Consider the following 111513-nt stretch of genomic DNA (forward strand, 5'->3'; position numbering starts at 1 on the left):
GCCTAAAATGCTAAAGTCGTAAAGTTCACCCCGCGCGGAGCGCCTTCTTCGCGACCTCGGCGAGGAAGCCGCTTGCGACCGGAAGGACCGCGTCGTTGAAGTCGTAGCCGGGGTGATGGAGTTCCCTGCCGTCCTCGGCCGGCCCGTTGCCGATCCACACAAAGGCGCCCGGTATCTTCTTGAGGAACCAGGAGAAATCCTCGCCCGTCATGGCCGGCTTCACGTCGCGCCGGACCGGGGCGACCAGCGCCCCGGCCTCGGCGGCCATCTCGCGGTCGGCGGGGTGGTTCGCGGTGACCTGCACGCCGGGGCCCCAGGACACCGCGGCCTGCACCCCGAAAGTCGCCGCCGTCCCCTGCCCGATGCGGTGCAGCGCCTCCTTGATCGACTCGCCCGCCGCGTCGTCGATCCAGCGCGCCGTGCCCTTCAACTTGACCCGGCGGGGGATCTGGTTCTGCGCCTCGCCGCCCTCGACCACCGTCACGGACACCACGCCGCCGGCCAGCGGGTCGAGATTGCGCGCCACCACGCTCTGCAGCGCCACGATGCAATGGCCCGCCGCCAGCATGGGATCGCGCGAGAGATGCGGCAGCGCGGCGTGGGAGGCATGGCCGTCGAAGACGATCTCGAAGCGCGTCCCGGCCGCCATCACCGCCTTCTCGTGCACGGCGATGGTGCCCGCGGGCAGGCCGGGCCAGTTGTGCCAGCCGAAGATGCGCTCCATCGGGAAGCGTTCGAAGAGCCCGTCGGCGATCATCGCCAGCGCCCCGCCGCCGCCTTCCTCCGCGGGCTGGAACACCAGGCGCACCGTGCCGTTCCAGGCGGTGTCGTCCAGCAGCAGCTTCGCCGCGCCCAGCAGCGCGGTCGTATGCCCGTCATGCCCGCAGGCATGCATCACGCCGGGAACCGTGGAGCGCCAGGGCAGGTCGGTGTTCGCCTCCTCGATCGGCAGCGCGTCCATGTCGCCGCGCAGCCCGACGCTGCGGTTACTGTCGCCGCGCCGAAGCGTTGCGACCACGCCATGGCCGCCAACGCCCTCCGCGATCTCCGCAACGCCCATCTCGCGCAACTTCCGCACCACGAAGGCTGCCGTGCCTTCCTCGCGCAGGGTGAGGCCGGGATTGGCATGCAGGTGGCGACGCCAGGCGGTGAGCGTCTCGGCGAGGCTGTCATCCATGCCATCAGTGGTAGCCCTTCCGCGCGTCAGGCTCCATACCCTGGCATGATGCTGCGCCCGGCGATCCTGGCCCTGCTGCTGCTGCTCGCCTGTCCCGTGGCGGCGCAGGAGCTCGACTATGCCACCACGCTGGTCCCCACGGGGGAGGGCGGGCTCGATACGAAGCTGCGCGATGCCTCGCAATTGATCGCCCTCGCGCGCGACGCCCCGGTGGATGCCAATGGCCTGGTCGCCCGCGCCGAGGCCGATCCGCGCCGGCTCGAGGAGGTGCTGCGGTCGGAGGGCTGGTGGGCCCCACGCATCACGGTGACGATCGCCGGCGAGCCCGCCGGCACCCCGGGCCTGGCGGAGCGGCTCGCCGGCCGTGCCCCGGTGCCGGTCGAGATCCGGGTGGATCCCGGCCCGCGCTACACGCTGCGGCGCATCGCCGTCCGCCCCGCGACCGAGGCCGACGCCGCCGCGCTCGCCCGCCTTCCCGAGCCCGCCGGCCTCCGCCCCGGCGAGCCCGCCCGGGCCGACGCCGTGCTGGATGCCGAGGCCGCGCTGAAGGACGACCTGCTGCGCGCCGGCCATCCGCTGGCGGCCGTGGCCGACCGCGAGGTGGTCGTGGACCACGACGCGCAGAGGATGGACGTCATCTGGACGCTGGCGCCCGGCCCGCGCGCGGATTTCGCGCGCCCGACCGTGGAGGGCGACACCCAGGTCAACCGCGCGCTGATCGAGCGCGTGGCGGCGGCGCGGTTGGAAGGCCAGCCCTACTCGCCGCAGCGACTGGAACGCGCGCGGCGCGACGTGCAGGCGCTCGGCGCCTTCGACGCGGTGCGCGCCCGCGCGGCCGACCGGCTGGACGAGGCGGGGCGGCTGCCCACCACCTTCTCCGTCACCGATCGCCCCCGCAACGCCGCCGGCATCAACCTGGCCTACGAGACGAGCTTCGGCGCCTCCGCCCGCACCTACTACGAACGCCGCAACCTCTTCGGCAATGCGGAGACGCTGCGCCTGGAGGCCGAGATCTCCCGCATCGGGGAAGGCGGGATCGCCACCGCCAACTACCGCGTCGGCGCCAACCTGCGTCGCCCCGGCCTCTTCGACGGCCAGACCGCTGTCGTCGCCGACACCTATGTCACGCGCGAAAGGCTGGAGGCCTATGACCGCGACGCCTTCGTCGTTTCCCTGATTTTCGAGCGCCGGCTCGGCGAGCGCTGGCTGCTGCGCGCCGGCCCGATCTTCGAGACCGGACGCATCGGCCTGACCGAGGACACGCTGTCGCCCTACACGCTGGCCGGCCTGGTCACCGCGGCGCGTTACGACAACACGAACTCGCTGCTCGATCCCACGCGGGGCTGGCGGCTCGATCTCGCCGCGACGCCCTATGCCGATCTCGCCGATGGCGGCGGCTTCGTGCGGATGCAGGGCACGGCGCGGACCTACCTCGACATCACCGGCGGCGGGGGCTCGGTCGTCGCGCTGCGCGGCTCCGTCGGCAGCGTGGTCGGCGACACCGCCAACATCCCGCTGGACAAGCGCTTCTATGCCGGCGGCGGCGGCTCGGTGCGCGGCTACACCTACCAGTCCATCGGGCCGCGCAATGCCGCGAACCAGCCGACCGGCGGCCTGAGCCTGGTCGAGGCGTCCTTCGAACTCCGCCAGCGCATCAGCGGGCCGATCGGGCTGGTCGGCTTCCTCGACGCGGGCTCCGTGACGAACCGCGAAGCGCCGAGCCTGCAGGACATGCGCTACGGCGCGGGCCTCGGCTTCCGCTACGCGACCGCGATCGGGCCGCTGCGCCTCGATGTCGGCGTGCCGCTCAACCCGCAGCCTGGCGATGCCAGCTACGCCTTCTATGTCGGCCTCGGCCAGGCCTTCTGAGCGGCGCATGCGCCGCCTCGCCACGCTGCTCGGCGTGGTGCTGCTGCTGCCGGTGCTGCTGCTCGCCGGCGTGCTGGTCGGCGCCAATACCGCGCCGGGGCGGGACGCGATCGCGCGTCTCGCCATGTCCTTCGTGCCGGGGCTGACGATCGAGGGGCTGCAGGGTCCCCTGCCCGGCCGCCCCGGCGTCACGCGCGTCACCATGGCCGACGAGCGCGGCGTCTGGCTGGAACTCGAGGATGCGCGCATCGCCTGGGACCCGCGCGCGCTGCTGCGCGGCGCGCTGCAGGTCGAGACTATCGCCGCGCGCCGCGTCGCGCTGCATCGCCTGCCGGAGGGCGAGGCTCCCGCGGAGCCCTCGCCGCCCGGCCCGCTGATCCCGCAGATCCCCCGGCTGCCGCTGGCGCTGCGTGTCGATCGCCTGGATGTCGGCGCGATCGAGATCGGCGAAGCCGTCGCCGGCGTGCCGCTCGCGCTCCGCCTCGCCGGGAGCGCGGCGCTGGATGCCGAGGGCGTCACCGCGACGCTGGACGCGGCGTCGCTGCAGGGCGCGACCTCGCTGGCGCTCGATGCGACGCTACGCCCGGCGACCGGCCGGCTGACCGCGCACGCGACGCTGCGCGGCGAGGCCGGCGGGCCGCTGTCGCGACTGGCGGGGCTCGACGAGCGGCCGCTGTCGCTCGATCTCTCGCTGGACGGCCCGGCGGAGAACGCGGCGCTCGCGCTGAAGGCGTCGGCCGGCGACGGGCTTGGCGCCGACATCGCCGGCACGGTCTCCGCGCCCGACACCTCGCGTTACGCCGCGCGGATCGAAGGCCGCGTGGACGCGTCGGGGCTGCTGGACGCGACGCTCGCGCCGCTCGCCGGGCCGCTCGATGTCGCGCTGGAGGCGTCGCGCAGTGCCGACGGCCTGGTCACGCTGCGCAGGCTGCGCGTCGCGGGGCGCGCCGGCACGGTGGAGGCCAGCGGCACGCTCGATGCCGAGCGCGACCGCAACGCGCTGACTGCGCGCCTGTCGCTGGCGCCGTCCGCGACCTTCGGCGCCCTGGTCCCCGATGTCGCCGCCTGGGACGCGGTGGAGGCGGAGGTGCGCCTCACCGGCCGGCTCGACGCGCCGCGCCTCGCGCTCGATGCCGCGCCGACCGCCTTCCGCTCCTCCAGCCCACAGGTCGCGGCCCTGCTCGGCGCCTCGCCGCGCATGACGCTGCGCGCGGCGCTGCCCGACCGCCTCGAGCGCGCCGAGGTCACGGGCCAGGCGCTGCGCGCGGAGGCCGCGGGCCGCGTCGGCGACACGCTCGACGTGACCTTCTCCGCCGACATCGCCGCGCCGGACCGCGCCGTGCCGAACCTCTCCGGCGCGCTCGCGCTGCGCGGCACCGCGCGCGGCGCGATGGCCGACCCGACGCTCACGCTGTCGCTGCGGTCGGAGAAGCTGGAGATCCCCGGCCTGGCCGTCGAGGCGCTGGCGCTCGACGCGCGCATCGCCAATCCCGCGACGCGGCCCGACATCGAGGCGAGCGGGACCGGCCGGCTCGACGACCTGCCGCTGGACATCGCGGTGCGCGCGACGCCGGAGGCCGATGGCTGGATCACTCTGCGGGAGGCGCTGCTGCGCCTCGGCCCGGCGAAGCTCGACGCCACCGGGCGCGTGGACCCCGCGGGGCTGCGCGCGGAAGGCAGCGCGAAGCTGGAGGTTGCGGACCTCGCGCCCTTCGCGCGCCTGGCCGGGCGGCCGCTCGCCGGCAGCATCCGGCTGGAAGCGCGCGGCGAGCTGCGCGACGGCGTGCAGGCGGTCAACGCCGTGCTCGACGTGCCGCGCCTGGCGGCGGAGGGCGTCACCGCGCGCGATGTCAAGGCCCATGTCGAGGGCACGCTGGATGCGCTGGACTTCACGCTCTCCGGCACGGCGCAGGACGTCACGGCGGAAGCGCGCGGCAGGGTGACGCAGCAGAACGGCGCGCGGCGCCTCGACCTCGCCGCGCTGCGCGCGACCGGCTTCAACGAGACGGTGCGGCTGGCCTCGCCCGCCACCGTCACGCTGAAGCCGGACGGCGCGGTCGAGATCGGGATGACGACCATCGCCCTGCCCCGCAGCGGCACGCTGCGCGCGGAAGGACGCTGGGGGCCCGGGACCGCCGACATCCGCGCGACGCTCTCGGCCCTCGACCTCGCCGCCTTCGCCGCGCTGATCCCCGAGGCGCAGCCCGCCGGCACGATCACCGGCGAGTTCCGCGTCACCGGTCCCACGGCATCGCCCGAGGTCACCGCCACTCTGCGCGGCACGGGCCTGCGCAGCGGCAACCCCGCCGCTCGCGGCCTGCCCGCGGGCGAGCTGCGCCTGGAAGCGAAGCGCGCCGGCGACGGTGCCGTCACCGCTGCCATGAACCTCACCATCGGCCCGCAACAGCGCCTGGCCGCGACCGCGCGCTTCCCGCGCGGGCCCTCCGCGGCCGCGCCCTTCGAGGCGACGCTGGACGGCAATCTCGACCTCGGCCCACTGACATCGCCGCTGCTCGCCGCCGGCGCGGACCGCGTGACCGGGCGCCTCGTGCTCGGGCTGCGCGCGAACGGCACGCCCGCGGCACCGAACTTCGGCGGCGACGCGCGGCTCGCGCAGGGCAGCTACCGCAACGCCGTGACGGGCGTCGCGGTCACCGACCTCTCCGGCACGCTGCGGCCGGACGGGCCGCGGCTCAGGCTCGACCTGAATGGCCGCACGACCGGCGAAGGGCGGCTGGCGCTCGCGGGCTCGGTGGAACCGCTCGCGCCGTTCCTGCCCGTTGACATCCAGCTCACCGCGACGAATGCGCAGCCCGTCTCGTCGGACATCGTGCGCGCCACGGTGGATGCCGATCTTCGCCTGGCCGGGCGCGTGCTGCAGGACGCCAGGCTGGCCGGGACGGTGCGCATACGCCGCGCCGAGATCCGCGTGCCGGAGAAGCTCGGCGGCGGCACGCGCACGCTCGAGCCCGTCATCCAGCGCGGGACGCCGCGCAACGGCGCGACGATCATCGCCGATCCCGCGCCCGCGGCGGCCGATCCGGGCGCCGGCCCGCCGGTCGCGCTCGCGATCGCGGTGGAGGCGGACCGCCAGGTCTATGTGCGAGGACGCGGGCTCGATGCGGAGCTCGGCGGTAAGCTCGACATCGGCGGCACCGTCGCGGCGCCGCAGATCACCGGGCAGCTCGCCATGCGTCGCGGCGACATCGCGGTGGTCGGGCGGCGCCTGACCTTCGATCGCGGGCGGCTCGACTGGCATGGCGGCGTGATCCCCGACCTCGATTTCCGCGCGACCAGCCAGGCCGGCCAGGTCAGCGCGCGCGTCGAGGTGACGGGTCCCGCGACGCAGCCGGTGATCGCCTTCAGCTCGACGCCCGAACTGCCGCAGGACGAGATCCTGGCGCGCCTGCTGTTCGACCGGCCGCTGCGCGACCTCTCGCCGCTGGAGATCGCGCAGATCGCGGCGGCCGCGGCGGGTGCGACGGGCCTGCCGGGCGGCGATGCCGCGACCGGGTTCCTGGATCGGCTGCGCCAGGGCTTCGGCCTCGATCGCCTGGCCGTCGGCGGCAACAACGAGAGCGCGGGTCGCAACAGCACGCAGGAGGAACGCGCCGGCGCGACGCTGGAGGCCGGGCGCTATGTCGCGGACGGCGTCTATGTCGGGGTGAAGCAGGGCACGCAGCCCGGTTCGAGCAGCGTCGGCGTGCGCGTGGACCTCACGCCGCGGATGCGGCTGGAGGCCGAGACCGGCGACAGCAGCCGCGGGAATCGCGTGGGGCTGAACTGGGAATGGCAGTGGGGCCGGTAGGTCAGCCCAGGCGCACCGCGACTTCCTTCACGACATCGGCGAACACCGCATCGGCATCGCGGCTCGCATCCAGCACCACGCAGCGCGCGGGCTCCGCGGCCGCGATCGCGAGGAAGCCCGCGCGGACCCGTGCATGGAAGCCGGCATCCAGCCGTTCGTAGCGGTCCGCCGCCACACCGCGCGACGCGGCGCGCGCCATGCCGGCCTCGGGCGGCAGGTCGAGGATCAGCGTCAGGTCGGGCGTGAGGCCCTCCAGCGCGAGGTCCGCGAGCCGGCGATAGACCTCGCCCGGCACGCCCTGGCCATGGCACTGGTAGGCCCGCGTGGAATCCGCGAAGCGGTCGGAGATCACCCACATGCCCGCGTCGAGTGCCGGGCGGATGGTGGCAACGACATGCTCGCGGCGCGCGGCGAACATCAGCATCGCCTCGGCGATGGGGTCGAAGCCCTGGCCGTTGAGCAGCACGGCGCGGATCGCCTCGGCGCCGGCGGAGCCGCCGGGCTCGCGGGTGAGCACCACGGGGACGCCGCGTTCCGACAAGTGCGCGGCGAGCCGGCGCACCTGGGTGGACTTGCCGCCGCCCTCGCCGCCCTCGAAGGTGATGAAGCGGCCGCGCGCGGCGGCGCTCATGCGCTCACGACCCGAACCAGCGCCCGATCACCGCGGGGATGCGCGGCAGCAGGCCGAGGCGGTCCACATCGGCGCCGGCGATCAGCGCGACCTCCATCTCCGGCACGCCCTGGCCCGAAATCATGAGCCTGCCGAGCTCCTGCCCCTTCGCGACCGGCGCCGGCACCGGGCTGTCGTAGCGCACGCGGGCCTGGATGCCGCGCCGCCACTGCCTGGGCAGCGTGACGATCAGGTCCCTCCCCGCGACCAGCGGCACGCTCGGCCGCTCACCCAGATAGACCGGCACCTCCTCCACCGTCTCGGCGGAGCGGAACAGCACGACGTTGTCGAACTCGCGGAAGCCCCATTCCAGCAGGCGCTCGCTCTCCTCGGCGCGGGCGCGCATGGTCGGCAGGCCATTGATCACGAGGATCAGCCGCCGCCCGCCGCGCACCGCGCTGGCGGTCAGGCCATAGCCCGCTTCCTCGGTATGGCCGGTCTTGAGCCCGTCGGCGCCGGCGACGCGCGACAGCGTGGGGTTCCGGTTCTCCTGCGTGATGTCGTTGTAGCGGAAGCTGCGCTCGTTGTAGATCCGGTAGTATTCCGCGTGGTCGAGGATGATGCGCCGCGCCAGCGTCGCGAGGTCGCGCGCGGTGACGCGATGCTCGGGGTCGGGCCAGCCCGTCGAGTTGCGGAAGGTGCTGTTGCGCAGCCCGATGCGGCGGCCCGTCTCGTTCATGAGGTCGGCGAATTGCTGCTCCGACCCGCTGATCCCCTCGGCCAGCACGATGCAGGCGTCGTTGCCGGACTGCACGATCACGCCGCGGACCAGGTTCTCCACGCTGACCTGGGTGCCGATCTGGACGAACATCTTGGACCCGCCCATGCGCCAGGCGCGCTCGCTGACCGGCATGGTCTGGTCCATGCGCAGCCGGCCGGCCTTCAGCAGGTCGAAGACGACATACATCGTCATCAGCTTCGACATGGACGACGGCGGCATCCGCTCATCCGCGTTCTTGGACAGCAGGACGGCGTCGGTGTCGAAGTCCACCAGCAGCGCCTGGCGCGCGACGGTGTCCACCGGGCCGAGCGGGGTCTGGGACGGCGTCATGGGCGGGCCGGCGGGCTGGCGCTGCGGACGCGCCTGCTGCTGCGGCGGGCGCGGCTGGGCAAGGGCGGGGGCGGCCACGGTCACCCCGGCGGCGGACAGCATCAGGTCTCGACGGCGCATGGTGCCCCCCTTCCCGGCGCGTCCGCGACTCCGCGGCCTCACTCCACCAGGATGCGGGCCTCGGATACGCCGGCGCGCAGCGTCCGCTCAAGCGTGCGGTCAGCCTCCGTTACATTTTGCAGGGGCCCGATCCGCACGCGGAAGGACTGCCGCCCCGGCGGGCCGAAGGCCTCCACCCCGCCGCCGACCCGCGCGGCCTGCTGGTCGGCCAGGGCGCGGGTGCTGAAGGTCGCGGTCTCGATGAAGAGCCGCCCGGGCTGCGGCGCGCCGCGCGTGACGCGTTCGGGCAGCCGGTCGGGCACCGCGGAGGCGGCTGGCCCCGCCGCCGCGGCGGCCGGGCCGGCCGAGGGCAGCGGGCGGGCCTGTCGGACCGACGCGGCCTGGCTGGCGCCAGGCGGCGGGGCGAGGTCCTCCCGCATCACGGCGCCGACCGGGGCGGCCGCGACCTGCACGCGCGGCGCCTCGGGGTTCGGCAGGTTGCCGGCGAGGGCGCGGCTCGCCTCCGGCACGACGGCGATGCGGACCTGCGCGGCGCCGCGGATCTGCAGCAACTCGGCCGCCCGGCGTGAAAGGTCGATGACGCGTCCCGGATTGGCGGGGCCGCGGTCGTTCACGCGCACCTCGGTCTCGAGCCCGTTCTCGAGGTTGGTCACCCTGACCACCGCCGGCAATTGCAGGGTCCGGTGGGCCGCCATCATGGCCGAGGCGTCCCAGCTCTCGCCATTCGCGGTCCGGCGTCCGTCCGGCGTGGCCGCGACGCTGGCCAGCCCCGTCTGCACCAGCGCGAAATCCTCGCGCGGATAGGACCAGGTGCCGGCGAGCTGGTAGGGGCTGCCGACGAGGTAGCGCGGCGGCGGGCCGCCCTGCTGCGCGCAGCCCGCCAGCACGAGCAGGAGAAGCGCCGCCCGGACGCGCATCGTCGCGCTCAGGCGACCCGGTCGGACAGCAGGCCGACGGCCAGCGCATAGAAGTTGGACGGGTTGTAGCGCCGGATGACGTTAAAGTTCGGGTAGATCACGAAGGCCTGGCCGCCCGGTGCGCCCGGGATGATGATGGCGGCCTCGATGTCGAGCCCCGGCAACGCCGAGCCGTCGGGCCGCCGCACGCCCATGCGCACCCAGTCGCGCAGCGGCCTGGTGTTCTCGCGCCGCGCATCCTCTTGATTGAAGCCGGCGGGCAGTACGACCTCGCGGCCCCAGGGCTCATCCTCCCGCCAGCCCGAGCGGGCGAGGTAATTGGCGATGGAAGCGAGCGCGTCGGGGATCGAGCCCCATATGTCGCGCCTTCCGTCGCCGTCCATGTCCACGGCCAGCCGGTCGAAGTTGGACGGCATGAACTGCGGATGCCCCATCGCGCCGGCCCAGGAGCCGCGCATCCGCTCCGGCGTGACGTGCCCGCCCTGCAGGATGCGCAGCGCGGCCAGCAGCTCGGCGCGGAAATAGGCCGACCGCCGCCCGTCCCAGGCGAGCGTCGCGAGGGATTCGATGATGTTGAAGTTGCCGGTGAAGCCGCCGTAGTTGGTCTCGAGCCCCCAGATCGCGACGACCACGCGGGCCGAGACGCGGAAGCGCGCCTGCACGGCTTCCAGCGTCGCGCGGTTCTCGGCGAAGGCGCGGCGGCCGCCGTCGATGCGGGCCTGCGAAAGGCGGGCGTCGCGGTACTGTTCCCAGGTCTGGGTGAATTCCGGCTGGCGGCGGTCGAGCTCCAGCACGCGCTCGTTCGGGCGCAGCCCGTTCAGGGCGCGGTTCAGGATGGCGTCGGACACGCCCTGCCGGCGCGCCTCGGCGCGGACGCCTTGGAGGAAGGCATCGAAGCTCTGCGTGGCGGCCATGGCCGGCGGCGCCAGCAAGGCGATCGTGGCGGAGACGGCGAGTCGCCGGGTCAGGACCATGCGCGTGGGATGCCACAGCCGGGGCGGAGGGGGCAAACGCAGAGGGGTCGCCACCCCTTGTAGCCGGCGCGGTCGCAGGCAAGTGTTGCGGCGCCGCAAGCGAAGAGCAGCGGCCAGCGGCACGGCCGCGCCGCCAGAACGGGGGATACCATGCCGAAGGCCTATTCGCGGCGGCGCGTGCGCGACGCCGCCTTCTTCGAGGAAGTGGATCGCCGCGGCACCGGCGGGCTCGACCGCTTCGGCATCACCGCCGACACGCTGAAGAAGCTGAAGGCCGCGATCACCGGCCATGTCGTGCTGCCGGGCGACCCGACCTATGACCAGGACCGGCTGCTGTTCAACCCGGTCTTCAACCCGATGCCGAGCCTGATCGTGTTCTGCCTGTCAGAGCTCGACGTGGCGGTCGCGCTCGACCTCGCGCGTGCGGCGAGGCTGCCCTTCACGCTGCGCTCGGGCGGGCATTGCACGGCGGGCTTCTCCGCCGGATTCGGCATCCTCATCGACGTGAAGGGGATGGATGCCGTCCGCGTGGACACCGCGGCGATGCAGGCCGAGGTGGGTGCGGGCTGCGATTTCGGCAGGCTCAACAAGATCCTCGCGGCCTATGGGCTGCACGTCCCGGCCGGTGAGTGCGAGGATGTCTGCGTCGGCGGCTTCGTGCAGGGCGGCGGCCTCGGCTTCACCTCCACGACCTTCGGCATGAACTGCGACAACGTCGTCGCCATGCGCGTGCTGCTCGGCGACGGGCGCGTGGTCGTCGCGAACCCGACGACAAATCGCGACCTCTGGTGGGCGATGCGCGGCGGCACGGGCGGCAATTTCGGCGTGCTGCTCAGCGTGACCTACCGGCTCTATGCGCTCGGCGACGTCACGGGCTTCGCGCTGGCATGGAAGATGGAGACGGCGGAGGACATCGCCCGCGCCGCCGACGCGCTGATGCTGCTGCAGTCCCGCTACATGCGCGACAATCCCTATGGGCCGAAGCTGAACCTGCAGGCGCTGATGGTCTGGCAGAGCATCATCGATCCGAACCAGCCGCCATTGCCGAAGCCGGTCTGCGTGCTGACCATCCGCGGTCTCTGGATCGGCGATCCCGCCGCGGTGCCCGCGATCGCGGCACCGCTCCTCGCCCTGCCGGGCGCGGTGCATCAGTGGACGATGACGGGCGGCTACTCGGAGGTGCTCGACGCGCTGCTCGGCAATCCGCAGGACCAGCCGATCATCCCCGACGGGATGGGCATGCCGAACGAGGACAAGGCCTCGCGCTATGTCGCGAAGCCGCTCGACAAGGCGAAGTGGGTCGAGATCCTGACCTTCTTCACGGGCCAGGCCAACAACACCATGGCCTACATGTACCTCGAGCTCTATGGCGGCGCGATCGAGCGCTATCCCGCCGCGGACAGCGCCTTCGTGCACCGCGATGTGCTGTATAACGCGGTGCTGGACGTGTTCTGGTATGCGCCCAAGGACCGCCTGGCGGCCGAGGCCTTCCTGAACGGATGGACCCACCTCATGCAGACCGTCTGGAACGAAGGCGTCTACCAAAACTATGCCAGCATCAACGTCCCGGACTACACGCGGAACTACTGGGGCGATGCGGTGCAGGGCCTCGCCCTGGTGAAGCGGAAATACGATCCCGCCCGCTTCTTCGACTTCGCGCAGGCAGTGCCGCAACCCGGTGCCGAGGGCGCCCTGCCGCCGGGCCTGGCCGAGGCGCTGGCCAGGCCGATCGATCCGACGGGCGGCGCCATGCTGCGCCGGCCGGCGCTCTGACCTTGGCCGGCGCGCCGCCCCCGACGCCCTTCGTCGGCCGCGCCGCGGAACTCGCGCAGCTGCGGGCGGCGCTGGCGTGCGAGGCGGGGACGCCCGCGGCGCTGCTGATCCGGGGCGAGCCCGGCATCGGCAAGTCGCGCCTGATCGAGGAGGCGCTGGCTTCCCCGGCGCTGGAGCTGCACGCCTCGCCCTTCGCGACGCGCAGCCCCTTCCACACGATCCGCCTGGCGCTGGCGCGCGAGGCGGGACTGCGGCCCGAGGACGACGCTGCGGCGCGGCGCGCGAAGATCGAGACGCTGCTCGCCGCCACCGCCGGCGCCACGAAGGGCAATTTCGCGCTCGCCGCCGCGCTGCTCGAGGGCGACTCGGGCGAGGAAGCCGGCGCCCCGCCGCCGGGCGAGCGGGCGCAACTGATGCACCTGCTCGGCGAGATCCTCGGCACGCTCGGCGCGCGGCGCGGCGCGATCGTGGTCGAGGACGTGCAGTGGCTCGATCCCTCCAGCGCGGAGCTGATGCAGGGCCTGATGCCGCAGCTCGCCGCGCGCGGCGTCACGCTGCTCGCCACCGCCCTGCCCGGCCCCGTGCCGGCCTGGCTGGCGCCGCCCGCCGGCGCGGTGCTGCCGCTCGGCCGCCTCCACGCCGCCGCGCTCGAGGCGCTGGTCGCGGCCGTCGTCGGTGGGGCGACGCTGCCGCCCGAGGCGCTCGCCGCGCTGGCCGCCGGTTCGCAGGGCCTGCCGCTGCTCGCCGAGGAACTGGTGCGCGGCTACCTCGACGCCGGCGGCACCGGGCCGGTCTTTCCCACGCTGGACGAGGCGCTGCGGGCGCGGCTCGCGCCGCTGCCGCGCGGCGGGGCGCTGGCCGGCATCGCCGCAGCGATCGGCAGGAGCTTCCCGCGCGCCCTGCTCGCCGGCCTGTCCGGCCTGCCCGAAGCCGAGGCCGAGGCGGGGGTGGAGGAGCTGGTCGGCACGGGCATCCTCGCTCCCACCACCGGCCCCTTCGGGGACGCGCTGCGCTTCCGCCACACCCTCGTCCGCGACGCCATCTACCGCCTGCTGCCGGCCGAGGAGGCCGCGGCGCTGCACGCAAGCATCGCCGATACGCTGGAGGCCCGCTTCCCCGCCATCGCCCGCGCCCAGCCCCAGATGATGGCGATGCAGCGCCAGGCCGCCGGTGAGCCCGACAAGGCGGCGCTGGAATGGACCCGCGCCGGCCGCGACGCCTTCCGCCGCTCGGCCTATGCCGAGGCCGTGGGCTTCTTCCGCCAGGGGCTCGAGGCGACCGAGGCGACGGAGCCCGGCGCCGCGCGCGACGAGCGCGAGCTCGACCTCCGGCTCAGCCTGATCGGCGCGCTGATCTGCGCCGAGGGCTATCTGGCTGACGATGCGGGCGCCGAGACCGAACGCGCGGTCGCGCTCGCCGAGCGGCTGGGCGGCCCCGCGCGGCTGATGCCCGCGATGCAGGCACGCTGGGTGCAGCTCGGCGCCGCCAACAAGGTCCGTGCCAGCCGCGACTTCGCGCGCCATGTGCTGGCCGCCACGACGCTCGAGGAGGTCGAGCATCGCCTGGTGGCGCACCGCATGTGCGGGACCTCCTCGCTCTTCTATGGCGACCTGCACGATGCGCTCCGGCACTACCGCGCCTTCATGGCGCTGTTCGACCCCGCGCGGCACGCCGAGGCGATGCGCGGCAGCCATTCCGACCATACCGCCTTCGTCCTGCTGGGGCTGAGCGAGGTGCACACGCTGCGCGGCGAGACCGAGGATGCCGCGACCTGGCGCGAGAAGGCGCGCGATTGGACGCGTCAATCCGGCCGCGTGCACGACGAATGCCACGTTCTGGCCTTCGCGATCCTGCATGCCTGCCTGCTGCGGCGAGACACGGAGGCACGACGGCAGACCCGGCTGTTGGAAACGCTGACCGCCGCCCACGCGCTGCCCAACTGGATCGGCTACCGCGACCTCTTCGACGGCGTGCTGCTCTGCCGCGAGGGCGACAGCGCGTCCGGCCTGCCGATCGCCCGCCGCGGCGTCGAGGCGCTAGTCGCCGCGCGCGCCTTCGGGAGCTGGTGGTACCTGCTGCACGCCGAGGCCTGCCTCGGCGCCGGCGCCCTGGACGAGGCGGCGGAGACGCTGGCCCGTGTGCGCCCGATCATGGAGCTCGGCGATGTGCGCTTCGGCGGCGAGTATCACCGCCTGGCCGCGCGGCTGGTCCTGGCGCGCGGGGGCGACGCGACGGAGGCCGGGCGCGAGCTGATGGCGGGCCTGGCCCTGGCCGACCGGCAGGGCGCGACTCTGCTCTGCCAGGCGCTGAGCGAGGAGATCGCGGCGCTGCCGCCCGGCGCGGTGCCGCCGGCGCCGTCGGACTTGATGCGCGGTCCCGCCCGTGCGACCGCTGCCCCGCGGCGCTGGACGGGTGGCCGAGTGGTTTAAGGCAGCGGTCTTGAAAACCGCCGTGGGTGCAAGCCCACCGTGGGTTCGAATCCCACCCCGTCCGCCAGAAGCCTAGCGAAATCAATCCGTTAAATCCAGACACCCGCGAAGTCCACAAACGGGTCCACAACATAGCAGTTGAGTCGCGCATTGGTCCGCGCTGCAAGAAGGCCCCGCTGACCAGGGCAGAGGTCAGCGGGGCTGAGGGGAGCGCGCGGGCCTCCACCCGAAGCATCCGAGGACGAGCGCACAGTCGCTCTCCCGGCCCGCGAAACCGATACGCGGCAACACCGAGTCAGTTCGCATTCCGCAATCACCTGTGAAGGCCACCAAGGCACCGAGCCGCCGCGCAGGCGTTACGCTGGCGTGCCGCCGAAGCCCTGCACACTGCATGAGCGCTTCCGACGCGCGATCGAGAAGGAGCTGCGCCGCAGCAGCCTCGAGGCCTGGATGCGCACGCACCGCGCCGAGATGCGGGCGATGCTGAAAGGCGGCCAAATGGACTGGGAGGCTGCGGCGCGGCACTTCCATCGACATCTGCGGGCTCGGGTGCGCTCGCTAATGCCAGCGGCGCATGCACCGCTTCGGCCAAGTCGTCCGGCATGTCCACTGCCGGCTCATTGATGCCCGGTAGCGTCGGGAACACGACTTGCAGCCACCCCCGACGCTGGCGCCGCGCGACGGTTACAGCCAGCACCACTTGGCCAATCTGCACGTCAACAAGCACCACCGGCCGGCGGCGTTGTGCCGAGCCCTCGGGCACCCAGACGCGCAGGACAGAACATGCGTCGGCGCCCTCGCGCGCGCGGTTGGGGGCGCGCGCGTTTTTCGAAGTCTCAGGGTGTGGACGCCGCCGGCACCGCTCGGCGGCCGTACAGTCCCTCGGTCGAGGTGCAGGACATCCCCCCTTCATGAACTCCATAGGGGAGTTGTCCCGCACCTAGTCAGCAAGGCGAGCGAGGAACTGGCGGGCTGCGGCGTCGCCGTAGGCACAGCCGCATCTCCCTGCTAAACTAGGCATCGCATCGAGAGCCGGGGCGCGAGCCCCGCACCAACCTGCGCTTCGCAAGGTGGGTCCGCGAGACATCGCGGGATGTGGCCGACGAGATCGGCAACGAAGCGGGGCCTCTCCGCTCGCGATGCATGGCGTGCGGAGAGGGACCAGCGGCGATGATCGTGATGTCGAGTGTCTGGCAGGCGACGCCTGCGGTGCACGCCGGGCGTGTCGTCTGGCGGGTCGAGAAGAACCGCGAGGTGCGCGCGCGCGGCGGGGGCGTCGCGGCATGGCGCCTGTCGCAGGAGTTCGCGACGGCGGGCGAGGCGGCAGCGGTAGCCGCAGATCTCAACGGCCGGCAGCATGGGGCGCGAGGCGAGAGGATCTGCAGCATCACCGACGAGGCCGTCGCAATGCGCGATGCGCGATGGGCGGCCGAGGCCGAGGCCAGGAAGAGAGCGGACGAGCAGGCAGCGCGGGAACTGGAGGCGCGACGCGCGATTGTGCTTCGCAGGCGGAGGCGGCAGCGCCGGCGGTGGTGGGCTTGATGGCCGGCTACAGCGCGCTGTCCGTCACCTTGCTTCGCTTAGCCGGGTGTCCGCGCGAACGTGGATCACGGATTTCGGCCCGGGAGCACGCGACCCGCGACATCGGTCGTCTACGAGTTGAGGAAGATCGCCGTCGAGGGCACCGCCGCAGTGTTCCGCACGGCGGCCCTCGCCATCGGTCACGCGACGTAGACGTAGCCTGCGCTCGTGACCGGGTCGCAAGTCACGCGAAAGGGGGAGGGGCGTCAGGGAGCGCCCTTCTCTCCAATCTCGTCCGCCATCTCCTTCGTCAGGGAGAAGACAATGATCTTGACGCCGACCATGTTGTCGGAGCCCTCGACCTCGTCGCGCCGCGACGCCTCGACGTAGAAGGGAGCGCCAGGATCTTGCCGCAGATGGTGTCGCGCCGTCTCCATGGCGCGCGCCTCCTCCTCGGCCAGCAGTTCATGGGCCTTCGCCAGCCGCGCCGCGTCATGGGCGCGTGCGGTCCGTGCGTCTTCCCTCTCCTGTTCGCTCACCACGGGACCTCCTCCGGCAGCTGGTGCTTCGTGCGGAACAACTGCGCCGTCACCTCGATCAGCGCGCACTCCCTAGCGATGAGGAGTGGCGGCACGACGGGACGCCCCGCGCCCCCAGCAAGTTCAGCATCACCGGTCGCCCGATCGTCGGCTTGGTCTCGCCGGCCAGCTGGTCAAGCCGCCCTCCCCCGTCTCGGTCACTAATGCCGGCGCAGCTAATGCCGCAGGGAAGTGAGCGTCAGCGAGCATGGCCGCGCAAGATTGCTCTCCCCATCGATGCGTTCCCGAGCAGCCCAGTTTTTCGTGAACGTCCTGTCTTCCCGGTAGCGACGCCGAAATCAGCGCAGCGCTGCGGGGCGGTGCGAGGGAGCGTACAGGCCCTGCTGCGGAGCAGGTCGCCTGTGGGCTCGGGCGCCGCGCGGACGGCGGAGAGGCCGAACTGCCTCGGTTTCACGTTCTGCCCGGCATCCTTCGGGATCCCCGGGTCGTGGTCATTGCGCTCGTTGCGCATTGACCCTGATTTCACGGACGCTCACGCAGAGCGAGCCGGCGCGGGCCGCCCGCGGGCTGGCTCCCGCCGGCGGCGGGCTCCGGCATGGAACGGCGCGGCTACAATGCCGGCAACAAGCGCGACAGGGAACGAGCGGTGCATTGCTACGCCAGCTTAGCAGGAGAGCGGTGAGGAAAGGCCATATCCGGCGATAGCGGCCGGGCCTTCCGGCTTGCCACCTTCCAACCGCGCGCACGCCGGGCTTGAAGCACGGACCGAGCGGGTCGTAGCTTCAGCGGCTGCAACGAACGAAGGCACCATACTGCTGGCGTAGCCGCGACCGTGGGGAGGATGCCCTATGCCGCAATCAGAGCGGACCGGCAGCCCAGACCTCGACGCCTCCGGCGCCATGATGCGCCTGATCACCGGCGCCTGGGCGGCGCGCATGGTGCACACGGCCGCCGAACTCCGCATTGCGGACCATCTGGCCGAAGGGCTGCGTGACGCGGGGTCCCTCGCCGTCGCCACCGCCTCGCACGCGCCCTCGCTCGCCCGCCTGCTCCGCGCCCTCGCCGCGATCGGCGTGCTGCGCGAGGACGAGGACCGCCGCTACGCGCTCACGCCGCTCGGGGCGACGCTGCAGAGCGACGTGCCCGGGTCGATGCGGCCGTGGGTGCTCCTCTGCTTCGGCGACGACCAAGGCAAGGCCTGGGAGGCGCTGACCCATGCCGTGAAGACCGGCGAGCACGCCTACCGGCACATCTTCGGCGTGGACAAGTGGACTCGCCTCGCGCAGCACCCGGAGGCGGCGAGGCTGTTCGACGCGGCGATGCAGAGCCTCACTGAGGGTGCGAACGGCGCGCTGATCGCGAACTACCCGTTCGGCGATCACCGCTGGATCGTGGACGTGGGCGGCGGGAACGGCTCGCTGCTCATGCCCGTGCTCGCGCGCCATCCGGGCATGCGCGCGACCCTGTTCGACTTGCCGCACGTGGCCGACGCCGCCCGCGCCCGCATCGCGGAGGCCGGGCTCTCGGACCGTTACGAATCCGTCGGCGGCGACGCGTTTGCCGCAGTGCCGGCGGGCGCCGACGCCTACGTGCTGAAAGGCGTGCTCCACGACTGGGAGGACGCCGAGGCGCTCGCCATCCTGCGCACGGTTCGCGCTGCGATGGGCGAGGGCGCGCGGCTGCTGGTGATCGAGCGCATCCTGCCCGAACGCATCGATCCTTCCGACATCCTCACGCCGGGGCGGTTCATCCACGATATCAACATGATGCTTAACCCGGGCGGACGGGAGCGGACCGAGGGGGAGTTCCGCGAGCTTCTGGCTCAGGCAGGTCTGAGGCTCACTCGGATCGTCCCCATACCCTGTCCGTTGTCGGTGATCGAAGCCGACCCCGCGTGAGCGCAACGCGGCACTCCTTGTCGATAGCCGCGCCGCGGGAACCATCAACCCGATCAGACCACTAGGCGTGGTGCGCTCTCCGCCAAAGCCAACTAGTTCTTATTTTGTTCTCCAGAGGGGCGTACGCTACCGGCATGCTGCCTCGCCGTCCTCGGTACTTGCTTCCGATGTCCATGACGGCTCGCTCGGATACGGGCCACGAGCTCGTGGCCGTGCTGCCGCTTTGCCGGGATCGAGCGGCATGCCAGCTCACCCTGCAGACTGGCATGGTGCGACTTGTATTTCCGCCCGACCAGGCGAAGCGGATCGCCGTCTTCATGGCTGACTGGTGGCTGCCGAATCACTGATGCAACTGAATTCTCGGCAAGCGGCAATTTCTTCCGCCAGTTTCTAGGCGATCAGCCGATCTGCCCCCAGGTCGATCTCGAAGAGGTCGGCCGCCTCGATCAGGCGACCGTCATCGACATGGCTGTTACCGTAATCGGCCACGTAGAGGTTCATCTTGTTAGGATCGTCGTTTGGATCGCTGCTCGGCGCGAACTCCAGATCCTTGACGTGGGTGCGCGTGCCGCTCACCTCGTTCCGGTAGGCGCTGAGGAGATCGATCGTCTGCAAGATGTGGCCGCCGCGGTCGACAACCCAGATGTTGGCGCTGAAGCCGCCGCCGACGAGAAACCGGTCGTGCTGGGCATCGTAGACCAGGGCCTCGGGGTCCGAGATTACGGTCGGCAGCGAAATCTGCGAGACGACCTGTGTGCCCGTGGTGTTGGTCTCGACGATGGTGCGCGGCGTCCCATTGACGATGAATAGATTGCCGGTGCTCGGGTCGACCGCCAGGTCCTCGGGGTCCGAGCCGCCGAGGGGTTTGGTCAGGAACTCCCCGCGCCTCGCGTCCGGGGTATTCGGATCGACCGAGAAGACCTTGAACTTGTCGTCGTCCGATACGTACAGCAGGCGATCGCTCGGATTGTAGGCCAAGCCCGTTGGTTCCTTGGTGAAGCTCGACAGGTTGAACCGGTCCCGGGGAGTCGCGTCAGTTTGCAGCAGGAACAGGTTAAAAGGTCGCGAGAACGGCGTCTCGTCCACTTCACTGTCGGACAGGAAGAGACCTTTTCCGGGCACATAGGCCAGCCCTGAGGGGTCCGTGCTGCCGATGTCGTGCGTTGAATGGATGGCGACGACTTTCGGCTTCCCGCTCGGCGGCGGAGAGGTATCGTCGTCCTTGATGGTGCCGGTCCCGCCCGAGGGGTTGGTGACTGTGAGCGACGCTCCATCCAGCGTTGCCTGATCGACCTTGAGCCTGAACGTCTCGTTGCTCTCGGCCGTATTGTCGTCGGTCAGGCCGATGGCGATGGTCGTGCCCGTCTGCCCCGCGGCGATCGTCGCCGTTTTGCCTGTCGCGCCGGTGAAATCGCTGCCGGCGGTGGCAGTGCCGTTAACCGTGCTGTAGGTTAGGAGCACGTTGCCGGTCGCCTGCGCGGACAGGCTGATCGTGAAGCCAATCGTGGCCGAAGTGCTTTCGATCTGCGGGCTGGGCGTGCCGTCCGCCACCGTCACCGTCAGCGGGGGGCTGGGCCCGCCGGCTGTCCACTCGACGTGGAGCAGCGGCGCCCCTGCGGCGCTGCCCTCGAAGGCTTCGGCTGTGCGGGTGCCCGAGCCGGTGAAGATGAAGGCCATGTCGTTGCTCGCCGCCCAGCCGGACCGGCCGACGATCTCCTGTACAACGGCCGAGAGGTCCGGCGTTTGCTGGGCCAAGCCCGCGGCGCCAACCGTCGTCCACGCCGGCGGGCTCCAGGCCGCGGAGGCGTCCGTCACTGAGCGCGCGGACAGATTGTCCGTGGCAGTGGTGAAGGCCGCGGCGTCGTTGACGTCCTCGCCGCGAATGAGGAGCGAGGTTGAGGCCGAGCCCACCTCGTCGGCGGTGAACTGGATGTAGGCGCGCGTGATATTGGCGCCAACGGGAATGTCGACGCCGGTGAACCGCAGCCCGACCTGCTGGACGGTCGTGCCGTCCTGGATGAGTTCGAGATCGGTGCTGCTCAGGGACATCGAGTGGCCACGCTGCTCGACGTCGTCGGCTCCGGACGCCACACGCTTCTCTAGAACAGCCATTACTTCCACTCCTGTCGGCTATAATCGCATTTGGCGCGCAGCCAGCAGGGATAAGAGAGTTCGCGGCCCATCACGCCGCCTGCAGCTGCGCTGCTGGTCGCACTTAGAGCGGGGAGGCTAACGCCAAGGCACGCCAGGAAAGAACGATGCAAACGGGCGAGAGCGTACCTCTTCTGGATGAGGCTTCACCGGTAGTGAACCGCGCTAGGCACGTCGGTGGGGGAAATAGCCGCCGCTCTCCGTTGTGACCTTCACCGCAGCAGACTCCCTGCCTCGGGATCGGCACGGGCAGCAGCCAACGCTAATTCATGCACCGCAGCGGCGAGGTCGTCCGTCATTTCTACGGCGGGCTCGCTGATGCCTGGCAGCGTGGGGACCAGGACTTGCAGCCACCCGCGACGCTGTCGGCGCGCGACGGTCACGGCCAGCACCACCGGGCCAATCTGCACGTCCACAAGCACCACCGGCCGGCGGCGCGACGCCGAGCCCTCGGGCACCCTGACGCGCAGGACAGAACATGCGTCAGCCGCCTCGCGCGCGGGCGGGTGCGCGCGCGTTTTTGCGCGTTTTTCCGGTCGTCTCAGCTTGTGTCATGCCGGTTCTCCAGTGCCATTGTCTGCGCGCCACAGCGCGTCCAGCCATCCGATTTCCTCAGCGCTGAGGGTCAGCTTCTTCGCGCCCAGCAACCGGGCGCGCAGACGTTCGAGCCGGGCCATGTCGGCGGGCGATGTGCCGGGCTGGCGGGCCAGGTGCGCCATCACCTTCCGAGCTGCGCGTCGGCTGGCGGTCGCGAAGGTGAAGGCGGGCGTGTCCTGCCGCTGCGTCTCAGCTGCGACCATCGCGGCGAAGGCGTGCCAGTCCATCCCGGCGGCGGCCAAGATGCGCCCGACAGCGCGGGCCGCAGCCAAGGCCTCCCCATGCTCGGGACTGCCGAGCAGCGGCAGCGCCTTGCCGAGCCGACGGGCAAGGGCGGGCGTCATAGGGACGCCTCCGATAGCGCAGCGTGCCCGGTGACGGGTGTGACGGGTTCTCCATTTCGAGCGTTACGCGCGTGCATGCGCGCGTGGACGGCTGAAAAGGGAAACCCGTCACATCCGTCACCGCTGGCATTCCGGGGCTGCAGCGGCGGCGGAGCGCGTCCAGCGGAAGGGCTTGGGACTGGCGTTGTGTGCGGCGATGAAGCCCTCGATCGCGGCCTGGAGTTCGGCGACCGAACGGTGCACGCCGCGGCGGATTTGCTTGTCGGTCAAGGTGGCGAAGAAGCGCTCGACCTGGTTGATCCAACTCGACGAGGTCGGCGTGAGGTGGACGTGCCAGCGCGGTCGCTTGGCCAGCCAGTCGCGGATCAGCTTCGTCTTGTGGGTGGCGTAGTTGTCCATCACGAGGTGGACGTCGAGCCCCTTCGGCACGGCGGCCTCGATCTCGTCGAGGAAGCGGCGGAACTCGGCGGCGCGGTGGCGGGGGTAGCACTTGCCGATCACCTGCCCCGTGGCGACGTCGAGGGCTGCGAAGAGGCTGGTGGTGCCGTGGCGGGTATAGTCGTGGCTGCGCCGGGCGGGCTGGCCGGGACGAAGCGGCAGCATCGGCTGGCTGCGGTCGAGCGCCTGGATCTGGCTCTTCTCGTCCACGCACAGCACCAGGGCGCGCTCGGGCGGCGCCATGTAGAGGGCGACCACGTCGCGCACCTTGGCGACGAAATCCGGGTCGGTGGAGAGCTTGAAGGTCTCCAGCCGATGCGGCTGCAGGCCGAAAGCTCGCCAGATCCGCTGCACCGTCGAGACCGAAACCCCGCTCGCGCGGGCCATGCCGCGCGAACTCCAGTGCGTCGCATCCGGCGGCAGGCTCTCGAGCGTGCGGGTCACCACCGCCTCGATCCGGATATCATCGATCCGGCGCGGCGCGCCGGAGCGCGGCTCGTCCAGCAGGCCGCCCAACCGCCGCTCCAGATAGCGCCGTCGCCACTTGCCCACCGTGTCGGCGCAGACCCCGAGTTGGCCCGCCACCGCTCGGTTCTCGGCCCCCTCGGCGCAGGCGAGCACGATCCGCGCCCGCAGCGCGAGTGCCTGCGCCGTCCGCCGCCGAGAGGCCAGCGAGGCCAACTCGGCGCGCTCAGCCTCGCTCAAACCCAAAGAGGGAAGCCGTCGCCCCGCCATCACCGCCTCGCCGCGACGAACTTCTGACTCGGGACACTAGATGGGCTTTGGCGTGCGCTTCAGCGGCGATCCTTTTAGTCAGCGTCCGGCGCTTCTTTCCCGGCTCCTGGCCGTTGAGAACGTCGAAGTACGCGACGAGGTACGCGACGAGGTACGCGACGTCATACGTCTTCTTGCCTGGAATTCCGCCAGGGGGCTTTTGCCCGACTGCATCCCAAATCCGCCGCGCCGCTTCCTCGGAAAGTCCCTTGACGATGCGCGCGCGAAGCTCCTCCGCTTGCCGAGTCAGTGCCTTCTCGGGATCGTACTGTGCCAGAGCATGCAGGCGACTGCTTGTGTCGCTCGTCTCGACCGATGCCTCCGCAGCGCGCTCCGCGTGACTGTCAGTGGAGCAACCCGGCGCGGACGGTTCGGACTTTCGGGGACCAGTCTAGCCCCGCCGAGACCATACTAGCTGACGGACTTTGCCGGAACGAGGTGCCGCGACAATGCCGGAGGGCCGACAGGAACCGGAGTGGCGCTCTCCTCAAAACATTCCCCCTGCGGAAACGGCCCCACTTCAGCGAGATGTCAACGCATAGCAGGGAGGCACAGCGGGCGGCGGATGTCAGGGTGCCCGCTGCGCTGTTCGACGGCGACCAAGCGGACGCCGCGCGGCGGACGCTCGCGGCAGGGCCGCCGACCCATTTGAGGGTGCTATTTGATGCCGGTCGACCACGTCTCCCTCCTCACGGTGCTAATCTTCTGTGGCATGGGAGTGATCGGCGTCTACCTGATCGCTCGCGTGTTGACGACGCACACCACCGTGGCGGTGCTTCTTGCAGTCTCAATCAGCGTCGGCGTCGTCGTCCTCTCGGCCTTCCCGAGAGGAGGAATGGATGCCGCGCAACGCCAGTCCCAGGCTGCCCGTATGACGGGGCTAGCGGATAGGGCGACTAACGGGGCGGGTGTCTCAGCACCCGTCGCCGCCGCTCAGGGTGGCGGGGAACCGGCCCAGCGCGGACCGATCAACCGGTAGCGCTGGCCTGCGCGACGGGCAGCGCGACTACCGAAGCGGGCGCCTTGGCGCAGAAGTCGGCCCAATCGGCCATCAGCTTCGCGCGCTTCGCAAAGAGGTCGCCGCGCCGATACGCGGCTTCCACCTTGTCCCCGATCGTGTGCGCCAGGGCGGCCTCGGACACCGCGTGGGGCGTGCTGGTCGCTTCCTCGCACCAGTCGCGGAAGGCCGAGCGGAAGCCATGCACTGTCAGATCCCCTCGCTTCATGCGGCGCAGCAGCATGAGCATGGCCATGGAGGAGAGCGGCTTGTCCGCCACCCGGCCGGGAAACACGTAGTCGTCCCCTGCCTCGGGGCGCAGCGGTGCTATGGACCGCAGGACCGCGAGCGCGGCATCGGACAGCGGCACGCGATGCTCGCGCCCGGCCTTCATGCGGGCGGCTGGCACCGTCCACACCGCGGCGTCCATGTCCACTTCGGACCACCGCGCGCCGATCGTCTCCCCGGTGCGTGTGGCGGTCAGGATGCAGAAGTCGAGCGCTCGAGCAGCCGTGCCAGCTGGCCCCGCAAGGCAATCATGAAGGCGCCCATTTCCTGCCACGGCAGTGCGGAGTGATGCTCAACGGGTGCCACCTTGGACCGGCGCGGCAGCAGTTTGGACACCCCGTCCGTTCCCCACCCGCCGCCGTGCATCGATGTTCCTTGATCGAACCGCCGTCTGCCGAATTCGCGATCAGGTTCCCAGTCGCGCGCCCAGGCTCGACCGCAACCCGCCAGGAAAGGAGGACGTCGCAACCTCTTCCTGCCGAGCTGCGGTTCCCAGTGCGCGGCGCGAGCGCGCAACGACTTTCGGCAGAAGCGCTCCCATGCATTCCTCGATCACGAAGCACAGGACGAGAAGCACCCCGAAGGCCGCCAGGATGGCGGGCAGGCCGGGGTTGAGGTTGTCGGTCAGGACGACAAGGCCAAACAACACGGCCTGGTGCAGCAGGTAGAGGCTGAAGCACATCCTCCCGCAGAGGCGCAGCCAGGCCGGCGACAGGCAGACCGCCACGGCGTGATTGGCCCGCAATGCGACAATCAGGCCCGAGCTGCCCGCCACCATCATCGTCGTGTCGGCCGCGACGAACCCCAGGGCAGTCCAGGTGGCGCTCAGGGCTGACGACAGCCGGCCGGATCTGTCGGCGGCCAGCAGCACGCCAAGCCCGAGCGCGTCCGACCTCCAGAGCGGTGACGTCCACGACGGCAGGTCCCATGTCGGCCCGAGCGCCCGCATCGAGGGGCTGACGGCCATGAGCAGCACGCCGAAGGCGATCAACCCGCGTCTGCCGCAGGCCGCCGCGGCCAGCGCCGCCACGACATAAAACTGCACCTCAATCGCGACGGACCAATATGGATTGAATATCAATGTCGGGCGACCCGACATGAAATTTTGCAGGAACACGAGATACGCCCAAACCGGGGGCGCCGTGTCGGGGTATCCGCCAATGAACGCGGCGTAGGCACCGAAGATCAGCACGCAGAGGTAGTAGAGCGGCAGGATGCGCAACGCACGGCGGATCAGAAAGCCCCGCAGAAAGTATTCACGGTTGCATTCCTTGAAGATGATACGGCCTATGAGGTATCCAGAGACGACGAAGAACACGTCAACGCCGTAGGTCAGGCTGCCGATGATGCCGGCAGCCTTTGTACCAAATAGAGTTGCGATGCTGGACCGGAAGGGATCCGCGATCCAATGCGCGACGATTACCCCGAGGATAGCCAGCCCTCGTATCCCGTCTATGCCGGCCTCGCGTTCCATGAATTGATACTGTAGTGCATTGTTGTGACGTGCAACTCCCGATCTCGACAAGAACCGTGAATTGTACGCCACGCGGCGTGCGCCACGGCCGTCGGCGCGGCACCCGCAGTGTCAGGCGTTCGCGCGTGAGAAGGGCGTCATGGGGCCATGCCAGGGCGCGACCCCGTGCCATAGGTCCGGTGGCGCCCCCCCTATTCCGGGCAGCTACGACGCCGATCGCCAATGTGTCGCTGGCCAAGCGATCCGATCGGCCGCTCTGTCACCAGAAGGGCCGCTCCCTGGGCCGCCGGAGCTGCAACACCGCCGAGGTACCGCGCATGGATCGACGCATCTCGCTGCTCCGCGTCGTGGGCTGCTTCCTCGTCATCCTGATTCATGTCGGCGCGGCGGATTTCCAAGCGGGGTCGGAGGCCTGGTGGGCGGCCACTGCCTTCGACTCACTGAGCCGCGTGGGCGTCCCGGTCTTCTTCATGGTGGCCGGCGCCACGCTGCTCCGGACCCAGGAGCCGCTGGCCTTGTTTCTGCGCAAGCGGCTCGGCCGCATCCTGCCGCCGCTTCTGCTACGAGCAGCCCCTCGTGATCCTGGCCTCGGCCGGCCTGTTCGTCGCGATCGCCGGCGACCGGGGCGGCGAGCCCTCGGCGCTGCTGCAACGCCTGGCCGAGGCGACGGTCGGCATCTACGGGCTGCATGTCGCGGCGATCCCGCTGGCGGCGCCGCATCTCGGGCTCGCCGCGCGCAGCGGCGATGGCTGGGTGACCTTGCCGCTGACGGTGATTGCCACCTTCGCCGCCTGCTTCGCGGTGGTGGACACGCTGCGCCGGATCCGGCCGCTGCGCGTCGCGGTCTGACCGCTCAGCCGCCCTGCGACTCCACCAGCGCGACGTCCAGCAGGCGCTCCAGCACCTCCGGTTCCTGTGCGCCGGCGATGGCGTGCCGGCCCTGCACGACGAAGCAGGGCACCCCGTTGATCCCGAGGCGATGGGCGCGGAGGTTGTCGGCATGCACCGCCTCGGTCTCCTGGACGCCGGACAGGGCGCGGCGCGTGGCGGTCGGGTCCATCCCCAGCGCCGCCGCGATGCCGCCGAGCACCGCATGGTCACCAATGTCGAGCCCGTCGCCGAAATAGGCCTGGAACAGCATCTGCACCGCGGCGTCGGCCTGGCCGACGCGCTCCGCCATGCGGACCAGGCGATGCGCGTCGAGCGAGGGCGGGATGCGGCGGATCCTGTCGAAGGCGAAGCGCAACCCTTCGGCGCGGCCGAGTTCGGCAATCGTGGCGTGCAGGCGGCGCGCGCGGTCCTCGCCACCGAACTTGCGCAGCAGGTAGTCCTGACGCGGCACGCCGCCCGGCGCGATGTCCGGGTTCAGCAGGAAAGGCCGCCACGCGATGTCGGCCGCGAGGTCGGGACGCGCCCGCAACGCGCGGCGCAGCCGGTGTGTGCCGAGGTAGCACCAGGGGCAGACCAGGTCGAAGACGACCTCGATCTGCAGCCGGGCCCGCGGCGGAGCGAGAATGTTCACGGGGGCATGATAGCAGCCCGCGGGCGGGCGCGGGAACCGCCTCTGCGCGCCCGATGGGTCGTCAGGCCGCCTGGGCGGGGGCGGCGGAGTCCAGCATGACGGCCGATAGCAGCGCGTAGGCCGCTTCCCATGCGGCCGCGACCTCCGGCGTGAAGTGGGGCCCCAGCCCCTCGCGCAGCGTCGCCAGCAGCGCCGCGCCGACCGTGCCGTAGTGGCCCGCCTGCACGCCATAGCCGGCATGCCGCCGGCCGAGATCGGCGACGACCGGCAGCAGCTTCTCCGGCGCGCGGAGGTTGCCCACCACGAAGCCCAGTGCCTGCATCAGCTTCCGGCCCTGCTCGTGCATGTCGCCATGGGCAAACATGGGGCGCAGCGTGGGATCGAGCGCGAAGAGCTTCTCATAGAAGATCGCGGCCGCGGGCTCCGCGATCGGCGCGACGAGGCGAAAGCTGGCCTCGACCAGTTGGATGTCGGCGGGTGTCATCGGGTGTCCTCCTTCGATGGCGCCATGCTGGCCGAGGGAGGTTTCGCCGCGATGTCGCGCGTCGCGGTGCGGCGTTTCAGTTGTTGCGCGGTCCTGTTTCACCGATAGCTTCCCACCCTGGGCTACCAGCGCGGCATGGGGTCGTAGGGCTGGACCGCCGGCGTGGGATCACGCTCAGCCTGCACGCCGATGCCGAGGCCGAGTACCCCGGCGGCGACCAGGGTCGTCAGCACGATCCAGAGACGACGTCGGGCCGGGGCGGACATGGGGTCAGACTACCTCAGGTTGCAACGGCGAGTCTACCTCAGGTTGTGGACAGCTCTCCCTTGTGCTGTCCTGGCAGTGCCCAAGCAAGCTTATGGCGGCACGCGAGGGTTGTGGGCATGATGCCATCATAAGCGCGGCCCGGAGAGCCTCGATGACCGACACCCACACACCCGCGAGTCACCCGGGCCGCCGCCTGGCCGACGCGATCCTGCGCGCATTCCACCAGGCCTGCGATCAGAAGGAGGTCGGCATCGCCGAGACCCTGCTGAAGGCCGCCGAGGCCGCGGTGGATCGCCGTCGCGACCAGAACCTGCCTGACCGCCGCGACCGCGAGAGCCTGGTTGAGGCGCACCAGCGCCTGTGGCACCTAAAACAGGACCTCGGCGCGCTGCTGCAGCGCTAGAAGGCGCCTACCGCTTCCAGCGGCCCGGCAGCGGGATCGGCTTCGTCGCCGCGCCCTTCGACGCCGACGGCACGATGGTCGGGCGGAAGACCGAGGTCTTGCCCGGCGCGGGCTTCACCGGCGGCTTCGGCGCGGCAGGCTTCGCGGATTTCGGCGCCTCTGGCACGCGGCCCTGCGCAACCTCGGCCAGAGCGGCCAGCAGGCGGCGGGATTCGCGGACGCGCGCCTCGTAGGGCATCTCCTGCGCGAAGGCGAGCTTGTGGTCGGGGCGCAGCTTCACCTGGCCTCCCCCTGGGCCGCCCTGCCCGGCGACCCATTGCACGAGAGCGGCGGGATCGGCGAAGCGGTTGCCGCGGAAGCCCAGCACGATGCCCTTCGGACCGACGTCGAGCTTCTCCACGCCCGCCTTGCGGCAGAGCTGCTTGAGCAGGACCACCTGCAGTAGCGTCTCGGCTTCCGCCGGCAGCTTGCCGAAGCGGTCGCCGAGCTCGGCGGCCATCGCCTCGATCTCGGCTTCCGTCTGCAGGCCGCCGATGCGGCGATAGAGGCCTAGGCGCACCGGCAGGTCGCGGACATAGGCCTCGGGCAGCATGACGGGCAGGCCGAGGTTGATCTGCGGCGTCCAGTCGCGCTCATCGGTCGCCGTGCTCTCGCCGCCATGCTTGAGGTCGTTCACCGCCTCCTCCAGCATCTGCTGGTAGAGCTCGATGCCGACCTCCCGGATATGCCCGCTCTGCTCGTCGCCAAGCAGGTTGCCGGCGCCGCGGATGTCGAGGTCGTGGGAAGCCAGCGTGAACCCGGCGCCGAGGTTGTCGAGCGTCTGCATCACCTCGAGCCGCTTTTCCGCCGCCGGGGACAGGCGATGCGCCTGCGGCCAGGTGAGGTAGGCATAGCCGCGCTGCTTGCCGCGCCCGACGCGGCCGCGGAGCTGGTAGAGCTGCGCCAGGCCGAACATGTCGGCGCGGTGGATCACCAGCGTGTTCACTGCCGCCATGTCGAGGCCGCTCTCCACGATGTTGGTGGAGAGCAGGATGTCGTGCTTGCCGTCGCCGAACTCCGTCATGACGCGCTCGAGCTCGGAGGGGGAGAGGCGTCCATGCGCCTCGACGATGCGAGCCTCGGGCACGATCTCGGCCACGCGCTCGCGCACCTTGGGCAGGTCCTCAAGGCGCGGGACGACGCAGAAGACCTGGCCGCCGCGAAAGCGCTCGCGCTGGATCGCCTCGCGCAGGACGACGCCGTCCCAGGGCATGATGAAGGTGCGGACCGCGAGCCGGTCCACCGGCGGCGTCGCGATGACGCTCATCTCCCGCACGCCGGTGAGCGCCAGCTGCAAGGTGCGCGGGATCGGCGTCGCGGTGAGCGTCAGGACATGCACGTCCGACTTCAGCGCCTTCAGCCTTTCCTTGTGCGCGACGCCGAAATGCTGCTCCTCGTCCACGATGACCAAACCGAGGTCAGCGAACTCCACGCCCTTGGCCAGCAGCGCGTGCGTGCCGACGACGATGTTGATCGAGCCGTCCTTCAGCCCCTCCTTCACCGCCGCTGCGTCCTTCGGCGTCACCATGCGCGAGAGTTGGGCGACGTTGACCGGCAGCCCCTCGAAGCGCTTCGTGAAGGTCCGGGTGTGCTGGCGCGACAGCAGCGTGGTCGGGACGACGACAGCGACCTGCGATCCACCCATTGCCACGCAAAAGGCCGCGCGCAGCGCGACTTCGGTCTTGCCGAAGCCGACATCACCGCAGATCAGGCGGTCCATCGGCCGGCCCGCGGACAGATCCTCCAGCACGTCGGCGATGGCGCGCTGCTGGTCGTCGGTCTCGGCGAAGGGGAAGCGCGCGCAGAACTCGTCCCAGGCGCCCTCGGGCGGGATGGCGGAGATCGCCTGGCGCGTCGCACGTTCGGCCGCGACCTTGATCAGCGCGGCCGCCATGTCGGCGATGCGCTGTTTCGCCTTGGCCTTGCGCGCCTGCCAGGCGCCACCGCCGAGCTTGTCGAGCGCGACACCGGCGGTCTCGCTGCCGAAGCGTGAGAGGATCTCGATGTTCTCGACGGGCAGGAACAGCTTGTCGCCGCCGTCATAGATCAGCCGCAGGCATTCATGCGGCGCGCCGGAGACGTCGATCGTCTCAAGCCCGTCGTAGCGGCCGATGCCGTGGTCCTGGTGAACGACCAGGTCGCCTTCCGCGATCTCGGTCGCGTCCGCGATGAACTGGTCGGCCCGGCGGCGGCGGCGCGGCGGCCGGGCGATGCGTTCGCCGAGCAGGTCCTGCTCGCCGGTGACGTTGAGATCGGGAGAAATGAAGCCGCGCTCCAGGCCGAGGACTGCAAGTCCCACCGCGCCTTTCGCCAGCTTCTGCAGCTGGAGAAAATCCTCGACGGGCTCGCACGCAACGCCGTTCTCGCGGAGCAGGTTGCCGAGCCTTTCGCGCGATCCCCTTGTCCAGGCCGCGAGCACGGGGCGGTGCCCACGCGCGGCGGTCGCCTTGGCGTGCTCGCCATAGGCCGCGAAGACGTTGCGGCCCTCGGCCCGGACATCGGCGAAGATCCGCCCGGGCCGCCCGCCCGCGTCCAGCACGCCGGGCAGGTCGGAGGCCGCAGTGAAGGGCACGAAGCGCATGACGGTCGGCGCTTCCAGCATCGCCTCCCACGCATCAAGGTCGAGATAAAGCCGGTCGGGCGGCGCGGGGCGATAGGGCGTCTCGCCTTCCCGGGTCGGCATGCGTCGGGCCTGGTAGTGGTCGGCAATCATCTCGAGCCGGACGTCCAGCGCGTCATCGGCCTGGTGATCGAAGCTGACGGTCACGTCGTCGCCGAGGTGGTCGAGCAGGGTTTCCATGCTCTCGTGGAACAGGCCCGCCCAATGCTCCATACCGGGATGCTTGCGGCCCGCGGAGACCGAGACGTAGAGCGGGTCCTCCGTCGCCGCGGCGCCGAACAGCTCGCGATAGGCGGTGCGGAAGCGGGCAATCGAGTCCCTGTCGAGGAACATCTCGCCGACGGGCCGCAGCGTCAGCGCGTCCACGCGTTCGCCGCTGCGTTGGCTCGTGGTGTCGAAGCGGCGGATATCCTCGATCTCGTCGCCGAAGAGGTCGAGGCGGATCGGGTCGGATTCGCCCGCCGGAAACAGGTCCACGATGCCGCCGCGCACCGCGTACTCGCCGTGCTCCATGACGGTGCCGGTGCGGTGGTAGCCGTTGGCTTCGAGGAACGCCGCGAGCTTCGACGGGTCCTGCCTTCCGCCGCGCTTGAGCGCGAGCGTCGCGCCGGAGAAGGCGGCACGCGGCGGCACCTTCTGCACCAGCGCGTTGACCGTGGTGAGCAGGATGCGCGGCGTCGGCGTCTTCTCGGCCAGGCGCGTGAGCGTCGCGACGCGTTCCGCCACGATCTCGGGGTTGGGCGAGACGCGGTCATAGGGCAGGCAGTCCCAGGCGGGGAAGCGCAGCACCTCGAAGTTCGGCGCGAAGAAGGCCAGCGCTTCCTCGAGCCGCGCCATGCGCGCGTCGTCGCGGCAGACATGCAGGATGGGGTTGCGCGTCTCCGCCCGTCGTCGCGCGAGCAGCAGCGCGTCGTATCCTTCGGGCGCGCCATGGACCTGGATCGTATCCATCTCAGGCTTTCAGGTCTGGCGGGACGCCCGCGCCCGTGCCGCCGCATTCCAGCGCCATGCGTTCGAGCATCGGGGTCGTGATGTGGGACGGGATGGCACGGCGGCCGGACAGCCAGTCCGCGAGGTCGACGTCCGGCAGTTCCAGCACGGCCTCCAGTTCGTCGAGGTCGGAGTCGGTGAAACCAGCGATGTGCCTTTTCACGAAGCCGCCGATCATCAGATCGGCCTCCTTCGTGCCGCGATGCCAGGCGCGGAACAGTAGCCGCCGCCGCCGAGGGGGGAGGTCGGGCGTGAGGTCTTCGGTAGGGGTGTCGTCGGGCATGTCGGCTAACGCGCTCAAGGGTGCCATATAGGGGGGCATGGGAATCCTGTCAGCCCGACCCACGCATGGCTGAGTTGAGCATCGAGGACGCGCCTGGCCTCGCAGGGTTGCTTGCGCCGCTGGAGGAGCTTGCCGGGGTCGGGCCGACGCTGGCCAGGCTCATCGAGGAGGCCACAGGCGGCGACCGCGTGCTGGACCTGCTGCTGCACCTGCCGGAACGCGTGATCATCCGCCGCCGGGTCGAAAGCCCAGAGGAGGCGCCGCTCGACCAGGACTGCATCCTGGTGGTGGAGGTGAAGAGCCTCCGCGCGGCCCGGTCGCGCTCCACGGGTCGGCCCTATGTCGAGGTGAAGGCGACGAGCGGCGGCTGGCCGCTGGTGATCCGCTACATGAACGGCCGCCTGCCCTGGATCCAGAAGCTGCTGCCGGCGGGGTCCTTCCGCTTCCTCGCGGGCCGGGTCATGGCGGAAGGCAGCCGCGGATGGGCCATGCTGAACCCGTTGAGTGCCGAACGGCCGGACGCCCTGCCGACGGTCGAGCCGGTCTGGCCGCTGGTCCGTGACCTCACGCCCAAGCGGCTGCGCCATGCCATGGACGCCGCGCTGCAGCGCCTGAAGCCCCTGCCGGAATGGGCGGACGCCGCGCTGGTGAGGCGAGAGGGCTGGCCGGGCTTCGACATGGCGATCCGCATGCTGCAGGCGCCGACGGGCCCCCTGCCCCAGGCGCCGCGCCGGCGCCTCGCCTATGACGAGTTGCTGGCGAGCCAGGTCGCGATCGGCCTGGTGCGGCGGCGCCAGCGCAACCGGCCCGGCCGGTCGCTGGAGGGGACGGGCGAGTTGCAGGACAGGGCGCTCGCCGCCTTCGGCCACACGCTGACGTCCGGCCAGGCCCAGGCGCTGGCGGAGATCGGCGCCGACATGGCCTCGCCGCGGCGCATGCTGCGGCTGCTGCAGGGCGATGTCGGCGCGGGGAAGACGCTGGTCGCGGTGCTGGCGATGCTGCGCGCCGTCGAATCCGGCACCCAGGGCGCGCTGATGGCGCCGACCGAGTTGCTGGCGCGCCAGCACCTGCGGACGCTGGTGAAGCTCTGCCACCCCGCCGGCGTGGAGGTCCGGCTGCTGACCGGCACGGTGAAGGGCGCGGAACGCAAGGAGGTGCTGCGCGGCCTTGCCTCCGGCCGAGTCGGCATCGTCGTCGGCACGCACGCGCTGTTCCAGGATGCGGTGGCCTTCCACGACCTGGGCCTCGCCGTGGTGGACGAGCAGCACCGCTTCGGCGTGGCGCAGCGTCTGATGCTCGCCAACAAGGGCCGGGATGCCGACATGCTGGTGATGACGGCGACCCCGATTCCCCGCACGCTGCTGCTGACGCAATGGGGCGAGATGGCGGTGAGCCGGCTGGAGGGGAAGCCCGCGGGCCGCCAGCCTATCGCGACGCGAATCGTATCCCAGGAACGCCTGCCCGAGGTCGTAGAGCGCCTCGGCGAGGCGATTTCCCGGGGCGAGCGCGCCTATTGGGTGGTCCGCGCCATCTCCGGCGGCGAGAGCGACGACAGCGTCGCCGCCGAGGACCGCTTCGCCGAGCTGTCGCAGCGCTTCCCCGGCCAGGTCGGCATGGCGCACGGCCTGCAGGACCTGCCGGTGCGCGAGCAGGCGCTGGCGGATTTCGCGGCAGGGCGGACCAAGCTGCTGGTCGCCACCACGGTCGTCGAGGTCGGCGTGGACGTGCCCGAGGCCACGATCATGCTGGTCGAGCAGGCCGAGCGCTTCGGCCTGGCCGCGCTCCATCAGCTGCGCGGCCGCGTCGGTCGCGGATCGAAGGCGTCGTCCTGCCTGCTGGTCCATACGGAGGGCCTGTCGGATGGCGAGAAGCGCCGCCTGCTGGTCCTGCGCGACACCGAGGACGGCTTCCTGATCGCCGAGGAGGACCTGCGGACGCGCGGCGGCGGCGACGTGCTGCGCGAACGCCAATCAGGCATGCAGGCCGGCCGGCTGCTGGACCCGCGGGAGGAGCCGGAGGAGTTCGACCGGCTGGTGAACACGGCGCACCGGGATGCGCAGGTGTTGCTTGACCGCGATCCGGAGTTGTCGTCCGACCGCGGGAAGGCCGCGCTGATGCTGCTGGCCCTGTTCGGGCACGACCCGACCATGGCGAAGCTGGATGCGGGGTAGGTCCGCCCACCAGAGCTTCCCTCGCCTGTCCAAGTGCTTCCCTCCCCCGCCAGCGGGGGAGGGAAATGGAAGAGCGGGGGAGGGAAGCAAACGGCGGGGCGATGCAAAGCCACACCCCGTAACCCTTTGTGCCGGCCTGCCCGTCTTGCCAGCGCCCCCCCGCCTGCGTAATCGCCACGCGGGGATTCCTCGGGGACACGCCTTGACCGCGCTGATCGAAATCGAGCGCCTGACCAAGCGCTTCGGGGCCTTCACGGCCGTGGACGACGTATCCTTCACCGTGGCGAAGGGAGAGGTGGTCGGCTTCCTCGGCCCGAACGGGGCCGGAAAATCCACCACAATGCGCATGCTCGCGGGCTTCATGACGCCGACCGCCGGCACCGCGCGCATCTGCGGCGAGGACGTCGTGGACAACCCGGTCGCGGCCAAGCGCCATCTCGGCTTCCTGCCGGAAGGCGCGCCGACCTACCCCGAGATGACCGTCGAGGGCTTCCTGAAGTTCTGCGGCCGCGCCAGGGGCTTCCGCGGCGACACGCTGGAGGAGCGCGTCGAGCGCGGCATGGACCTCACGCAGCTCGACGGCGTCCGCCTGCAGCCCGTCGAGACGCTCTCCAAGGGTTTCAAGCGCCGCGTCGGCCTGGCCGCGGCCCTGCTGCACGACCCGCCCGTGCTGGTGCTGGATGAGCCGACGGACGGCCTCGACCCCAACCAGAAGCACGAGGTCCGCAACCTCATCCGTGCCATGTCGGCGGAAAAGGCGATCGTGATCTCCACCCACATCCTGGAGGAGGTCGGCGCAGTCTGTACCCGCGCCCTCGTGATCGCCCGCGGCAAGGTCGTCGCCGACGCCTCGCCGGCCGAGCTCGATGCGATGGGGCCCAGCATGGACGCCGTCTTCCGATCGCTGACCTTGCCGGAGGCTGTGTGATGGGCGGCGTCGCCACGGTCTTCCGGCGTGAGCTCGCGGGCTATTTCGCCACGCCCGTCGCCTATGTCTTCATCGTCATCTTCCTGGTCCTCGCCGGCGTGCTGACCTTCAACGTCGCGGGCTTCTTCGGTCGCAACCAGGCGGACCTCCAGCCCTTCTTCGGCTTCGTGCCCTGGCTGTTCCTGCTACTGGTGCCGGCGCTCACCATGCGGCTCTGGGCTGAGGAACGCCGGCTCGGCACGATCGAGCTGCTGCTGACGCTGCCGATCGCGCAGTGGCAGGCGGTGGTCGGCAAGTTCCTCGCGGCCTGGGCCTTCTGCGCGATCGCGCTGGCGCTCACCTTCCCGCTGGTGATCACGGTCAACATCCTGGGCAAGCCCGACAACGGGGTGATCGCGACGGGCTATCTCGGCTGCCTGCTGGTCGCCGGCGCCTTCCTGTCGGTGGGCGCGGCGATCTCGGCGATGACGAAGAACCAGGTCATCGCCTTCGTGCTCGGCGTGACCGCCTGCTTCTTCCTCGTCGCGGCCGGCAGCCCGGTCGTCACGGACTTCCTGACGACGCGCCTGCCCGCGCTGGCGGATGTCGCGCGCGGCATCAGCGTGACGGATCGCCTGTCGGGCTTCGCGCGCGGCGTGATCGCGGCGCGCGACATCGTCTTCTTCGCGTCCTTCATCGGCTTCTTCCTCTTCGCCAACACCGTCGCGGTGGACCAGAGGAAGGCGGACTGACATGAGCACCACCGCCCTTCCCGCCCAGGCACCCGCCCCTCGGGGCAAGCGCGGCCTTTCCGCCGCGATCGGGCTGATCCTCGCCGCCGTTCTCGCCGTCGGCGTCAACATGCTGTCCGACCGGCTGCTCGGCTCGGCGCGGCTCGATCTCACGCAGAGCAGGCTCTACACGGTCTCCGACGGCACGAAGCAGGTGCTGCAGAACCTGCAGGACCCCATCACGCTGCGGCTGTTCTATTCGCGCCGGCTCGGCGCGCAGCTCCCGAACTACGGCGCCTATGCCGATCGCGTGCGCGCCATGCTCGACGAATACGTGGCGATCGCGCGCGGCAAGATCCGGCTCGAGGTCCTCGACCCCGAGCCCTTCACCGAGACCGAGGACCGCGCCCAGGCGCTCGGCCTCCAGGGCGTGCCGCTGGACCAGTCCGGGGAGCAGGTCTGGTTCGGCCTGGCCGGCGTCAACCTGCTGGACGACGAGCGCGTCATCGCCTTCTTCCAGCCGGAGCGCGACCGCTTCCTGGAATACGATCTGACGAAGCTGGTGTGGGAACTGTCGAACCCGCGCCGCCCCGTGCTCGGCGTCATGTCGTCGCTGCCGCTGAACGGCGATCCCAGGACGATGATGATGCGCCAGCCCGGCATGGGCCAGCCCTATGTCGTGATGAACCAGCTCCGCCAGTTCTACACTGTGCGGGACATCCCGCTCGACGCACAGGTCATCGACCCCGATGTCAACGTGCTGATGGTCGCCCACGCGCAGGGTCTGTCCGACGCCACGCTCTATGCCATCGACCAGTTCGTGATGCGCGGCGGGCGGCTGATGGCCTTCACCGACCCGCATGAGGAAGGAATGGCGCTGCGCCCGACCATGGGCGGCGCGCCCCCGCGCGACACCTCGTCCAACCTGAACCGCCTGTACCAGGCCTGGGGGATCGAGGCGCCGGACGACAAGGTCGTGCTGGACCAGCGCGGCGCCTGGCGCGTGCGCGCCGATCCGCGCGACCGCGTGCAGTCCGTGGACTACATCGCCTGGTACAACGTCCCGCAGGCCGGGCTGAACCGCAGCGAGATCGCGACGGCGGAGCTGTCGCAGGTCACGGTGGCGTCCGCGGGTTCGGTGCGCCGGCGCGACGGCAGCAATATCGAGTTCATCCCGCTGATTACCACCAGCGACCGCACGCAGGTCGTGGACGCCACGCGCGTGCGGCAGGAGCCAAATCCCGCGCGGCTGCTGGCGGAATTCCGGCCGGAGACCGCTTCCCACGTCATCGTGGCGCGCTTTCGCGGCCAGCTCACCTCCGCCTTCCAGGCCCCGCCCGATCCGCCCGAGGGCGCGGAGCGCCCGGCCGACTTCCCCGCGCATCGCGCACGGACCGAAGGGCCGGCGAACCTCATCGTCGCCAATGACGCCGACATCCTGGAGGACCGCTTCTGGGTCCGCGTGCAGGACTTCTTCAACCAGCAGGTCGCGACCCCCTTCAGCGACAACGGCGCGCTGGTCGTCAACCTCGCCGACACGATGGCGGGCGGCGAGGCGCTGGTCGGGCTGCGCTCCCGCGGCGAGTCCCTGCGTCCCTTCGAACTGGTCGAGGGCATCCGCCGCGACGCCGAGGCGCAGTACCGCCAGACCGAGCGCGGCCTGCAGGAACGCCTCGAAGCGACCGAGCGCCGCCTGCGCGAACTCCGTCAGGGCCCTGGCCAGGGCCAGCAGACCGCGGCCGTCATCACGCCGGAGCAGCGCGCCGAGATCGACCGCGCGCGCGAGGAGATCCGCCGCACCCGCGGCGAGCTCCGCAACGTCCAGCTCGAGCTTCGTCGTGACATCGAGACGCTGGAGAACCGCATCCGGCTCGTGAACATCGCGCTGGTGCCGGCGCTGCTCACGTTCTTCGCGGTCGGCCTTGGCGTCTACCGCGCGCGCCGGCGCGCGGGAGCGCGCGCATGAAGCGAAGGACCCTGCTGATCCTGGGTGGCGCCGCGGCCGGGACGGTCGGCGCCGCGGTACTGCTGACCCCGGACAGGGCGGAGCCGCCACCCTCCTCCTCGACGCCGCTGGCCTTCCCGGGCCTCGCGCCGCGGCTGGCGAATGCCGCGCGGATCGAGGTCACGCGCCACGACGGCACGCTGGTCGTCCGCCGCGCCTCGCCCGAGAACTGGGTGCTGCCCGCCCGGGGCGAATACCCCGCGCGGCCCGAACGCGTCCGCGAAGTGCTGGTCGGTCTGACGGAACTGCGGCTCAGCGAGCCGCGCACTGCGAACCCCGAGATGCTGGAACGCCTCGGCGTGGACGACCCGACGAAGGAGGGCTCGACGTCGTCGCTGCTGAAGGTGCTGGACGCGGAAGGCCGGCCGATCGCGGAGCTGATCGTGGGCCGGCGCCGGATGCGCGTGCAGGGCAACGTGCCGGAATCCGTTTATGTCCGCCGCCCCGGCGAGAACCAGGCCTGGCTCGCGGAAGGGCGGTTGCCCGTGGATGCCGACCCGAATCTCTGGATCGACCGCGACCTCGCCAACATCCAGCGCGATCGCGTCCGCGCGGTCGAGGTCTTCCGGGCCGGCGAAGGATCGCTCGTTCTTCGTCGCGGCCGCGACCTCGACGCGCCGCTGTCTGTGATCGAGCCGACCGAGACCCCGGAGCTCGACGAGATCAGCATCGACGAGATGGCCCGCGCCTTCGAATTCCTGACCTTCCTCGAGGTGAAGGCGGCGGCGGAAATGCCCGGCGAGTGGCTCGGCGAGTCGAAGTTCGAGCTGACCGACAATCTGAAGATCGGCGTCGCCGCGCGGAAGGATGGCGAGCAGTTCTGGGTGCGGCTGTCCGCGGAGGGCGATGACGAAGCCGCGCGGCTGAACGCGCGCTGGCGCGGCTGGGCCTACCAGGTTGGCCAGTGGAAGGAGAAGGCGATGGTGCCGCGCCTCGCCGATCTCGTGAAGGAACAGCGCGCGCCCGCGCAGCCCCAGCAGTGAGTGGCAATTCGCGCGAGTATCCGACGCGCCCCTGGGTCGGCATCGGCGTGCTGGCTTTCCGTGGCAACGATGTGCTTCTGATCCGCCGCGGCCGCCCGCCGCGGCTCGGCGAGTGGTCCCTGCCCGGCGGTGGCCAGCGCCTCGGCGAGACGGCGGAAGCCTGCGCGCGGCGCGAGTTGCGCGAGGAGACCGGAATCGAAGTGGGACCGCTCGACCTGCTCGCGGTGGTGGACGCGATCACGCCTGGCGAGGAAGGCCGGCCGCGCTTCCACTACACCATCATCGACTATGTCGCGCGCTGGGAAAGCGGCGAGGCGCGCGCGGGTGGAGACGTCACCGAGGTGATGTGGTGCGGCAGCGCGGACGTCGCGCGGCATGGGATGTGGCCAGAGGCGCTCCGGGTGATCGGGCTGGCGCGGAAGCGGCTCGGGCTGGCGTAGGGCGCGCAAGCCCCCACCCGGGCGCTGCGCGGCCACCCTCCCCCGCTTCGCGAGAGGGAGCGGTGGCGCCGATCTCCTTCTCCCGCGCGCGGGGCAGGGTGCCGAGCGAAGCGAGGCGGGTGGGGGTTCGCGCTACCTTCTCTCGCCCCGCACCGGCTGCGTCAGCATCCTGTCCAGCCGTAACTCCGCGGGATCGCGGAACGCCTCGATCCCGATCGTCATCCCCTCATGTCCCGCCGCGGGCTGCGGGCGATACGTCCCGAAGACCCGGTCCCAGATCGCCAGGTTGAAGCCGAAATTGCTGTCGGTCTCGCGCCGGTCCACCGAGTGGTGCACGCGGTGCATGTCCGGCGTCACCACGACAAGCCGCAGCACGCGGTCCAGCCAGCCCGGCAGCTGCAGGTTGGCGTGGCTGAACATGGACCCTGCGTTCAGCAGCACCTCGAAGACCAGCACCGCCGCTGCCGGCGCGCCGAGCGCCGCGACCACCACCAGCTTGAACGCCATGGACAGAAGGATCTCGCCGGGGTGGAAGCGGAACCCCGTGGTGACGTCGAAATCGAGGTCGGCATGGTGCATCCGGTGCAGCCGCCACAGCAGCGGCACCGCGTGGAAGACCCGGTGCTGGAGATAGATCGCGAGGTCGAGCAGCACGACCGCGACCGGCACCGCGACCACGGCCGGCAGCCCGAGCCACGGCAGCAAACCGATCCCGCGCCCTTCCAGCGCCAGCGCCACGCCGACCGCCGCCATCGGGAAGACCAGCCGCAGCACGATCGTGTCCAGCACGACGATGCCGAGGTTGGACGGCCAGCGCCGCCAGCGCCCGAAGCCGCGGCGCCGGCGCGGCAGCGCCGCTTCCAGCACCGCCACCGCCCCCAGCACCGAGGCGAAAGCCGCAAGGCGGATCAGCGGTTCATGCGCAAGCAGGAAGTCCATGCAAGGCGGAAGGTGGGCAGCGACGGGCGAAGCGGCAATGCCGCGCCCTACTCCGCCGCCGCCTCCCATGCCGCCTTCTTGCGGTATAGCGTGGACGGGCTGATGCCGAGATGCGCCGCGGCCTTCGGGATGTTGCCATCGCACAGCTCGACGGCGCGCTCGATCGCCTCGCGCTCGATCTCCGCCAGCGGCCGGATCAGCCGGGCGGCATCGGCGGCGGCCAGGCCCCTCGGCAGGCGCGGCGGGGGCACCGACTCGGGCGGCGGCACCGGAGCCACCGCCGGCCCGGCCACGAGCGGCACCATGGAAGCCTCCACGAGCTCGCCGTCATGCAGCACCACCGCCGTGCGCACGACGTTCTCGAGCTCCCGGACGTTGCCGGGCCAGCGATGCGCCAGCAGCGCGCGGCGCGCTTCCTCGGTGAAGCCGCCGAAGGCCTTGCCTTCCTCCTGCGTGGCCTTGGCCAGGATCGCCTCGGCGATCGCGATCACGTCCTCGCCGCGCTCGCGCAACGGCGGCAGGCGCAGCGGCACGACATGCAGCCGGTAATAAAGGTCCTCGCGGAAGCGGCCGGCCTTCACCTCCTCCAGCGGGTCGCGGTTGGTCGCGCAGACGAAGCGGACATCGGTGCGCCGCGCCGTGGTGCTGCCGACGGGCTGGAAGGTGCCGGACTGGATGAAGCGCAGCAGCTTGCCCTGCAGCGAGAGGTCCATCTCGCAGAGCTCGTCGAGGAACAGCGTGCCGCCATCGGCAGCCTGCGCCGCGCCGATGCGGTCGGCGACCGCGCCGGTGAAGGCGCCGCGGACATGGCCGAAGATCTCGCTCTCGATCAGGTCGCGCGGGATGGCCGCGCAATTGATCGGCACGAAGGGCCCGTCCCGCCGCGGCGAGAGCGCGTGCACGGCCTCGGCGGCCAGCTCCTTGCCGGTGCCGCTCTCGCCGGTGATGAAGACCGTCGCCTTGGACTGCGCCGCAGTTTCCAGCACGCGATAGACTGCCTGCATCGCGGGCGCCGCGCCGATGAAGCCGCGCAGCGCGGTGCGCGGCTTCGCGGCGGTGAGGTCCCGCACCTCCCGCCGCAGCGCCGCGCGTTCCAGCGCATTGGCCAGCGTCACGGCCAGCCGCTCCGCCGCGAAGGGCTTGACCAGGAAGTCCGACGCGCCGCTGCGCATCGCGTCGACCGCCGTCGCGACCGAGCCATGTGCCGTCATCACGATCACCGGCACGTCGGGCATGTCGCGCCTGAGTTCCCTCAGCACGGAAAGCCCGTCCCCGTCGGGCAGGCGCAGGTCCAGCAGCACGCCGTCCGGCGGCGCCGCGCGCGCGAGCCTCAGCGCCTCGGCGGCGTTACGCGCATGCTCGGGCTCGTGCCCCGCCGCGCGCAGATATTCCGTGTAGACCGCCGCGAGGGAGGCGGTGTCCTCGACCAGCAGCACATGGGCGCGCGCGTCATCCGACATCCCGCGCCCGCAGCCGCTGGTTGAGCTGGATGAGCGCGGCAGCGAGGAGCGGGTAGATCCAGGCCGGCGCCTCGACCAGCGGCCTGACGATCGCGACGTAGAAGGTCTTCGAGATCGTCTCCTCCGTCACGGTGCTGACCACGATGCCGAAGCGCGGATAGACCGATCCGATGGCCGAGCTCAGCGAGCCGAACAGGCCGTAGAAGCCGATCAGCGCGACCGAGATGACGATGAGGATGCCGATGGCGACGCGCCCGACCATCGCCTACATCCAGAGATCGCGCTGCGACAGGTTCATGCCGGCATAGAGGTTGGCGACGAAGTCGCCATAGCCGTTGAAGAGCCTGGTCGGCACGCGTTCGCCGCTGCCGATCAGCCGCTCGGTCGCCTGGCTCCAGCGGGGATGCGCGACCTCAGGGTTCACATTGGCCCAGAAGCCGTATTCGTTGCCCTGGAGGGTCTCCCAGAAGCTCTTCGGGCGCTGGTCGGTGACGACGATGCGCGCGACCGACTTGCCGGACTTGAAGCCGTATTTCCAGGGGAAGACCACGCGGAAGGGCCCGCCGTTCTGCGGCGGCAGTGGCTTGCCGAAGAGGCCGACGGGCATGAAGGCCAGCTCGTTGGCGGCTTCCTCGATCGTGCAGCCCTCGACATGCGGCCAGGGGTACCAGGACTGACGCAGGCCGACCATCGCGTCGGGCCGCTGCGCGGTCTCGAAGCGGACGAATCGCGCGGAACCCTGCGGCCGCACCACATCGAGCAGCTTGGACAGCTGGAAGCCGGTCCAGGGCACGGTCATGGACCAGGCCTCTACGCAGCGCAGGCGGTAGACGCGCTCCTCCAGGCCGAAGCGGCGGATCAGGTCGTCCACGCCGAACTCGCCGGGCTGCTCGACCATGCCCTCGACCTTGATGGTCCAAGGGCGCGTCGGCATGCGGATCGCCTGGTTCCAGATCCCCTTGTCGGAGCCGAATTCGTAGAAGTTGTTGTAGGTGACGGCGTCGCGCTCCGGGCTCAGCGCGCGGCCGGGCTGGTACCGCGGGTTGCGCATGGCCTGGGGCAGGTCGGCCAGGTCGGCGGGGTTGCGCGCCCAGGGATCGGTCGCGCCGCCGCCACGGCTGCCGCCGAAGAGCCACTGGGCCTGCGCCTCGGTGGACAGCATCGCCCCCGCGCCCGCCGCGGCCATCAGGGCACGGCGGTTCAGGACGAGGTGCTCCGGCGTCGCCTGCCCGTCGGGGATCTCCCAGCCACGCCTGCGGATGATGCGCATCTTTCTCTCCGGGTTCCGGTCAAGGGCCGGCAATGCAGTGTCGGCTCGCGTCCCGATCCGTCAAGCACATTGCCGCATTGGTGTTTCGCCGGAGCAGGGTTTCAGGTTCCGCCGGGGCGGGGCAGCAGCGCCGCAGGCAGGTCCTGGCGAGGCTCGACGCGAAACAGGCGATAGCGCTCGGCGACCTGCGCGCCGCGGCTCCGCTCGACCTCGGTGCCGAGCGGCACCGCGCCGGTCCATTCGGGCTCGCTGTCGCGGCGCGTGCTCTGAACGAGCAGGCCGGTGCCGGTCGCCGGCGGCGGCGGCAGGTCGAAGAAGGTCCAGCGCCGCTGCTCGAGCCCGGCGAGCTTGACCCCGGGCGGCAGGCGCAGCGCCAGCTGGCCGGCCAGGCCATATTCCTCGGCGACGACGAAATCAGCGCCTATCCGTCGACGCTCGGCCTCCACCGCCGCGGCCAGGGCGTCCCAGCCGCCGAGCTGCGCGAGCGTCGGGTCCATCCGCCGTGGCAGCGGCACGAGCTGGAACATGGCCTGGAGATAGCCCGCAAGCGCCAGCACCAGCCCGAGCCCGACGGCCGGCCCGCGCCAGCGCAGCACCCGCCGCCGCGTGAAGGCGGCGGCGGCGATGCACGCAGCGGGGTAGAGGATGCCGGGCCAGTTGCCCTGCACGCGGCTGCCCATCGCTTGCCAAAGGAACAGCGCCGCACCCGGCACGACCATGGCGACCAGCAGGCCCGCCGGGGTGTCGCCACGCCGCCACCAGGCCAGCGCTGCGCCCGCGACGCCGGTGACGCACAGCACGAAGACGATCGGCGTCGCCAGCCCGACCTGGCCGGCCAGAAGCTCGCCGAGGAAGCGCGGGGTGAAGCCCGCCCCGGCTGCGACCCGCCCGCCCTGCTTGGCGAAAGAGACCCAGCCATGCCCGGCGTTCCAGGCGACGACCGGCGCGAAGGCCACCATCGCGATCGCCCCGCCTGCATAGAGCCGCCAGTCCCACCACCAGCGCCAGGCGCCGCGGCAGGCGACCAGCCAGGCCACCGCCCCGGCGCCGAGCAGCACGGCGGTGTATTTCGACGCCAGCGCCAGCCCTGCGAGGAGCCCGAAGGCCAGCCACCAGCGCCCGTCCTGCGACGCGTGAAGCCGCGCGGCGGCCCAGAGCGCCAGCGTCCAGAATACCAGCAGCGGCAGGTCGGGCGTGGCCAGGATGCCGCCCGCGCCCACCAGCAGGGTCGCGTTGAACAGCGCCGCCGCCCAGACGCCGGGGCGCCGGTCCGGGAAGAGCCGGTTCGCGGCGTCGGCCAGCGCCAGGCTGGCGAGGGCGATCGCCAGGGGCCCCATCAGCCGGACGCCGAAAGCGTCGTCGCCCGCGACCAGCGTGCCCGCGCGGATGAAGACCGCGATCATGGGAGGGTGGTCGAGGTAGCCGCCCTGCAGGATGCGCGACCAGACCCAATAATAGGCCTCGTCCGGCGCGAGCGGCATCGCGGCCGCGACGGCCAGCCGCAGCGCCGTGACCGCGAGCAGCGCTGCGAGCCAGGGGTTCATCTCGCGCCGCGTATAGCCCGCGGCGCGCTTCGCGTCAGCGCGTGCGCCAAACCAGGGTGGAAGACACCGCGTAGTTCCAGACGACGGTGATCAGCGCGCCTGCCGCGCCCGCCAGGCCCCAGGCCACGATGCCGTCGCGCAGCAGCAGGCTGGCGATGCCGACGTTGGCCGCCGCGCCCAGGCCGCAGACCACGTAGAACAGCGCCAGGCCCCGCCAGAGCCTCGGGCCACGGAGCTTGGCGTCGCGGTAGGTGATGCGGTTGTTCAGCACGAAATTCGCGCTCATCGCCACGAAGGTCGCGATCCATTGGCTGGCGCCGAAGGCCGCCCCGGTCAGGCCGACCAGCAGGATCAGGGTCGCCATGTGCACCACGACGCCGATCAGCCCGACGGCCGCGAAGGCGACGAAGCGCAGCGGCACGATGCCGCCGGTGAACTTGTCGAGCAGCAGGCCGCCGAACTCCAGCAGCACCTTGGCATCGAGCTTGGAATCGCCGTGCTCGCGCTGGCGGAAGGAATAGGGGACCTCGGCGACCGTCAGCCCGCGCGGTGCGGTCAGCAGGATGTCGAGCAGGATCTTGAAGCCGCGCCCCGTCAGCCCCGGCGCGATTCGCTCCACCAGGTCTCGGCGCAGCAGGAAGAAGCCGCTCATGGGATCCGCCACTGGCGTCGGCAACAGCGCCTGGGCCAGCCGCGTCCCTGCGTCCGAGAGCCCCGCCCGCGCCGCCGAGAAGCCACCCGCGGCGGCGCCGCCCTCGACATGGCGGGAGCCGATGGCGATGTCCGCCCCGCCCTCCACCGCCGCCAGCATGGTCGGCAGGATCGTCTCGTCGTGCTGGAGATCGCCGTCCATCACCGCGACATAGGGCGCGGAGACCGAGAGCATCCCCTCGATGCTGGCCGAGGCGAGCCCGCGCCGCCCGACGCGGCGGATGCCGCGGATGCGCGGGTCGGTTGCCGCGATGGCACGCACCGCCTCGGTCGTGCCGTCGGGGCTGTCGTCGTCCACGAAGACCGCCTCCCACGGGATGTCCTTCAGGGTCTCGCGCAGGCGCTCGACCAGGGGCAGGACATTGGCGGCCTCGCGGTAGACCGGGACGATCACGGCCAGGCGGGCCGGAAGCAGGGGCGGGTTCGTCACGGCCGGGGTCTTACCGCCGGCAGGCGGGGGCTGGAACCTCCTGTCGGGACAGGGCGGCCACAAGTTCAGGGCATCTCACGGCACCCGCGCCAGATGCCGCGGGACTCGTTAGGGTAATGGCACGTCACGGTTGACTTGCCGACGGACGATGCGCGCGGCATGGTCCGGCGGGTCTGGGGGGCAGGCGATGAAGTGGTTGCTCGTGGTCATGATCTTCGGGACGACCCCGGTGCCCACGAACATGGTGTTCGACAGCCTGACGGAATGTCTCCGGGCGGAGGACCAGATGCGGGCCTCCTACATCACCGCCTTCAATTCCTGGGTGGCCTGGGCGCAGCGGAACCAGCAGGCGTCGGGCTTCCCGGGGAGCCAGGCCTTCATGCAGCGCCGGTCAGGGCTCGAGAATTTCGGGCAGTGCATCCCGCACCAGGGCGAGCAGCAGAACTGAGCCGAATGGGCGGCAGCGGGGCTGATCCGCCGCCTGCAACGCAAATCGGTTTGCATTTTGCAGTTCTTGCGGCGCTTGAGCACTAACGCTGTGCGCGCCTGATCCGATTCGATGAGAGACTGCATGGTGTCGCCCAAGCCAGCGCAGCGCTGCCGACTCGAGCAGAGCCCGTGGAGAAGGCCGAAAAGAAGAGGGCCGGTCCTTTCGGACCGGCCCCAAGGCAAGGTTGAGGAAGGCTAAGCTGCCAGGGACGGGCACGGCCCGCCGCATGACGCTGAAGGAGTAGCAATCGGCGTGCCAGAGCCCGCCGCCCCTCGGGCGCGCTACTCCAGCCGCTCCAGAATCGAGCAGTAATTCGCGACCGCAGCCCCACCCATGTTGAAGACCCCCGCGACGTCGGCGCGCGGCAACTGCATCTCACCGGCCGAGCCGGTCAGCTGCATCGCGGCCATGGCGTGCATGGAGACCCCCGTGGCGCCGATGGGGTGGCCCTTCGACTTCAGCCCGCCCGACGGGTTCACGGGTAGCCGCCCATCCTTCGCGGTCCATCCCTCCAGCGCGGCGCGCGCCCCCTGCCCTTCCGGCGCCAGGCCCATCGCCTCGTACTCGATGAGCTCGGCGATGGTGAAGCAGTCATGCACCTCGGCAAAGGAGAGGTCTGCCAGGGTTAGACCAGCGGCCTCGAGGGCCCTGCCCCAGGCCGCGCGCGCGCCCTCGAAGCGGATGATGTCGCGGCCGGAGATCGGCATGAAGTCGGTGGCCTGGGCGGCGGCGCGGAAGCGAACGGCCTTCGCCATGGACCGGGCCGTCTCCTCGTCCGTCAGCACCAGGGCGGCGGCGCCGTCGGAGACCAGGCTGCAATCGGTCCGCTTCAGCGGCCTGGCCACGAAAGGGTTCTTCTCGCTCTCGGCGCGGCAGAAGGCAAAGCCGAGATCCCTGCGCATCTGCGCATAGGGATTGGCGACGCCGTTCCGATGGTTCTTGGCCGCGATGGCGGCAAGCGCGTCGGACTGGTCGCCATGCCGCTGGAAATAGGCCTCCGCGATGCGGCCGAAGACGCCGGCGAAGCCCGCGGGGATCTCGCCTTCCTGGCGGCGGTAGGAGGCGGCGAGGAGGTTGTCGCCGACCTCGGCATTGGTCGCGGCCGTCATCTTCTCCGCGCCGACGACAAGCGCGAAGCGGCCCCGCTTCGCCGCGAGGAAATCGAGCGCTCCGTGAATGGCGGCGGAGCCCGTCGCGCAGGCGTTCTCGTAGCGGGTGATCGGCTTGAAGCGCAGCTCGGGGAGGGATTGCAGGACCAGCGAGGCGAAGAAGTCCTGCTTCGAGAAGCCGGCGTTGAAGACGCCGACGAAGCCGGCGTCGACCTCGGACGGCGCGATACCCGCATCCTCGATGGCGGCACGCGCGACGCGTCCGAGGAGGCTCTCGATGTCGGGGTCCTCGAGCTTGCCGAAGGGGCTGTGGGCCCAGCCGACGATGCAGGCGGTCATGGCGGCGATCCTTCCTGGGTTCGCGTGAGATAAGGCGACTTGGCAGCGGATGCCACTTTGGGCGCCGCGCGGCCCGCTACCCCCCGAGATCAGTCCCCAGATGGAACAGGCAATCTCCCCGCGCCGTCATCCCCGGCCAACGCTTCACCAGCACCACCCCGTCCCGGGCGAAATGCACGGCGATGGGCTCCCGCCACGGCACCTCGGTCTGGTGCAGCCGTCCCGCGGGCTGGCCTGCCTTCACCTCCTCGCCAGGTTCGGCCAGCGGCTCGAACACGCCGGGGTCGGGCGCATGGACGAAGTAGTCGGAGCCGCCGACCTGCAGCAGCCGCGTCGGCCGCGCCACGCGACCGTCCCAGTCGAGGTCGGCGATTCCGAGATGCCGCAGCACGCCGGCGATGCCGCGCTCCGCCACGCCGACCGTCGCCGGCGTCGCATGCCCCCCGCCGCCGAGCTCCGTGCCGAGTTGCGGGATGCCGCGTAGCGCGCAGGCATCCGACAGGGTCCCGCCCCAGAGGCCGCCGGGCTGCACGATGTAGGAATGCGGCGCGCCGAAGGCCCTGAGCATGCCGAGCTGCCTCTCGAACACCGCTGCGTCGCCGCGCCGCGCGAGGGCGGAGGGCGTGTACATCAGCGACGACCCGCCGGAATGCAGGTCCACCACGGCATCGCAGAGCGGCAGGATGACGCTGTCCATGTGATACGCGATCTGCTGCGTCGGTGTCCCGTCGGCGACGCCGGGAAAGCTCCGGTTGAGGTTGCCGCCGTCGACGGGGCTGGTGCGGCGGCCCGCCTGCGCGGCGCGGAAATTCAGCGCGGGCAGCGCAATGATGCGACCCTGCACCTGGCCTGGCTCGACTTCCCGGATCAGACGGCCAAGCGCGATCTGGCCCTCGTATTCGTCGCCATGGTTGCCGGCCGAGAGGAGAATGGTCGGTCCGCGCCCGTTGGCGATCACCGCGATCGGGATCGGGATCCAGCCATAGGCGGATTCATGCGTGGAATGCGGCAGGCGCAGGAAGCCCGTGCGCTTGCCCGGCGCCTCCAGGTCGATCTCGCAGAGCAGGCGGCTGGCCATGGCGTTCCCCGGTGATGCGAAGGCGGAGCGTCGCGTCAGCGGCCCGCCCTGGCAAGCGGGCCCTAGCCCCCGCCGCGCCGCACCAGCTCGCTGAGCCCGATCTGCGCCTGCGCCGTGCCCGAAGCGGCGCGCCGGAAGGGCGGGAGGTAGTTGAGCATCGCGAGCGCGTCCGGCACGCGCGCGCGACCGACGAGGTAGGCCATCGCCAACTCCGCGCCGGTGACATCGAAGCGGTGCAGCGACTCCGCCACCGCGTCGAAGCCCGCGACCGCGTCGGGCGCAGGATAGTCCAGCGGCACGCCGAAGGCGGCCCGCACCTCGTCGCGGCCGGACCGCAGGCCGGGCTGCACCAGGGGCGGCATGGCGGTGAAGCGCTGGTCGGTCGCCAGCACCACGGCAAGCCATTCCAGCTGCGCGATCGCATCCGCCGCATCGGCCGGCCGGCCGGCGAGGCTGCCGGGCCTGCCGAAGACGAAAGCCGTGTTGCCGATCGCCGCCACCGGCGGATCGCCCGACCCTCTCAGCGAGGACGGCGTCGGCAGCGCCGGCCCCTGCGGCCCCGCGCAGGCCGCCAGCGGCAGCAGGATCAGGGCGCGGCGCTTCACGCCAGGCTCGCGCGGTGGCGCTTCGACAACTCGACATAGCCCGGCGCGGTCTTGTCGAAGCGCGCGCGCTCCTCCTCGGACATCACGCGAACGAGCCTGGCGGGATTGCCCATCCAGAGCTCCATCGGCCCGATCACCTTGCCCGGCGTCAGCACTCCGCCGGCGCCGATCATGCCCCCTTCCTCGATCACCGCGCGATCCAGCACCGTGGCGCCCATGCCGACGAAGGCGCGGTTCTTCAGCGTGCAAGCATGCACGATGCAGGCATGCCCGATGGTCACGTCGTCGCCGATGATCAGCGGCTCCGCCCCGGCATTGAGGTGCAGGATCGAGCCGTCCTGGATGTTCGTGCGGGCGCCGATGCGCATGATGTTGGTGTCGCCGCGCAGCACGCAGTGATACCAGACCGAGCTGTCGGCCCCGATCTCGACATCGCCGATCACGACCGCGGTCGGCGCGATCCAGGCATCGGGATGGATGCGCGGAAGCTGGCCCTCGAAGGGCAGGATGTTCTGCGCCAAGCGCCCTACTCCGCCGCAAGCGGCAGCGCCGGCGCGACATCCACGCCGAGCATCAGCCCGATGTTCTGCACCGCCGCGCCCGATGCGCCCTTGCCGAGGTTGTCGAGCTTAGCGACCAGCACGGCCTGGCCATGCGCGTCGTTCCCGTAGACGCGGAGCTCCAGCATGTTGCTGCCGTTCAGCTCCTCCGGCGCCAGGCGCGCCTTGGGGTCGGCGGCAGGCACGCTCACCCAGGTCGAGCGCGCATAGGCCCGGCGCAGCGCCGCCTCCAGCTCCGCGACCTTCGGGCTGCCGTTCAGCAGGGACAGGTGCAGCGGCACGCTGACCAGCATGCCCTGCGCGAAATCGCCGACCGACGGGACGAAGATCGGCCGCCGCGTCAGCCCGCCGTATTTCTGGATCTCCGGCAGGTGCTTGTGCTCGAGCGTGAGCCCATAGAGGAAGAAGGGCGGCGCCTGGCGCGCCGGCTCGTATTCCGCGATCATGGACTTGCCGCCGCCGGTGTAGCCGGAGACCGCGTTGACCGTCAGGGGATAGTCCGGCGGCAGGATCCCGGCCTCCACCAGCGGGCGGAGCAGCGCGATGGCGCCGGTGGGGTAGCAGCCGGGATTAGCAACACGCGGCGCGGCCGCGATGGCCGCTTCCTGCGCGGCGTCGAGCTCCGCGAAGCCATAGACCCAGTCGGGATGCGTGCGGTGCGCGGTCGAGGCGTCCAGCAGCTTCGGCCCCGCGGGGCCGAGGGAGGCGGCCATCGCTGCCGTCTCCTTAGCCGCTTCGTCGGGCAGGCAGAGCACGACCAGGTCCACCTCGGCCAGCAGGGCGCGCTTGGCCTCCACGTCCTTGCGCAGTTCCGGCGCGATCGATCGCAGCGCCAGCCCCGGGAAGCGCGCCAGGCGCTCGCGGATCTGCAACCCGGTCGTACCGGCTTCGCCGTCGATGAAGACGCTCGGGATCGGGCCCTTGGCCATCGTAGTACTCCTCCGGTCGCAACTTGGCGCGAAATGGCGCCGCAAAAGCAAGAGGGGCGGGCCCTTGCGGACCCGCCCCCCGGCTAAACCAGCCATGCAGGCCGGGCGCGACGCCCGGTCCGTCGGGCGTCAGCGCTTCGAGAACTGGAAGGAACGTCGGGCCTTGGCCTTGCCGTACTTCTTGCGCTCGACCACGCGCGGGTCGCGCGTGAGGAAGCCTGCCTTCTTCAGCAGCGGGCGCAGCCCGGGCTCGTAGTAGGTGAGCGCGCGGGAGATGCCGTGGCGCAGCGCCCCGGCCTGGCCGGACAGGCCGCCGCCCACGACGGTCGCGACCACGTCGAACTGCTGGTAGCGGTCGGAGACCAGGAAGGGCTGGGCGATCATCATGCGCAGCACGGGGCGGGCGAAGTACTTCGCCGCCGGCTTGCCGTTGATCTGCATCTCGCCCTTACCGGGCTTCACCCAGACGCGGGCGACGGCGTTCTTGCGCTTGCCGGTCGCGTAGCTGCGGCCCTGGGCGTCGCGCTTGGGCTCACGCACCGGCGCGGCCTCGGCCGCGGCGGGGCCGCCGGCCACGCTGACCATGTCCTTGAGTTCGGCGAGGGACCCGCCGCGGGAAACCTGCTCGCTCATGCTCAGGCGACCTTCTTCGACGCGCCGCCGGCGGCGACATTCTTGCGGTTCAGCGCGCCGACATCGAGCGCGGCCGGGGTGTTGCCACCGTGCGGATGCTCGGGCCCGGCATAGACATGCAGGTTGCGCATCTGCTGACGGCCGAGCGGACCGCGCGTGATCATGCGCTCCACCGCCTTCTCGATCACCCGCTCGGGGTGGGCGGATTCGATCCTTTCGCGGAAGGTGCGGCCCTTGATGCCGCCGGCGTAGCCGGTGTGCCAGTAGAAGACGGACTGCTCCGCCTTCTGGCCGGTCACGCGGACCTTCTTCGCGTTGATCACGACGACATGGTCGCCGCAATCGACATGCGGAGTGAATTGCGGCTTGTGCTTGCCGCGCAGGCGGTTGGCGACGATCGCAGCGAGGCGGCCAAGGACGAGGCCTTCCGCGTCGATCAGCACCCAGCCCTTCTGGACTGCGGCCGGCTTCAGCGAAGCCGTCTGGCGAGTGAGCATGATGTTTCCGGGTTGCCGGGGGTGGAGAGTGGCGCCGCGTATCGCGGGGATCGACGGGAAAGTCAAGCCGATCCAGGGATTTCAGACGACGGTATCCCGCTACCGCTACCCCGACCGCGCCGGTCCGAACCGCCGGTACAGCGCAACCGCTGCCTGTCCATGAGCCTCGTCCGCCGGCGCGTCGGAACAGTTCGTCGCCAGCACCATGGCGAAATCGAGCGCAGGCTGCAGGTAGGCCACCGCCCGGTTCATTCCGTTCGACCCGGTATGAGTCACGAAAGGCTCGGTCGAGTAGCCCTGCCGCACCACGCCCCAGCCCATCGCATAGCCGCCCTCCCCCGGCACGCCAGGCGCATCGCCCGGCCTCGGCGGGATCGCGATGCGCGGGGTGTGCAGCAGCTTCAGGGTCTCCGGCCTGATGATGGCGGGGCCGCGCCGTCCCTCCCCCGCGTTCCAGCTGGCCCAGGCCGCGAAATCGAGGATGGAGAGGTGCACGTTGCCCGCGGGCCCAACGGGAGCCGGCACGTCGGCGTTCGGCCCCGCCAGCATCGGCTTCAGCGAACCGTCCGCCCGGCGGAAATGCGGCAGCGGCGCATCCACCAGGCCTGGGCTCGATTGCGGACCGAAGCCCGCCGAGGACAGTCCGAGCGGAGCGAAGATCCGCTCCGCCACCAGCTCCTCCCAGGTCCGGCGCGTCACGCGCTCGATCATGCAGGCGGCCAGGATGTAGTTCATGTTGGCGTAGGCCCAGGGCGTGCCCGGCGCCGCCGCGAGGGGCCGCTTCGCCCATTCACGCAGCATCCAGAGCCGCATCTCGTCGAGGTTTAGCGAGTCGTCGCTCCCGGCGGAGTACGCGGCGAGCATCAGCGTGACGAAGGACTGGTCGTCCGGCGGCAGGCCCGATGCGTGCGAGAGGAACTGCACCAGCGTCACCCCTGCCAGCCCCCCATCCATCGGCGCGACGTCGGGGAAGAGCGAGCCGAGCGTCGTCTCCCACCCGATGCGCCCGGCCTCCACCTCTGTCGCGGCCAGCGTCGCCGTCATCGCCTTCGTGTCGGAGCCCAGGTGGAAGCGGTCTTCGCGCGTGACGGGGATGGACGCCCCCGCGCGCCGCGTGCCCGTCGCGCCGGCCGCGACGATGCGGCCGTCGCGCACCACCGCCGCCGCCAGGGCGGGCAGGCCATGCGCGGCGCGGATCGGCTCGAGCAACGGCTCCAGCGGCGCCGCCAGGGGCCCCTGGACCAGCTGCTGCGCCGAAGCCGGCGCGGCGGCGATCAGCGCGGCCGGCGCCGCCAGCATGCCCCTGCGTCGCATCCCATTCTCCTGTCCGGCGATGACGGCGCGAGGTCTACCACAGCCCGGGAGTTGCGGCGCAGCAACAGGTAGCGGAGGATCGCGCGACGCCTGTGGCGCGGGGGAGCGCATGCCGAGCTGGATGCTGCCGCTGGCCTATACCGTGGCCAGCATTGTCCTCGCCTTCGTCGTCCCGCGGATCGAGCACCGCTTCTTCCCGGATCTCAGCATCGGCCTGTCCGACAGCTCCGCCGTTGCGGTGCTGAGCGCCGCCGCATCGGGCGTGATGGGGCTGACGGCCATCGTCTTCTCCGTCGCCTTCGTCCTGGTGCAGTTCAGCGCGGTCGCCTATTCACCGCGGATCGCGCTGCGCTTCTCCCGCGATCCCATGACCTTCCACGCGCTCGGGATCTTCTTCGCAACCTTCATGTATGCGCTCGCGACCATCGCCTGGACCGACCGCGACGGCGGCTCCGGCGTGCCGGTCCTGTCCTGGTTCATCGCGATGTTCCTGCTCTTCGCGAGCCTGCTCTTCTTCGCGCTGCTGGTCCGTCGCCTGAACGACCTGCAGATCACGGCGATGCTGCGCGACATCGGGGATTCCGGCCGGGCCGTGATCTCCGCGATGTTCGCCGCGCCCCATGGTCCCGCGGTCCGTCCCGAGCGTCCGGCGGCGCCCGTCGTGCAGGCGCTTCGCCACGAAGGCGCGCCGCGCTACGTCGAGAGGCTGGACATCGCGGCCCTGGTCGAGCTGGCGCGCCATGCCGAAGCGGTGATCGTCATGGCCTGCGCCGTCGGGGACACCGTTGCGGACGGCAAGGCGATCCTGCGCCAGCACGGCGGCGCCCCGATAGAGCCACGCGCGCTGCGCGCCGCGGTGAAGCTCGGCCTGGACCGGACCTACGAACAGGATCCGAAATATCCGATCCGCCTGCTGGTGGACATCGCGATCAAGGCGCTGTCACCAGCGATCAACGACCCCACCACCGCCGTCCAGGCGCTCGACCAGATCGAGGACCTGCTGCGCCGCTTGGCCCGCGTGGATCTCGACGCCGGCGCCGAGGCGGACGCGGATGGGCGGCTGCGCCTGGTCTATCCGATGCCGAGCTGGGACGACTACCTCTCCCTTGCCTTCGACGAGATCCGCGTCTTCGGCGCGACCAGCGTGCAGGTGCTGCGCCGCATGCGCGCCGCGTTGCGCGGCGTCGAGGAAGCGCTGGGCGAGGACGACCCGCGCGCCAGACAGGTCCGCGCCTATCTCGCGCACCTCGACGGCATGATCGGCAGCTCGCTCTTCGACGAGCTCGATCGCCGGCGGGCCGGGCAGGAGGATCCGCAGGGCCTCGGCCTGACCCGCCGGGACGAGGGTTAGCTCACCCCGCTGCCTGGTCGTGCCGGCCGCCTTCCCGCGCGATTCCGGCCATGGCGCGGCCTGCGCGGGGCGCCCTGCGCCGCGCGAGGTCGCCCAGTGACACGATCCCGACCAGCCGCTTGTCGCGGTTCAGCACGGGAAGCCGGCGAAGCTGCTCGTGCTCCATCGTTTCGGCGGCTTCCTCCAGCGGCGCATCCTCGAAGACGTACCGCGTGCCCGGCGACATCACCTCCCGCACCTTGGTGCGCGACGGGTCCTTCGCCTCGGCCAGCACGCGCAACGCGAGGTCTCGGTCGGTGACCATGCCGACCAGGCGGTCGCCTTCGCCCACCGGCAGCGCCCCGGCGTCGGCCTCCGTCATCAGCTTCGCGGCCTGCTGCACCGTCTCCTCGGGGCTCACCACGCGGACGTCATGGGACATCACCTCCCCCACGCGGGGCTGGCGGTCCTCGCCGTCGCCCGTGGCGCGATGCTCCAGTGGGCGCAGCGCCTCCTCCGCAGTGCGGCGTGTCGCCCGCAGCACGGTGGTGCCGCCCTCCATCAGCGCGTCCAGGTATTCCCGGAGGAAGGTGCCCTGCAGCTCCGCCAGGCTGCCGAAGTTGGTGCGGCGGAACAATTCCGAGGTGATGCGAATGTTGGTGCGCAGCACGCCGGTCATCATCGCGCCCATCGCCTCCTGCATGTCCTGCAGCCCGCCGCCGGCGCTGCGCGGCACCATCATCAGGCGGCCCAGGTCATGCGCGACATGGCGCAGCGCCTCCGCATAGCGCTCGGCGGTCTGCTCGATGTCGTGCGCGGCGGCATCGGTCGCGTGGCGTCCGTCCTCGGCGACCTCGCGGGCGCCCTGGCGCGCGACATGAGACGTCGCCTGCCCGCCGCTCTGCGCGAGCGTCGCAGCGGCACCGCCGGCGCCTCGCAGCGCCGTCGCGCCGGCCTGGGCTCCGCGCGCCGCAGCCTCGGCACCCTGGCGCGTGGCCTGCGCCGATCGTGTGGCGCCCGATAGGTTGTCGTGCCTGCTCTCAGCCATCCTCGTGTCCCTTCTGCATGGCCCCGGCAGTAGCGGGGGGCTGCGCGCCGGGGCAGGCCCGCGGCGGGCGGCCGCGGGTTCCAGGCGAACGGGGAGGCAGAGGGCTGGTTGCAAGTTGAAGGAAGTATTCGCGACGGGAATGTCGCGGCTCCGGTGCGGTCGTTTCAGGTTCTGAGGTCGGCGTGTCTTATCTGCCGGCAATCTCGACCGTCGCGCTGAGCCCGAGCGCCGCCGCCAGCGCATCGAGCCGGCGCTGGACGCTTTCGCCTGCGAAGACGCCGCTCCCCTCCACCAGGCGCAACCGCAATTCGCCGCCGACGCGCTTCAGCGCGGTGCCCGCCAGCAGCGCCGGCGTGCCGCCCGACAGCGTGAAGGCGAGCCGCAGCGCCGCGCCCAGCACGGCCGCGCGCCGCAGCGCCGTGGGATCCAGCAGCTGCCGCGCCATGGCGAGGTAGGGCGCGTCGTCCTCGGCCTCGTAGCGCAGCGCCACCACCATCGCGAGGAAGGCGCGCTGGTGGTGATCGACGCCGACGCCGGGCTGGCGAAGGACGCGGTAGAAGGCGTGCTCCGCCCGGTAGTCCGGATGGTCGTGGCTGCCGATGTCGGCCATGGCGCAGCAGGCCGCGCGCAGCGTCGCCGCGTCCGGCGTCTCCTCCTCGGACAGGCCCGCGGTCCAGGCGGCGAGCGCCGGGGCCATCTCGGGATCGCGGCCGTAGCGCGCGGCGAGATCGTTGCCCGCGGCGCGCAGCGGGTCCTCGGCGCGGATCGCCTCCGGCAGCAAACCGGCATACCAGCCCTCACGCAGTCCGTTGGCGCTGAACACGACGCGCCGCGCGCCGGTCGCACGCAGCAGACGGCGCAGCACCACTGCGGCGAAGGGCATGTCCTGCAGGCGCTTCAGCGGCGCCTCCGGCATCTTCTCCAGCGTCTTGCGGCTCGCCTGGGCGATGACGCCCGCGAGGTCGCGCGCCTCGTCGCGCTTCAACACGTAGTGGTGGACGATGTGCAGGGGGTAGCGCGTCTGCGCCATGTGCATGCGCGCAAGCGCCCGCCAGGCGCCGCCAACGAGGTACAGGTCCCGCCCTTCTCCTTGGCGGAGCCAGGGCACGTGGCTGAGGTCGGATTCGACCAGCGCACGCGCCTTCGCCACCTCCCCCCCGGTGCGGTCGGCAAGCCGGATGGCCCCCAGCGGCAGGGAGGCCGCGCGGCCCATGACGCCCTCGTTCAGTTCCACCAGTTCCAGCGACCCGCCGCCGAGGTCGCCCAGGATCCCGTCCGCGCCGGGAAAGCCGAGCAGCACGCCCTCCGCCGAGAGCGCGCCCTCCTCCTGCCCCGACAGCACGCGGACCGGGATATCGGGCAGGCGTTCGTTGATGGCGGCGATGAAGTCAGGCCCGTTGGCGGCGTCGCGCGTCGCGGCGGTGGCCAGGATCTCCACGGGATCGGCGCCCATCGCGCCGGCAACCGCGGCGTAGCGGCCGAGGACGGTCAGGGCCTGCGGCACCGCGGCGTCGTTCAGCCGCCCGGTCTGCTGCAGCCCCCGCCCCAGCCCGAGCACCGCCTTCTCGTTGAAGATGGTCATGGGGTTGCGCGACAGCCCCTCGAACACCACGAGGCGGACGGAGTTGGAGCCGAGATCCACCACGCCGAGCCGTCGCGGCCGGTCCGCCCGCCGCCGCGTCACCCGCGGTGGCGTCAGTTCGAAGCGGTTGTCCAAGCGCCTCAATCCTGCGCCACGCGGTCCTGCCGGCCGCGCCTGCCGGCCTTCGCCACGCGGGGCTTCAGCGCGCTGCCGCGGCCCGAGAGCGACGGGTTGGTCCGGAAGTATTCATGCGCCGAAACCGGCCTGTCGCCCGGCGCCAGACGCCGATAGACCGCGTCGGGCCCGAGTTGCCAGCTCTGCATCGTGTCCTGCAGGTTGACCACCATCACCTGGTCCAGGATCTGCTCGTGCACCGTCGGGTTCTCGATCGGCACCATCGTCTCGACCCGCCAGTCCATGTTCCGCGCCATCCAGTCCGCGGAGGAGATGAACACCCGCGCGCGCCGGGATGGAAGCCTGTGCCCGTTGCCGAAGACGTAGACCCGGCTGTGCTCGAGGAAACGGCCCACGATGGACTTCACCCGGATGTTGTCGGACAGGCCCGGAACGCCCGGACGCAGGCAGCAGATGCCGCGCACCACGCAATCGACCTTCACCCCCGCCGCGCTCGCGCGGTACAGCGCATCAATGAGCTGCTCGTCCACCAGCGAGTTCATCTTGAGCCAGATGCCGCCGGGCCGGCCTTCGCGCGCGAAGGCGGTCTCTCGCTCGATCAGGCCAAGCAGGGCGGGGCGGATGGTCAGCGGCGCGAAGGCCAGCGCCTCCATCGTCTCGGGGCGCGCATAGCCCGTCATGTAGTTGAAGAGCTTCGCGGCGTCGCGCGTCAGGGCGGGATCGGCGGTGAAGAAGCTGAGGTCGGTGTAGATCCGCGCGGTGACGGGATGGTAGTTGCCGGTGCCGAAATGGGCGTAGCTGCGCAGCCCGTCGCGTTCGCGCCGCACGACGAGCGAGACCTTGGCGTGGGTCTTGAGCTCCACGAAGCCGTAGACGACCTGCACGCCGGCGGCTTCCAGCTCGCGGGCCAGCGCGATGTTCCGCTCCTCGTCGAAGCGGGCCTTGATCTCGACGATGCCGGTGACGGACTTGCCGGCCTCGGCCGCCTCGATCAGCGCCTTGACGATCGGGCTGTCGCGCGTGGTGCGGTAGAGCGTCTGCTTGATCGCGACGACGTTCGGGTCCCGCGCGGCCTGGCGCAGGAACTGCACCACGACATCGAAGGATTCGTAGGGGTGATGGACCACGATGTCCTTCGCCGCGATCGCCGCGAAGCAGTCCCCGCCGAAATCCAGGATCCGTTCCGGGAAGCGCGGCGTGTAGGGCGTGAAGAGCAGGTCCGGCCGGTCGTCCACGATCAGCTGCCGGAGGTCCGCGACGCCGAGGATCCCGTCCACCTTGAAGATGGATTGCGGGTCGGCGTCGAGCTCGCCCACCACGAGGTCCAGCATGTCCTGTGGCATCCGCGCATCCACGGAAAGCCGGATGGCGCGCCCGCGGCGCCGGCGCTTCAGCGCGGTCTCGTAGCTGCGGACGAGGTCCTCGGCCTCCTCCTCGAACTCGACATCGGTGTCGCGGATCAGGCGGAAGAGGCCGGCCTCGTGCAGCACGAAGCCCGGGAACAGGCGATCGAGGAACAGCAGGATCAGGTCCTCGAGCATCACGAAGCGCACGGCGGGCCGCGGCGCCTTCGGGTCGCCGCTGGCGGGCAGGCGGATGAAGCGCTCGACCTGCGGCGGCAGCGGCAGCAGCGCCCGCATCGTGCCGCCGTCCTCCTCCCGCACCAGTTTCAGCACCATGCAGAGCGCGAGATTGGCGATGAAGGGGAAGGGATGCGCGGGATCCACCGCGAGCGGCGTCAGCACGGGGAAGATCCGGTCGAGGAAATAGCTTTCGAGCCAGGCGCGGTCGCCGGGCGAGAGGTCGGCGGTCTCGCTGACCACGACCCCGGCCTCCGCCAGCTGGGCGCGCAGCTCGACCCAGGTCTCGCGCTGGCGGTCGATCAAGATCTTGGCCTCGGTATGGATGGCGGCCAGCGCCTGGCCCGGGGTCAGCCCGTCCGAGGACAGGCCGCCCACCCCCGCCCTTTCCTGCCCGATCAGGCCGGCGACGCGGACGGAATAGAACTCGTCGAGGTTGGAGGCCGAGATCGCGACGAACCTCAGGCGTTCGAGCAGGGGGTGGCGGGGGTTCTGCGCCTCCTCCAGAACCCGGGTGTTGAAGGCCAGCCAGGACAGCTCGCGATTGATGAAGCGCGCGGGATCCTCCGGGCCGATGCCGGCGGCGATCTCGGGGGCCTTGGGGGCGAGGACGTCCATGCCGCGAGACTACCCCAGCCCACCGGGCCCGGGCGAGCCATAGGAGCCGGGTGCAACCGGATTGTCACCGGCGAGGCCCGGCAGCGTCGCGCGCGCCAGCGCCCGGGTGACCGGCGCGCCCGCCGCCAGTGCCGCCGCATCCAGCGCCGCGACCGCGCCGGCGATCTCGGCGGCGTCGCGCGGCAGCCGCGCCAGCAGCCAGGCCTGGACGTCCGGTGCGACGCGAAGCTGCCGGTCCGCCAGGTGCTTGGCCAGCAGCGCCGCGAGCAGCGCGTCGGTTGGCACGCCGATCCCGACGGCGAGCGTCGCCCGCAGCCGAGAGGCCAGGTCCGGCAGCGCGACCGGCCAGCGGGACGGCGCATCGCGGGAGGCCAGCAGCAGCGGCGCCGCGGCCTCGGCGCTGCGATTGATCAGGTGGAACAGCGCGGCCTCCGGCGCCGCCTCGGCCTCATCCAGGGCCAGCCCTGCCCCCGGCCCGACGGCCACCGCCTCGGTGAGCTCGGCCCCGTGCAGCAGGCGCCAGCCTTGTCCCGCCGCCGCGGCGCGCAGCATGTGCGACTTGCCGACACCGGACGGCCCGAACAGCGCGAGCCGCCCGAGCGGCCAGTCGCGCGGCCGGTCGAGCCAGGCCAGCGCCTCGGCGTTGGAGGCGTCCTCCACAAGGTCGGCGCGCGCCGAGGACGGCGCATAGCCGAGGGGGAGCGGGATCTGGCGGGAAGCATCTGGCATCGGCACCCCCGGAGATAGCCCAGGACCGCGCCGCGGCGCAGCGGCGCATTGACTTCCGATACGCTTCCATATGGACAATCCTCTCCCGATCGCGCCGGAATCGCCGGCCCGGCCGGCGGCGCGCGCCGTCCCGCGCCGGCCCGGAACACGCGGCCACGGCACGGAGGCAAACGCCATGCTCGGGGACAGCGTGCTGCCGCGGCTCGCCCGGCTGAGCGGGATCAAGCAGCCGATGCCGCTCGGCGACTTGGCCGTGGATCTGCTGCTGGAACTGCAGCGCAGCCTGGCCATCCTCGGCTATCCCGTGCGCGGGGTGGACGGGAAGCTCGGCAACCGCACCCGCAACGCCTGGAGCGAGTTCAAGGCGCGGCACTTCCCGGGCAACCCGGACCTGGTCGGCCCGGAATCCGTCGCGAAGCTGCAGGCCGATGTCGCGACGCTGCCGAGCATGAAGAACCCCGCGCAGGGCGACCGCGCCGCGACCATCGCCGCGATCCGCGCGGAGTGCCAGGCGCAGGGTCTGGGGCTGCCTACCCAGGTCGCCTATGTCCTTGCCACCACGCAATGGGAGACCGCCAGGACCTTCCAGCCGGTGCGCGAGACCTTCTGGAAGGACGAGGCCTGGCGGAAAGCCAATCTCGCCTACTACCCCTATTACGGCCGCGGCTTCGTGCAGCTGACCTGGGACACGAACTACAGGATCTACGGGGAGATGACGGGCCTCGACCTGCTGGCCAAGCCGGATCTCGCGATGGCATTCGACGTCGCGCTCTTCGTCCTGGTGCACGGCTTCAAGACCGGCGCCTTCACAGGCCGCAAGCTCACCGACTTCATCAACGATCAGAAGGCCGACCTCCTGGAGGCGCGGCGCTGCATAAACGGCATGGACAAGGCGCTCGAGATCTCGCAACTCGCCAAGTCCTTTCTGTAGCGGCCCTGCCGCGGCACGGCGGCCCCGCCCGCCGAACGCGCAAATCACCCGGTCCGAACAACCTTGAGCCGAGCCACCCGCCCGCGTTAGGATTTGCGGCTGTCCGTCAGGGCCCCGCCGTCATGGGGGCCGCCATCACGGCAGCGGGTGAGGGAAGCACTGGAATGCGCGTCGGCTTCGGCAGGAGCACCGAGCCTGCCAAGGCGGTCCAGCGGGCGGTCGAGAGCCTCGGCCCCGTCGGTCACGCCGAACTCGTCATGGCATTCACCGGCGGCAAGCTGGATCCCCAGGCCGTGCGCCTCGCGCTGTCCGACGCCTTCGGCACGGTTCCCGTCGTCGGGGGCTCGGCGGCGGGCGCGATCTCCCGCCTCGGCACCGGCTATTCCGGCTTCGAGCTCGGCCTTCTCGTGTTCGACGATCCGATGACCACGCCCGAGGTCGTGTTCAGCCACCAGCTGGACCGCGACGAGCGCGCAGCCGGCGCCGAGCTCGGCGCGCTGGTCCGCGGCAAAGTGCACGCGCCTTCCGTCGTCATGCTGCTGTTCGACAGCGTCGCCAGCACCGCCCCGCCCAAGCTGCACTACGCCAGCTCCATTGTCGCCGGCTTCAACGAGGCCGTGGGCAATGCGCCGGTGCATCTCCTCGGCGGCGGGCTGCTGACCGACATGAACCTCACCGGCGCCTGGGTCTTCGACGGCGAGGGCGTCAGCAAGCACGCCGCCGTCGCGCTGGTCTTCCCCTCCACCGTCGAGGCCGAGACCGTCATCCTGCACGGCTGCCGCCCGGTCTCCGCCTTCATGGAGATCACCCGCATCGAGGGTGCCACCGTCTTCGAGCTGGATGGCGAGCCGGCGCTCCGCGTGATCGAGCGCATGCTGGGCCTGCAGATCGGCGGCGGGCGCGGGAGCGAGCTCTCGCTCCTCGCCACCCTCGGCCAGAAGCAGGGCGACCCCTACGCGCCCTATGACGAGAACGCCTACGTCAACCGCCTCATCCTGTCCGCAAATGCCGAGGTCGGCTCGATCACGCTGTTCGAGCCCGACTTCGCGCGCGGCACGCAGGTGCAGATCATGAGCCGCGACAACGGCCTGATGCTCGATTCCGTCCGCCGCGGCGTCGCGGCAATGAACCGCAGCAACGACGGGCGGGACAACCTGCTCGCGCTGTACATCGACTGCGCGGGCCGCGCCTCGGCCCGGAGCGGCTCCTCCGTGGAAGAGGCCGAACTGGTGGTCCAGGGCCTCGATCCCTCGACACCCCTGCTCGGCTTCTATTCCGGCGTCGAGGTCGCCCCTTTCGGCGACGAGCCAAGCAAGCCGCTGGACTGGACTGGCGTCCTCAGCGTCCTGCGCCGCCGACGCTAGATGGAGCTCACCCTGGACATCGCCCGCCTGGAACGCGAGCTGGCCTACTACCGGCGCGAGTGTAACGACCTCGGCGCACGACTGTTGCGCCTTCAGGAAGAACAGAGCCAGGCCTTCCGCGAGGCAAGGCGCAGCCGCACCGTCGCCAAGCTGATCCGCGAGGCGCATCGCGTCGCCGACCTTTGCGAGAGCCCGGAGGAGATCGGGGGCCCGCTGCTGGAAGTGATCGTCGAGAACACGCTATGCGACCGCGCGGCCCTGCTCGTGCGCGAAGGCCCGGACGGCGCCGGCATCTTTCGCGTCGCGCATGCCATCGGCTTCGGCGCCGAGCCGCCCGCCGAGCAGGTCGTGGTACCGGGCTCGCCGTCCTTCTTCTTCACCACCGCGCGCACCGTGATCGAGACGCCGGCCTACGAGCTGACCGGCATCCTGCGCCTTCCGTACATCCTCTGGGCACATGACCGCGCCTCGGGCAATGCGCTGATCCTGGGCAACCAGTCGGAATCCAACATCTCGCGCCCTTTCGAGACGGGCGACCAGGAACTCGTGGAAGGCGCGCTGTCCGTCTACATCGACGTCATGCTGCGCAAGCAGGCGGAGCAGGCGCTGCGCGCGGCCAAGGCGACGGCGGAGGAGGCCAGCGCGCTGCGCGCCCGCTTCATCGCGACGCTGAGCCATGAGCTGCGCACGCCGCTGAATGCGGTCATCGGCTTCTCCGACATGCTGATGCCGCATGCGCGCTACCAGCCCAACGAGGCGCAGCGCGCGGAATATGCGCAGCAGATCAACGACAGCGGCCGCGCCCTGCTCGAGCTTATCAACAACATCCTGGACTATTCGTCGCTGACCAAGGTCGGCCCGACGCTGAACCCGCACTGGACCCGGGCGACGCGGCTCATCGCCGGCGCGGTCGGCGAGTTGTCGGCGCTGGCGATGCAGCGGCAGGTCAAGCTGGAAGCGGCCGAGGGCGAGCCGCTGCTCGAGTTCAACGTCGATCCCGCACGCTTCCGCCAGGTGCTGAACAACCTCGTCGGCAACGCCGTGAAGTTCACCCCAGCCGGCGGGCGGGTCGTGGTGGCGGCGCGGATGCGCGCCGACGGCGCGGGCGAGATCATGGTCCGCGACAGCGGCATCGGCATGCGGGAGGAGGACATCCCGCGCGCGCTCGAGCCGTTCCAGCAGATCGACGGCGGCTACAGCCGCCAGGTCCCCGGCACGGGCCTCGGCCTGCCCATCGCGAAGGGACTGTCGGAGGCGCATGGCGGGCGGCTCGAGATCGAGAGCCAGATCGGCTTCGGCACCACCGTCCGCGTGGTCCTGCCCCCCGAGCACACCCGCGTCGCCGAGGACGGGGCGGCGGGCTGATCCCCGCGTGGGAGCAAGCCGGATGCGCGCCGCGATCCCCGTCCTCGCCCTTGTCGTGGCCGCGACGATGGGCGCGCCGCTGCGCGCCCAGACCACGCCGGCGGCGCTACTTGTCGCCTGGGCGGAGGCCTACGCCACCAATGATGGGCCGCGCGCGCGGCCGCGCTCTACACCGAGGACGCGACGCTCTGGGGCAGCGTGAGCCGCGAGCAGACGATCGGCCGCGGCGCGATCGCCGCCTATTTCGGGCGGGTGCGGCCCGGCGCGACCGCCATCTCGGTTCGCATCGGCGAGCATTCGCTGCGTGAGGCCGCGCCGGGCGTGGCCATCGTGGCCGGCCACTATACCTTCGTGCGCCGGCGCGCCGACGGCACGGACGAGCTCGAGCCCTCGCGCTTCAGCATGACCTTCCTGCGGGGCGCCGACGGCGCGTGGCGCATCGCGGACCACCATTCCTCGCGCCTGCCGCCGGCCCCGCGCTGAGGCGCGGCCTCAGACGTTCTCGCGCGCCTTCACCCGCTCGAGCTCCGCGCGAAGCCCCGCGATCTCGGCGCGCAGCGCGGCGATCTGCTCGCCCACCGGGTCCTCCGTGACGTCGCGGAAGCCGTAGCCGATTCCGGCGTCGTCGCAGGGCGAGCCCTTGGGCGGCCGGGCGGGAATGCCGACGACGGTGCAGCCGGCCGCCACCGGCGAGACGACCACCGCATTCGCGCCTATCCGCGCGCCGTGCCCGACCACGATCGGGCCGAGCACCTGCGCGCCGGCGCCGATCGTCACGTGGTCCTGCACCGTCGGGTGACGCTTGCCCGGCTGGCCGGACAGGCCGCCGAGCGTCACGCCGTGATAGATCAGCACGTCGTCGCCGATCTCCGCCGTCTCGCCGACGACGACGCCCATGCCGTGGTCGATGAAGAGCCGCCTTCCGATCCGCGCGCCGGGGTGGATCTCGATCCCCGTCAGCATCCGCGCGATGTGGGAGGACAGCCGCGCCGCGCCGCGGAAGCCCGCACGCCACAGCCGATGCGACAGCCGGTGCCACAGCACGGCGTGGACGCCGGCATAACAGAAGACGCTCTCGAACCAGCCGGGGCGCGCGGGATCGCGCTCGCGGACGTTGCGGGCGAGCTCGGTGATCTCCATGAAGCTCCTACTCCAACCAGCTCGGCACCGGCAGCCCGCGCTCGCGCAGGAAGGCCGGGTTGAAGAGCTTGGACTGATAGCGCGCCGCGCCGTCGCAGAGCACCGTCACCACGGTGTGGCCGGGCCCGAGGTCGCGCGCGACGCGTACCGCGGCCGCAACGTTGAGCCCCGCGCTGCCGCCCACGGAAATGCCTTCGTGCAGCTGAAGGTCGAAGACCTGCTCCAGCGCCTCTGCGTCCTGCACGGTCATGGCGTCGTCGATGAGGTCGCGCGCCTGCGCCAGGTTGCCCGGCGCGCGCGCGGCCTGGCCGATGCCCTCCGTGATGGAATTGCCCTCCGCCTTGAAGGCGCCGGTCTTTACCCAGGACGCCAGCGCCGATCCGCCGGGATCAGCCAGCACGATCCGCACCCCGGGCTTGCGCGCCTTCAGCGCGCGCGCAACGCCGGCCAGTGTGCCGCCGGTGCCGCAGGCGCAGGTGAAGGCGTCCACTCGGCCGCCGGTCTGGTCCCAGATCTCCGGTCCCGTCGTCGCCTCATGAGCCGCGGCATTGGCGAGGTTGTCGAACTGGTTCGCCCAGACCGCGCCAAGTTCTTCCGCCAGGCGGCGGGAAAAGTGCACGTAGTTCCCGGGATCGCTGAACGGCGCGGGCTTCACCAAACGCAGGTCGGCGCCGATCATGCGGAGGTAGTCGAGCTTCTCCTTCGCCTGCGTCTCCGGAACGACGATGACACTCTTCCAACCCATAGCGTTGGCCGCCAGCGCGATACCGATGCCGGTGTTGCCGGCCGTGCCTTCGACGATGGTGCCAGGACGGCCCGGCACCAGCGCGCCGCGGGCGACGGCGTCCTGCAAGATGCCGAGCGCCGCGCGATCCTTCACGCTGCCGCCGGGGTTCATGAATTCCGCCTTGCCCAGGATCTCGCAGCCGGTGGCCTCGGAAGCGTGCTTCAGCCGGATCAGCGGCGTCCGCCCGACCGCGCCCCAGAAGCCGTCGGCGACGGAGGATCCGGGCAAGGCGTCCATGTCGTTACTTCACCTCGACGTAGCGGATGTAGGGCTTGGGCGAGTCCCAGCCCTGCGGGAACAGTTCCTTGGCGGCGTCGTTCGTCACCGAGCCCGCGATGATCGCCTTCTCGCCGGGCTTCCAGTTCGCCGGCGTCGCCAGCTTCTTCTGGGCAGTCAGCTGCAGGCTGTCGATGACGCGCAGGATCTCGTCGAAGTTGCGCCCCGTCGTCATGGGATAGGCCAGCACCAGCTTGATCTGCTTGTCGGGCCCGATGACGAAGACCGTGCGCACCGTCGCGTTGTCAGCCGCCGTGCGCCCCTGCGAGGTATCGCCCGCGCTCGCAGGCAGCATGCCGTAGAGCTTGGATATCTTCAGCTCGGGGTCGGCGATCATGGGGTAGTTCACGGCGTGGCCGGTGACTTCGGCGATGTCCTTGGACCAGCCGTGGTGACTGTCCACGGGATCGACGCTGATCGCCAGGACCTTGACGTTCCTCTTGGCGAATTCCGATGCGAGGCCGGCCATGGCGCCGAGCTCGGTCGTGCAGACCGGCGTGTAGTCCTTGGGGTGGCTGAACAGCACCCCCCAGGAATTGCCGAGCCATTCGTGGAACCGGATCCGGCCCTCCGTGGTGTCCGCCTCGAAATCCGGCGCGACGGTCCCGATAGGCAGCATTTATTCCCTCCTCCTTCGAAGGCTTGTTCCCCGGGAGATAAGGACACCCCCCGGTGGGTTTCCAGCTTGCGCGCAAGCCCGTTCCGCCGCCAGCGGGTAATCATGCATGCTGGACGCGCATGGCGGCGCGCATTGCCTTCCACGACGCGGCCCGACGGGAGATTGACATGGCGGCGAAGGCGCCCGGACGAGAAGTCAATTTTTTCGAGCAGAACATCATCTGGCTCTATGGCGACGATCTGGACGGCATGACGGCCTTCTCGTCAGCACGCTCGGGCTGGCGCAGGTATTGGACCAGTGGCGCTGGCGCGTCTTCCGGGTCAGCCCTACCGGCTTCCTCGGCGTCTGCGACAGCGCGAACCGACCGCGAGGGACCAGGGGCATGATGTTCACCTTCCTGGTGGCGGATGTCGAAGCGGCCTACGGGCATCTCCGTGCGACAGGCGTGGCCTTCGACGGCCCGCCGCACCTGAACGAGGCGGGCACCGTGCTGTCCTGCTTCTTCCGTGACCCCGAGGGTTACTGGCTCGAACTGCAGGAGTTCCGCGATCCCGGCTGGCCCTATCCCGAGAGGAGCGGCGCGTGATGCAGGAGGCCCTGGCGGCGCGCTTCGCCGCGGTCGCGCTCGGCCATGTCGGGCAGGAATACCCGCAGAAGCTGGACCAGGTGCTGGAAGGCCCCTCCGACCTCAAGCGCCCCTCCGAGCTGCATCCAGTCTTCCACGGCAGCTTCGACTGGCATTCCTGCGTACACGCTCACTGGATGCTGGCGCGGCTGCTGCGTCGCTTTCCCGCCGCGCCCTTCGCCGACACCATCCGCGCACGCTTCGACGCGGCCTTCACCGCGGAGAAGGTGGCCGCCGAGCGTGCGTTCCTCGCGCGACCGTCGGCGCGCGGCTTCGAGCGTCCCTATGGATGGGCGTGGCTGCTGAAGCTGCATGCCGAGTTGGAAGACGACCGGGCGCGGACGTTGGCGCCGCTCGCGCGCGACTTCGCCGACCGCTTCGCCGCGCATCTGCCGCGCTGCGACTATCCCGTGCGGCACGGCGTGCATTCCAACACCGCCTTCGCGCTGACCATCGCCGCGGACTGGGCCGCAATGCACGATGCGTCGCTGCTGGCCCTGTTCCGCGACACCGCGGCGCGCTGGTACGGCGCCGACGCCGACGCGCAGGCCTGGGAGCCTTCGGGCGAGGATTTCCTCTCCCCGGTGCTGATGGAGGCCGCCTGCATGGCGCGGCTACTGCCGCCGGACGGCTTCCCGGCCTGGCGCGACCGCTTCCTGCCGCGCCTGACCGAGCGCGAGCCGGCGACGCTGTTCACCCCCGCCCGCGTCGCCGACCGCAGCGACGGGCGGATCGTGCATCTGGACGGCGTGAACCTGTCGCGGGCCTGGTGCTGGCGGGTGCTGGCGGCAAGCTTCCCACTGGGCGACGCGCGCCGGGCGCTGGCCGAGGACACGGCCGCGCGCCATATCTCAGCGTCGCTGGATCACGTGGACGGCCACTACATGGGCAGCCACTGGCTCGCGAGCTTTGCGGTGCTGGCGCTGGACGGGGCGTAGCGCGCCGGAGCGTGGCGGCGGCCCGCCCCGCGCCGGATCAGCTCAGCCCCGCGAGATCACCAGGCGCAGCGGACCCGGCCCAGTCGCCTCGGCCGTCGCGATCCGCACCCAGCCGTTGCGATGCGCCGTCTCCTCCGACAGCCGGACCGGGCCGGCGCCAGCCACGCGATAGCGCAGCCGCGCACCGCGGAAGGCGACGCTGCAGCCACCCTGCTCCGCCTCGATCGCGGCAGGCGCGTCGCCATCGCCGGCGAAGACCGGCCAGCGCAACGCCAGCGCCTCGGCCAGGCCTTCGGCCTCGAAGTCCAGCATGATCTCGCCGGGACGCATCTGGACGTGCTGCGTGATCCTGCCGCCCGGCGCGAGGGACCAGGTCAGTGCGAAGCGCAGCAGGGCGGGATCCTCGCGCTCGATCGCGATGGAGGCCGAGGCCGCGCCGGCCTCGAGATGCGCGAGGCTGGTCCAGCGCTCGCCCTCGCGCCAGGCGAGGCCGGTCGAGACCGGCTCCGCCGTGCCGCCCGGCAGTTCATGGGCGGGATGCAGCGCGATGCCGTCGCCCGGTCCCATCGTCGCGGGCATGCCGTCGAAGACGATGCGCGCCAGCCCCGCCGGCGTCTGCGTCGCATGCGGGCTCAGGAAGAAGGTCACCTGCGTGCCGCCGCAGGTCGCGACGACGCAGGAGAAGGGGGAGGGCAGCACGAGGACATGGCCGCCCGTCTCCGCCGGCGTCAGGCGCTCCGCGACGTCCTCCGTCGCGCCGGCATGCAGCCAGGCGAGGGCCAGGTTGCAGGCCGCGAGCAGGTTGTACTGGGAATGCGCGGAATAGGGCTCGAAGCCGTGGCGCAGTTCCGGCGTAACGCGGTTCTTGACCACGAACCATTCGCCGCTGTCGCGCCGCCACGGCAGCATCGCCGCGGCCGCACGGCGCGCGGCGCGCTTGAAGACGCCGGCGAGCCAGGCATCGCCGCGCCCCGCCGCTCTCGCCGCCGCGGCCTCGAAGATCGCAGCCTGCAGCGCGTCGGCCCATTGGTGATGCGCGCTGCGCCCGCCGATCGGCGCCTCGCCGCCCGGCGCCTGCAAGAAGAGGCTGGCGAGTGCGGCGCGGTCCAGCGCCTCCGTCAGCTCCGCCGCCGCCGGGCCGGCGTAGCCGCCGGGCGGCAGTTCCGCGAGCCAGGCGCGCGGGAAGGCATCGTAGACCAGCGGTCCTTCGGCATAGAGGTCGAATTCGTTGTCGAAGTATCGGCCCTGCCCGTTCACCGACGCGTCCACGAAGTCCAGCCCCCGCCGCGCGCCGATCGCAGCCAGGCGGAACTCCCCTGCGGCGGCGAGGCAGTTCCAGCTGATGCCCGGCCCGTCATGCCCGCCGACGGGGGTGCGGTAGATCCTGAAGGGGTCCGTCTCGGCCAGGCGCCGGCGCCAGCCGCGCGCGGTCGCGGGCGCCACCAGCCCGTCAAGCTGCGCGATGGCCAGCGCGATCGGCAGGGCGAAGAATTCGGGGAGGTTGTCGGGCGTCCGCCGTTCCGCCAGGCAGGCGATGGCGTGATCCAGCGCGCGGGACACCGGCTCGACCAGCCCGGCCTCGCCGGCGGCGCGCGCCAGCAACGCGGCGCCGAAGGCGAAGCAAGGCGTGGCGTACTGATATTCGCGGCCGAGATAGGGATCGAGGATCGCGCCGGACTCGGCCTGATGGCGGCGGAAGAGCCGATGCAGCCGCTGATCGCGTCGAGATAGGCGTCGCGGCCACCGGCGGGGATGGCAACTTCGGCCTCGGTGGCCGGCGACTGACGCCAGCGTTCGAACAGCCGGCGGGCGCCGCGCGGGCCCTGCGGCGGGAGCTTCCAGGCATTGGGCCGGATCAGCTTGCTGTCCAGCGTCACCGGCCCGGGCGCGGCCTCGGGTTCCACGGTCAGCGCGTTGACGATCCAGTTCTCGCCGGGCGTGTCGAACCCGATCTCGAGCGGGTCGTCACTGACCTCCACGGACGCCTCGAGATCGGCGAATTCGTGCCGCCGGCCGGCCACCACCGGCAGCGCCTCCTCGTGCCCGGGCAGGCTGATCCGCGTGGCGTGGTTGTCGTGCAGCGTGTCGCCGATGACGAAGCGCAGCCGGTAGCGCCCGCGCGGGACGGCGACGCGCAGCCGCGCCGGTCCGAAGCCCAGCACGAGGCCGCGGCGCAGCCCATCGGGCTCGCCACGGTCCCGGTCATGCAGCTTGTCGGCCGACACCCAGCCCGCGCAGGTGGCCAGGGTGAACGCGGTGTTAGCGGCGATCCCCGCGAAGCCGGGCGGCGGTGGGCCGCCCCCGAAGGTGAAACGGAATCGCCGGGACTCGATCATGGGCGCGTCTCGGGTGGCGGCATAAGCCGATTGAAACCACCATCCGATTACGACCGTAAGTTGTGAACAACAAGTTACGACAACCGCAACTCTGCCCGCCCATGATACGGGCTGGCGCGCCCGGAGGGATTTGAACCCCCGACCTGAAGCTTAGAAGGCTCCTGCTCTATCCAACTGAGCTACGGGCGCCCATGCCTGCGTTCATCACCTATCACCGCCAGCGCCGCAGGTGTAGGCGCAGCGAACGCGACCATTGCCGAGGCCCTCGGCTTCCTGCAACGTTTGGTTGAGGATTGCCGGGCCAGATCAGCCTGCGATACCGGCGCGTCCGCGCGCGGCCCGCAAGACGCGCGGCTCAGGGAGAGATGATGCGCCTGCCCGGTTGCGGCCGAGCCCGACCATCCCGCCGGATCCTCGCACTGCCGCTGCTGCTGTTGGCCTCGCCGGCGGCCGCGCAGGCCCCGCCCCCCCTGCCCGGCGCCATCGAGCGCGCGACGCCTGTCGAGCCACCGAGCCTCGGCCCGTCGCTGCTGCCGCCTGAGCCCCAGCGCAACAGCGGCCCCGGCGAGGCCCGCCGCGTCCCGATCGGCGGAGTCGCGATCCAGGGCAACACCGCCCTGCCGGAGGCCGCGCTGGCGCCGGCCGTCCGGCATCTCGCGGGCGGGCAGCCCAGCCTGGCCGAGATCGAGGATGCCAGGCTTGCCGTGCTCCGGACCTATCGGGAGGCCGGCTTCCCCTTCCTGGCGGTGCAAGCCGGCCTCGGCCCGCGACCCGACGGGCGCTTCGACCTGCGGTTCGAGGTCACGGAAGGCCGCATCGCGGAGGTCGTGCTGGAAGGCGATATCGGCCCCGCCGCGCGCCAAGCCAGGCGCTTCCTGGATCCGCTAGTAGGCGCGCGCGCGATCTCGAACGCGGAGCTGGAACGCGCGCTGCTGCTCGTCTCCGACATCCCCGGCGTGACGGCCCAGGGCGTGCTGCGCCCGATCCCGGATCAGCCCGGCGCGCTGCAGCTGGTGGTGCGGCTGGAACGCCGCGCGGTCAGCGGCTTCCTCAACCTCGACAACCGCGGCTACGCCCAGACCGGCGCCTGGCAGGGGCTGCTGGTCGGCCAGGCCAACAGCCTGACGCAGTTCGGCGAGCGCACCGAGGTCTCTGTCCTGCAGACCGACGGCAACGGGCAGAGCTTCCTGCAGGTCGCGGAGGAGGTCTTCATCGGCGGCTCGGGGCTGCGGCTGCGCGCCTGGTTCGGCACCGGCCGCGCCCTGCCCTTCTCGCCGCTCGCCGCGATCGGCTATCGCGGCGACACCACCGTCGGCGGCGCCGCGCTGATCTATCCGGTCCTGCGCAGCCGGCCGATGAACCTGACCGCCACCGGCCAGTTCGACGGCTTCGAGAGCAGCGTCGAGACGAACGGCGCGCGGCAGAGCCGCGATTTCGTGCGCGCGCTGCGCCTGACGCTGGACGGCGCGGCGCAGGATGCCTGGCTGGGCTCGGCGCCGGCGGCGGCCGCGACGACCTGGTATCTGCGCTACGCGCAGGGTCTGAACGCCTTCGGCGCGACGGGCACGGGCGCGGCACTGGCGTCGCGGCTCGACAGCGATTTCGGCTTCTCCAAGGTCGCGGGCGAGGTCGCGCGGCTGCAGCCGCTGTTCGCCGCGGGCGAATCCTGGCTGGTGTCGGCTCTCGGCGTCGTCGCGGGGCAGTGGTCGGACGACATCCTCCCGCCGGCCGAGAAATTCTATCTCGGCGGCCAGAGGCTGGGCCGGGGCTTCTATGCCGGCCAGGTGTCGGGCGACCGGGCGCTGGGCGTGACGCTGGAACTGCAGGCCTCCCGCAGCTTAGACGTGACGGTGCCGGCGGGCGGGTTCCGGCTGGGGACGCAGCTCTACCTGTTCCGCGACGGCGGCAGGGCCTGGGACAACGGGCCCTTCGGCCTGGACCGGAGCCTCGATTCTTGGGGCGGCGGCGTCCGGCTGCAGTTCGACGAACGGGTGCAGTTGGATGTCGAGGGCGTGCGGAGGATGACGCGCAATCCCGACGGGCCGGGTTTCGCGGAGCTCAACGCGAATGCGGTCTACGCGCGGGTGCTGGTGAGGTTCTGACACGAGGGGTGCTGCGCTCGCCCTCACCCGGGAGCTGTGCGGCCACCCTCCCCCGCTTCGCGGAAGAGGGAAATTGGTGCCGGCCGCTACCTCTCCCGCGAAGCGGGAAAGGGTCGGGGTGGGCGTTCTTCAATGCGTCCAGTTCTCCGCCCGGCCGAAGCGGAAATTGTCGGCATAGGCCTTGGGCTTGATCTCGGTATGCACGATCGGCGCGTGCTCCACCTCGTAGGGGATGCCCTTGCCCTCGGCATAGGCGACCGCTTCCTCGGCCGTCGGGAAGGCGAGCCGCACCTGGGCGCGCGTGTCGCCCGAGCCGAACCATCCCATCAGGGGATCGATCCGCTTCGGCTCCGCCGGCTCGTATTGCAGCACCCATTCATGCGTGCGGGCGCGGCCGGACTGCATGGCCGATTTGGGCGAGCGGTAGATGCGGGCCTTCTGGGTCATGCCGCGGAACCTACCACCGCCCCCTTCCCTACAGAACCCCCGAGCGCAGGAGGTCGTGCAGGTGCAGGATGCCGACCGGCCGGCCATCCGCGACGACAAAGAGGCTGGTGATCCGCTTCTCGTTCATGATGCCGAGCAGGTCGGCCGCAAGGTCTTCCGGCGCGGCGGTGCGCGGCGTCGCCGTCATCGCCTCCGTCACCGGACGGTCCATCGCGATCCCCCGCTGGAAGGCGCGGCGGAGGTCGCCATCGGTCAGCACGCCCGCCAGCCGCCCCTGCTCCACGACGCCGGCCACGCCGAAGCGGCGGGAGGTCATCTCGACGATCGCCTGGGCCAGGGTCGCCTCTGGCCCGACCAGCGGCAGTTCCTCCGCCCCGTGCATCAGGTCGCGCGCGCGCTTCAACCTGGCGCCGAGCTTGCCGCCAGGGTGGAAGTCCCGGAAATCCTGCGGCGAGAAGCCGCGCGCCTCCAGCAGGCACATCGCCAGCGCATCGCCGAGCGCCAGCTGCATGGTCGTGCTGGTGGTCGGCGCGAGGCCATTCGGGCAGGCCTCCTGCATGCGCGGCAGCGCGAGCAGGATGTCGGCCGCCGAACCCAGCGCGCTCTCGGGGCGCGAGGTGATCGCGATGAGCTTCACGTCGAAGCGGCGGGTATAGGCGATGATGTCGGCAAGCTCCGGCGCCTCGCCCGACCAGGACAGCGCGAGCACCGCGTCGTCCCGGCCGATCATGCCGAGGTCGCCATGGCTCGCCTCGGCGGGGTGGACGAAGTGGGACGGCGTGCCGGTCGAAGCGAGCGTCGCCGCGATCTTGCGGCCGACATGGCCGGACTTGCCCATGCCGGTGACGATCGCGCGCCCGGGCAGGGTCAGGAGATAGGCGACGGCTTCCAGCACGCGCGCGCCGAGGTCGCCCGCCAGCGCCTCGCGCAGCGCCTGCAGCCCCGCGGTCTCGAGCTCGATCGTGCGCAACAGCGTGTCGCGGCGCTGGGCCTCGCTCATGCCAGCATCTCGCGCGCACGTTCCAGATCCTCGAGCGTGTCGACGCCAAGCGGCACGGCATCCACCGCGACGGCCTCGATGCGCATGCCGGCCTCGATCGCGCGCAGCTGCTCCAGCTTCTCGCGCTTCTCGAGGCCCGACGGAGGCAGCGCGACGAAGCGCGCCAGCGCCGCGCGGCGCCAGGCATAGAGACCGATATGGTGCCAGAGCGGCCCCTCGCCCCACGGCGCGGTGGCGCGCGTGAAATACAGGCAGTGGAAGCGCCCGGGCGCGAGTTCGCTCCCCACCATTTTCACGACCTGCGACGCCGTCCGTTCCTCCTCGCGCCGGATCTCCGCGACGAGCGTCGCCACGTCTACGGAGGGATCCATCAGCGGGATCAGCGCGGCGCGGATCGTCGAGGGCAGGATGGTCGGCAGGTCGCCCTGCACGTTGACCACCGCATCGTGCAGCCCCGTGGGATCCAGCGCCGACACGGCCTCGTGGATGCGGTCGGAGCCCGAGGGATGGTCCGCGCGCGTCATCTGCACGCGGCCGCCGGCCTTGATGACGGCCTCCGCGATCTCGGTGCTGTCGGTCGCGACCACGACCTCGCCGATGTCGGCGTCCATCGCGCGGCGCCAGACATGCACGATCATGGGCTCGCCGTGGATGTCGGCCATCGGCTTGTTGGGCAGCCTGGTCGCCGACATCCGCGCTGGGATCATGACGATCGGGCGCATGGGATCAGAAGCCCTTCACCACGGCGTCGATCGCCTGCAGCCGCACGACCAGCGCCTCGAAATCCTTCAGCGGCACCATGTTCGGTCCGTCCGACGGCGCGTGGTCGGGATCGGGATGCGTCTCGATGAAGAGGCCCGCGACGCCGACCGCGACGGCGGCGCGCGCCAGCGTCTCCACGAATTCCCGCTGCCCGCCGGAGGACGTGCCCTGCCCGCCGGGCTGCTGCACGGAATGCGTGGCGTCGAACACCACGGGATGACCGGTGCGCGCCATGATCGGCAGGGCGCGCATGTCGCTGACGAGCGTGTTGTAGCCGAAGGACGCGCCGCGCTCGGTCAGGACGACGTTCGGGTTGCCGGCCCCGGTGATCTTGGACGCGACGTTGACCATGTCCCAGGGCGCCAGGAACTGGCCCTTCTTGACGTTGACGACGCGCCCGGTCGCCGCGGCGGCCAGCAGCAGGTCGGTCTGGCGGCAGAGGAAGGCCGGGATCTGCAGCACGTCCACCACCGGCGCGACCATCGCGCATTGCTCGTTCTCGTGCACGTCGGTCAAGGTCGGCAAGCCGAGGCTCTCCCGGATCTCGGCGAAGACCGGCAGCGAGGCCTTGAGCCCCATCCCCCGCGCCGCCTGGCCGGAGGTGCGGTTCGCTTTGTCGAAGCTCGTCTTGTAGATCAACCCGATGCCGCGCCTGGCCGCGATCTCCTTCAGCGCGGCGGCGGTCTCCAGCGCATGGGCGCGGGATTCCATCTGGCAGGGGCCGGCGATCAGCGCGATGGGCAGGTGGTTGGCCAGATTGACAGGGCCGACCTGCACGACATGGGGGGCGGTCATGCCGCGCTGCCTTGCACGCCGCGGCCCGCCAAGGCAAGGGTCAGCCGCGCAGCCACTCCAGCACGGGTGCGGCCATCCGCTCGGGCCCGAAGGACGCGGCCTGGACAATTGCCCTCGGCGCAAGCTCGGCCAGCCGCCGGGGATCGGCGATCTCCTCCAGCGCCGCGGCGAATTCCGCGACCGAGAACGGGTCGAAGAACACGCCGGCCTGCCCGATCACCTCCGGGAAGCTCGAGGTCATCGCCGCCAGCACGGGCTTGCCGAGGCTCATCGCCTCCACCGCTGGGATGCCGAAGCCCTCGTAGACCGACGGGAGGACCAGGAATTCCGCGTGCTTCAGCAGGCGGTACTTCACGAATTCCGAGACATAGCCCGTGAAGGTCACGCGTTCCTGCGCCGCCGGCGAGAGCCTGGCGAGCAATTGCTCCGCGCCATGCCCGCGCCGTCCGATTACCACGAAGCGCAGCCCCGACCGCTCCAACGCCGGTTCCTTGAGCGCCCGAAGCAGCAGGCCGAGATTCTTGCGGGCCTCCACCGTGCCGATCACCACGGCATAGCGGCCGATGGCGACCTGCGGCAGGTTGCGCTCCATCAGCTCGAAGCCGTCGGGCCAGTCGGCATACTGCATCAGCAGCCGCGTCTTCGGCTCGACCCAGGGCCAGGTCTGCACGACCGCGGATCGCGTCGCCTCGGAACAGCAGAACACCGTCTCGTCCGTCAGCAGCGTCTCGCGCAGGGGGTCGAGGTGATGCGCGACATTGGCCGGCGAATGCGTCTCCGGCATCACCAGCGTCGAGAGGTCGTGGATGGTGCTGGCTTCCCGCCGCGCGATGCCGCCGATCGGCTTGACCGAGGGATAGAGCAGCGGCCTGCCGGGATCGATCGGGGTCGCCTCCGTCGGCGGGCGTTCCTGCAGCAGGCGGAGGAAATTGCCGTTGCCGAGCCGCATCGCGCGCTCCACGGCGTCCGCCGGCACGCGCGACAGGCGCACCGCATGATCCAGCTCGACCCCCGCGGCGCCCAGCGCCCGCACCAGGCGGCGGGTGAAGACGGGGATGCCCGTCCACTGCGCCTCCAGCAGCGGCGTGACGTCGATCGTCAGGCGGGGCGGGCTCATGCGACGCCTCCGTCGGCCAGCTCGGGCAGGCGCGGATCGGGGGGGCGGGCGCCGATGCGACGCCCGGACCAGGCGGCCAGCAACTGCCGGGCGGGACCCAGGCGACCGTCGCCGGTCACCTCGACCTCAGCGGCCCGTTCGAACAGGGCGGGCGCGAAGCGCCAGAAGGGGAAGGCCGCGTGCAGGGTGACGCGCCCGCCGGCCAGCATTTCCGGCAGCGGGTCACCCTCGGCCAGCATGATACTCCGGGTGAGCGCGCGCGGCAGGGCGAGTTCCGTCGCGATCAGCGCGGCGAGCAGCGCGGCGATACGCTCGCGCGGGTCGGCGTCCGGCCGGTCGAGACGCGGCAGGCCGATCAGCAGCGGCGCCTGCGCGCCGACGGCGCTGCGCTGGATCATGCGCGCCAGCGTCCAGACGAAGGCGCCATCGGCCAGCGCCCGCGTGGACAGCGGGACGAAGTGGAGGGGCCCGGGCGGCAGCGGCACCGGCGCGGCGTCGGCGAGAAGCGCGGCAACGCGGTCGGCGGCGCGGAAGGGAATGCCGAAGGCCAGCAGCGGCCCGGGATCGGCCGGCGCCGGCGCGCCGCGCAGCAGCGTCGTCGGCGGGCGCATCACGCCCTTGCCGAGCCGCACCGAGAGCGCGCCGTTCACCTGGCTCGCCAGGTTCGCGAAGAGCTCGGGCGCGAGGGCCAGCAGCCGCCGCCGCGCCTCGTCCGCGCGGAGGACGCCGCGGGCATGGAAGAAGACGTGGTTGCGCAGCCCCGGGATGGTGCGCAGGGTCTGGCCGTCGCTCAGCGCCAAGTGGTCCGCGGCGCCGTCGAGCCGCGCCTCGAGCCAGGCGCGGGCCGCGCCGTGGGTGAAGATCTCGGGCCTGGCGACGAAGCGCAGCGTGGTGCCGGCGGCGTCGCAGGCCTGCTCCACCAGGCCGAGCGCGCAACGGAGTTCCGGCGGCAGCGCCGCCGTGGCCAGGACCTCGCGCCCGAAGATCGAGCCGGGCAGGTCGATCCCGTCCAGCGCGGCGCCGGGGATGGAGACGAGCAGGGCCGATCCGAACATGCTCATCCCGCGAAGACGAAGCCCGGATCGGCCGGCGAGGCCAGCAGCCGCGGCGCGGAGCGGAACTCCTCCGACCCCGCGAGCAGCATCAGCAGGCCGAGCGGTGTGAGCGCGCCGGCGCGCAGCAGCCGCTCATGGAGGGTGGCCGAGGCGGCGTCGGGCGCGCGGGCGAGGACATAGGCATGCGCGGCGTGGACGAACTCGGCCGGGCCGTGCCGCTCGATGTGGTGGGCGAGGAGCGCGGCGCAGCCCGCGAGATGCTCGATGGAGCGCACCACGGTCGGGTCCTGCGCGATCACCGCCTCGACGGAGGCGCAGCCCTCGAAGGGCGGCCTGTCGCGCCAGGCGGGATCCGAGGAGGCGTGCAGTTCCGCCCCCGTCGTCGCCTCGTGCAGGAAGAGGGTCCGGCCGCGCAGTGCCTCCGCCGGGCGGGACAGGTGCAGGCGGAAGGCGCACCAGCCCAGGCGGTAACCGATCCGCGCGAGATCGGCGCGGTAGAGGTTGGCGAGGCCCCGTCCGACTTCCTCCCCGTAGGAGTCGCGCAGCACGATCTCCAGCACGCGGCCGAGGTCGGCGGGGTCGAAGGCCCAGCCCTCGGCGAAGTCGCCGGCGGTCAGCGCATCGAGGTGGCCCCGCATCAGGCGTTCCGCCGCATCGTCAGCCCGCCTCCAGCACGCGCCCGAGCAGCAGCGCCAGCATCGCCTCCGGCGGGACGTCGTCCCGCGGGGCCATCACGCATAGCGTCCCGGCCTGCTCGACGCGCCGGAAGGCCTCGAAGACCGCAGCATAGGCCGGCCGGCTTTCCGACAGATTTCGCAGCATGACAAGCGGCGGCTCCGCCGTGCCGCGGTGGCAGGCGTGCATCAGCGCCACGGAGAAGCAGCAGCCCAGGCGGAAGCGGCCATCCACCAGCACGGCATCGGGGAAGCTGCCCCGCCGCGCCCATTCCTGCCACATGGCCGCGATGTAGCGCGGCCAGGACTTGGCCGGCTCCGCCGAGGCCGGCGCGCCCCAGCCGCCGACCGGCCCGATATCGGCGTGCAGCACGCTCGCCCGTCCCTCGGCGGCCGCGGCCGCGACCTCAGGCGCCGCGCGGACGGCCTTGGCCCAGGCCGGGTCGGATTCGATCGCCACCAGCGTCTCGACACCGAGACGCAGCGCGAGCGGCGTCGAGCCGCCCGTGCCCCATTCCGCATAGCGCCGCCGTCCCGCCAGCGTCCGCTCGAACAGCGCGAGTTCCTCGGGCAGCATCACGGAGGCGCCGAGCCGCACCGGCGTCGGCGCGTCGGGCGCGGGCGCCGGCGCGGCGGCCGCGCCCGCTGCCTCGGCCTCCATCTCGATCTTGCGGAGCCTGCCGCGCCGCTCCTCCTCGCACATCGCAGCGATGCCGGCGGCGTCCGGGAAGGCGAAGTCCGGCGGCGCGACATCCGTCAGCAGCACGGTGCGGGCGTAGCCGCCGCGTTCGAAGCTGCGGGGGTTCGAGTGCAGGCCGAACTCGCCGACGTAGCGCGCATGCACCAGCGTGGTGTTCAGCCCGATGCGGCCGAGCGCGCAGGTCACCGCCTTCTTCACGTCGTCCTGCGAGGTGACGCCGACCAGGATCCCGCGCCCGCGGTAGCGCTGCTGGATCTCGGCATGCGGCCGGGCGCGGTAGTCCCGCCCGACGACCAGGTCGTAATACTCCTTCATCAGCGGCTGCATCCGCTCCCAATGCTCGCGGAACAGGCCGAAGCCCCAGAGATGGCCGATGCGCCGCAGCTTCGCGGCATCCCGCCGCTGCTCGGCCTCGCTGGCCTGGAGATGGCCGTAGCACGCGAAGTAGCCGACGCCGCCGGCGGGCTCCGCCGCCTCGCGCAGCCGGTCGAGCGTGGCGAGGTAGCGCGGCGCGAGCACCAGGTCGTCCTCGAAGAAGTAGCCGCAGGACGCGCCGAGCGTGCGGAAGAGATGCGTCTCGGCGCGCAGGAAGTTCTCCGCGACCCCGAGATTGTCGGGCGCAGCCATGACCTCGCCCGCCGGGAAGATCTCGCGGAAGACCGCGATGCAGGCCGCGGTGGCGGAGGCCTCGGCGCAGATGCGGCCGCTATAGGCGTTGCGCCAGCCGTCCTGGAACAGGAAGACGCGCCGCCCCCCGATCTGCGCCCCCTGCTGCGCCGCCAGCGAGGCGAGCACCTCGCGCAGGTAGTCCGGCCGGTTGAACGACATCACCGCGATCGGCGGCAGCGCGGCGGCGGCGACGTCCATCGCTTAGCCCAGCTCCAGCAGCCGGCCGAGCATCGCCGCCATCAGCGCTTCCGGCGCGGTGTCGGCACGCGGCGACATGACGCAGAGCGAACCGACGCGCGCCTCCAGCGCGAAGAAGTCGAAGACGAGGTCGTAGTTCGGCCGCCGCGGCGAGACGTCGTGCAGCATCACGAGCGGCGCCTCCTCCTCCGCCCGGCCGCGCATCCGGTGCAGCATGGCGACTGACAGGCAGCATGCGACGCGGAAGCGCCCGTCCACCATGACCAGGTCGGGGTGGCTCCCACGCCGGTGCCATTCGTTCCACATGGACGCGATGTAGCTCATCCAGGCACGCGAGGGCTGGCGGTCCACCGGCGCCCCCCAGCCCGCGACGGGGCCGATATCGGCATGCAGGATGCTGGCCCGGCCGTTGGCGACGGAGGGCGCGACCTCCGGGTGCTGGCGCACCGCCTCGGCCCAGCCCGAATCGGATTCGATGCCGACCAGCGCCTCGAAGGGCTGACGGATGGCGAGCAGGGTGGAGCCGCCGGTGCCGAACTCCGCATAGCGCCGGCGGCCCGAGGCGAGAACGCTCTCGAACAGGCCCCGCTCCTCCGCCGTCATGCGCGGCGCGGGGGGCACCAGCGAGTGCGCCGTGCCGTCCGCCCCTGGCGGCTGCCCGCCGGCCCGGCGCGCCGCGATCGCGGCTTCCTCCTGGCGGATCGCCTCGCAGACCGCGGCGTCAGGGACGGCCAGGTCGAGCCGGTCGAGATCGAGCCACTGCGTCCGGCCGTAGCCCTGCTGCTCGAAGCGCTCCGGCGTCATGCGCTCGCCCCGCGCGCCGATGTATCGCGCATTGGCGGCGACGGTGTTCACCGCGACCCGCCCGAGCGCGAAGGTCACGGCGCGCTTGACGTCGTCCTGCGCGGAGCTCGCCACCGCGATCCCGCGCGCGAAATAACGGCGCAGGATCTCCGCATGCGGCCTGGCGCGGTAATCGCAGCCGCAGGTCAGCTCGTGATAGTCGGCCATCAGGGGCTGCATCGCCTCCCAGTGATGGCGGAACAGGCCGAAGCCCCAGAAGGCGCCGAGCCTCTGCAGCACCCGCTGCCGCTTGCGCTGCGCCGCGAGCGGGGCGCGCAGATGGCCGTAGCACGCGAAGTAGCCGACCTCGGTCGATTCCGCGCAGGCAGCGCGCAGCGCGTCCAGCGTGGCGAGGTAGCGCGGATGCAGGACCAGGTCGTCCTCGAAGAAATAGGCGCAATCCGCGCCCATCCCGCGGAAGACATGCTCCTCGGCGCGGCGGTAGTTCAGCGCCTCGCCCAGGTTCGCCGGCGCGGTCAGCACATGGCCGCGCGGGAAGCTCTCCCGGAAGACGCGCAGGCAGGCCTCCACCTCCTCGGGCTCGGCGCAGCGCCGGCCGGTATGGGGATTGTGCCAGTGATCCTGGAACAGGAAGACCTCCCGGCGCTCCATCCCGGCGTCGCGCTGCGCGGCCAGGGATTCCAGCACCTCCCGCAGGTAGTCCGGGCGGTTCAGCGACAGGATGGCGACGGGCGGAAGGGGCGAGGGCATGGCGCTGGTTCAGCCGCGGGCGGCCATCGGGGCGCGACGGGGCACGCGGCTCATGCGAGGTAGCCGCCCTTTCCCTGCGCCTCCCGATGGCGGAGGAGCTGCCGGCGCGCCTGCCGCACGGTGCGCTTGCCCACCATCTTCTCGAAGACGCCCTCGTCCGGCAGGCGGTCCATCAGCAGCCGCCAGAGCCACGCCACCTCCTCCCGCGTCGCGGGCCGGTCGGGGTTGAACATCGTCCGCCGCATCTCCGCGAGTTCCTGTTCGTAGCGCTCGCGCCGGTGGGCGGCGCAGGCGGCGCGCTTGGCCTCCGCGATCGCGGCGAGGGCCTCGGCGGTGACCGGCGGAGGCCGGTCGGGCATGCGGGTCTCGGCGCGCATCGCCTGGTAGCCCAGCTTCTCGAAGGTGGCGGGGCGGAAGGACTGTCCGACTTCGCCGATGTAGCGGGCATAGCAGACATCGGTGTTGACGCGCGCGAAGCCGAGCTCGGCGCAGGCCATGGTCTTCGCCACATCCTGCGACGAGCTCATCGAGGAGACCTCGCGGTCGCCATACAGTTCGACAATGCGCAGATGCGGCCGCGCCTGATAGTCCACCTCGGCATAGACCTGGTGGAAGGGCCGGAGCCAGGGCTGCATCGCTAGCCAGCAGGCGCGCTTGAGGCCGAAGCCCCAGTGATGCTCGAGCGGGACGAGGCGGGGCGCCGCGCGATCGCTGCCGCGGCGGTGATCGCCATAGGCCGCGAAGTAGCCGAGCTTGGGGTGACCGCGGAACCGCATGCGGAGCTGCTCCATCACCGCGAGGTAGACGGGGCCGAGCTCCAGGTCGTCCTCGAAGAAATAGGCGCCTGGTGCACGCAGCGCCTGGAAGGCGAGGCGCTCGGCGCGCAGCATGTTCATCGCGATGCCGAGGTTGTCGGTGGCGGCATGCACCTGGCCCGCCGGGAAGGCGGCGCGGAAGACGGCGATGCAGGCCTCGATGTCGCGGGGATCCGCGTATTGCACGCCGGACCTCGGCGACTGCGCGCCATCCTGCAGGAGGTGGATGTTCGCCTCGTTCAGCCGCACGCGCTGCTGCGCGCGCAGCGAGTCGCAGAGCCGGCGCAGATACTCCGGCCGGTTGAAGGACACGATGATGATCGGCCAGGGCAGCGTCGGCGGTCCCGCCGGCGCGGCCTTTTCGCCGGCGTCGAGCATCATCCGAAATGCCCCCGCCACCACGCCACGAAGCGAGTGAGGCCCGTGCGCAGGTCGGTCGTCGGCTCCCACCCGAAGTCGCGCTTCATCGCGGAGACGTCGGCATAGGTCGCGGGCACGTCGCCGGCCTGCATGGGCAGCAGTTCCCGCCGCGCCGTTACGCCGAGCAGCTCCTCGAGCATCGCGACGAAATCCAGCAGCTCCTCCGGCCGGCTGTTGCCGAGGTTGTAGATCCGGTGCTGGCCGGGCGCGGCCGGATTGTCCAGCACCGCCAGGATGCCGGCGACGATATCGTCGACATAGGTGAAGTCGCGCTTCATGCGGCCCTGGTTGAACAGGCGGATCGGACGCCCTTCCAGCATGGCCTGGGTGAACAGCCAGTAAGCCATGTCAGGCCGGCCCCAGGGCCCGTAGACCGTGAAGAAGCGCAGCCCCGTCAGCGCCATGTCGTAGAGCGAGGCATAGGCCGTGCCCATCAGCTCGCCGGCGGCCTTGGTCGCGGCGTAGAGCGAGGCCGGCCGGTCGGTCCGGTCAATCTCCCGGAACGGCCCCTCCGTGCGCGATCCGTAGACCGAGCTGGTTGAGGCATGGACGAGGTGCGCGATCCGCCCCTCGGACCGCCGCACGGCTTCCAGGATGGCGAGCTCGCCCGTGACGTTGGCGGCGGTGTAGGCGAAGGGCTTTTCCAGCGACCAGCGCACCCCGGCCTGGGCACCGAGATGCACGACGCGGTCAATCGCCGGCTCCGACGCGGCCAGCGCCAGCACGGCCTCGTGGTCCGCGAGGTCGAGCGTGTGGAAGGCGAAGGCGCCCGGCGCCGCATCGCCGGTCATGGCGGCCAGCCGCGCCTGCTTCAGCGCAGGGTCGTAATAGGGGTTGAGGTTGTCGAGGCCGATGACGCGTTCCCCGCGCGCCAGCAGCGCCCGGCAGAGATGCGCGCCGATGAAGCCGGCCGCCCCGGTGACCAGCACCGCGCCCATGCGTCAGGGCAGCCTGGCGGAGACGGGCCGGAAGCGGGCGTCAGGGCGCATCACGAGGTTCCATCGGCGGCCGGCAGAGCGGCAGGGCCTTACATAACCGCGGCACCGCCCTGCCGCCATCCCGCCCGTCTCGCGCCGGGCGGGCAATTTTGTAGGCTCTGGTCGCGCGGGGGTGGCGCCGGGGCAGGTGCGTCGCTAGGATGCGGCGCCCACGCGAACGATATTCTTCATTGTTTATCAAGAGGTTGGATCAGATCCTTGCGTCCCGGCCGCTTCCTTCCGCAACATCGGCGCGACCGGTGAAGGCACAGTGACGACCGTCAACATCGTCACCTCCGACCGAGGCTGGATCCTGGAGCGCCTAGCCCAGGAACTCGCGCGCAACCTGCCCTATGTCACCTTCGGCGACGGGCCGGACCCGTCGGCGGGCATCCAGTACTACATGACTTTCGCCTGCCGGCGCCGCCGTCTCTCCCCGGTCGAGGTCGCCTATTTCGCCCATCTCGAGCCGCTGAGCGAGGCGCATGACCGCTTCTTCGCCGTCGCTCGCGAAGTGGAGCACAGCGTCTGCCACGCCCGCCTCTACGAGGCCGTACTGCGCGAGGCCGGCGTCGCGACCGTTACCACCATCGCGCCCGGCGTGGACCTCGAGACCTTCACCCCGCGGCTGCGCATCGGCGTGGTCGGGCGGACATACCACACCGGCCGCAAGGGCGAGCACCTCGTCGCCGAGGTCATGGACATCCCCGAGATCGAATGGCGCTTCACCGGCGAAGGCTGGCCGGGCCCCGCGCTCGATCTGCCGCCGGGGGCGATGGCCGATTTCTACCGCGGTCTCGACTATGTCCTGGTGCCCGCGCTGTACGAGGGCGGGCCGATGTGCGTGGTGGAGGCGCTGGCCTGCGGGACGGAGGTCATCGCGCCGCCGATCGGCTGGGTGCCGGAGTTCCCCCATGTCGAATTCCAGGCCGGCGACGCCGCGGACCTGCGGCGCGTGCTGCTCGGCCTGGTGGAGAAGAAGCGCGCGCTCAGGGCTTCCGTGCTCGACCGGGGCTGGGCCGGCTGGATCGAAGGCCATGACCGGCTGTTCCGCGACCTCTCGGCCAAGGCCGGGCTGACGCTCGGCGCCCCCGCGGCACCACGGCGCGCGGCCCGCCCGCGCCGCGTCGGCCTCTTCCTGCACGGCAACGAGACGAAGTCGCAGGGCGGGCCGACGGTGCGCGTGCCGCGCCTGGCGCGCGAACTGCGGGAAGCCGGCATCGAGGCCGAGCTGCGCGCCCATCCCGCGGAGAAGGGCTTCGCCGAGCTAGACCTCGTGCACGCCTTCAACGCCTGGGCACCGCACACCGCGCTCGACCTGCTGCGCCGGGCGCGGCGGGCGGCCCTGCCGACGGTCTTCTCGCCGATTTTCCTCGACAGCGGGCTGCGCGACATGTGGGAGGGCCGGCTGGTCCGCCTCTTCGCGGAATCCGAGCCGGGCGCCGCGACCAGCGCCGCGCTGGCGGCCTTCCGCACCGACCTCGCCGCGCGCCGCGCAGATCCAGCCGAACTCGGGGAGGCCGCGCCCGGCTTCCACGCCGCGGTGCGGGAGATGGTGGGGCTCGCCGACCGGCTGATCCTGCTGAGCGGGCGGGAGCGCGAGCGGCTCGCCGCGATCGGCGCGCCGGAGCGTCCCGCCGACATCGTCCACAACCCCGTGGACGCCGCCTTCTTCGCCAACGCCGACCCCGCGCTGTTCAGGCGCGAGACGGGGCTCGATGACTTCGTGCTCTGCGTCGCGCGGCTTGAGGCGCGCAAGAACCAGCTCATGCTGGCCCATGCGCTGCGCGACAGCGGTCTGCCGCTGGTGCTGATCGGGCATACCGGCAGCGAGGCCTACCGCGCCGAGATCGAGCGCCATGCGGGGCCGGGGCTGCGCATCCTGGACCGGCTGCCGCCGCACTCGCCGCTGCTCGCCTCGGCCTATGCCGCGGCGCGCGTCGCGGTGCTGCCGAGTTGGAGCGAAGGTGCGCCGCTGGTCGCGCTCGAGGCTGCCGCCGCCGGCGCGGCGCTGGTGCTCAGCGACGAATCCGGGGAGAGCGAGTATTTCGGCGGCCTCGCGCGCTACTGCGACCCAGCCGATCCCGCCTCCATCCGGGAAGCCGTGCTGGAGGCGTGGGAGACACCGCGCGGCGCCGACGATGTCGCGGCGCAGAAGCGCCTGGTCGCGGAGCGCTTCGGCTGGGACCGCCATCGCGAGGCGACGGAGGCGGTCTATGCCGCCGCGCTCGCCGCGCCCGCGCGCCCTGCCCCGTCCGCGGCCGCGGCCCCTGTGCCCGCTTCGGCGCCAGCCCGGATCCCGGTCGTCTTCGACGTCACCACCACGGCGCACCACAAGGGCCGCTGGACCGGCATCGCGCGCGTCGAGGCGGCGCTGGCGCTCGCGCTGCACGCCGACCCGCGCGCCGATGTCCGCTTCGTCACCTGGAACAATCGCTCCCGCACCTTCAATCAGGTGCCGGTCGAGGCGGTCCGCGCCGGCGCGCTCGGCAGCCTGCTCGCAATGTTCGACACCAACCCGCTGCCGATGCTCGACCTGCCGCGCGGCACGGCTTACGTCGTCGGCGGCAGCGCCTGGATGCAGAACTCGGTCTATGCCGAGAGCGTCGTCGGCTTCGCGCGCACCCACGGGCTGCGGCTGACGCCGATCATCCACGACATCATCCCGACGAAGTTCCCCTACTGGTTCCACGACGATTACGCGCCGGTGTTCGAGGCGAACCTCGCCATGCTGCTCGGCAACGCCGACGCGCTGGTCGCGGTCTCCGCGGCGACGCGCCTCGATATCGAGGCGCATGCGCGCCGCGTCCCCGACATCGCCCTGCCCGACATCGCGCTGCTGCGCGAGGGCGACGAGATCGGCCAGGTTGCCCGCCCGGGCGACGCCGAAGCGGCGGCGGCGATCGCGGAACGCATCGGGCCGCGCCCCTTCGTGCTGAGCGTCGGCGCCATCCACCTGCGGAAGAACCACCGGCTGCTGCACGACGTCTGGGTCAAGCTCGCCGAGCGCATGGGCCCGCGCTGCCCGCAGCTGATCCTGGTCGGCGGCGTCGCCTGGAACGGGCAGGACGTCGCGCGCGCCCTGCGCGGCGACCGGCGCATCGCGCATCTCGTCACCATCCTCGAGGAGGTGGAGGACGGCGCGCTGGACTGGCTCTACCGGCACTGCCTCTTCACCGTGTATCCCTCGCTCTACGAGGGCTGGGGCCTGCCGGTGGCTGAGAGCCTGCGCTACGGCAAGCCGTGCCTGGCGGCCGACACCTCCTCCGTGCCGGAAATCGCGCCGGGGCTGGTCGAGTTGCTGGACCCGCTCGATCCGCTGTCCTGGGCGACGAGGATCCAGTTCCTGGCGGGCAGCGCCGCGGCGCGCGCCGCGGTCGAGGCGCGGATCGCCGCGGACTACCGGCCGCGGCCCTGGTCGGAAACCGCCGCCGAGTTGCTCGACCGCATCGCCGCCGCGCCGCGCGCGCCGCGCCGGCCCTACGTGCCGGGCCGCGTCGTCGAGTTCTCGGACCGTGTCGCCGCCTCCGGCCTTCGCGGTGCCGGCTGGCTGGCCTGCGAGAGCTGGGGCTGCTGGTCCGGCGCGACGGCGTGCGAGTTGCGCTTCGACCTGCCCGCGCCGCCTGCCAGCGCGCTCGTCCTGGCCGTCCAGGCGCGCGCGCCGGGCCTGCAGGGCGCCGTCTTCGAGGCGCGGGTTCTCGCCAATGGCGAGCCGGTGGGCCGGTGGATCATGCGCGACACCGCGGTGCGGCAGTTCCATGCCGTGATCCCCGCCGCCCTTGCCGCGCGGCACGCGACGCTGACGGTCACGATCGAGAACGGCTTTTTGTCGCCCCTCCGGCAGGGCAAGTCCGACACGCCGGTCACGGTCGGCGTCGGCATGGTGCGCGCCGCGCTGGCGCCGCTCGACCGGTTGCGCGACGTTGCGCGCTTCTTCGAAGGCGCGCCGCCGACGCCGCAGCGGCTCGAGCTGGGTCGGCGGCGGCGTCTGCTGGCTGACGGCCGGGCGCAGGACATGCTGGCCGGCCAATGGGTGGCGAACCCCGCCTGGGGCATGGTGTCCACCGACCGCCGTCCGCGCGTCGAGATGGTGCTGCAGGAATTGCCGGGCCGCGACATCGAGATCGAGCTCGGCCTGCGCGCGGTCGCCACCGCCGCCGCGCCACTGACCCTGTTGGTCCTGGCGAACGGTACGCCGGTCGGCAGCTACGCTTTCGCCGACGACACCCCGTCCAGCCTGCGCTTTGTGCTGCCGGCGGCGGTGCGCAGCCGCGCCGAGCCCCTCGCGCTTGACCTCGTGGCGGTGGAGCCCCGCTCGCCGGCGAGCCTCGGCCTCGGCGTGGTCGAGCAGCCCTTCGGCTTCGGCCTGCTCTCGCTCGACGCGCACCCCGTCGGGGCGGCGAGCCACACGCCGCGGATCGTCCTCGGCCCCGGGGCGGAATGGCGTGCGGCGGTGGCGCCGCCGGACCTGCTCGGCCCGGACTGGCACCCGCCGGAGGATGGCGGCAGCTGGAGCTTCGCACGCCGCGCGCTGCTGCCGCTGCTGCTGCCGGGCCGCGCCGCGGGGGTGACGCTGTCGCTTGCCGTCGAGGCCTTCCGTCCGCCGCCCGGGGCCGAGGCGGTCGGGCTGGAGGTCGCGATCGGCGGCCAGGTGCTGGCCCGGCGCAGCCTGGCGGGGCATGAGGCCGCGGTGATCGTACTGTCCGTGCCGGCGGAGGCCTGCGGCCCGGATGGCGAGGCGACGCTCGAGATCGCGGTGGATGCCGCGCTGTCCCCGTTGGCCGCCGGGATCGGCCAGGACGAGCGGCCGCTCGGCATCCGCCTGGTCGGCGTGTCGCGCGCGGCGGCAGCGAGCCTCGGGCCGGACAGCGTGATCGGCTTCGCCGTGCCACCGGAGGAGCGCGCCCTGCCGCCGGCGACGGCGGCCCTGCTCGTCGGCGAATGGTTCCCGCCCGAGGCCGGCGGATGCTGGAGCCGCGGCGACAAGGGCGAGTTGCTGGTCGCGCCCGCGGCCGAGCTGCCGGCGGGCTGGCGCGCCTTCCTCGCGGTGCGCGTGGTCGGCGCGCCGGCACGGGTGGACGTCGAGCTCGATGGCAGGCCGATCGACCACTGGGAGTTCGAGCGCGACAGCTTCCACATCGCCGAGATCCGGGGCCTGGCGGCGCGCATCGCGCCGGGCGACTCCGCCACCGTCGCCTTGCGCCGGCGCAACGCGGTCTCGCCGCGCGACCTCGGGCGCAACCAGGACCAGCGGGTGCTCGGCGTGATGCTGCTCGGCCTGGTCGCCGTCGCGCCGGAGGCAGGCGAGCCGCGCGCGGCGGCACTCTTCGCCGAGGCCGGGATGGGCAGGATCCGATCCCTGCGGCTGCCCGACCTGCCGCCTCCCGCCGCATCGCGCCCGGCCGCCGGGCCGGCCGACACCCGCCCCGCCGCGACGCCGCTCTCGGTCGAGGGCGCGGTGCAGGCGACGCGCTACGATTTCCGCGCCCGCGGCGCGATGCCCGGCCTCGCCCTGCTGCAATGGCACGAGCCGGAGGCGGAGGGGCGCTGGTCGCATGGCGACTACGGCGAGATCCACCTGACGCCGCCGCCGGAGCGGCCGCGCCGGCTCGAGATCGAGATCGAGGCCCGCGTGGTGCCCGAGGCGCGCTCCGGTCCCGCCCGCGCGGAATTGCGGCTGGAGGGCGGGCCGGCGGAGTGGCTCGATTTCGCTGCCGACGCATTCGTGACCGCGCGGCTCGGCTTCGACATCACCGATCTGGAGTACGACGGACCGGCACTCTGCCTCTGGCTGCGGCGGACGGGGGAACTGCCGACGGATGTCGCCGGCGGGGACGAGGACGACCGCCAGCTCGGGATCATGGTCCGCCGCCTCGACGTCGCATGGCGCTGAGCGGGCGGGACAGTGCGGCTGCCTCGCGGCGGCCGGCCACCTTGCAACGGGAAAGAGGACCTGCATGCGCGTTGCGATGATCGGATCGGGCTATGTGGGCCTGGTCTCCGGCGCCTGCTTCGCCGATTTCGGCCATGAGGTGGTCTGCGTGGACGTGAACGCCGCGCGGATCGAGGACCTGAAGCAGGGCCGCATCCCGATCTACGAGCCGGGGCTCGACGCGCTGGTCGCGACGAATGTCGCGGCCGGGCGGCTGTCCTTCACGACGGACCTCGCCGCCGCGGTCGGCACCTGCGAGGCGGTCTTCATCGCGGTCGGCACGCCGTCCCGCCGCGGCGACGGGCATGCCGATCTCAGCCATGTCAGCGCCGCCGCGCGCGACATCGCCAGAGCGCTGAAGGGCTACACGGTGGTGGTCACGAAATCGACCGTTCCCGTCGGCACCGGCGACATGGTCGAGCGCATCATCGAGGAGACGCGCCGGGGTGCGGAGTTCTCCGTCGTCTCCAACCCGGAATTCCTGCGCGAGGGCGCGGCGATCGAGGACTTCAAGCGCCCCGACCGCGTCGTCGTCGGCGCCAATGACGAGCGCGCGCAGCAGGTGATGGCGGAGCTCTACCGGCCGCTGTCGCTGAACGCCGCACCCGTGCTGTTCACGGACCGCCGGACGGCGGAGCTGACGAAATACGCGGCGAACGCCTTCCTCGCGACCAAGATCACCTTCATCAACGAGATCGCCGATCTCTGCGAGGAGGTCGGCGCCGACGTCCAGCTCGTCGCGCGGGGGATCGGCATGGACAAGCGGATCGGGCCGAAGTTCCTGAACGCAGGGCCCGGCTATGGCGGGTCCTGCTTCCCGAAGGACACGCTGGCGCTGATCCGCAGCGCGCAGGACAATGGCGTGTCGCTGCGCGTGGTGGAGAGCGTCGTCGCGGTGAACGACGCGCGCAAGACCGCGATGGCGCGCAAGGTGGTGAAGGCCTGCGGCGGGTCGGTGCAGGGCAGGACGATCGGCGTGCTGGGCCTGACCTTCAAGCCGAACACCGACGACATGCGCGACGCGCCGGCGATCAACATCATCGACGCGCTGCAGCGCGCGGGCGCGACGATCCGCGCGCACGACCCCGTCGGGATGGAGCAGGCGAAGCAGGTCCTGCAGAACGTCACCTACACCGCCGACGCCTACGACGCCGCGCATGGCGCGGATGCGCTGGTGCTGATCACGGAATGGGACGCCTACCGCGCGCTCGACCTCAGCCGGTTGAAGCAGCGGATGCGCGCGCCCGTGCTGGTGGATCTGCGCAACGTCTACCGGGCCGAGGAGATGGAACGGCACGGCTTCGACTATGTCCGCATCGGCGCCCGCGGCGCGCCGCGGCGGAAGGACGCGGCGGCGGCGTAGCGGCTGCCCGGGGAGGGCTCCGCCCTCCCCGATACCCCTCCCGGGAGCGCGCTACCCGCCCGTCCCCGCCAGCCGCGGGTCGAACGCCACGTCGCGCGGCCGCCGGAACAGGCTCTCCCCGCCGTCGATGACGATCGTCTGGCCGGTGATGGCGGGGCTCGCCAGCAGGAAGGCGACGCCGGCGGCGATGTCCTCGGGCGTGGAGCCGCGGCCGAGCACCGTGTCCTGCCAGGCGCGCGCGAAGCTCTCCGGCGTCTGCTTGCCGCTGATCAGCGTCAGCCCCGGCGCGATTCCGTTGACGCGGATGCGGGGCGCGAGCGCCATCGCCAGCACCGGCGTCAGCCCCGCCAGGCCGATCTTGCTGGCGGTATAGCTCAGGAAGTCCGGGTTCAGGTTCCCGACTTTCTGGTCGAGCAGGTTGACGACCGCGCCCTGCTCGCCCTCGGGCAGCGCCTCGGCGAAGCGCTTCGCCAGGAAGACGGGGGCCGCCAGGTTCGGCATGGCGTGCGCTTCCCAGCTCGCCCAGCTCATCGTCGCGATCTCGTCGCGCTGGAAGACGGAGGCGTTGTTGACCAGCGCCGTCGGCGGGCCGAAGGGCGCTGAGGCCTGCGCGACAAGCCCGTCCACCGCGTCGCGGTTCGAGAGGTCGGCCTGGGCGACGGCGGCGTTGCCGACGTCCCGCGCCAATGCATCCGCTTCCGCGCGGGAGGCGTTGCAATGGATCACGACCTGCCAGCCCTCGGCCGCGAGCCGCCTGACGATCGCGGCGCCGACGCGCCTGGCGCCGCCGGTGACGAGGGCGACCTTTCTCCCCGCTAGGCTCATGCCGGGCTGTCCCGGTGGCGGCGGATCTCGACGCCCGCGGCCGCGGCCTCGTTGAAGATGTCGGGCTTGAGGATGGTGACGGACGCCGTCTCGACCCGCGGGTTGCGGAAGCAGACGTCGAGCAGCTCCTCGGCCAGCGTCTCCAGCAGGTCGGTGTGCGGGCGGCCGCCCCAGGCGCGAAGTTCCTCGCGGATCGGGTCGTAGTCGAGGATCCCCTCCCCGCGGTCGGCGCGGCCGGTGCGGCGCGCGGTCATCTCGACGGAGACCAGCAGGCGCGTCGGGCGCTCGGGATGGCGTTCCCAGGGATGCAGCCCGACATGGGCCTCGGTCTCGACGTCCTTGAGGACGGCGCGAACCAGGTCGCCATCGCGCATGCGCATCTCTCCAGCGGTCACGTCGGCGTCAGATGAGGGCGGCGCCGGGATGGGCAAGCCGGCAATCGGGGCGGCGGGATTCGAACCCACGGCCTCCTGTACCCAAAACAGGCGCGCTACCAGGCTGCGCCACGCCCCGAGGCCGGCGGCAACCTAGGGAAGCCGCCGCCGGGGAGCAAGCTCAGGGCGCCGTGCCGAAAAGCCGGTGCATGACACGGTCGCCCACGCGGATGTCGAGCTTTTCCGTGATGCCGCCCTGCAACTCCAGCGTCGCGCGCACCGGGCCGCGGCTGTCGATCGGGGTCAGCGACAGCGGCACCGTCCGCTCCGCGATGCGGTGGACGCGGCCATCGGCGGCAATGAAGACCATGTCGAGCGGCGCGAGCGTGTTGCGCATCCACATGCTGCTCTCGCGCGGGGCACCCCAGTCGAAGAGCATGCCCTCGTTCGCCTTGACCTCGGGGCGGAACATCAGGCCAACGGTCTGCTGGTCGGGCGTCAGCGCCATCTCGACGTCGAATTCGTGGCGCTGGCCGTTGCGGCTGGCGATCACGAGCCTTTCCGTCGGCAGGCGCGGCTGCGGCCGGTCCACGCCGGGCTGCGCGAGGGCGGGGCTGGCGATCAGGGCGGCGATGCTGCCGAGCAGCAGCGGGCGGCGATAGGTCATGCTTACCTCGTGGGAGTCCGAACCTGCGGCTAGCGAAGGGCCGACGCCGCGAATGCGGCCCGCCGCCGATGCGGCGAGCCAGGCGAAGCGCTGGCGCTCGAGGGCTACGGCCTGCCCCCTTCGCGTCGAAGGCCTCATGCGGCCGAGGATGCCACGGCCTCCGGGGGGTCCGGAAGGTCACGCAGCGTCAGCGCGGCCAGCGCCCTGATCTCGTCGCGCACGGGGCCGGGGCGCGGCGCGTCGGCGATGGTGGTGAACCAGTGCTCCGGCGGGTTGCGCCCGGCGGCGCGGGACCAGGTCAGGCCGCGCAGCACGTCTTCGGCGGCCGGCGGGATGCGCGGCGGGATCGGCCGTCCGTTCAGCGTCGCCCAGACCCCGGCCCAGCAGCGCGCGACCGACCAGGGATTGTAGCCGCCTCCGCCCAGGACGATCAGCCGCGGGGCGAAGGGACGGATCGCCTGCGCCACGGCGCGGTGCGACGCGTTGGTCAGGGACAGGCGGGACAGCGGGTCCTCCTCGATCGCGTCGGCCCCGCATTGCAGCATGATGGCCTGCGGCTTCAGATGCCGGACCAGCGGCAGGATCGCGTGGCGCAGCAGCCAGTCCATCTCGGCATCGTTGAAGCCGTCCGGCACCGGCAGGTTGCGCGCATGGCCGCCGGCGCGGTCCTCGGCGCGGCCGGTATGAGGCCAGCGCCCGGCCTCGTGGATGGAGACCGTGAAGACGCGGGGATCCCCGTGGAAGGCGAGTTCGACGCCGTCCCCGTGATGCGCGTCGATGTCGAGGTAGAGGATGTTGGTCAGCCCCTGGTCGAGCCAGCCCATCAGTCCCAGCGCGGCGTCGTTGAGGTAGCAGAAGCCGGATGCGCGGTCGGGCATGCCGTGATGCGTGCCTCCGCCCGGGACGTGCACGGTCCCGCCCTGGCGCGTCAGCTCTGCCGCCAGCATCGTGCCGCCGGCGCCGGTTGCGGGGCGCCGGAAGACCTCGCGATAGACGGGGTTGCCGTGCGCGCCGATCTGGTGGCGGGCACGGTCCTCGGGCGTCACGGATTGCGCGGCCTCGCTGCGCATCAGCGCGGCGATGTAGTCCGGCGTGTGGAAGCGCATGAGCTGGTCGGGCGTGGCGCGCGGGCTGTCGCGGTACTGCGCCTCCTCCACCCAGCCCATCGCCCGGATCAGGTCGAGCGTGGTGGACACGCGCGGGATCGCCAGCGGATGCTTTGCGCCATAGGTGGAGGCGCGATAGATCTCGGAGCCGATGAGGATCGGGCGCGTCGTCATCGCCTGGCAGATGCGCCTTCGCCGGCGTTCGGCAAGCGTCTCAGCGCCGTATGAAGGCCGCGAGCGGATCGGTCAGCGCGGTGTCCGCAGTGCCAATCGCCGCGACCTCCGAGATGTGGCTGTGGCCGGGCAGCGGCAGGACGACGGGCGTGCGGCCGGCGGCCCGCAGCGCTTGCACCAGCGCCTCAGATTCCGCGACGAAGCGCTCGGGGTTCAGGCCCGCCCAGGCGATCAGGATCTGCACGTTCAGCCGCGCCAGGCCGTCGCGCGGCGACAGGGCGGCCGGGTTGTCGCCGAGATAGTCGCGCTCGTTCGGCGGCGCGTCCGCGTCGAAGGCGTAGAGGCCCGAGACCAGCGCATAGCCCACCGGCGACGCGACGCCGGCGGGGTGGAAGCGCGGCTCGACCGCGTAGAGTGCGGCGTTGATCGCGCCCGCGGACTGGCCGACCACCGTGACGCGCGCGGGATCGCCGCCGAAGCGCGCGGCGTTCGCCGCGACCCAGGCCAGCGCGGCACCGATATCGTCCTGCGCCGCGGGGTAGCGGTTCGCGGGCGCGACGCGGTAGCTCATGATCACGCCGACGAAGCCCTGGCGCGCGGCCCAGGCCGGGATGTTGCCCCAGAAGGCGGTCTGGCCGGGGCTGGTGCGGTTGGCGCTGACGAAGCCGCCGCCGGGGACGAAGAGCATGACCGGGCGCCCTGCCCCATCCCCGGCCGGCGCGAAGACATCGAGCCGGTTCGCGGGATCGGCGCCATAGGCGATGTCGCGCTCGACGCGCAGGCCCGCGCCGGGATCGGCCGGCTGCAGCGGCGCGTAGAGCGCCAGCGTCGGCGGCCCCGCGATGACGCGGCCGATCTGCTGCAGCGCCGCCGCGATCTCGGGCGGCGGGGCGGCGAGCGCCGGCATGGCGAACAGCGCGGCGGCGGCGAGCAGGATACGGGACATGGCGGCTCCTTCCGGCTTCAAGCCTGCGGCACGGGAGGGCCTCGGTCCAGGCCCCTTGCCCCGGGGCGCGACTGGCGCCATAGGACCGTCACACATCGGGGGGAGCCCATCGGGGGCTGAGAGGCGGGCGACCGCGACCCCACGAACCTGATCCGGGTCATGCCGGCGAAGGGAACGGTGTCCGTCTCGCGCGTGCCCGCACCGGGTTTCCGTATCGAGCTGCCGTCCGGGCTGAGCCTCGGGGGCGCCCCCGTGCTCGGGCCTTGCGCGGTGGAGGTGCCGGCGGGACGCTGCACGGCGCTGCTCGGCCCGTCCGGTTCGGGGAAGTCCACGCTGGTCAGGCTGGCGGCAGGGCTGCTGGCGCCGCCCTCGGCTGCCGCGGTGACCACGACGGATGGGGCGCCGCTGAAGGGCCGCATCGCCTGGATGGCGCAGCAGGACCTGCTGGTGCCGTGGCGCGACGCGCTGGGGAACGTCACGCTCGGCGCGCGGCTGCGCGGCCGGCGCGCCGATGCCGACCGCGCGCGGGCGCTGCTGGCCGAGGTCGGGCTGACGCCAGCCGACGGCGCCAAGAGGCCGGCGCAGCTCTCGGGTGGGATGCGGCAGCGCGTGGCGCTCGCGCGAACGCTGATGGAGGACCGGCCCGTCGTGCTTATGGACGAGCCCTTTTCCGCAGTTGATGCGCCCACGCGGCATCGGCTTCAGGAATTGGCCGCGCGGCTGCTGGCGGGCCGCACCGTGCTGCTGGTCACCCACGACCCGCTGGAGGCGCTGCGGCTCGCCGACCGCATCCTGGTCCTGTCCGGCACGCCGGCCTCACCATCCGAGGTCGCGGTGCCGCACGGCACGCCGCCGCGTCCGGCGCGCGACGGCGAACTCCTCGCCGCGCAGGGCGCGTTGCTCGAGCGCCTGGCGGAGGCGGCTTGATGTGCGCCGCCGATTCACGCCTCCGCGCGCTTCAGGCGCTCCGGCGATCGGAGGCGTGATGCACGCGCTGGTCGCCTTCGCCGGGATCCTCGCGCTGTGGCAGGGCTTCGTCTGGGTCACGGAGGTCCCACCCTTCCTGCTGCCCTCGCCGCTGCGGGTGGCGCAGGCTCTGCTCGACCGCGGCGACATCCTGGCCGGCCATGCGCTGACCACCGCGACGGAGATGGTCGCCGGCCTCGTCCTCGGCGCGCTGCTGGGCTCGGCGATGGCGCTGACCCTCTCCGCCTGGCGGGGCGGCAGGCGCTGGCTGCTGCCTCTGCTGCTGGTCTCCCAGGCGGTCCCCGTCTTCGCCGTCGCGCCGCTGCTGACGCTCTGGTTCGGCTTCGGCATGGCGAGCAAGATCGTGATGGCGACCATCATCATCTTCTTCCCCGTCGCCACCGCCTTCTACGACGGGCTGCGCCGCACCGACCCCGGCTGGCTCGACCTGGCGGCGACGATGGACGCGACGCCGGCGGCGGTGCTGTGGCGGCTGCGCGTGCCGGCCGCCCTGCCCTCGCTGGCGTCCGGCCTGCGCGTCGCGGCGGCGGTCGCGCCGATTGGCGCGGTGGTCGGCGAGTGGGTCGGGGCGTCGTCCGGCCTCGGCTACGTGATGCTCCAGGCCAATGGGCGCAGCCAGACCGACGTGATGTTCGCCGCGCTCTTCATCCTGGCGCTGATGGCGCTGGCGCTGTGGTTCACCGTGGACCGGCTGCTGCGCCGGGCCATCCCCTGGCAACCCGACAGCCTTCTCTCGGAGTTCGACGCATGATGTTCGGCCGTCGCGCGGCGCTTGCCGCCGCCGCTCTCGCCCTTCCCGCCATCGCGCGCGCCCAAGGGCGTGATCAGGCGCGCGACCAGGTCACGATCCTGCTGGACTGGTTCGTCAATCCCGACCACGCGCCGGTTATCGTCGCGCAGGAAGGCGGCTTCTTCGAGCGCGCGGGCCTGAATGTCCAGATCGTCGCACCCGCCGATCCCAACGATCCGCCGCGACTGGTGGCGGCGAAGCGCGCGGACCTCGGCGTGTTCTACCAGAAGAACCTGCACCTCGCGGTGGACCAGGGGCTGCCGCTGATGCGCGTAGGCACGCTGGTCGCGACGCCGCTGTCCACGCTGACCGTGCTGCGCGACGGGCCGATCCGCACGCTGGCCGACCTCAGGGGCAAGCGCGTCGGCTTCTCCGTCGCGGGGTTCGAGGAGGTGACCATGGGCGCGATGCTGGAATCGGTTGGCCTGCGTGTCGCCGACATCCGCCTGGTGAACGTGAATTTCGGCCTGTCCTCCGCCCTGATGTCGGGCCAGGTGGACGCGATCCTCGGCGGCTTCCGGAACTTCGAGCTGCACCAGCTCGACCTCGAGGGTCGCCCGGGCCGTGCCTTCTACCCCGAGCAGTACGGCCTGCCGATCTATGACGAGCTGATCTACATCGCGCATCGCGACCGCGCGCGCGACGCGGTGCTGCGCCGCTTCATCGACGCGACCGAGGCCGCGACCGCCTTCCTGCAGAACAACCCCGAGGAATCCTGGCGGATGTTCATCGCGGGCCCGCGGCGGGAGCTCGACAACGAGCTGAACCGCCGCGCCTGGGCCAGCACGATCGGGCGCTTCAGCGCCTCGCCCGGCGCGCTGGACCGCAACCGCTACGACCGCTTCGCGACGTTCCTGGCGGGGCGGCGGATGATCCGCAGCGTTCCCGCGCTCGACACTTACGCGGTAGAACTCCCGCCGCGATGACGTTCACCGATGCCCGCAGGGCGGAGGCGAAGCCGAGCACCGGAGGGCTGAATCGGTGAACCAGACAACGGCACCGCGCTTCCTTGTCGATGCCGATGCCTGCCCGGTGCGCGACGAGATTCTCCGGGTTGCCGGGCGGCTGGGGTTCGAGACCGTCCTCGTCTCCAACGGATCACGGCCGATCCGCCCGCCCGGCGGCAACACGCGGATCGTCATCGTGACCGACGGCGCGGACAAGGCCGATGACTGGATCGCGGAGGCCGCGACGCCGACGGATGTGTGTCTCACCAACGACATCCCGCTCGCCGCGCGATGCCTGGAGAAGAAGGCCTTCTGCCTGTCCTTCAAGGGGCATGCCTGGACGGAGAACAACATCGGCTCCGCGCTGGCGGGGCGGGAATTGTCGCGGCACCTCAGGGAAATGGGCATGGGCGGCGGGCCGGCGCCGATGGCGGCTTCGGACAAATCCCGCTTCCTGAATGCGCTGGATGCGATGGCGCAGTCGGCGCTGCGGGCGGCGAGGCGGGGGTAGCGGCACTTTGGCATTTTAGGACTTTAGGCTTTTAGCCCTCAACATCGGCGCGCTTTCGGACAAAGCCACGACCCTGCCCGGAGCCGGGATGGGCGCACGTCTTCACGGTCTCAAAGAGCGACGCCGGTCGCGGGACCGACCCGGCGATAAGAACATATTCCCGTCCTTGGCACCACAACTTCCCGACAAGGGCTGCGCCTGTGCGCGACGCGAACGGCGTTGCGCAGGGCGTTTACGGCGCCGCGCCGCGCGCTGTAGCCTGACCCCGCCCGGGGACAGCCCGTTCGGGGAGAGACGAGCCATGACCAGCCTCACGCGACGCGGCCTGGCCGCGGCGGCAGCGACCCTTGCCCTGCCGGGCCTGGCCCGCGCGCAAGCGCCCTGGCCGAGCCGCCCGATCCGCTGGGTCGTGCCCTACGCGCCGGGCGGCGGCTCCGACTTCCTGGCCCGCACGCTGGCGGCCGCGATCTCCGGGCCGCTCGGGCAGTCCGTCGCCGTGGACAACCGGCCAGGCGGCGCGACGATCCCCGCGACCGAAAGCGTCGCGCGCGCCGCGCCCGACGGCTACACCGTGCTGTCGGCCGACCTGACCGCGCTGGTCATCAACCCCGCCATGGCGCGCCGCCTGCCCTACGACCCGTTCAAGGACTTCGCCTTCGTCGCGACCACCGCGCGCTTCCCCTTCGTGCTGGTCGTGCATCCCTCGGTCCAGGCGACGACCGGGCCGGAGCTGGTCGAACTCGCGCGTCGCAATCCCGGCAGGATCAATTTCGGCTCGCCCGGTGCGGGCTCGCCGAGCCACCTCGCGACCGAGCGTTTCGCGCGGCGCACCGGCACCCAGGTCGAGCACGTCGCCTATCGCGGCGGCGCGCCGGCCGTGCAGGACCTGGTCGCGGGCCAGGTGCAGGCGATGTTCATCGACTATGCCTCCGGCGCCGGGCCGATCGCGGCCGGCCAGGTGCGCGCTATCGCCACCCCCGCGCCGCAACGGCTGAGCCTGCTGCCGAACGTGCCGACGCTCGCCGAGCAGGGGCTGACGGGGGCGGACATCTATTCGTGGCAAGGCCTCGTCGCCCCCGCCGGCACCCCGGAGGCTGCGCAGCGCCGGATCGAGGCGGAGATGCAGCGCGCGCTGCGCACGGAGGAGGTCGCGGCGCGGCTGCGCGGCATCAGCCTCGACCCCTTCCCCGGCACGGGGGCGGAGCTGAAGGCGCTGGCCGAAGCCGAGACCGCGATCTGGGCGCCGCTGATCCGCGAGTTGGGCCTTACGCTCGACAGCTGAGAGCCTGTCCTTGAACGATGCTGGAATGCCCAGGACGGGCAGACATCAACCCACCGCGCGCCTGCGCCGGCACCCGGATCAGAACGGGTTGACGTAGTTCAGGATCGCGGTCTGCCGCAGCAGGACGCGTCGGATCACGTGGCTGGTCGCCACGCGGTCGGTGAAGATCGCGGCCGTCCCGGTGCTGCCCGCCGGAAGGCGCCGTGCCACGCCCGGGTCGTCGAGCACGATGCGGACCGCGAAGGGCAAGGGACGGACATCCGCAGGTGACACCGCAAGGCCGCCCGGCTGCACCTGGCCGCTCGCGATCGCCTGCAACACCGCTTCCACGCGCCCGGCATGGACCTCTCCCGGGAAGACCTTGAAGGTGGCCTCGATCCGCTGGCCCGCCTGGACATGGCGTGCGAAGGCCTGGGGGATCTCCACGCCGAAGATGGTCTCCGACGTGTCGATGAAGGCCATGGCCGGCGATTGCGTCGTGACGCGCGCGCCGGCGCGCAGCGCCAGGTTGGTCACGTAGCCGTCGGACGGCGCTCGCACCGTCGTCCTGTCGAGGTCCCAGCGCGCGGCGTCCAGCTGGGCGCGAAGCTGCTCGGCCTCCGCCTGGCGCTGCTCGACATCGAAGGCGCGGCCGGCGCCGCTGCCGCGGAGCTGCGTCATCTCCGACAGCCTCAGCTCCGCGAAGCGGAGCTGGGCTTCGATGGCGCGCACCTGCGCCTGGTAGGTCGTGGGGTCGATGCGGAACAGCACGTCGCCCGCCTTCAGTGGCACGTTCGCCGCGACCGGCACCTCGACGACCTCGCCGGCGACGGAGGGAATGATCTGCACGGAGTTGCGCGCCACCGCCACCGGCCCGGACGGCGCGCCCCACTGCATCGGGATGAACAGCCCGACCATGAGGAGGAGCAGGACGAGGACCGGCGAGAGCTTCCAGAACAGGTTCAGGCGGACGACGCCGAGCCAGACGAAGAGCGCGAGGAGGGCGATGTAGCAGACGAGCAGGAAGTTGATCATGCGTCGCCGCCGCGCCGCGCGGGGACGTCCACATAGGCCCAGACCAGGACCAGCGGCCAGAACACGAAGCCGCAGATCAGCGTGGCCCAGCCGCCCACCGCCACGGCCTCCGCCCAAGGGTGGCCGCGCCGGCGCGCGACGCGGCCTGGCAGCATGCCCAGCGCGACGAAGACCGCCACCACCGCGCCGAGGCCGACCAGCAGGACGACCCAGGCGAAGACGTCGATCAGTGCCATCGCGGCCTCGTCGCCCCACTGCGTGCCGCCGCCGCGCGCGGCGCCGACGCGCCGGCGGTCATGGCGTCGCGCGACCGGCCATCGGCTCGATGTCGGGCAGCGTCCACGTCTTCTCGAAGAGCGGCCGCGTCGGCCCATAGAGCCGGAAGATCACCTCGAAGCCGCCTCCGGCCCTGGTCGGGATCCAGTTCGCCTCCTGGCCCGCGGGCACGGCGGGACCGAAGACGATGTCCACCGAGCCGTCGGCGTTCCTGGGCAACGCCGCGTCCTGCGACGCGCGGCTTCCCCTCGGCATGTCGCGGATCAGCGCGTGGGTGGCGCGGTCATAGACGGTCGCCGACCAATATTGCTGGACCGGCGCGTCGGCCGGTACGCGCAGGCGGTAGCTGCGCCCCCCGTCGAGCGCGCGGCCGTCCTTGTCCTTGGTGGTGAGCAGGTAGAATTGCGCGGTCCCGAACCGCTTGATGCCGATGTAGCCGATCGAATAGACCGCGGCCCTCGCATCAGTGGGATAGGTGTCGGGGTCCGCATAGTTGTTCGGCTGGGCCTGGAGGAGTTCCGGCGCCGCCGGCACGAACCAGTGCGCGCCATCGAAGTAGCGCGGCGCCAGGCCGGCTTCGACGCGCTGGTCCAGCCATTCATGCGCCTCCCGCGCCGCGGCTTCCAGGATGGCCTGTGTCGCGGCATCCGGCTCGAAGCGCCCGCCCTTCCGGATGCCGATGGAGCGGAGCGGGTCGATCATGGCCCGGTCGCGCTGGAGCCACGGCTCGCGCTGCACGACGCGGTCGAGCGCGCGGAAGAAGCGGATGTCGTAGGGGATGGTGGCGTCGTACATGGTGCCGAAGGCGTCGGTGAAGCGCGTCGGCGGCGGGCTCGCCGCCTGGGACAGCGGATGGACCTTCAGGCGCCGGCCGTAATCCGCGGCCCGCGCGATGTCCGCGTCGGCGCGGCCGGGAAGGTCGGCGCGGAAGAGTGCATAGCCGGTGTTGGCGTCGGGCCGTAGGACGATGTAGCCCTGCGGCGGCGCGTCAGGATGGCCGGGCGGCAGGATCAGGTACTTGCCGCCGCGCCCCGCATCGGCACCGAACGGCCCGGCATCCTCCAGCGGCGTCTGCCAGACATCGTCGATGTTGGCGGCGAAGGAGCCGGTGTCTGCGGGCGGGACGTCGATGACCAGAGGCCCGGCATCCCGGGTGTCGAAGAAGATCATGAAGTAGAGCGCGTCGGGGTTCGGCGTGAGCGTCTGATTTCGCCAGTCCACCGGCCGCGACCAGTAGATCACCTCGTTGGGGCGGCCACCGGCCTGCAACCCCGCCTGTAGCATGAGGTCGGTGTTGACCGCCGGCATCCCCCAGATGACCGCCTCGACCGCGCGACGGTGCAGCGCGCGTTCGCTCGCGCCGGCGAGGCGGGGTGGCGAAGCGGCGCCGTCGGCCTGGGCGGGTTGAGTTGTCCTGCCCCCGCCAGAGCTACTCTGCTGCGCAGCTGCCGCAAGGGGGAGCGCGGTCAGCAGCAGGCCCGGCAGGGCGCGGCGATGGAACATGTTCGACACGGCCGCAACCTCCCCGCCGCAACTGCAGCCGATGCACACGCCTTGCGCCACACGCCACGACACCGGACCGGTCGAGGAATGCGCGGCTGCCAGCATTCGGTGGTGCACACGCGCAGACAGCCGCCTCAACACTCCCAAACCGAGAAGGAATGCCGCCACTCAAGAAGCCGTGAGCCGGCGCTTGTCAGCGGATACGTCGGGATGGGCAACTGGGCCAAGGTCCGCTCAGGTCGCGAGCAACCCGCCCGAAAGCAATCCGAGCGCCTCCGCTCCCTCGGGCGGCGGCTCCGCCTCAGTCCCGGTCCGGCGCGCCAAGGGGAAAAAGCGGCCGGAAGGGCCGCGCTTCCTCGATCAGCTGCGCCATGGCGGGCCGGGCGAGCAGCCGCGCGCGATAGGCGCGGACATTCGGAAAGGCGTCGGCGATCGGCTGGATCCAGTCCGCGTAGAACAGCGCCGGCGCGGCGGCGCAGTCCGCCATGGTGAAGCCGTCGCCGCAGGCCCATTCGCGCCCCGCCATCCTGCCTTCGAGCCAGGCATAGGCGCGGTCCAGCGCGGCCCGGGACTCCGCCCAGACCATCTCCACCCGCGCCGCATCGCCGCGCCGCGTCTCGAAGACCGGAGCCTGCATCGGGGTCTGGACGTGGTTGTCGAAGAAGCGGTCGAGGAAGCGGACCTCGAGCGCCGCGACGGGATCGGCGGGGACCAGGCGGACGGGGCCGGGATGATGCAGGTCCAGATGCTCGATGATCACGCTGGATTCCGCGACGACCTTGCCCTCATCCACCAGCACGGGAAACCGGCCGAAGGGCCAGAGCGCCTGGCATTCCGCCCAGGCGCCGGGGTCGTCGGCGAAGCTGCGGTAATCGAAGCGGGTCGCGCTCTCGCGTAGCGCCAGCAGCACCTTCATGGAGTAGGAGGAGAAGGGGTGCGCGTAGAGCGTCAGGGCCATGGTCCGGTCACTTCCTTCGCATCACTGCCGAAGATTCTCGTGGCAAGCCCTCTCCCCCACTTATTGGGGGAGAGGGCCCTTTCACGCAGCCCGGCAAGAAACTTCAGGTCTGCGGCATGCCTTCCGGCACGATCGTCTTTACAAGCGACGCGTCCAGCGCCTCGTAGCGGTGATAGCCGATGGTCTCGTAGAGCTGCGCGCGGGTCTGCATGCGGTCCAGCATCGCCATCGTGCCGCCGGTCTCGCGGATTGTAGCGTAGAGCTCCTCCATGGCCTTGTTGGCGATGCGCATGTGGCTGACCGGCCAGATCACCATGGCATAGCCGAGCTCCTGGAACTCCTTTGCCGTGAAGAAGGGCGTGCGGCCGAACTCCGTCATGTTGGCCAGCAGCTTCACCCCGGGCATGCGCTGTGCGAATTCCGCGAACATGTCGCGGCTGTGCAGGGCCTCGGGGAAGATCGCGTCGGCACCGGCCTCGAGATAGAGCTTCGCGCGGGCGACGGCGGCGTCCATGCCCTCGCTTGCGACGGCATCGGTGCGCGCGATGACATACAGGTGCCTGCGGGCCTTCCGCGCCGCGGCGACCTTCGCCGCCATGTCGCGGGCATCGGCCAGCTTCTTGTCGTTGAGGTGGCCGCACTTCTTCGGCAGCAGCTGGTCCTCGAGATGCACGGCGCCGGCGCCGGCTTCCTCGAAGACGCGGACCATGTGCATGACGTTCAGCGCCTCGCCATAGCCGGTGTCGCCATCGACCAGCATGGGAAGACCGGCCGCGCGCGCGACCTGGCGGATGTAGAAGGCGACCTCGTCCACCGTGATCATGCCGAGGTCGGGCAGCCCCATCGTCGCCGACATCGCCGCGCCCGACATGTACAGCGCGGGGAAGCCCGCCTTCTTCGCCAGCAGCGCCGCGATGCCGGTATGCGCGCCCGGCATCTGCAGGATCTCCGGCCGGTCCAGCAGCCTGCGGAAGCGCAGTCCCGCGGGCTCCTCGGGCAGGTCCTCGCCGATCACATAGGGCATGGTCTCAGCCTTCCTTGCTTCAGAAGAAGAAGATCAACGTCACGAGCACGAAGAGCGGCAGCAGGAACAGCCCCGCCCAGGCGCAGTAGCCGAAGAACGACGGCATGCGCACGCCGTTCTCCTCCACGATCGCCTTGACCATGAAGTTGGGCGCGTTGCCGATGTAGCTGTTGGCGCCCATGAAGACCGACCCGCAGGAGATCGCGGCCAGCGTCGGCGCGCCCTGGCCCATGAGGAAGTCCGGGTCGCCGCCGGCTAGTTCGAAGAAGACGATGTAGGTCGGCGCGTTGTCCAGGAAGGACGACAGCGTCCCCGACAGCCAGAAGTAGATCCAGGGCACGGGCTGCCCCGCCTCGTCCGAGGTGAGCGCGACCAGCCCCGCCAGCGCGCCATCCGCGCCCGCGCCGAGGATCTTCAGCACCGGTGCCATGCAGATGAAGATCGCGGCGAACAGCTTCGCGACCTCCGCGATCGCGCCCCAGGCGAAGCCGTTGGCCTCCCGCAGCGCCGGCGAGGTGAAGCGGACCGAGGCCGCGGTGATCGCGAGGAAGAGCAGCACGCCGGCCGCGCGTTCCCCGTCCATGGGCTGGCCGAGGATGGAGACGGGGCCGAGCTTCACGTAGCCCATGGCGATGACGACGGCGACGATGGCGCCGACGAGGGCCACGTTCAGCACGCCCTCGATCGCGAGCGGTTCCTTCCTGGCCTCGTCCGGCGGCGTCGGCCGTTCGCGCGACCAGGCCCAGCTGTCGAGCAGCCAGTAGATCGCGAGCAGGGCGCCCGCGCAGGTCAGGAACTCGCCGAACATGTGCGTGGTCGGCCAGAAGAAGGACACGCCGCGCAGGAAGCCGAGATAGAGCGGGGGGTCGCCGACGGGGGTCAGCGAGCCCCCGATATTGGCAACGAGGAAGATGAAGAAGACGAAGGTATGCGTCTTCTGCCGCCGGAAGGCGTTGGCGCGCAGCACGGGGCGGATCAGAAGCATGGCCGCGCCCGTCGTCCCCATCACGGAAGCGAGCGCGGTGCCGATGGCGAGCAGGATGGTGTTGGTGGTCGGTGTCCCCACCAGCGACCCCTTCAGCAGCACGCCGCCGCCGGCGGTGTAGAGGGCGAGCAGCAGGGCTATGAAGGGAATGTATTCCAGCAGGACGATATGGAGCAGTTCGCCCCAGGCGACGCCAATCCCGAAGACGGCTGCCGCCGGCAACAGCACCGCCGCCGCCCAGCCCGCGGCGATCTTGCCGTAATGGTGGTGCCAGACATGGCCGGCGAACAGCGGCATCAGCGCGATGGAGAGCAGGATGCCGGCGAAGGGCACGGCCCAGAGGAGGGAGAGCTCCGCGCCCGGCAGGCCCGCCGCGGCCGCCGGCCAGGGCATCAGCGCGATCGCCGCCCCCGGCACCCAGCCGCCCGTCCGCCAGCCCCGCCGCATGCCCGCCGCTCCTTTTCCCCCGACAGCCCCGGGCTTACCCCGTCCGGGCAGGCTCGTCACGGGGACCGGCCCCTGCCCTTCCCGATCCGCCCGATGCGGCCTAATTAGCGCCCATTACCCAGCCCGACCGATGACAGGGGATCCGATCCGATGGAAATGACGGGTGAACGGCGCATCGCCGCGCCGCGCCAGCGCGTGTGGGAAGCGCTCAACGATCCCGCCGTGCTGCAGGCCGCCATCCCGGGCTGCGACAGCGTGGAGCGCACCGGCGACGATAGCTTCCAGGCCAAGGTGTCCGTGAAGCTCGGCCCGATGTCGGCCAAGTTCGGCGGCAAGGTGAACCTGACCAACATCAACCCGCCGGAATCCTACACCATCAGCGGCGAGGGCCAGGGTGGTGCGATGGGCTTCGCCAAGGGCGGCGCCGACGTCGCCCTCGAGGAGCTTGGGCCGGAGGAGACGCTGCTGCGCTACAACGTGAAGGCGCAGGTCGGCGGGAAGATGGCCCAGCTCGGCGCGCGGCTGATCGACAGCACGGCCAAGTCCATGGCCGACCAGTTCTTCGACCGCTTCGCCGCCCAGGTCGCGCCGCCGGTGCAGGCCGTCCAGGGCACCGACACCGAATACCTGGCGGACCCCAACGCGCCGGGCCCGCTGACCCAGCACGGCGCGACCGGCATGTCGCCCGGCGGCCCCGTGGAGCGGCCGAACGCGCGGCCGCCCGGCGTCGGCCTGCCGCTGCGCATGCTGACCTCGGAATACCTCGGCATGCCCTTCCAGGTCTGGTTCGGCCTGGGCGCCTTCGTGGTCGTGCTGCTGCTGCTCTTCGCCAAGGGCTGAGGCGTTGATGCCGGAGACGGTGCCAGGCACGGTGGAAGACACCCGCAAGCTGCTCGCGGCCGGCGGCTACGTCGCGGACAGGCAGCTCGCGACGACCGTCCACCTGGCGCTGCGCATGGGCCGGCCGCTCTTCCTGGAAGGCGAGCCGGGCACGGGCAAGACCGAGATCGCCAAGGTGCTCGCCGCGGAGCTGCCGCGGCGGCTGGTGCGTCTGCAATGCTACGACGGCATGGACCTGGCCTCGGCGGCCTATGAGTGGAACCACGCGCGCCAGCTCATGGCGATCCGCCTGGCGGAAGCCGCGGGCGAGGCCACGGACCGGGAGGCGCTGGAGCGCGGCATCTATGACCGCCGCTTCCTGCAGTCCCGCCCCCTGCTCGATGCGTTGGAGGGCGAGCCCGCGGTCCTGCTGATCGACGAGCTCGACCGCGCCGACGAGCCCTTCGAGGCTTTCCTGCTGGAGATCCTGGCCGACTTCCAGATATCGATCCCGGAATTCGGCACGGTGAAAGCCGCGGTGCCGCCGGTGGTGGTGATCACGTCCAACCGCACGCGGGAGGTGCATGACGCCATCCGGCGGCGCTGCCTCTATCACTGGGTGGACTACCCCGACGCGGCGCGGGAACGCGCGATCCTGAAGCTGCGCGCGCCAGGCGTCGGAGAGCGCTTGTCGGCGCAGGTCGTGGCCTTCGTGCAGGCGGTCCGCGCTGCCGATACCTTCAAGCCGCCGGGGGTCGCCGAGACCATCGACTGGGCCGCGGCGCTGTCGTCCCTCGATGCAAAGGAGCTGGAGCCCGCGCTGGTGGACGAGACGCTGGGCGCGCTGCTGAAGTACCAGGACGATCTCGGGAAGATCCGCGGCGCGGAAGCCGCGCGCCTGGTCGCCGAGGCGAAGCAGGCGGCGGCGTGAGGGTGATGGGCGGGCCCGGGCCATGATCCCCCCGAAATCCGCCCTCCTCCTCCCCGCGCAGACCTCCTCCGGCGCCCTTCCCGCCAACCTCATGGCCTTCGGCCGGCTGCTGCGCCGCGCGGGGCTGCCGGTCGGGCCGGCCGAGATCCTGGCCGGGGCGGCGGCGCTGGAGGCCATCGACCTCGGCGACAAGGGCCAGGCGCAGGCGGCGCTGCGCGCGACCATGGTCCACCGGCACGAGCATTTCCTGATCTTCGACCACGCCTTCGGCCTCTTCTGGCGCGACCCGGATGCCGGCAGGCACGCCGCGGCGATGGCGATGCTCGACGGCTTCAAGGAGCCGCCGAAGCCCTCGCCGGCATCGCGCCGCCTGTCGGAGGCCATGCGCGGCGACCGTCCGGAGCCGCCGAAGCCGCCCGAGCCGAAGCAGGAAGACCAGCTCGACGTCACCTTCACCGTCAGCGACCGCGAACGCCTGCAGACCATGGATTTCGAGGCGATGTCGGCCGAGGAGATCACCGCGGCGAAGGACGAGATCCGCAAGCTCGTCCTGCCGCTCGACCAGAAGCGCACCCGCCGCTTCCGCCCTTCGCACCGCGGCACGCATGCCGACCTGCGGCTGACCGTGCGGGAATCGCTGCGCACCGGCGGCGAGATCCTGGACATCGCGCGGCGGCGGCGGATCACGCGGACGCCGCCGCTGGTGGTGCTCTGCGACATCTCGGGGTCCATGTCGCGCTACGCGCAGGTGCTGCTGCACTTCATCCACGCCGTCACCAACGATCGCGACCGCGTGCATTCCTTCCTGTTCGGCACGCGCCTGACCAATGTCACGCGCCAGCTGCGCGACCGCGACCCCGAGGCAGCGTTCGAGATGGTGAGCCACGCCGTGCCGGACTGGTCGGGCGGCACGCGGATCGGTGAGTCGCTCGAGCGCTTCAACAAGGAATGGTCGCGCCGCGTGCTGGGCCAGGGCGCGGTCGTGCTGCTCATCACCGACGGGCTCGATCGCGAGGGTGCGAAGGGGCTTTCCGACGCGACGGAACGCCTCCGCAAATCCTGCTCGCGCCTGGTCTGGCTCAATCCCTTGTTGCGCTTCGAGGGGTTCCAGCCCAAATCACAGGGCATCCGTGCGATGTTGCCGCATGTCGACGAGTTCAGGCCGGTGCATAATCTGGCCTCGCTGCGCGAGCTGGTCGCGGCGCTCTCGAGCCGGCATGCCGGCGGCGGAAGGGAGTTCGCCCTGTGACGACAATGGATAGCGAGGACATCCTCGGCATCGCCGCGAACTGGGTTGCGGCCGGAGAGACGGTCGCGCTCGCGACGGTTGTGGAAACCTGGGGAAGCTCGCCACGGCCGGCGGGATCGCGGCTGGCAGTGACGCAATCGGGCAAGCTGGCGGGCAGCGTCTCCGGCGGCTGCATTGAGGGCGCGGTGGCGGATGCCGCGAAGCAGACCATGGCGAATGGCACGCCGCAGTTGCTCGACTTCGGCATCAGCGACGAGCGGGCCTGGGAGGTTGGCCTGGCCTGCGGCGGCAAGCTGAAGGTCTTCGTGGAGAAGCTGGGTTGAAGCTCGCGCTTCTCGACCGCCTGCGCGCCGCGCGGGAGGCAAAGCAGCCGGTCGCCGTGCTGACGCGGCTGGCCGACGGCGCGCAGTTCCTGTTCCCCGAGGATTCCGTGCCCGAGGCGCTCGCGGCCGAAGCGCTCGCGGCATTGAACGACGACGCCTCGCGCACCGTGACGGTGGACGGCCAGGCCTGGTTCATCGCGTCGGAAAATCCACCGCTGCGGCTGATCGTGGTCGGCGCGGTGCATATCGCGCAGGCGCTGGTGCCGATGGCGCTGCCGCTCGGCTTCGCGGTCACGGTCGTGGATCCGCGCCGGGCCTTCGCGACGGAAGAACGCATGGGAGACCGCGTGACGATCTCCTCGGACTGGCCGGACGAGGCGATGACGGCACTCGCGCCCGACGCACGCACCGCCGTCGTGACGCTGACGCATGATCCGAAGCTCGACGATCCCGCGCTCGAGGTCGCGCTGCGCAGCAAGGCCTTCTACATCGGCTCGCTCGGCAGCCGGCGCACGCACGCGAAGCGCGTCGCGCGGCTGACCGAGGCCGGGCTCACCGAGGCCGAGATCGCGCGCATCGCGGCACCCGTGGGCCTCGACATCGGCGCGGTCACCGCGCCGGAGATCGCCGTCTCCATCCTCGCCCAGATCGTCTCCGCGAGGCGTGGCGGCCCGAAGAAGAAGCCCGCCGCGGAGCGGCAAGAGGCAGCAATCCAATGATCTTCGGCCCTACCCCGCTGGACGAGGCGCGCGGCGCCATCCTCGCGCACACCGTCCGGCTGCCCGGCAGGGTCATCAAGAAGGGGACTGTGCTGGACGAGGCCGCCATCGCCGCCTTGCGCGACGCGGGAAAGCGGGACGTCGTCGCCGCGCGGCTCGAGGCCGGCGACGTGCCGGAGGACGAGGCGGCCGACCGCGTCGCGAACCTGCTGATGGCACCGCTGATCGCGCGGTCGCGCGCCTCGACCGGCCGCGTGAACCTGCTGGCCGAGAGCCCCGGCCTCTTCACCGCCGATGCGCATCTCATCGACCGCATCAACCAGGTGGACGAGAGCATCACCGTCGCAACGCTGCCCCACCGCTCCGTCGTCGCGGGGAAGGAGATGCTGGCGACGATCAAGGTCATCCCCTTCGCGGTGCCGGGTGCCGTCATCTCCGTCATCGAGGCGCTGGCCAAGGGCAGGGGCGCAGTCGCGCTCGCGCCCTTCCGCAAGCTGAAGGTGGGCCTGGTGCTGACGGAACTGCCCGGCATCAAGGAAAGCGTCATGGAAGGCGCGGTGGAGGCCACCGCCGCGCGCGTCGAGGCGCTGCTCGGCACGCTGCTGCCTGTCGAGCGCGTGCGGCACGAGGAAGGCCCGGTCGCCGATGCGCTGACCAGGCTGCGCAGGGCCGGCGCCGACCTGCTGCTGGTCGCAGGCGCCTCGGCCGTCGTGGACCGGCGCGACGTCGGCCCTGCCGGCATCGTGCGCGCGGGTGGCGCGATCGAGCATTTCGGCATGCCGGTCGATCCCGGCAACCTGATCTGCCTCGGGCGCGTCGGGGATATCCCGGCGATGGTGCTGCCGGGCTGCGCGCGGTCGCCGAAGCTCAACGGCTTCGACTGGGTGCTGCAGCGTATCTTCGCCGGCGAGAAGGTGACGGCGCGCGACATCATGGGCATGGGCGTCGGCGGCCTGCTGAAGGAGATCGAGGTCCGCCCCCTGCCCCGCGCGGAGGCGCCGCGCACGCCCGTCTCGCCCATCGCGCCGCGCAAGGCGCGCCAGGTCTGCGCGGTGGTGCTGGCAGCGGGGCGTTCGCGCCGGATGGCGCCGCTGAACAAGCTGCTGGTGCC

General features: G+C 71.5%; 101 protein-coding genes, 3 tRNA genes, 1 pseudogene and 2 riboswitches (1 of these 107 only partly in view). Of the genes and pseudogenes, 41 read left to right on the top strand and 64 right to left on the bottom strand.

All coding sequences use genetic code 11. The annotated features are described in order from the left end of the window. Window positions 1-25 precede the first annotated feature (25 nt). Window positions 26-1177 (bottom strand): amidohydrolase, encoded by a 1152-nt coding sequence (locus tag ACLF3M_RS22920; protein WP_430659308.1) that lies wholly within the window; start codon window positions 1175-1177, stop codon window positions 26-28. 45 nt (window positions 1178-1222) lie between these two features. On the opposite strand from ACLF3M_RS22920, the gene ACLF3M_RS22925 reads away from it, so the two are divergent. Both ACLF3M_RS22925 and ACLF3M_RS22930 read left to right on the top strand, forming a co-directional pair. Beyond that, entirely contained in the window at window positions 1223-3046 is a 1824-nt protein-coding gene (locus ACLF3M_RS22925) for an autotransporter assembly complex protein TamA (protein WP_430659309.1), read from the top strand. A 7-nt stretch (window positions 3047-3053) separates the two neighbouring features. Continuing rightward, complete coding sequence (locus ACLF3M_RS22930; RefSeq protein WP_430659310.1) at window positions 3054-6854, top strand: translocation/assembly module TamB domain-containing protein; 3801 nt, start codon at window positions 3054-3056, stop codon at window positions 6852-6854. 1 nt (window position 6855) lies between these two features. Here ACLF3M_RS22930 and tmk read toward each other — a convergent pair whose 3' ends face one another. From tmk to ACLF3M_RS22950, 4 genes are read right to left on the bottom strand one after another with little or no spacing between them, the layout of a single operon-like run. Then, window positions 6856-7485: a dTMP kinase gene (tmk, locus tag ACLF3M_RS22935; RefSeq protein ID WP_430659311.1), complete on the bottom strand. Its 630-nt coding sequence runs from the start codon at window positions 7483-7485 to the stop codon at window positions 6856-6858. Window positions 7486-7489: 4 nt separating this feature from the next. Then, a complete protein-coding gene (locus tag ACLF3M_RS22940) occupies window positions 7490-8695 on the bottom strand; it encodes a D-alanyl-D-alanine carboxypeptidase family protein (RefSeq protein WP_430659312.1) in 1206 nt (401 codons plus the stop codon). A 38-nt stretch (window positions 8696-8733) separates the two neighbouring features. Then, entirely contained in the window at window positions 8734-9612 is an 879-nt protein-coding gene (locus ACLF3M_RS22945) for a septal ring lytic transglycosylase RlpA family protein (protein WP_430659313.1), read from the bottom strand. An 8-nt stretch (window positions 9613-9620) separates the two neighbouring features. Beyond that, window positions 9621-10586, bottom strand: coding sequence for a lytic murein transglycosylase (locus ACLF3M_RS22950; RefSeq protein WP_430659314.1), 966 nt, complete (start codon window positions 10584-10586; stop codon window positions 9621-9623). 150 nt (window positions 10587-10736) lie between these two features. Between ACLF3M_RS22950 and ACLF3M_RS22955 the strand changes: the two genes are divergently transcribed. The 4 genes from ACLF3M_RS22955 to ACLF3M_RS22970 all read left to right on the top strand — a co-directional run bounded on the left by ACLF3M_RS22955 (window position 10737) and on the right by ACLF3M_RS22970 (window position 16330). Then, a complete protein-coding gene (locus tag ACLF3M_RS22955) occupies window positions 10737-12359 on the top strand; it encodes an FAD-binding protein (protein ID WP_430659315.1) in 1623 nt (540 codons plus the stop codon). A gap of 2 nt (window positions 12360-12361) precedes the next feature. Next, window positions 12362-14788, top strand: coding sequence for an ATP-binding protein (locus tag ACLF3M_RS22960; protein ID WP_430659316.1), 2427 nt, complete (start codon window positions 12362-12364; stop codon window positions 14786-14788). Then, a tRNA-Ser gene (locus tag ACLF3M_RS22965) sits at window positions 14766-14855 on the top strand. The genes ACLF3M_RS22960 and ACLF3M_RS22965 overlap by 23 nt, the downstream gene beginning before the upstream one ends. Before the next feature lie 950 nt (window positions 14856-15805). Next, window positions 15806-15917, top strand: a riboswitch (SAM-I-IV-variant riboswitch). 41 nt (window positions 15918-15958) lie between these two features. Beyond that, complete coding sequence (locus ACLF3M_RS22970) at window positions 15959-16330, top strand: hypothetical protein (RefSeq protein WP_430659317.1); 372 nt, start codon at window positions 15959-15961, stop codon at window positions 16328-16330. A gap of 245 nt (window positions 16331-16575) precedes the next feature. Here ACLF3M_RS22970 and ACLF3M_RS22975 read toward each other — a convergent pair whose 3' ends face one another. Next, on the bottom strand, window positions 16576-16848 hold the full coding sequence (locus tag ACLF3M_RS22975; RefSeq protein ID WP_430659318.1) for a hypothetical protein: 273 nt from the start codon (window positions 16846-16848) through the stop codon (window positions 16576-16578). Between the two features lie 848 nt (window positions 16849-17696). Between ACLF3M_RS22975 and ACLF3M_RS22980 the strand changes: the two genes are divergently transcribed. After that, on the top strand, window positions 17697-18746 hold the full coding sequence (locus ACLF3M_RS22980) for a methyltransferase (RefSeq protein ID WP_430659319.1): 1050 nt from the start codon (window positions 17697-17699) through the stop codon (window positions 18744-18746). A gap of 390 nt (window positions 18747-19136) precedes the next feature. Here the strand turns inward: ACLF3M_RS22980 and ACLF3M_RS22985 are convergent, their stop codons facing one another. From ACLF3M_RS22985 to ACLF3M_RS23000, 4 genes are all read right to left on the bottom strand, one after another. Beyond that, window positions 19137-20858, bottom strand: coding sequence for a Calx-beta domain-containing protein (locus tag ACLF3M_RS22985; protein WP_430659320.1), 1722 nt, complete (start codon window positions 20856-20858; stop codon window positions 19137-19139). A 251-nt stretch (window positions 20859-21109) separates the two neighbouring features. Then, window positions 21110-21355 carry a hypothetical protein gene (locus ACLF3M_RS22990; RefSeq protein WP_430659321.1) on the bottom strand — a complete coding sequence of 82 codons (246 nt, stop codon included), beginning with the start codon at window positions 21353-21355 and terminating at the stop codon, window positions 21110-21112. A 93-nt stretch (window positions 21356-21448) separates the two neighbouring features. After that, a complete protein-coding gene (locus ACLF3M_RS22995) occupies window positions 21449-21838 on the bottom strand; it encodes a hypothetical protein (RefSeq protein WP_430659322.1) in 390 nt (129 codons plus the stop codon). Window positions 21839-21955: 117 nt separating this feature from the next. After that, the gene (locus ACLF3M_RS23000) at window positions 21956-23011 is read right to left on the bottom strand and encodes an IS630 family transposase (protein ID WP_430659323.1); all 1056 of its coding nucleotides are present in this window, start codon (window positions 23009-23011) and stop codon (window positions 21956-21958) included. 703 nt (window positions 23012-23714) lie between these two features. Here ACLF3M_RS23000 and ACLF3M_RS23005 point away from each other — a divergent pair. Continuing rightward, entirely contained in the window at window positions 23715-24029 is a 315-nt protein-coding gene (locus ACLF3M_RS23005; protein ID WP_430659324.1) for a hypothetical protein, read from the top strand. On the opposite strand, the gene ACLF3M_RS23010 is transcribed toward ACLF3M_RS23005, so the two are convergent. From ACLF3M_RS23010 to ACLF3M_RS23020, 3 genes are all read right to left on the bottom strand, one after another. Continuing rightward, window positions 24019-24534 (bottom strand): tyrosine-type recombinase/integrase, encoded by a 516-nt coding sequence (locus ACLF3M_RS23010; protein ID WP_430659427.1) that lies wholly within the window; start codon window positions 24532-24534, stop codon window positions 24019-24021. The two genes, ACLF3M_RS23005 and ACLF3M_RS23010, sit on opposite strands and share 11 nt — an antisense overlap. Continuing rightward, window positions 24528-24671, bottom strand: a complete 144-nt coding sequence (locus ACLF3M_RS23015; RefSeq protein WP_430659431.1) for a hypothetical protein — start codon at window positions 24669-24671, stop codon at window positions 24528-24530. The genes ACLF3M_RS23010 and ACLF3M_RS23015 overlap by 7 nt, the downstream gene beginning before the upstream one ends. A gap of 70 nt (window positions 24672-24741) precedes the next feature. Continuing rightward, window positions 24742-25809, bottom strand: a complete 1068-nt coding sequence (locus tag ACLF3M_RS23020) for an acyltransferase family protein (protein ID WP_430659325.1) — start codon at window positions 25807-25809, stop codon at window positions 24742-24744. Window positions 25810-26126: 317 nt separating this feature from the next. On the opposite strand from ACLF3M_RS23020, the pseudogene ACLF3M_RS23025 reads away from it, so the two are divergent. Both ACLF3M_RS23025 and ACLF3M_RS23030 read left to right on the top strand, forming a co-directional pair. Then, window positions 26127-26360: pseudogene (locus tag ACLF3M_RS23025) on the top strand (acyltransferase family protein); the annotation flags it as partial. Between the two features lie 25 nt (window positions 26361-26385). Then, window positions 26386-26658 carry a hypothetical protein gene (locus tag ACLF3M_RS23030; RefSeq protein WP_430659326.1) on the top strand — a complete coding sequence of 91 codons (273 nt, stop codon included), beginning with the start codon at window positions 26386-26388 and terminating at the stop codon, window positions 26656-26658. 4 nt (window positions 26659-26662) lie between these two features. Here the strand turns inward: ACLF3M_RS23030 and ACLF3M_RS23035 are convergent, their stop codons facing one another. From ACLF3M_RS23035 to ACLF3M_RS23045, 3 genes are all read right to left on the bottom strand, one after another. After that, window positions 26663-27331, bottom strand: a complete 669-nt coding sequence (locus ACLF3M_RS23035; RefSeq protein ID WP_430659327.1) for a DsbA family oxidoreductase — start codon at window positions 27329-27331, stop codon at window positions 26663-26665. Window positions 27332-27392: 61 nt separating this feature from the next. After that, window positions 27393-27815: a globin family protein gene (locus ACLF3M_RS23040; protein ID WP_430659328.1), complete on the bottom strand. Its 423-nt coding sequence runs from the start codon at window positions 27813-27815 to the stop codon at window positions 27393-27395. 122 nt (window positions 27816-27937) lie between these two features. Continuing rightward, on the bottom strand, window positions 27938-28081 hold the full coding sequence (locus tag ACLF3M_RS23045; RefSeq protein ID WP_430659329.1) for a hypothetical protein: 144 nt from the start codon (window positions 28079-28081) through the stop codon (window positions 27938-27940). A gap of 152 nt (window positions 28082-28233) precedes the next feature. Between ACLF3M_RS23045 and ACLF3M_RS23050 the strand changes: the two genes are divergently transcribed. Continuing rightward, window positions 28234-28485 carry a hypothetical protein gene (locus ACLF3M_RS23050; RefSeq protein ID WP_430659330.1) on the top strand — a complete coding sequence of 84 codons (252 nt, stop codon included), beginning with the start codon at window positions 28234-28236 and terminating at the stop codon, window positions 28483-28485. A 7-nt stretch (window positions 28486-28492) separates the two neighbouring features. On the opposite strand, the gene mfd is transcribed toward ACLF3M_RS23050, so the two are convergent. Next, entirely contained in the window at window positions 28493-32095 is a 3603-nt protein-coding gene (gene mfd, locus ACLF3M_RS23055) for a transcription-repair coupling factor (protein ID WP_430659331.1), read from the bottom strand. Window position 32096: 1 nt separating this feature from the next. Then, entirely contained in the window at window positions 32097-32417 is a 321-nt protein-coding gene (locus ACLF3M_RS23060; protein WP_430659332.1) for a succinate dehydrogenase assembly factor 2, read from the bottom strand. A gap of 65 nt (window positions 32418-32482) precedes the next feature. Between ACLF3M_RS23060 and recG the strand changes: the two genes are divergently transcribed. The 6 genes from recG to ACLF3M_RS23090 all read left to right on the top strand — a co-directional run bounded on the left by recG (window position 32483) and on the right by ACLF3M_RS23090 (window position 39654). After that, window positions 32483-34588 carry an ATP-dependent DNA helicase RecG gene (gene recG / locus ACLF3M_RS23065; RefSeq protein ID WP_430659333.1) on the top strand — a complete coding sequence of 702 codons (2106 nt, stop codon included), beginning with the start codon at window positions 32483-32485 and terminating at the stop codon, window positions 34586-34588. A 202-nt stretch (window positions 34589-34790) separates the two neighbouring features. Continuing rightward, entirely contained in the window at window positions 34791-35516 is a 726-nt protein-coding gene (locus ACLF3M_RS23070) for an ABC transporter ATP-binding protein (protein WP_430659334.1), read from the top strand. Further along, on the top strand, window positions 35516-36247 hold the full coding sequence (locus ACLF3M_RS23075) for an ABC transporter permease subunit (RefSeq protein ID WP_430659335.1): 732 nt from the start codon (window positions 35516-35518) through the stop codon (window positions 36245-36247). The genes ACLF3M_RS23070 and ACLF3M_RS23075 overlap by 1 nt, the downstream gene beginning before the upstream one ends. Before the next feature lies 1 nt (window position 36248). Then, window positions 36249-38192, top strand: a complete 1944-nt coding sequence (locus tag ACLF3M_RS23080; RefSeq protein WP_430659336.1) for a Gldg family protein — start codon at window positions 36249-36251, stop codon at window positions 38190-38192. Further along, a complete protein-coding gene (locus ACLF3M_RS23085) occupies window positions 38189-39214 on the top strand; it encodes a DUF4340 domain-containing protein (RefSeq protein WP_430659337.1) in 1026 nt (341 codons plus the stop codon). The genes ACLF3M_RS23080 and ACLF3M_RS23085 overlap by 4 nt, the downstream gene beginning before the upstream one ends. Continuing rightward, entirely contained in the window at window positions 39211-39654 is a 444-nt protein-coding gene (locus tag ACLF3M_RS23090; RefSeq protein ID WP_430659338.1) for an NUDIX hydrolase, read from the top strand. Before ACLF3M_RS23085 ends, ACLF3M_RS23090 begins: the two co-directional genes overlap by 4 nt. Before the next feature lie 132 nt (window positions 39655-39786). On the opposite strand, the gene ACLF3M_RS23095 is transcribed toward ACLF3M_RS23090, so the two are convergent. From ACLF3M_RS23095 to ACLF3M_RS23120, 6 genes are all read right to left on the bottom strand, one after another. Further along, on the bottom strand, window positions 39787-40593 hold the full coding sequence (locus tag ACLF3M_RS23095) for a sterol desaturase family protein (RefSeq protein ID WP_430659339.1): 807 nt from the start codon (window positions 40591-40593) through the stop codon (window positions 39787-39789). A gap of 47 nt (window positions 40594-40640) precedes the next feature. Further along, window positions 40641-42053: a sigma-54-dependent transcriptional regulator gene (locus ACLF3M_RS23100; RefSeq protein WP_430659340.1), complete on the bottom strand. Its 1413-nt coding sequence runs from the start codon at window positions 42051-42053 to the stop codon at window positions 40641-40643. Further along, window positions 42043-42315 carry a hypothetical protein gene (locus tag ACLF3M_RS23105; protein ID WP_430659341.1) on the bottom strand — a complete coding sequence of 91 codons (273 nt, stop codon included), beginning with the start codon at window positions 42313-42315 and terminating at the stop codon, window positions 42043-42045. Before ACLF3M_RS23105 ends, ACLF3M_RS23100 begins: the two co-directional genes overlap by 11 nt. Before the next feature lie 3 nt (window positions 42316-42318). Beyond that, a complete protein-coding gene (gene msrP, locus ACLF3M_RS23110; RefSeq protein ID WP_430659342.1) occupies window positions 42319-43323 on the bottom strand; it encodes a protein-methionine-sulfoxide reductase catalytic subunit MsrP in 1005 nt (334 codons plus the stop codon). A gap of 101 nt (window positions 43324-43424) precedes the next feature. Next, a complete protein-coding gene (locus ACLF3M_RS23115; protein ID WP_430659343.1) occupies window positions 43425-44867 on the bottom strand; it encodes an ArnT family glycosyltransferase in 1443 nt (480 codons plus the stop codon). 34 nt (window positions 44868-44901) lie between these two features. After that, entirely contained in the window at window positions 44902-46008 is a 1107-nt protein-coding gene (locus tag ACLF3M_RS23120; RefSeq protein ID WP_430659344.1) for a glycosyltransferase, read from the bottom strand. Window positions 46009-46195: 187 nt separating this feature from the next. On the opposite strand from ACLF3M_RS23120, the gene ACLF3M_RS23125 reads away from it, so the two are divergent. Beyond that, window positions 46196-46456: a hypothetical protein gene (locus ACLF3M_RS23125; RefSeq protein ID WP_430659345.1), complete on the top strand. Its 261-nt coding sequence runs from the start codon at window positions 46196-46198 to the stop codon at window positions 46454-46456. Between the two features lie 323 nt (window positions 46457-46779). Here ACLF3M_RS23125 and ACLF3M_RS23130 read toward each other — a convergent pair whose 3' ends face one another. From ACLF3M_RS23130 to ACLF3M_RS23165, 8 genes are all read right to left on the bottom strand, one after another. After that, window positions 46780-47946 (bottom strand): acetyl-CoA acetyltransferase, encoded by a 1167-nt coding sequence (locus tag ACLF3M_RS23130; RefSeq protein ID WP_430659346.1) that lies wholly within the window; start codon window positions 47944-47946, stop codon window positions 46780-46782. A gap of 76 nt (window positions 47947-48022) precedes the next feature. Further along, window positions 48023-49024 (bottom strand): succinylglutamate desuccinylase/aspartoacylase family protein, encoded by a 1002-nt coding sequence (locus tag ACLF3M_RS23135; protein WP_430659347.1) that lies wholly within the window; start codon window positions 49022-49024, stop codon window positions 48023-48025. Between the two features lie 62 nt (window positions 49025-49086). Next, a complete protein-coding gene (locus ACLF3M_RS23140) occupies window positions 49087-49629 on the bottom strand; it encodes a hypothetical protein (RefSeq protein WP_430659348.1) in 543 nt (180 codons plus the stop codon). Continuing rightward, window positions 49626-50150, bottom strand: coding sequence for a gamma carbonic anhydrase family protein (locus tag ACLF3M_RS23145; RefSeq protein WP_430659349.1), 525 nt, complete (start codon window positions 50148-50150; stop codon window positions 49626-49628). Before ACLF3M_RS23145 ends, ACLF3M_RS23140 begins: the two co-directional genes overlap by 4 nt. Window positions 50151-50155: 5 nt before the next feature. Then, the gene (argC, locus tag ACLF3M_RS23150) at window positions 50156-51118 is read right to left on the bottom strand and encodes an N-acetyl-gamma-glutamyl-phosphate reductase (RefSeq protein WP_430659350.1); all 963 of its coding nucleotides are present in this window, start codon (window positions 51116-51118) and stop codon (window positions 50156-50158) included. Between the two features lie 129 nt (window positions 51119-51247). Then, window positions 51248-51751 (bottom strand): 30S ribosomal protein S9, encoded by a 504-nt coding sequence (gene rpsI / locus ACLF3M_RS23155; protein WP_430659351.1) that lies wholly within the window; start codon window positions 51749-51751, stop codon window positions 51248-51250. A gap of 2 nt (window positions 51752-51753) precedes the next feature. Then, window positions 51754-52248, bottom strand: a complete 495-nt coding sequence (gene rplM, locus ACLF3M_RS23160; protein ID WP_430659352.1) for a 50S ribosomal protein L13 — start codon at window positions 52246-52248, stop codon at window positions 51754-51756. 105 nt (window positions 52249-52353) lie between these two features. After that, window positions 52354-53562, bottom strand: coding sequence for a serine hydrolase domain-containing protein (locus ACLF3M_RS23165; protein ID WP_430659353.1), 1209 nt, complete (start codon window positions 53560-53562; stop codon window positions 52354-52356). 109 nt (window positions 53563-53671) lie between these two features. Here ACLF3M_RS23165 and ACLF3M_RS23170 point away from each other — a divergent pair, with 109 nt between their 5' ends. Continuing rightward, window positions 53672-54913: a DUF2254 domain-containing protein gene (locus ACLF3M_RS23170; protein ID WP_430659354.1), complete on the top strand. Its 1242-nt coding sequence runs from the start codon at window positions 53672-53674 to the stop codon at window positions 54911-54913. A gap of 1 nt (window position 54914) precedes the next feature. On the opposite strand, the gene ACLF3M_RS23175 is transcribed toward ACLF3M_RS23170, so the two are convergent. From ACLF3M_RS23175 to ACLF3M_RS23190, 4 genes are all read right to left on the bottom strand, one after another. Next, entirely contained in the window at window positions 54915-55940 is a 1026-nt protein-coding gene (locus ACLF3M_RS23175) for a CBS domain-containing protein (RefSeq protein WP_430659355.1), read from the bottom strand. A gap of 187 nt (window positions 55941-56127) precedes the next feature. Continuing rightward, the gene (locus ACLF3M_RS23180; protein WP_430659428.1) at window positions 56128-57624 is read right to left on the bottom strand and encodes a Ppx/GppA family phosphatase; all 1497 of its coding nucleotides are present in this window, start codon (window positions 57622-57624) and stop codon (window positions 56128-56130) included. Between the two features lie 38 nt (window positions 57625-57662). After that, entirely contained in the window at window positions 57663-59855 is a 2193-nt protein-coding gene (locus tag ACLF3M_RS23185; protein ID WP_430659356.1) for an RNA degradosome polyphosphate kinase, read from the bottom strand. Between the two features lie 9 nt (window positions 59856-59864). Further along, on the bottom strand, window positions 59865-60584 hold the full coding sequence (locus ACLF3M_RS23190; protein WP_430659357.1) for a chromosomal replication initiator DnaA: 720 nt from the start codon (window positions 60582-60584) through the stop codon (window positions 59865-59867). Between the two features lie 175 nt (window positions 60585-60759). Between ACLF3M_RS23190 and ACLF3M_RS23195 the strand changes: the two genes are divergently transcribed. The 5 genes from ACLF3M_RS23195 to ACLF3M_RS23215 all read left to right on the top strand — a co-directional run bounded on the left by ACLF3M_RS23195 (window position 60760) and on the right by ACLF3M_RS23215 (window position 64727). Further along, entirely contained in the window at window positions 60760-61515 is a 756-nt protein-coding gene (locus tag ACLF3M_RS23195) for a glycoside hydrolase family 19 protein (protein WP_430659358.1), read from the top strand. 164 nt (window positions 61516-61679) lie between these two features. Then, window positions 61680-62879 (top strand): FIST signal transduction protein, encoded by a 1200-nt coding sequence (locus tag ACLF3M_RS23200; protein WP_430659359.1) that lies wholly within the window; start codon window positions 61680-61682, stop codon window positions 62877-62879. Beyond that, window positions 62880-64244, top strand: coding sequence for a sensor histidine kinase (locus tag ACLF3M_RS23205; RefSeq protein WP_430659360.1), 1365 nt, complete (start codon window positions 62880-62882; stop codon window positions 64242-64244). A 22-nt stretch (window positions 64245-64266) separates the two neighbouring features. Beyond that, window positions 64267-64446 (top strand): hypothetical protein, encoded by a 180-nt coding sequence (locus tag ACLF3M_RS23210; protein WP_430659361.1) that lies wholly within the window; start codon window positions 64267-64269, stop codon window positions 64444-64446. Next, window positions 64443-64727 (top strand): nuclear transport factor 2 family protein, encoded by a 285-nt coding sequence (locus tag ACLF3M_RS23215; protein WP_430659362.1) that lies wholly within the window; start codon window positions 64443-64445, stop codon window positions 64725-64727. The genes ACLF3M_RS23210 and ACLF3M_RS23215 overlap by 4 nt, the downstream gene beginning before the upstream one ends. Window positions 64728-64736: 9 nt before the next feature. Here ACLF3M_RS23215 and cysE read toward each other — a convergent pair whose 3' ends face one another. From cysE to ACLF3M_RS23230, 3 genes are read right to left on the bottom strand one after another with little or no spacing between them, the layout of a single operon-like run. Continuing rightward, a complete protein-coding gene (gene cysE, locus ACLF3M_RS23220) occupies window positions 64737-65384 on the bottom strand; it encodes a serine O-acetyltransferase (RefSeq protein WP_430659363.1) in 648 nt (215 codons plus the stop codon). Window positions 65385-65391: 7 nt separating this feature from the next. Further along, window positions 65392-66408 (bottom strand): cysteine synthase A, encoded by a 1017-nt coding sequence (locus tag ACLF3M_RS23225; protein ID WP_430659364.1) that lies wholly within the window; start codon window positions 66406-66408, stop codon window positions 65392-65394. A 4-nt stretch (window positions 66409-66412) separates the two neighbouring features. Continuing rightward, window positions 66413-67066 carry a peroxiredoxin gene (locus ACLF3M_RS23230; protein ID WP_430659365.1) on the bottom strand — a complete coding sequence of 218 codons (654 nt, stop codon included), beginning with the start codon at window positions 67064-67066 and terminating at the stop codon, window positions 66413-66415. A gap of 382 nt (window positions 67067-67448) precedes the next feature. Between ACLF3M_RS23230 and ACLF3M_RS23235 the strand changes: the two genes are divergently transcribed. Beyond that, the gene (locus tag ACLF3M_RS23235) at window positions 67449-67652 is read left to right on the top strand and encodes a VOC family protein (RefSeq protein WP_430659366.1); all 204 of its coding nucleotides are present in this window, start codon (window positions 67449-67451) and stop codon (window positions 67650-67652) included. After that, window positions 67652-68629 (top strand): DUF2891 domain-containing protein, encoded by a 978-nt coding sequence (locus ACLF3M_RS23240; protein WP_430659367.1) that lies wholly within the window; start codon window positions 67652-67654, stop codon window positions 68627-68629. Before ACLF3M_RS23235 ends, ACLF3M_RS23240 begins: the two co-directional genes overlap by 1 nt. Before the next feature lie 42 nt (window positions 68630-68671). Here ACLF3M_RS23240 and ACLF3M_RS23245 read toward each other — a convergent pair whose 3' ends face one another. Continuing rightward, the gene (locus ACLF3M_RS23245; RefSeq protein ID WP_430659368.1) at window positions 68672-70189 is read right to left on the bottom strand and encodes a hypothetical protein; all 1518 of its coding nucleotides are present in this window, start codon (window positions 70187-70189) and stop codon (window positions 68672-68674) included. On the opposite strand from ACLF3M_RS23245, the gene ACLF3M_RS23250 reads away from it, so the two are divergent. Further along, window positions 70169-70360 carry a hypothetical protein gene (locus ACLF3M_RS23250; RefSeq protein WP_430659369.1) on the top strand — a complete coding sequence of 64 codons (192 nt, stop codon included), beginning with the start codon at window positions 70169-70171 and terminating at the stop codon, window positions 70358-70360. The two genes, ACLF3M_RS23245 and ACLF3M_RS23250, sit on opposite strands and share 21 nt — an antisense overlap. 717 nt (window positions 70361-71077) lie before the next feature. On the opposite strand, the gene ACLF3M_RS23255 is transcribed toward ACLF3M_RS23250, so the two are convergent. Next, window positions 71078-71154, bottom strand: a tRNA-Arg gene (locus ACLF3M_RS23255). Window positions 71155-71330: 176 nt separating this feature from the next. On the opposite strand from ACLF3M_RS23255, the gene ACLF3M_RS23260 reads away from it, so the two are divergent. Beyond that, window positions 71331-73067, top strand: a complete 1737-nt coding sequence (locus ACLF3M_RS23260; protein ID WP_430659370.1) for a ShlB/FhaC/HecB family hemolysin secretion/activation protein — start codon at window positions 71331-71333, stop codon at window positions 73065-73067. 129 nt (window positions 73068-73196) lie between these two features. On the opposite strand, the gene ACLF3M_RS23265 is transcribed toward ACLF3M_RS23260, so the two are convergent. Genes ACLF3M_RS23265 through ACLF3M_RS23315 form a run of 11 tightly spaced genes read right to left on the bottom strand, consistent with a single transcriptional unit; the run spans window position 73197 to window position 84211 of the window. Next, window positions 73197-73514, bottom strand: a complete 318-nt coding sequence (locus ACLF3M_RS23265; RefSeq protein ID WP_430659371.1) for an ETC complex I subunit — start codon at window positions 73512-73514, stop codon at window positions 73197-73199. A gap of 28 nt (window positions 73515-73542) precedes the next feature. Then, entirely contained in the window at window positions 73543-74514 is a 972-nt protein-coding gene (locus ACLF3M_RS23270) for a KpsF/GutQ family sugar-phosphate isomerase (protein ID WP_430659372.1), read from the bottom strand. After that, the gene (locus tag ACLF3M_RS23275; protein WP_430659373.1) at window positions 74511-75236 is read right to left on the bottom strand and encodes a 3-deoxy-manno-octulosonate cytidylyltransferase; all 726 of its coding nucleotides are present in this window, start codon (window positions 75234-75236) and stop codon (window positions 74511-74513) included. Before ACLF3M_RS23275 ends, ACLF3M_RS23270 begins: the two co-directional genes overlap by 4 nt. A 4-nt stretch (window positions 75237-75240) precedes the next feature. Further along, window positions 75241-76071 carry a 3-deoxy-8-phosphooctulonate synthase gene (gene kdsA, locus ACLF3M_RS23280; RefSeq protein WP_430659374.1) on the bottom strand — a complete coding sequence of 277 codons (831 nt, stop codon included), beginning with the start codon at window positions 76069-76071 and terminating at the stop codon, window positions 75241-75243. A gap of 40 nt (window positions 76072-76111) precedes the next feature. After that, entirely contained in the window at window positions 76112-77188 is a 1077-nt protein-coding gene (locus ACLF3M_RS23285; RefSeq protein WP_430659375.1) for a glycosyltransferase family 4 protein, read from the bottom strand. Next, window positions 77185-78249: a hypothetical protein gene (locus tag ACLF3M_RS23290; RefSeq protein WP_430659376.1), complete on the bottom strand. Its 1065-nt coding sequence runs from the start codon at window positions 78247-78249 to the stop codon at window positions 77185-77187. The genes ACLF3M_RS23285 and ACLF3M_RS23290 overlap by 4 nt, the downstream gene beginning before the upstream one ends. Next, the gene (locus ACLF3M_RS23295; RefSeq protein ID WP_430659377.1) at window positions 78246-78881 is read right to left on the bottom strand and encodes a hypothetical protein; all 636 of its coding nucleotides are present in this window, start codon (window positions 78879-78881) and stop codon (window positions 78246-78248) included. Before ACLF3M_RS23295 ends, ACLF3M_RS23290 begins: the two co-directional genes overlap by 4 nt. A 19-nt stretch (window positions 78882-78900) precedes the next feature. Next, entirely contained in the window at window positions 78901-80484 is a 1584-nt protein-coding gene (locus ACLF3M_RS23300) for a hypothetical protein (RefSeq protein ID WP_430659378.1), read from the bottom strand. Window positions 80485-80487: 3 nt separating this feature from the next. Continuing rightward, the gene (locus ACLF3M_RS23305; RefSeq protein WP_430659379.1) at window positions 80488-82038 is read right to left on the bottom strand and encodes a hypothetical protein; all 1551 of its coding nucleotides are present in this window, start codon (window positions 82036-82038) and stop codon (window positions 80488-80490) included. 50 nt (window positions 82039-82088) lie between these two features. Beyond that, window positions 82089-83234 (bottom strand): hypothetical protein, encoded by a 1146-nt coding sequence (locus ACLF3M_RS23310; RefSeq protein WP_430659380.1) that lies wholly within the window; start codon window positions 83232-83234, stop codon window positions 82089-82091. Then, on the bottom strand, window positions 83231-84211 hold the full coding sequence (locus ACLF3M_RS23315; protein WP_430659381.1) for an NAD-dependent epimerase/dehydratase family protein: 981 nt from the start codon (window positions 84209-84211) through the stop codon (window positions 83231-83233). Before ACLF3M_RS23315 ends, ACLF3M_RS23310 begins: the two co-directional genes overlap by 4 nt. A gap of 310 nt (window positions 84212-84521) precedes the next feature. Here ACLF3M_RS23315 and ACLF3M_RS23320 point away from each other — a divergent pair, with 310 nt between their 5' ends. Continuing rightward, on the top strand, window positions 84522-90143 hold the full coding sequence (locus ACLF3M_RS23320; protein WP_430659382.1) for a glycosyltransferase: 5622 nt from the start codon (window positions 84522-84524) through the stop codon (window positions 90141-90143). Window positions 90144-90207: 64 nt separating this feature from the next. Next, window positions 90208-91545, top strand: a complete 1338-nt coding sequence (locus tag ACLF3M_RS23325; RefSeq protein ID WP_430659383.1) for a UDP-glucose dehydrogenase family protein — start codon at window positions 90208-90210, stop codon at window positions 91543-91545. 51 nt (window positions 91546-91596) lie between these two features. Here ACLF3M_RS23325 and ACLF3M_RS23330 read toward each other — a convergent pair whose 3' ends face one another. The 6 genes from ACLF3M_RS23330 to ACLF3M_RS23355 form a co-directional block, all read right to left on the bottom strand. After that, window positions 91597-92370, bottom strand: a complete 774-nt coding sequence (locus tag ACLF3M_RS23330; protein ID WP_430659384.1) for an SDR family oxidoreductase — start codon at window positions 92368-92370, stop codon at window positions 91597-91599. Then, a complete protein-coding gene (locus ACLF3M_RS23335) occupies window positions 92367-92744 on the bottom strand; it encodes a dihydroneopterin aldolase (protein ID WP_430659385.1) in 378 nt (125 codons plus the stop codon). The genes ACLF3M_RS23330 and ACLF3M_RS23335 overlap by 4 nt, the downstream gene beginning before the upstream one ends. Window positions 92745-92809: 65 nt before the next feature. After that, window positions 92810-92883 (bottom strand) — tRNA-Pro (locus ACLF3M_RS23340). Between the two features lie 42 nt (window positions 92884-92925). After that, window positions 92926-93411, bottom strand: coding sequence for a DUF192 domain-containing protein (locus ACLF3M_RS23345; protein ID WP_430659386.1), 486 nt, complete (start codon window positions 93409-93411; stop codon window positions 92926-92928). A 134-nt stretch (window positions 93412-93545) separates the two neighbouring features. After that, entirely contained in the window at window positions 93546-94691 is a 1146-nt protein-coding gene (locus tag ACLF3M_RS23350) for an acetoin utilization protein AcuC (RefSeq protein ID WP_430659387.1), read from the bottom strand. A gap of 40 nt (window positions 94692-94731) precedes the next feature. Beyond that, window positions 94732-95637: an alpha/beta hydrolase gene (locus tag ACLF3M_RS23355; RefSeq protein ID WP_430659388.1), complete on the bottom strand. Its 906-nt coding sequence runs from the start codon at window positions 95635-95637 to the stop codon at window positions 94732-94734. A gap of 88 nt (window positions 95638-95725) precedes the next feature. After that, window positions 95726-95829: riboswitch (TPP riboswitch) on the top strand. Between ACLF3M_RS23355 and ACLF3M_RS23360 the strand changes: the two genes are divergently transcribed. The 5 genes from ACLF3M_RS23360 (at window position 95797) to ACLF3M_RS23380 (ending at window position 100154) form a co-directional block, all read left to right on the top strand. Beyond that, the gene (locus ACLF3M_RS23360; RefSeq protein WP_430659389.1) at window positions 95797-96564 is read left to right on the top strand and encodes an ABC transporter ATP-binding protein; all 768 of its coding nucleotides are present in this window, start codon (window positions 95797-95799) and stop codon (window positions 96562-96564) included. (Overlaps the previous riboswitch by 33 nt.) A 58-nt stretch (window positions 96565-96622) precedes the next feature. Next, a complete protein-coding gene (locus tag ACLF3M_RS23365) occupies window positions 96623-97375 on the top strand; it encodes an ABC transporter permease (RefSeq protein ID WP_430659390.1) in 753 nt (250 codons plus the stop codon). Continuing rightward, a complete protein-coding gene (locus ACLF3M_RS23370; protein WP_430659391.1) occupies window positions 97372-98340 on the top strand; it encodes an ABC transporter substrate-binding protein in 969 nt (322 codons plus the stop codon). Before ACLF3M_RS23365 ends, ACLF3M_RS23370 begins: the two co-directional genes overlap by 4 nt. A 55-nt stretch (window positions 98341-98395) precedes the next feature. Beyond that, window positions 98396-98872 carry a YaiI/YqxD family protein gene (locus ACLF3M_RS23375; RefSeq protein WP_430659392.1) on the top strand — a complete coding sequence of 159 codons (477 nt, stop codon included), beginning with the start codon at window positions 98396-98398 and terminating at the stop codon, window positions 98870-98872. A gap of 301 nt (window positions 98873-99173) precedes the next feature. Further along, complete coding sequence (locus ACLF3M_RS23380) at window positions 99174-100154, top strand: Bug family tripartite tricarboxylate transporter substrate binding protein (protein ID WP_430659393.1); 981 nt, start codon at window positions 99174-99176, stop codon at window positions 100152-100154. 78 nt (window positions 100155-100232) lie between these two features. On the opposite strand, the gene ACLF3M_RS23385 is transcribed toward ACLF3M_RS23380, so the two are convergent. From ACLF3M_RS23385 to ACLF3M_RS23410, 6 genes are all read right to left on the bottom strand, one after another. Continuing rightward, on the bottom strand, window positions 100233-101168 hold the full coding sequence (locus ACLF3M_RS23385) for an HlyD family secretion protein (protein WP_430659394.1): 936 nt from the start codon (window positions 101166-101168) through the stop codon (window positions 100233-100235). Beyond that, window positions 101165-101404: a DUF3302 domain-containing protein gene (locus ACLF3M_RS23390; RefSeq protein ID WP_430659395.1), complete on the bottom strand. Its 240-nt coding sequence runs from the start codon at window positions 101402-101404 to the stop codon at window positions 101165-101167. The genes ACLF3M_RS23385 and ACLF3M_RS23390 overlap by 4 nt, the downstream gene beginning before the upstream one ends. A 58-nt stretch (window positions 101405-101462) precedes the next feature. Continuing rightward, window positions 101463-102947: a DUF1214 domain-containing protein gene (locus tag ACLF3M_RS23395; protein WP_430659429.1), complete on the bottom strand. Its 1485-nt coding sequence runs from the start codon at window positions 102945-102947 to the stop codon at window positions 101463-101465. 301 nt (window positions 102948-103248) lie between these two features. Next, window positions 103249-103905, bottom strand: a complete 657-nt coding sequence (locus ACLF3M_RS23400; protein WP_430659396.1) for a glutathione S-transferase family protein — start codon at window positions 103903-103905, stop codon at window positions 103249-103251. Between the two features lie 103 nt (window positions 103906-104008). Next, entirely contained in the window at window positions 104009-104929 is a 921-nt protein-coding gene (gene prpB / locus ACLF3M_RS23405) for a methylisocitrate lyase (RefSeq protein ID WP_430659397.1), read from the bottom strand. A 19-nt stretch (window positions 104930-104948) separates the two neighbouring features. After that, window positions 104949-106361 carry a sodium:proton antiporter gene (locus tag ACLF3M_RS23410; RefSeq protein ID WP_430659398.1) on the bottom strand — a complete coding sequence of 471 codons (1413 nt, stop codon included), beginning with the start codon at window positions 106359-106361 and terminating at the stop codon, window positions 104949-104951. Between the two features lie 150 nt (window positions 106362-106511). Between ACLF3M_RS23410 and ACLF3M_RS23415 the strand changes: the two genes are divergently transcribed. The 6 genes in view from ACLF3M_RS23415 to ACLF3M_RS23440 are tightly spaced (at most 22 nt apart) and all read left to right on the top strand, a layout consistent with a single transcriptional unit that may run on beyond the window. Continuing rightward, a complete protein-coding gene (locus tag ACLF3M_RS23415) occupies window positions 106512-107201 on the top strand; it encodes a CoxG family protein (protein WP_430659399.1) in 690 nt (229 codons plus the stop codon). A 7-nt stretch (window positions 107202-107208) separates the two neighbouring features. Continuing rightward, the gene (locus ACLF3M_RS23420; RefSeq protein WP_430659400.1) at window positions 107209-108111 is read left to right on the top strand and encodes an AAA family ATPase; all 903 of its coding nucleotides are present in this window, start codon (window positions 107209-107211) and stop codon (window positions 108109-108111) included. Window positions 108112-108133: 22 nt separating this feature from the next. Continuing rightward, window positions 108134-109360, top strand: a complete 1227-nt coding sequence (locus ACLF3M_RS23425) for a vWA domain-containing protein (protein WP_430659401.1) — start codon at window positions 108134-108136, stop codon at window positions 109358-109360. A gap of 5 nt (window positions 109361-109365) precedes the next feature. Continuing rightward, on the top strand, window positions 109366-109683 hold the full coding sequence (locus ACLF3M_RS23430) for an XdhC family protein (protein WP_430659430.1): 318 nt from the start codon (window positions 109366-109368) through the stop codon (window positions 109681-109683). Continuing rightward, window positions 109680-110402, top strand: coding sequence for an XdhC family protein (locus ACLF3M_RS23435; protein ID WP_430659402.1), 723 nt, complete (start codon window positions 109680-109682; stop codon window positions 110400-110402). The genes ACLF3M_RS23430 and ACLF3M_RS23435 overlap by 4 nt, the downstream gene beginning before the upstream one ends. Beyond that, on the top strand, window positions 110399-111513 hold the 5' portion of the coding sequence (locus tag ACLF3M_RS23440) for an NTP transferase domain-containing protein (RefSeq protein ID WP_430659403.1). The gene runs 529 nt beyond the window's last position; 1115 of the gene's 1644 nt are visible here — the first part of the coding sequence; it begins with the start codon at window positions 110399-110401; the stop codon falls past the right edge of the window. Before ACLF3M_RS23435 ends, ACLF3M_RS23440 begins: the two co-directional genes overlap by 4 nt.

Source organism: Falsiroseomonas sp. HW251, assembly GCF_050563545.1.
Lineage (GTDB): Bacteria > Pseudomonadota > Alphaproteobacteria > Acetobacterales > Acetobacteraceae > Falsiroseomonas.

Coding starts and splice junctions, on each gene's coding strand:
- ACLF3M_RS22945 (WP_430659313.1), bottom strand. CDS start 9,612: ATGCGCGTCCGGGCGGCGCTTCTCCTGCTCGTGCTGGCGGGCTGCGCG.
- ACLF3M_RS23260 (WP_430659370.1), top strand. CDS start 71,331: ATGATGCGCCTGCCCGGTTGCGGCCGAGCCCGACCATCCCGCCGGATC.
- ACLF3M_RS23300 (WP_430659378.1), bottom strand. CDS start 80,484: ATGGACGTCGCCGCCGCCGCGCTGCCGCCGATCGCGGTGATGTCGTTC.
- ACLF3M_RS23105 (WP_430659341.1), bottom strand. CDS start 42,315: ATGGTCGGGCGCGTCGCCATCGGCATCCTCATCGTCATCTCGGTCGCG.
- ACLF3M_RS23390 (WP_430659395.1), bottom strand. CDS start 101,404: ATGGCACTGATCGACGTCTTCGCCTGGGTCGTCCTGCTGGTCGGCCTC.
- ACLF3M_RS23100 (WP_430659340.1), bottom strand. CDS start 42,053: ATGTCGGATGACGCGCGCGCCCATGTGCTGCTGGTCGAGGACACCGCC.
- ACLF3M_RS23060 (WP_430659332.1), bottom strand. CDS start 32,417: ATGCCCGACGACACCCCTACCGAAGACCTCACGCCCGACCTCCCCCCT.
- ACLF3M_RS23050 (WP_430659330.1), top strand. CDS start 28,234: ATGACCGACACCCACACACCCGCGAGTCACCCGGGCCGCCGCCTGGCC.
- ACLF3M_RS23315 (WP_430659381.1), bottom strand. CDS start 84,211: ATGGGCGCGGTGCTGGTCACCGGGGCGGCCGGCTTCATCGGCGCGCAT.
- ACLF3M_RS22995 (WP_430659322.1), bottom strand. CDS start 21,838: ATGACGCCCGCCCTTGCCCGTCGGCTCGGCAAGGCGCTGCCGCTGCTC.
- ACLF3M_RS23185 (WP_430659356.1), bottom strand. CDS start 59,855: ATGGACGTCCTCGCCCCCAAGGCCCCCGAGATCGCCGCCGGCATCGGC.
- ACLF3M_RS23380 (WP_430659393.1), top strand. CDS start 99,174: ATGACCAGCCTCACGCGACGCGGCCTGGCCGCGGCGGCAGCGACCCTT.
- ACLF3M_RS23175 (WP_430659355.1), bottom strand. CDS start 55,940: ATGGCTGAGAGCAGGCACGACAACCTATCGGGCGCCACACGATCGGCG.
- ACLF3M_RS23210 (WP_430659361.1), top strand. CDS start 64,267: ATGCGCGCCGCGATCCCCGTCCTCGCCCTTGTCGTGGCCGCGACGATG.
- ACLF3M_RS22955 (WP_430659315.1), top strand. CDS start 10,737: ATGCCGAAGGCCTATTCGCGGCGGCGCGTGCGCGACGCCGCCTTCTTC.
- ACLF3M_RS22950 (WP_430659314.1), bottom strand. CDS start 10,586: ATGGTCCTGACCCGGCGACTCGCCGTCTCCGCCACGATCGCCTTGCTG.
- ACLF3M_RS23225 (WP_430659364.1), bottom strand. CDS start 66,408: ATGGACGCCTTGCCCGGATCCTCCGTCGCCGACGGCTTCTGGGGCGCG.
- ACLF3M_RS23365 (WP_430659390.1), top strand. CDS start 96,623: ATGCACGCGCTGGTCGCCTTCGCCGGGATCCTCGCGCTGTGGCAGGGC.
- ACLF3M_RS23115 (WP_430659343.1), bottom strand. CDS start 44,867: ATGAACCCCTGGCTCGCAGCGCTGCTCGCGGTCACGGCGCTGCGGCTG.
- ACLF3M_RS23290 (WP_430659376.1), bottom strand. CDS start 78,249: ATGAGCATGTTCGGATCGGCCCTGCTCGTCTCCATCCCCGGCGCCGCG.
- ACLF3M_RS23295 (WP_430659377.1), bottom strand. CDS start 78,881: ATGCGGGGCCACCTCGATGCGCTGACCGCCGGCGACTTCGCCGAGGGC.
- ACLF3M_RS23305 (WP_430659379.1), bottom strand. CDS start 82,038: ATGCCCTCGCCCCTTCCGCCCGTCGCCATCCTGTCGCTGAACCGCCCG.
- ACLF3M_RS23345 (WP_430659386.1), bottom strand. CDS start 93,411: ATGACCTATCGCCGCCCGCTGCTGCTCGGCAGCATCGCCGCCCTGATC.
- ACLF3M_RS23020 (WP_430659325.1), bottom strand. CDS start 25,809: ATGGAACGCGAGGCCGGCATAGACGGGATACGAGGGCTGGCTATCCTC.
- ACLF3M_RS23270 (WP_430659372.1), bottom strand. CDS start 74,514: ATGAGCGAGGCCCAGCGCCGCGACACGCTGTTGCGCACGATCGAGCTC.
- ACLF3M_RS22930 (WP_430659310.1), top strand. CDS start 3,054: ATGCGCCGCCTCGCCACGCTGCTCGGCGTGGTGCTGCTGCTGCCGGTG.
- ACLF3M_RS23310 (WP_430659380.1), bottom strand. CDS start 83,234: ATGATGCTCGACGCCGGCGAAAAGGCCGCGCCGGCGGGACCGCCGACG.
- ACLF3M_RS22925 (WP_430659309.1), top strand. CDS start 1,223: ATGATGCTGCGCCCGGCGATCCTGGCCCTGCTGCTGCTGCTCGCCTGT.
- ACLF3M_RS23125 (WP_430659345.1), top strand. CDS start 46,196: ATGAAGTGGTTGCTCGTGGTCATGATCTTCGGGACGACCCCGGTGCCC.
- ACLF3M_RS23335 (WP_430659385.1), bottom strand. CDS start 92,744: ATGCGCGATGGCGACCTGGTTCGCGCCGTCCTCAAGGACGTCGAGACC.
- ACLF3M_RS23395 (WP_430659429.1), bottom strand. CDS start 102,947: ATGTTCCATCGCCGCGCCCTGCCGGGCCTGCTGCTGACCGCGCTCCCC.
- kdsA (WP_430659374.1), bottom strand. CDS start 76,071: ATGACCGCCCCCCATGTCGTGCAGGTCGGCCCTGTCAATCTGGCCAAC.
- ACLF3M_RS23400 (WP_430659396.1), bottom strand. CDS start 103,905: ATGGCCCTGACGCTCTACGCGCACCCCTTCTCCTCCTACTCCATGAAG.
- ACLF3M_RS23410 (WP_430659398.1), bottom strand. CDS start 106,361: ATGCGGCGGGGCTGGCGGACGGGCGGCTGGGTGCCGGGGGCGGCGATC.
- ACLF3M_RS23135 (WP_430659347.1), bottom strand. CDS start 49,024: ATGGCCAGCCGCCTGCTCTGCGAGATCGACCTGGAGGCGCCGGGCAAG.
- ACLF3M_RS22970 (WP_430659317.1), top strand. CDS start 15,959: ATGATCGTGATGTCGAGTGTCTGGCAGGCGACGCCTGCGGTGCACGCC.
- ACLF3M_RS23235 (WP_430659366.1), top strand. CDS start 67,449: ATGATGTTCACCTTCCTGGTGGCGGATGTCGAAGCGGCCTACGGGCAT.
- ACLF3M_RS23330 (WP_430659384.1), bottom strand. CDS start 92,370: ATGAGCCTAGCGGGGAGAAAGGTCGCCCTCGTCACCGGCGGCGCCAGG.
- mfd (WP_430659331.1), bottom strand. CDS start 32,095: ATGGATACGATCCAGGTCCATGGCGCGCCCGAAGGATACGACGCGCTG.
- ACLF3M_RS23080 (WP_430659336.1), top strand. CDS start 36,249: ATGAGCACCACCGCCCTTCCCGCCCAGGCACCCGCCCCTCGGGGCAAG.
- tmk (WP_430659311.1), bottom strand. CDS start 7,485: ATGAGCGCCGCCGCGCGCGGCCGCTTCATCACCTTCGAGGGCGGCGAG.
- ACLF3M_RS23075 (WP_430659335.1), top strand. CDS start 35,516: ATGGGCGGCGTCGCCACGGTCTTCCGGCGTGAGCTCGCGGGCTATTTC.
- ACLF3M_RS23355 (WP_430659388.1), bottom strand. CDS start 95,637: ATGTCCCGTATCCTGCTCGCCGCCGCCGCGCTGTTCGCCATGCCGGCG.
- ACLF3M_RS23430 (WP_430659430.1), top strand. CDS start 109,366: ATGGATAGCGAGGACATCCTCGGCATCGCCGCGAACTGGGTTGCGGCC.
- recG (WP_430659333.1), top strand. CDS start 32,483: ATGGCTGAGTTGAGCATCGAGGACGCGCCTGGCCTCGCAGGGTTGCTT.
- ACLF3M_RS23265 (WP_430659371.1), bottom strand. CDS start 73,514: ATGACCCAGAAGGCCCGCATCTACCGCTCGCCCAAATCGGCCATGCAG.
- ACLF3M_RS23130 (WP_430659346.1), bottom strand. CDS start 47,946: ATGACCGCCTGCATCGTCGGCTGGGCCCACAGCCCCTTCGGCAAGCTC.
- ACLF3M_RS22985 (WP_430659320.1), bottom strand. CDS start 20,858: ATGGCTGTTCTAGAGAAGCGTGTGGCGTCCGGAGCCGACGACGTCGAG.
- ACLF3M_RS23230 (WP_430659365.1), bottom strand. CDS start 67,066: ATGCTGCCTATCGGGACCGTCGCGCCGGATTTCGAGGCGGACACCACG.
- ACLF3M_RS23190 (WP_430659357.1), bottom strand. CDS start 60,584: ATGCCAGATGCTTCCCGCCAGATCCCGCTCCCCCTCGGCTATGCGCCG.
- ACLF3M_RS23425 (WP_430659401.1), top strand. CDS start 108,134: ATGATCCCCCCGAAATCCGCCCTCCTCCTCCCCGCGCAGACCTCCTCC.
- prpB (WP_430659397.1), bottom strand. CDS start 104,929: ATGCCCTATGTGATCGGCGAGGACCTGCCCGAGGAGCCCGCGGGACTG.
- ACLF3M_RS22980 (WP_430659319.1), top strand. CDS start 17,697: ATGCCGCAATCAGAGCGGACCGGCAGCCCAGACCTCGACGCCTCCGGC.
- ACLF3M_RS23095 (WP_430659339.1), bottom strand. CDS start 40,593: ATGGACTTCCTGCTTGCGCATGAACCGCTGATCCGCCTTGCGGCTTTC.
- ACLF3M_RS23045 (WP_430659329.1), bottom strand. CDS start 28,081: ATGTCCGCCCCGGCCCGACGTCGTCTCTGGATCGTGCTGACGACCCTG.
- ACLF3M_RS23240 (WP_430659367.1), top strand. CDS start 67,652: ATGCAGGAGGCCCTGGCGGCGCGCTTCGCCGCGGTCGCGCTCGGCCAT.
- cysE (WP_430659363.1), bottom strand. CDS start 65,384: ATGGAGATCACCGAGCTCGCCCGCAACGTCCGCGAGCGCGATCCCGCG.
- ACLF3M_RS23275 (WP_430659373.1), bottom strand. CDS start 75,236: ATGCGCCCGATCGTCATGATCCCAGCGCGGATGTCGGCGACCAGGCTG.
- ACLF3M_RS23000 (WP_430659323.1), bottom strand. CDS start 23,011: ATGGCGGGGCGACGGCTTCCCTCTTTGGGTTTGAGCGAGGCTGAGCGC.
- ACLF3M_RS23385 (WP_430659394.1), bottom strand. CDS start 101,168: ATGATCAACTTCCTGCTCGTCTGCTACATCGCCCTCCTCGCGCTCTTC.
- ACLF3M_RS23165 (WP_430659353.1), bottom strand. CDS start 53,562: ATGCGACGCAGGGGCATGCTGGCGGCGCCGGCCGCGCTGATCGCCGCC.
- ACLF3M_RS23360 (WP_430659389.1), top strand. CDS start 95,797: ATGCCGGCGAAGGGAACGGTGTCCGTCTCGCGCGTGCCCGCACCGGGT.
- ACLF3M_RS23205 (WP_430659360.1), top strand. CDS start 62,880: ATGGAGCTCACCCTGGACATCGCCCGCCTGGAACGCGAGCTGGCCTAC.
- ACLF3M_RS23085 (WP_430659337.1), top strand. CDS start 38,189: ATGAAGCGAAGGACCCTGCTGATCCTGGGTGGCGCCGCGGCCGGGACG.
- ACLF3M_RS23195 (WP_430659358.1), top strand. CDS start 60,760: ATGCTCGGGGACAGCGTGCTGCCGCGGCTCGCCCGGCTGAGCGGGATC.
- argC (WP_430659350.1), bottom strand. CDS start 51,118: ATGGCCAAGGGCCCGATCCCGAGCGTCTTCATCGACGGCGAAGCCGGT.
- ACLF3M_RS23005 (WP_430659324.1), top strand. CDS start 23,715: ATGCCGGTCGACCACGTCTCCCTCCTCACGGTGCTAATCTTCTGTGGC.
- ACLF3M_RS22920 (WP_430659308.1), bottom strand. CDS start 1,177: ATGGATGACAGCCTCGCCGAGACGCTCACCGCCTGGCGTCGCCACCTG.
- ACLF3M_RS23370 (WP_430659391.1), top strand. CDS start 97,372: ATGATGTTCGGCCGTCGCGCGGCGCTTGCCGCCGCCGCTCTCGCCCTT.
- ACLF3M_RS23170 (WP_430659354.1), top strand. CDS start 53,672: ATGCCGAGCTGGATGCTGCCGCTGGCCTATACCGTGGCCAGCATTGTC.
- ACLF3M_RS23350 (WP_430659387.1), bottom strand. CDS start 94,691: ATGACGACGCGCCCGATCCTCATCGGCTCCGAGATCTATCGCGCCTCC.
- ACLF3M_RS23200 (WP_430659359.1), top strand. CDS start 61,680: ATGCGCGTCGGCTTCGGCAGGAGCACCGAGCCTGCCAAGGCGGTCCAG.
- ACLF3M_RS23325 (WP_430659383.1), top strand. CDS start 90,208: ATGCGCGTTGCGATGATCGGATCGGGCTATGTGGGCCTGGTCTCCGGC.
- ACLF3M_RS22940 (WP_430659312.1), bottom strand. CDS start 8,695: ATGCGCCGTCGAGACCTGATGCTGTCCGCCGCCGGGGTGACCGTGGCC.
- rpsI (WP_430659351.1), bottom strand. CDS start 51,751: ATGAGCGAGCAGGTTTCCCGCGGCGGGTCCCTCGCCGAACTCAAGGAC.
- ACLF3M_RS23415 (WP_430659399.1), top strand. CDS start 106,512: ATGGAAATGACGGGTGAACGGCGCATCGCCGCGCCGCGCCAGCGCGTG.
- rplM (WP_430659352.1), bottom strand. CDS start 52,248: ATGCTCACTCGCCAGACGGCTTCGCTGAAGCCGGCCGCAGTCCAGAAG.
- msrP (WP_430659342.1), bottom strand. CDS start 43,323: ATGCGCATCATCCGCAGGCGTGGCTGGGAGATCCCCGACGGGCAGGCG.
- ACLF3M_RS23040 (WP_430659328.1), bottom strand. CDS start 27,815: ATGACACCCGCCGACATCCAACTGGTCGAGGCCAGCTTTCGCCTCGTC.
- ACLF3M_RS23420 (WP_430659400.1), top strand. CDS start 107,209: ATGCCGGAGACGGTGCCAGGCACGGTGGAAGACACCCGCAAGCTGCTC.
- ACLF3M_RS23285 (WP_430659375.1), bottom strand. CDS start 77,188: ATGAGCCCGCCCCGCCTGACGATCGACGTCACGCCGCTGCTGGAGGCG.